We start from the raw sequence: 113,577 nt of genomic DNA on the forward strand, positions 1-113,577 counted from the left end.
GCTGGTGGAACGGCTCGGTGACCCCGACGCGCCGCCCCGGCACCACCTCCTGGCCCCGCCGATCTCCCTGCGGGCCAGCACCGGACCCGCCCGAGGCGCTACGGCGTCCTGACCGGGTGCGCCGATGCCGGCGGTGGGGGGCGGTCGGGGGTGTGCTCGACACGCGGCATGCTGCAATGTGGAGGAGTGACGTCGGCGTCGGCCTGCCACCGGTCGGTCGCGGCGCCCGGCAAGCAGCGAGGAGAAGAACGCTTGAGCGAGCACGACCGCCGCGAGGAAATCTGCCCCGACTGCCAGGCCACCGAAGCCGACATGGACGCCCGCATCATCGGCGCCGGCCGGGACAAGACCACGGGCGCGACGTACCCCGTCGTCACGTGGCACACACGGGACTGCCCCCAGTACACCGTCGACCAGATCCTCATCGAGGACGGTGTGCGGCGCGCCAAGGAGCGGGAGGCCTGGATGAGAGTGGCCTTTCCCGCAGCGCACGAGCGGCTGTCCAAGGCGGCGTCCGCGCTGGAGGACAACGAGGCGGCGGCGCCGTTCGTGGCCGCGCTCACCGAGCTGGTCGCCGCGCAGGCCCAGGACCTGGACCGTTTCGTGCCGCCCGACCGCTGGGCGCGGATCCTGGACCGGCACTTCCCGCCGGCCGACCAGGGGCCGACGGCATGACGGCCCCGCACATCAAGTCATTCGACTGTCGCCCCCGGCCTGAGCCCGAACGATCCTGCAACGGCCGCCCGCGTGCCGTTGCCGGGTGATCGTCCAGCTCGGAGGAGCCGGCCGTGAACCACACTCCCGTCGTCTTCATCCATGGCACCTGGCGCTGTGCGTCTGTCGGTCAGGACGTGCCCAGGCCGTTCAGCAGGGTGTCTACGACGACGTCCGCGGCCTGGCCCGGGGCCAGTTCGGGCAACTGCCGGGCCACGAGGTGCATGAGCTGGGGCAGCAGGGCGCCCGCCCATCCCTCCGGGAGACCGGGGCGCAGAAGGCCTTCGTCGGTGGCACGCCGGAGGAACGCGTCGACCTCGCGGACCGACGCGTCGCGCCGTGCGTGGACGGTGTCGTCGGCGAGCATGCGGGTGAGGTCGACGGGCCAGGTGCGGTTGACGGTGATGATGTTCTCGACGTAGCGGTGCAGGGCGACGGCGACGGGCGCCTCGCGCAGCCGGGCGCCCTCGATGGCCTCCTCGATGGCCGTCAGGCGGGATTCGTAGATGGCCGCCAGGAGGTCTTCGCGGGAGGCGAAGCGACGGTAGACGGTACGCCGGTCCACGCCTGCCTCGGCGGCGATGCTCGCGATGCTCGCGCCGGGGTCGGCGGCGAGCATGCGGGCTCCGGTGGTCAGGACGGCTTCCAGGTTGCGCGCGGCATCGGCTCTCACCGCACGGAGTCTATGGCTGTGCGGAGTTCCGCAGATGGCGGCTGACATCGCCGACGAGGCTGATGCGCACCCGGCGCTCCACGAAGCGCCACTGGTCCGATCGGCGCTCGAAGCGGTCGTGGTACCGGCCACCGGCGATGGGTTGCAGCGGCAGGCCGGGCAGCGCCTGGAAGACGGTGACGCAGGAACGCGAGACCGCGGTGCTCGCCCGTTCGTCGACCTCGATGACGACATTGGTCGTGACGTGCTGCGTTCGCGGCGTGCCGTCGTCGTGGACGATCACCGTGTCTCGGAACCACCTCTCGATCGCGTCGCGGCCGCTCACCGGTTCGCCGCTGCCGGTGAAGGTGGCGTCCGCGAGGAGGACGCCGAGTCCGGCGAAATCGCCGTCGTCGACGAGTTCGGCATAGCGTGCGAGGAGGTTCTCGATGGCCCGGTGGCTCGACGGCGGATGGGGGGACAGGTGGTGGGGCGTCGGCATGTCTTCCTCGCAGGGGGACGGGACTTCTTCCGGTGCTCGGGTGGTCAGGGTGTCCTGCCCTTCGTCCGGCCCGGGTGCGCGCGCCGCGCGGTCCTGGAGGCGAGGATGCGCAGGGCGTTGTGGGAGGGGCCGTCGGCCGGGGCGGTCAGGACCGTCAGGCGCTGCCCGGAGCCGTCGGAGCCGGTCCATGTGTCGCAGTCGAGGGTGAGATCGCCGACCAACGGGTGGCGGTACAGGTCGGTGGCGGTGGGGCCGTCGGCCTGCTGGTAGGTGACCGGGTCGAGGGCGTCGGGGAGGGCGGAGCCCGGGTACTTGCAGGTGACCGCCCTTGACGTGATCGAGGACCGTGCGCAGGGCGGTGGCGTCGGAGGCAGGGCCGCGGTGGGGGTTCCCCCCGGCGCGAGCGAAGCCGAGAGCCGGGGGAGGGTTCGCGGCGGCGACCACCGGAACGACGGTCGGCTTGGCGGGCCGGCCGGCGTCGGAGGACCCTGCGGTCCCGGTCTCGCCGTGGCGGTGCCGCTGAGGGCGAACGCGCCGAGCGCGAGACCCGCCGTGGCGGTCGCGACCGCACCGGTCACCAGTCGCTCGCGTCCACCCTTGGTACTCACAGGGCAGCTCAGAGGCGGTCGGCGTCGCGTCCACCCTTGGTACTCACAGGGCAGCTCAGAGGCGGTCGGCGTCGACCACGGCCTGGGCGAAGGTGGTGGGCGCTTCCTGCGGCAGGTTGTGGCCGACGTCCGCGATGGTGCGGTGCTCGTACGGCCCGGTGAAGTGGCCGCGGTAGGCGGAGCCGTCGCCGGGCGGGGTGAAGGGGTCGAGCGCCGCGTCGAGGGTGAGGGTGGGAACGCCGATCGTGGGCTGGGCCGCGAGCCGCTTCTCGTAGCGGTCGTAGCGGTGCTCACCCTCGACGAGGCCGATGCGCCAGCGGTAGTTGAAGAGAACGATGGCCGCGTAGTCGGGGTTCTCGAAGGCCTGGGCGGTGCGCGCGAAGGTGGCGTCGTCGAAGTCCCAGTTCGGGGAGACGAGGGTCCACACGTAGCGGCACAGTGCGATGCGCTTGTCGACGTTCTCCATGGCCTTCTTGCCGCGCTCGCTGGCGAAGTACCACTGGTACCACCAGTTGTGCTCGACGGCCGGGAGGGCGGGCTCCAACTGCGCCTTTCGGTCGGTGATGAGGTAACCGCCGGTGGACACGAGGGCCTTGACGCGCTCGGGCCACAGGGCGGAGACGATGTCGGCGGTGCGCGAGCCCCAGTCGAAGCCGGCGAGGACGGCCTGGTGGATCTTGAGAGCGTCCATCAGGGCGATGACGTCCAGCGCGATGGCCGACTGCTCGGCGGTTCGGGGAGTGTGCCGGGCCAGGAAGCGGGTGCTGCCGTGGCCGCGCAGGTAGGGAACGATGACGCGGTAACCCTGGTCGGCGAGGAGCGGGGCCACGTCGACGAAGCTGTGGATGTCGTACGGCCAGCCGTGCAGGAGGAGGACGACCGGGCCGTGGGCGGGCCCCGCCTCGGCATAGCCGATGTCCAGGACACCCGCCTTGACCTGTTTTGTCATGCCGAACCCGGTGTGGGTGCCCGGGGCGACGGTGGGGACGGCGGGGACCGGGGCGCCGCCCGGCGTGTGCGCGGAGGGCGCGGAGGGAGCGGCGGACGCGGCGGACGCGCTGGTCTGCAGGCCGGACAGGGAGGCCGCGGCCGCGCCGGTGCCGAGACCGACAGCCCTGTTGAAGGTGCGCCTGTTGAACATGTGAAGTCCTCCGTCGTGCGTTTCCGGCACATCGGCGGTGCGAGATCACCGCGGCTCTTGCTGCGATGACCCTGGCACGTGGTCCGTCACCTGTCAAACCGGTGACGAGCGTTACCGGCGCCCTTAGATGGCCATAAATGCCACTGTCACGCGTAAATAATTATAATAACTGCTACATTGAAGTGACAGTTGATGCTCCTGTCGAGTGGCCTGAACCGAACACCGGGAGAGAGGCGGCACGTGATCACCTACGACAGGCTTTTCATCGGAGGCTCCTGGGTCGAGCCGAGCGACACCAGGCTGCTCGACATCGCCTCGCCGCACGACCGGTCGGTGGTCGGGCGGGCCGCGCAGGCGCGGCCGGCCGACATCGACCGCGCACTCGCCGTGGCGCGGGCGTCCTTCGAGGCGGATGGGTGGCGTCTGGCCCCGCCGGCCGAGCGGATCGAGGTGCTGCGGCGGTTCAACGCGCTGCGCGAGGAGAACGCGGAGGGCATCGCGCACCTGATCTCGCTGGAGAACGGTTCGGCGGGCTGGTTCACCCGCGCCGGACAGCCCGGTCTGACCCGGCAGGCGAACGCCTGTCTGAAGGCGGCGGAGGAGTTCGGCTGGGAGGAGACCCTCGTGCCCTCCGACCCGGCGTCCCCGGTCCGCAGCGTGGTGCGCAGGGAGGCGATCGGCGTCGTGGCCGCGGTGATCCCGTGGAACTCGCCCTTCTCCTCGGCCACTTCGAAGATCATCCCGGCCCTGGTCGCGGGCAACTCCGTGGTCCTGAAGGTCTCTCCGGAGAACTCGTTGAGCATGGGCTTCCTGGCCGAACTGCTGGACCGGGTGGGTCTGCCCGAGGGCGTGATCAGCGTCTTGCCGGCGGACCGGGAGACCAGTGAGTACCTGGTGTCGCACAAGGAGGTCGACAAGATCGCGTTCACCGGCTCCACCCGGGCGGGCCGCCGTATCGCCTCGATCGCGGGCGAGCAGCTCAAGCGGGTCAGCCTGGAACTGGGCGGCAAGTCCGCCGCGATCATCCTCCCCGACGCCGACATCGAGAAGGCCGTCGCGGGCGTGAAGTTCGGCTCCCTGCTCAACAACGGCGAGTCGTGCATCGCCCAGACCCGGATCCTGGCCCCCCGCGGCCGGTACGAGGAGGTCGTGGCCGCGCTGAAGGAACTGGTGGACTCGCTGAAGGTCGGCGACCCGCGCGACCCGGACACCTTCATCGGCCCCATGATCCGCCCCGACCAGCAGGAACGGGTACGGGACTACATCCGGCTCGGCATCGAGGAGGGCGCCCGCCTGGTCGTCGGCGGTCCCCGGATCCCCGAGGGCCTGGAGAAGGGCAACTACGTCACGCCGACCGTCTTCGCCGACGTCGACAACTCCATGCGGATCGCCCAGGAGGAGATCTTCGGCCCGGTCCTGGTGGTCATCGCCTACGACGACGAGGACGACGCCGTCCGCATCGCCAACGACTCCGAGTACGGCCTCTCCGGCGGCGTCTGGTCCTCCGACGAGGAACACGCCCTGGCGGTCGCCCGCCGTGTGCGTACCGGAACCGTCACCGTCAACGGCGCCTCCGTCGGCTTCGACGGCCCCTTCGGCGGCTTCAAGGCCAGCGGCATCGGCCGCGAGTACGGCGCGGTCGGGCTCGGCGCCTACACCGAGTACAAGACCATCACCGTCTGAAGAGCGTGGGCGGCTCCGGGACCGCGCCGTGCGCTGGTGTGCCGCATGCTCCGCATCGAACGCGAGGAACAGGCACGATCAGCAGGCGCGGACCGACCCGGGCCCTGGTGGCGGCGGCGACGGCGGTTGGAGCGACCGGCTTCACCAGGCGGGCCACAGCACTCGCGGACGCACCGCCGACCCTGGGGAGCGCACCCGATCTGGGCCCGGTGCGCCACGGCCGCACCGACGCCGCCCTCGACCGACTGGGGCGGACGGGTCGGTGGCGTCGCCGCGGCGCTGTGGCCGGAGCGCTGCGGCGGCCTGGTCTCCGTGGGCGGCTACCTCCGGCCGCAACATCCCTCAGGAGCGGCCCGAGGCCTTCACCGCCGCGATCCTGGAGGGCGCCGCCATGGGATGAGCTGTCCGCTCCCGCTAGGCATTCGTCACCGCCTTGACAGGTGATGAACGAGAAGAGCATGCTCCTGGGGGCTCAAGGAAGCGAAACAGGACGCCGTCCACGACCGACGAAGTGGAGCACGACCATGAACGAGGAGTTCGGTGCGGACGCCGCCGCGGCGGCACGACACGCGCGATACGGCAGCCTTCCCGAGCGCATCCGCTTCGAGGACATGACCGAAGAGGTCGAGGTCGCGGGCGGCGGGGTGAACGCGTCGTACGACCCCGAAGGCTCGTGGAAGTCCTCCTCGTGTCTCGCCCTGGATCTGGGCCTGTAGGTTTCCCGCTCACCGGCCAGGCGTCCCTGGACCGGCTGGACCGGGGTGCGCGGGACGGAGCGCTGCTGCCGAGTCAGCGCGCGGTCGCGACGGACGCGTCCTTCTTGCGGGCGCGGTAGGCGGCGGCCTTGATCCTGTTGCCGCAGGACTCCATGCCGCACCACTGGCGCCGCATGCCCCGGGAGCGGTCGATGTAGACCCGGGTGCACTCAGGGTTGCCGCACTCCTTCATCAGGGGGACGTCCGGGCCGCTGAGCAGGTCCACGGCCTGCCGTGCGACGGTCGCCAGCGCCTGCTCGGGTGTCGCGTCGGTGTGCCGTCCGGCCATGGTGAGCTGCGGCGTCACGGGAGCCTTGCGCGCGGCGGCGTTGACCACGGCGAGCGCTTCGCGGTGGAAGTCCTCGCCGAGCCGGCGGTTCGTGACGAGGCGGTAGACGGCCTCGCGCACCGTCGTGGCCTCCCGGACGTCGTCCTCCGTGCCGGGAGTGATCGTGTCCACCAGGCCGGACTCCAGGTACCAGGCGTTCAGCCGTTCGGGCGTCACGAACATCTCGAACCGGGCCGAGCGCCGGGCCCGAAGGGTGGCCGCGAAGTCGAGGGCCGGGTGTCCGCACACGAATACATGGTCAAGATTCACATCACCATCCTGACAGGTGACTTTTCTTGAGGCAAGAAGCGTCACCGTCCGAGGAGGTGCTGCTGGCGGTGGCGGAAGAGGGCGGTTCCCGGAGGGCCGACGTCGAGCACGGCAAGGCGCCCAGGACCCTGCCCGCCACCCTGGTCAACGCCTCCGGGCAGAGCGTCATCCGTGACCTGTGCGGCCACCCGCGGGTATCGCGCTACGACGGCCACGGCTCCCCGGCCGTCGCCTCCGGCTTCCGGTGCGGCCCCCGCCCAGGCACTGACCGCCCAGGCACTGACCGCCCGGCACTGACCGGCCCGACTCCTCGGCCCGTCCCGGTGCCTCGTCAGCCGACGCGATAGCGCACCGGGAGGGACAGAACGCCGCGGATGATGCCCGAACCGATCCAGGCCAAGGAGTCGACCGGACGAAGGGCATGGGCAGTCAGGATGCGTTCAGGTACCCGATGACACAGTCGGGCGGCATGACCTATGAAACGTCTGAGAGCCCAGTGGTTCCCGGGACAGGCACCCAGCAAGGAGAGCACCAGCGAGCCGGTGGGCCGTCGGCCGGGGCGGCCTCTCACCGCCGTTCCTCGAATGGTCTTGGCACGCCCGCCCGGCAGATGCTGAACAAGGTTCCCGAGGTCACGATCTGGTTCTGGATCATCAAGATCCTGTGCACCACGGTCGGCGAGAGCTTCGCCGACTGGATCAACATGAACCTCGGTGTCGGCCTGATCAACACCGCATTGATCTTCACCGTCGTGCTGGCGGGCGTCCTGGGCTGGCAGCTCAGCACCAAACGCTACATTCCGTTCGTCTACTGGCTCACCGTCGTCGTGGTGAGTGTGACCGGCACTCTCTACACCGACATCCTCACCGACAGCCAGGGCGTCCCCCTCGCACTGAGCAGCAGCGTGTTCGCCGTCGTCCTCGCCGTGGTCTTCGGAATCTGGTACGCGCGTGAGCGGACCCTGTCGGTCCACACCATCACCACCCGCCCCCGAGAGCTGTTCTACTGGCTCGCGGTCCTGGTCACCTTCGCCCTCGGCACCGCCACCGGCGACTGGACCCTGGACCTGACCGGCTGGACCCCGGGCGTCTCGGTGCTCCTGCCCCTCGGTCTGATCGTCGCGATCGTCGCCGGGTGGCGCCTCGGCGCCAACGCGGTGCTCTCCTTCTGGCTGGCCTACATCCTCACCCGCCCGCTCGGCGCCAACCTCGGCGACTGGCTCGGCTCGCCCGGCGGCGACGGCGGCCTGGGCCTCGGCACCGCGGTGACCAGCGTGATCTTCCTGGCCGCGATCCTCGCCACGGTCGTGTACCTCACGCTCAGCCGGAGCGACGTGATCGAGACCCACGAGCTCACGGACACGCCGAAAGCGGTGAACCCGGCGCGCGAGCGGATCATGCTCGGGTACTACGCCGTCGTGGCGGTCGCCACCGCGGCGCTTCTCGTCTGGGCGAACGGCCGGCCCCACGCGGCCGCGGCCAGCGAGAGCGACAGCCCCGCGCCGGTGACCACGCACCTCAGCCCGAAGGAGGCGACGTCGCCGTTCCCTCCGGCCGAGATCGCCAAGTTCCGCACGATCACCGCTGACACCCTGGCAAAGCTCGATGCGGGCAACCAGCAGGCCGCGACCGCCCGGGTGAAGGACCTCGAGACCGCCTGGGACGACGGCCAGCCCAGCCTCGAGCCCAAGAGCGAGAAGGCGTGGCACTTCCTCGACGGCGAGATCGACCAGGTCCTGCAGGCACTGCGTGCCCCCAGCCCGGACAAGGCCACCGAGGCCAAGGCGCTCAACACGCTCCTCACCTCACTCGGCTGACGACCGCGACGCCGACCGCCCCGACACATCCCCCGCGTCGGGGCAGTCGGCGTCCCGCGCTGCGATGTCGCGCGCTTGAGCCGCCGGTCTCGGGGAAGGCGCTGCACATTCCGACCGCCGGCCGAGCCAACGGGGCCGCCCACTGAGCCGTCCTCACGGGTGATACCGCGCACGGAGAGGCGACGACGAACCGCGCGCCGCAGAGCCATGACCCGAGTACGACCGAGGCCGACCTTGACGACAGACGACAACGAACGGACTCTGCGCACCGCGGACCGGGGCAGGGCGGTCGCGCACGCGCCTCGGACCGGTGACGGACACCCGCTGCCGTACGCATCGGTGTGGATGGCCGCGGCAGGCGTCTTCCTGTTCGGGCTGGTGGGCGCGAGCGCGCCCAATCACAACACGCTGCGGGCCGCCGTCACCTGGCTCCGGCTGCCCGCCATGTCGGGCACCGTCTCCCAGGTGGCCACGTCCGTCGCGATCGTGCTGTCGTGTGCCGGAACGCTCGGCATGCTCAACGCCCAGGGCCGCGGCTGGAGGCCGGACCCCCGCACTCTGTTCCGCGCCGGTGCGTTCGCCGTGCTCCTGGTCGCCGATCTCACCCCGATCGGTTCCTCCGACACCGCCAGTTACGCCGCCTACGGCCGTATCGCCGCACTGGGCGGTGATCCGTATGTGACGACTCCGGCCCAGCTGGGCGGCGCCTACGCCCATCTGGTCAGCGACGCGTGGCGCGACACCCCGTCGGTGTACGGGCCGGTCGGCACCTGGTGGCAGGCCGCTGCCGCGTTCGTCGGCGGGGGCCAGCCCTGGCTGACCATCTGGGCGCTGATGCTCGTCAACGCGGCCGTGTTCCTCGCCACCGGCTATCTGCTGATGAGGACCGCCGACGACCCGGTACGGGCGGCGTTGCTCTGGAGCGCCAATCCGCTGCTGATCGGCGTGCTGGCCGGCGGCGGACACCTGGACACGGTCATAGCCGCCCTGGCCGTCGCCGCCGTCCACGTGGCGCGCAGGGCGAGCGGATGGCGCGAGGACCTGCTCGTCGGCGCACTGGTGGGCCTGGCCTGCGGCGTCAAGATCAGTGCCGCTCTGGTCGGCGTGGGTGTGGTGTGGCCGTTGCTGTGCCGCGGGCTGTGGCAGCGGGCGTTCCGGGTGGCGGGCACCGCCGCGCTGACGCTGGCCGTTCTCTACGGCGGGTACGGTCTGCACGCCCTCGATCCGCTGACCGAGGCCGCGCACATGGTGTCCAGGCCCTCACTGTGGGCCGTGTTCGAACAGGTCGCGGCCGATCTCGCGGGGCTCGGCACGGCCGCGACGGCCGTCGGCGTTCTGTGGCCGGTGCTGATGCTGGGGCTCGCCCTGGTGGTGCACCGGTACCTCCCCGCGGAGGCCCCCGCCGCCGTCACCGTGCCGTTCGCGCTCGCCTTCGCCTGGATTCTCACGGCACCCTGGTCGATGCCGTGGTACGCGGCTCTGCCCTGTGCGCTGGCGGCGCTGTTCCGTCACGTCCGCCTCACCCAGGCGCTCCTCGCGGCGACCGCGGTCCTGGCGCTGCTCAACAACGGCGGCGGCCACGGGTGGTGACATCGGGCGGTACGGCCGTACCGGGCGCCGGGCGGAACGCGAGTGAGCCGCGCGGCCAGTCAGGATGTGTTCAGGTATGCGGTGGCACGGTCGCTGTCCATGACCCAGGAGACTTCCGCGACACCCCTCGGCCCCGAGGCCGAAGCACCCGCGCGGCACCAGCCGCGCAGGATCAGGGTGCCCGAAGTCACGCTGCGTTTCTGGATCACCCAGGTGCTCTGCACCACGGTCGGGCAGACCGCGGCCGACCTGCTGAACGAGAAGACCGGACTCGGCCTGACCGGTGTGACCGTGTCGATGAGCACCCTGCTGGCCGTGGCGCTGGTGGCGCAGTTCGGCACGAGCGCCCACCGGGCCGGTGTCTACTGGCTCGCCGTGGCCCTGACCGGCGTGGTGGGCACGCTGGTCAGCGACGACCTCACCGACACCATGGGCGTGCCGCTGGAGACGACCACGACGGCGTTCGCGATCGCCCTCGCGGCCGTCTTCGTCGTCTGGTACCGGCGCGAGCGGACGCTGTCCCTCCACCACATCGACACGACGAGCCGGGAGTCCTTCTACTGGATCGCGGTCCTGTTCGCCTTCGCTCTGGGCACCGCCGCCGGTGATCTGGCCGCCGAGCGCACGGGCCTCGGGTACTGGCTCTGCGCCGCCCTGTTCGCGGCAGCCATCGCCGCGGTGACCATCGCGCACTTCGCGCTGGGCCTGGACGCGGTGTGGAGCTTCTGGATCACCTTCGTCCTCACCCGCCCGCTCGGCGCCTCCACCGGTCACTACCTCTCCGAGCCGGCCGGACACGGCGGGCTCGGGCTGGGCACCGTGGTGACCAGCGCCCTCTTCCTGGCGGTCATCCTCGGCCTGGGTTTCCGGGACGCGGTCACCCGGCGGGCAGGCTGACCGTGAACTTGGCCCCGGGCGCGTGCCCGGGGACGTAGGACACCTCCCCGCCGACGGCGCGGGCGAGGCGCCGCGCGAGCGGCAGGCCCAGGCCCGCGCCGTCGTGTCCGTCGCCGGAGTCGGCCCGCCGGCCGGGCTGGAACAGTTCTCCCACGAACGTCTCCGGCACACCGGGCCCGTCGTCGACGACCTCGATCCGCACGGTGCCGGCCACCCGCCGGGCGGACACGGTCACCCGGGAGCGGGCGTAACGGGCGGCGTTGGCGAGCAGGGGGCTCACGATGCGTTCGAGGAGAGCGGGGGCCACCCCTGCCTCCAGCGCCGGCGCCTCGGCCTCCACGACGATCTTCACCGCGTCCGGGGTGGGGAGGCCGTCGAGCAGGCGGCCCAGGACGGGCACGACATCGGTCGCCCCGGGGGTCGTCGCCGGGTTCAGCGCGTTCTCCCGGGCCTCGTTGAGAAGCGTGTCGCATATGGTCCGCATGGACTGGGCGGCGTCGGCGATCACCTCATGGGTGGCGCGGGTCTCGGCGTCGCCGCGCGGACGGGTCCGCCACCAGTCGAGTTCCATGATGATCCGGGTCAGCGGTGTGCGCAGTTCGTGGGACAGCTCTCCGGTCAGCTGCTGTTCGTGGCGCAGCACGGTCCGGATGCGGTCCAGTAGCTGGTCCAACGAGGCTCCCAGGCGGGCGAGTTCGACCGGATGCTCCTCCGTGCCGAAACGCTCGTCGGAGCCAGTGGCGCTCCACTGGGTGGCCTGGTCGGTCATCGTCCCGACCGGCCGCAGGGCCCGGCCGACGGACAGACGGGTGAGCGCGTAGGTGCAGCCGAGCATCACGGCGTCGAGGACCAGCGATCCCAGCAGCAGGGTGTCGGCCGAGCTGCGATACGGCGAGAGGTCCAGGGCCGTGACGACGGCGGCGGAGGCATGGCGGCCGCGCAGGGGGTGGGAGCACAACCTCGCGGGCGGGTGACCGTGGGCCTGGACGGTGGTGCAGGCGTGCCGGTGCTGCGCGGCCAGCCGGTCGGCGGCCTGCGTCAAGGCGCCGGAGGCGGACGGCGGCTCCTCCAGCAGGTGGCTGCCGGCGTAGATCCAGACGTTGGTGTCGAGGAGACGGTCGTTGACGGTTTCCAGGACGCGTACCCGCGGGCCGCTGGTGTCGATCGTCGTGGCGACCGCCGCCGCCCGGTTGCGGAGTTCGTCGTCGGCCTGGTGCTGCAGATGCCGGTCCATGACGGCGTTGAACACCACGGTCAGGATCGTCATCAGCAGGGCTGCGGTGGTCAGCGCCACGAGAGAGAGCCGGCCCCGCAGGGTGCGCGGGGCGAGGCGGTGGAACACCCGGGCGGCACGGTTCATGACAGGCGGTGTCCGATCCCCCGGGCCGTACCGATCGCCAGGCCGCTGCCCGCCTCCCGGAGCTTGCGGCGCAGCCGGCTCAGATACTGGTCCAGGGTGTTGTCGCTGACCTGGGCGCCCTCCGGCCAGCCGGCCCGCACCAGGTCACGGCGGCGCACGAGAGCACCGTCCGCGGCGACGAGCGTCGCCAGCAGCCGGAACTCGGTGGGGGACAGGGCGATGCGAGTGCCGTGCACGCTCACGCTGTGATCCACCGCGTCCAGAACCAGGTCTCCGGCCGAGGCCACCGCCGTGCCGGCCCCCCGTCTGATGACGGCTCTCAGCCTGGCGGCGAGTTCGGCGAGGTGGAACGGCTTGGGCAGGTAGTCGTCACCGCCGGCCGAGAAGCCGGCCAGCCGGTCGGTGAGCTGCTGCCTGGCGGTCAGGAAGATCACCGGGGCGAGGAAGCCGTTGGCCCGCATCGCCTGGCACACGTCCCGTCCGTCGGAGTCGGGCAGGCCGACGTCCAGGACGGCCGCCGCGATGTCCGCGCCGGCCAGCCGCAGCGCGGTGGCGCCGTCGGCGGCGAGAACGGGCTCGAAGTCCTCGTCGTACAGGCCGCGGCGCAGCACATCCCGCAGGGCGTGATCGTCCTCGACGATCAGGATCTTGGGGCGCATGATCCTCCCTGGGGCTTCCGGCGGCTGCCGCGCCACGCCGCGCGCGTCGCTGTCACTGCCACCAGTGTGCCGAAGGCCGCGGCCCCGACGGCCGTCTGCGAGGGTAGGTGCGGCGGGCTGGTCATGGTGGCCTTTCCTGTGGAGCTCTCGCGTGTGAACGAACACCCGGGAACGATCGACCGCTCCGAAGCAGACGGTCTACAAAACTGTAGACGAACGGCGGCGGGAGAGCGTTCCCGAGGACGCGAGGGGGTGAGGCGCGAGGCGCGGGGGACTCACCTCCGAGTGGGGGCGGCCGGACGAGACGAGGAGGGCGATCCCCGAGCCAGGTCGAGTGCCTGATCGGAACCGCGCCGACCATGGGACGCTGGGCGCAGTGGTCCGGTCCCGGCAGGTCGGCTCGCCCTGGATTCAAGAAAGCCGACGGACCCGAACTGCCCGTGCGCCGGCTGCTGGCCGAACGGGCCCGCACCGACCCGACCAGGCACTACTGGCCGGTGACGCGGTGGAAGGTCCACCGCTGGTTGGAGCCGCCGGTGTCGCGGTATTGGATCAGTGCCGCGCCGTCGGCCGTGCTGCCCCCGCTGACGTCGAGCACCTTGCCGCTGTTGCGGTTGACCAGGATGAACTGACCGCCGGCCTGGGGGCGCAGCTGCCACTGCTGGCTCGTGCGGCCGTCGGCGGGCATCTGTACGACCCGTGCACCGTCCGCCAGTGAGGACCCCGCCACGTCGAGGACCTTGCCGCTGTTGACGCAGGTGATGGTGTGATACCCGTCCGCAGTGGACTGGAAGGTCCACTGCTGGTTCGGTTTGCCGTTGTCGGGCCACTGGATCACGTAGGCGCCGTCCGCGATCGAGGCGCCGGAGACGTCGGCGACCTTGCCGCTGCGCACGCTGACGCACGTGTAGGTCCGGGTGGGCGCGATGGTGTACTGCACCGAGTCGAAGTCGACGTAGCCGGTGTTGTCCGGGTTGTAGGTGTAGAGGCCGACCCGGTCGCCGCGGTAGCCGCCCCAGGTGAGCTGGTAGGTGCCGCCGAACGCGGTAAAGGTGTTTCCGTCGAGGCTGTAGGAGAACTGGCTGACGCCGCTCACGTTCCAGGTGGTGCGCAGCCACACGGCGTCCTGCGTGACGGCCGGGCCGTACGTCAGGGTGCCGCCGGCGTTGTGAGCGATCGTGGTGGTGGTGCGGGAGCGGTGGACGCCCAGTCCGGCGTAGCCGGCCGCGTAGTGGCACAGTCCGGCGTGCTGGCCGTCGGCGAGGCCGGCCAGTTCGAGGCGGACGGTCACCGTCGCGCCGCCCGCGGTGCGCAGCACCCGTTGGGTGAGGGTGTTGCCGGCCTTGGTCAGGTTGTCGGCCGCCAGCGGGGCGAACGCCTTCAGCCTCAGGTAGCCGGGGCGTTCGGTCAACGACCAGTGGTCCGCGCGCGGCTGGTAGTACCACTCCCACTGCGGCTTGATCCGGGTGTCGGTGAACAGGTCGCTGGTCACCACGGGGGGCAGTGCGTCGAGGGGCAGGCCGGGTGTGCCGCCGGCGGGTACCTGGCCGGTCCACACCATGGTGCCGATGCCGTCCGCGCCCACCTGGCCCAGGATCGGCCAGCCGTCCACCCAGGTCACCGGTAGCAGGGACAGCGGCCTTCCCTCCCAGTCGCCGTGGCCGTGGTGGGTCACGAAGTACCAGGCGCCGTCCGGGGCCTGCACCAGCCCGCCCTGGTTGGGCTCGCGGTCCACGGAGGCGTTGACGTGTTCCAGCTGCCGGGTCTCGTACGGGCCGTGGAGGCTGGAGCCGCGGTTCATCATGAGCACTCGGCCCTCGGGCTTCACCTCGCTGTACAGGTGGTAGTAGAGGCCGTTGATCTTGTACAGCTTGTTGGCCTCGCTGCCCGGCGACTGGTGGATGACCGTGGGCGAGCCGACCAGCGACTTGCCGTCCTCGGACAGCTTGAACAGGTTTATCTTGTAGCTGTCCGCATAGTGCGTGCTGACCAGGTAGCCCTGGCCGTCGTCGTCCCAGAACGGGCACGGGTCGTCCCAGCCGGAGGTCCGCCACACCGCCGTCAGCGGATCCCACGGCCCGCTCGGCGAGGGGGCCGACGTCATGAAGAAACCTTCGTCGGGGGTGTTGAAGTACACCCAGTACCGGCCCGCGTGGTAGCGGATGGCCCCGGCCCACACCCCGCGGCCGAAGCGGTTCATCCGGTCCCAGTTCAACAGGGGACCGATGCCGGTGAGATCGTCGACCGCGCCGCCGAGCGTCCGCCAGTTCACCAGGTCCGTCGAGTGCAGGACGGCCACCCCTGGCGAGTACCCGAACGTGCTGGTGATGCCGTAGTAGTCGGCGCCGACCCGGATGCAGTCCCAGTCGCTGAAGTCGCCCGGGAGGACGGGGTTGACGTAGGTGCCGTCGCCCTGGTCGCCCCATGTACCGGCGAAAGGTGTGACCGCTGCCGCCGCCGTGCCGGGGGGCAGCAGGCCCGGCAGCAGGAGCGCCCCGGTGCCGACCGCGGCGAGCCGGCCGAGCTGGCGTCTGGAGATGTCCACGATTTCCGTCCTTGTCCAGGAGTCATCACGTGTATGGGAGGGGGCGGCGCCTGTCCTGGCGGTCGGCGGAATCAGTCCACGTTCACCGCCTGCCACAGCTGGCTGTCGGCGTTCGTGTCCGTCGTCTGCACGAGCTGAGTCGACGAGCCGGACACCGCGAGCAGCATGCCGCTGTGCACGTTCTTGACCTTGTAGTAGCCGTTCCCCCTGGCGGTCAGCGTCCAGTGCTGGCTCGCGCCGTTGTCGTCCGGCTGCTGCAGGACGGTCGCACCGTCCGCGGTGGATGCGCCGGTGACGTCCATCAATTGGCCGCTGTTCTGGTTGACGATCTCGTAGCTGCCGTCACCCACCGGGACGAACCGCCAGTCCTGGTTCTGCGCTCCGGTGTCGTTCCACTGGATGACGTTCGCCCCGGCGGTCGACGATGCGCCCGAGACGTCGGCCGCCTTGCCGCTGCTCTTGTTGAGGATTTTGTAGAACGCGTTCGTGGCGGGGAAGGGGATGGCGGCGAACGCGTCCAGCGCGCAGACGGTGTTGGACGAGGCCGCGTTCTTCGTTCCGGCGCAGACGACCTTGATGGTGTGCGGACCCGCGGGGAGATCCGTCTCCTCGAACAGCGGCACCTGTTCCGTCACCGTCGAGGCGTAGGCGTCGATGCCCGACTGCGCCAGGGTGCCGTCGATGTAGACGTCGACCTTCCCCATGTTCGGCTGCTTCATGCTGAGATAGCGGACGCCCGAGCCGGTGAACGAGTACTGGACGTAGTCGCCGGTCTTGTTGGTGTACCTCTCGGATCCGTCGAAGTCCTTGGAGTCGTTCCAGTCCGACCAGGCGGAGGAGTAGGTGAGACCCGGGTCCTTGTCGGCGACGTAGGCCCATCCCCTGCCGTACGAGGGACTTCGACGCGGCGGACGCGTTCCCCTGGGCGTCCACGACGTAGAGGCGGTAGTCGCCGACCGTCGGCGGGACACTGACGGTCGTCGCCGTTCCGGACGCCTTGGTCAGCGGCTCTGTCGACTCACAGCTATCGGTAGCGTTTGGGCTGTAGGCACTCGGAGAAGTAGCAGGTGGGCGACGCGGCGGCGGACGTCCACTGGCCCCGCGGTCCCGGCGGCGGAGCCATCAGTCCTTCGGCGGCGCCGTGCTCTCCCGTACGGTGAGGGTCGTCGCGATCTCCAGCCCGGTCTGGGGTGCCTGCTCACCGCGGCCGAGGGTCAGTGCGAGTTCGGTCGCCGCGATGGCCATCTCGGTCAGCGGCTGATGGACGGTGGTCAATGGCGGGTCCACCCAGGAGACCGCCGGCAGGTCGTCGAAACCGACCACGCTCAGGTCCTCGGGGATGTACAGGCCGGCTTCGCGCGCGGCCTGGTAGACCCCGAGCGCCAGGAGGTCGTTCGCGGCGAAGATCGCGGTGGGGCGGTCGGGCCGGGACAGCAGGTCGCGCGCCGCGGCGTAGCCGTCCTCCCGGGCGAGCTTGGCGTGGACCACGAGGTCCGGATCGGCCGGCAGACCGGCGGCCTGCAGCGCCGAGCGGTAGCCGTCCAGCCGGGCAGCGCAGCACAGCACGTCCTGCGGTCCGCTGATCATCGCGATGCGGCGATGGCCCAGCTCGGTCAGGTGGCGGGTCGCGGCCCGGCCTCCGGACCAGTTGGTGGCGCCGACGAAGGGGACGTCGTCCGGCAGTTCACAGGTGGGATCGAAGACGACGAACGGAATGCCCTTCGCCTGGAGCTGCTCGCGCTCGGCCTCGGAGAGCTGCGCCACCGACAGCACGCAGTTCGGGCGGCGGGCCACTGTGTCGTCCCAGGTCGGAGCGGGTGAGTCGTGCAGGCCGAAGCGCGAGACCATCAGCCCCACGCGGTGCTTGCTGGCCACCCGCTCCACGCCCCGGATGATCTCCACGGCCCACATGCTCTCCAGCTCGCGGAACACCAGCTCCACCACGTTGTTGCGATGGGCCCCCGAAAGCTTGCGGTAGCCGTACCGGTCGATCAGCTCCTCGACGCGGGCACGGGTGCCGGGCGACACCCCCGACTTGCCGTTGAGCACCTTCGAGACGGTCGGAACCGATACGCCCGCCGACTCGGCGATGAAAGCGATCGTCACCGGCCGCGAGGAGTCGCCCCCGGGGCGTTCGCCGCCCTCCGCCGGTCTTTCCGCCGCGTCGTCAGCCACAGCCGCCTTCCGATCCTTCGCGTCCTCGCCGCCCCCATGGTCGGCCGAGCGACAGCCCTGCCCTGCGCGTGCGGCACCTTACGCGGTTGCCGCACAGCCGGACCAGGCACCCGCCCAGATCATGTTAGCTCTCTCCGCCCGCAAGCGACGAAACTCTCCTGCGGTAGCCCGACGCCCTGCCTCGCCGGAGGCCGGGATCGCGCCGCGGGATGTGTGCGGCGGCAGCAGCACGATCCGGTGCACGACCACCGAGCAGGCCGACGCCACGGCCGGGCCCGGTCGCCCGGTCTCAGCCCGCGGCTGCCCGGGGTGAGACGAGGCGGAACGCGGCCAGCCGGAAGTCCCCGTGCAGGGTGAGGCGCGAAGGCGCGCAGCTCGACCGAGACGGCTTCGGCGACCCGGCGCACCAGTTCCTCGTCCCAGGTCGCGCCCAACCCCACCGCCTGCGCGAAGACGGTCGCCTCGCCCAGCCACGCCACACCGTGCAGCGCCTCGGTCCCGGTGCGGAACGCCGCGACGCCCAGACGCGGCACCGCGGGAGCGTACTGGTGCAGCATCGCGAGCTTTTCGTCGAGGGTGAGTCGTTCGAGCAAGTCGCCGACGCGCGTCCGCAGGAGCAGCGCCGGGTCCTTGAACGGAAAGTTTTCGACAGCGGAGACGGCTGGCGGACTCACGCAGCTGACCCCCAGCAGTGGGATGGGACAGAAGTCGAAGCGCATCGACGCTGCCACGAGGCCGTCTGGACTGTCAACGAAAGCAGAAAGGATATTTTGCTTTTGTTTCTCCTCTTGCCTGGTAGGAGAGCGGTCGATACGGTCCCGCCAGTCGTTTAAGCGCTTCGACGCTTCACAGGGGAAGGGCCGCCTCCAGATGAGCAGTCACCTGAATCGAAGAACCTTCATCGGTACGGCCGCGTCGGTCGCGGGAGCCGCAGCGATGGCGCCGCTGCTGTCCGCCTGCGGAGGGGGCACGCACCAGAAGACCGGTGCGAACACCAAGTCGGGTCTGAAGGCGGCGCTGCCGGCCTACGTGCCCAGCGCGGCCGTGAAGCCGGACATCCCGTCCGTGTCGGGTGGCGGCAACGGGGCGGCGACCGACCCGGGGTTCCTGCGCTACCCCACCGACCAGGTCGCGACGGTCTCCGGAGTGCCGGGCAAGGGCGGCAGCTACACGGCGGTCACCCCGTTGTGGGGGACCGTCCCCTCCGCGGGGAACTCCTTCTACCAGGCCATGAACAAGGCCCTCGGTGTCGACCTCGCCGTCAAGCCGACCGACGGCAACAACTACAACACCATCGTCCCCACGATGACCGCCGCGCGCCGCCTGCCCGACTGGATCCAGCTGCCGGCCTGGTGGAACAACGCCTTCAACACCGGTGAACTGGCCGGGACCCAACTCGCGGACCTCACCCCCTACCTGGCCGGCGACAAGGTCAAGAAGTACCCGAACCTCGCCGCCCTGCCCACCGGCGCCTGGCAGACCTGCGCGTGGGGCGACAAGATCTACGGAATCCCCTGCGGCTCCACCAACTTCTCGCTCGCCGGCGCCGTCTTCTACCGCCGTGACATCCTGGAGGCCAAGGGGATCACCGCGGACCAGATCAGGTCCGCCGACGACATGTGGAACCTGGGCAAGGAGCTGACCGACGCCAAGCGCGGTGTGTGGGCCTTCGACGAACTGTGGACCTACCTCTCCCTCTTCTGGGGCGTGCCGGCGCAGTGGAAGCTGGTGGACGGCAAGCTGGTCCACAAATACGAGCTGCCGGAGTTCCTGGAGGCCATGAACTGGCACTACCGCCTGGCGAAGTCCGGCTTCATGCACCCCGACGCCCTGGCGGGGAACGGCGCCGGCCAGGGCACCCGCTTCTACTCCGGGAAGGTGCTGATCGCCGGCGGGGGCCTCGGCGCGTGGAACCTTGCCGACCACCAGTCGGGCACCACCGCGGACAAGCACTACCGCCGCGGCGCGTTCAACACCTTCGCCGCCGACGGCAAGAGCACCCCGAGCATCTTCCTCAGCCCTTCCGCCAGCATGATCAGCTACCTGAACAAGCGCCTGAATCCGGCCCAGATCGAGGAACTGCTGTCGGTGGCCAACTACCTGGCCGCGCCCTACGGCACGCGCGAGTACACCATGGTCAACTTCGGTGTCGAGGGCGTCCACTACACGATGAACAACGGTGTGCCGACGGCGACCAAGGAGGGCCAGAAGTTCGTCCAGGCGACCACCTACCCCTTCCTGGCCTCGCCGGCCTCCGTGATCAGCAACCAGGGCGCCGACGTCGTCACCAAGGACTACACCGGCTGGGCGGCCACGAACGTGAAGTACGGATACAAGCCGCTGTTCTGGGACGTGAACATCAGCCTGTCGCAGTCGCTGGCGACAGCCGCCGCCGGACAGTCGGTGGAGGACACCATGAGGGACTGCTACCACGGCAAGAAGAAGGTCTCCGACGTCCAGGCGGCCATCTCCAGCTGGAAGTCCAGCGGTGGTGACCGCCTGACGCGATGGATGACCACGAACGTCCTGGACAAGGTCGGGACCGGCCAGTGAGCGTCCAGCAGCCGCATGACACGGGACGCACTGTGCGGCTGAACTGGCGGATGAGGATACGGCGCGACAAGACGCTGCTCCTGATGACCGTGCCCTCGATCGCGCTGCTGCTGGTCTTCAACTACGCGCCGCTGTTCGGCCTGGCCACCGCGTTCCAGGACTACGACCCGCTGATCGGAGTCCGGCACAGCCAGTGGGTGGGATTCGACCAGTTCCGCCAGCTGTTCCACGACCCGCAGTTCTGGGACTCGCTGAAGAACACGATCTACCTCAGCTTCGTCCAGCTGATCCTGTTCTTCCCGATCCCCGTCGTGCTGGCCCTGCTGCTGAACACGGTGCTCAGCACGCGGGTGCGCAATTTCATCCAGTCCGTGGTCTACCTGCCTCACTTCTTCTCGTGGGTGCTCACGATCACCGTCTTCCAGCAGATGCTCGGCGGCGCGGGCCTGCTCAACCAGTACCTGCGCTCGCACGGCATGAGCACATGGGACATCATGACCAACCCGCACACCTTCGCCCTGCTGGTCACCGGCCAGGCGGTGTGGAAGGAGGCCGGCTGGGGGATCATCGTCTTCCTGGCCGCACTGGCCGGCATCAACAGGGAGCTGTACGAGGCCGCCGCGGCCGACGGCGCGGGTCGCTGGCGGCGGATGTGGCACATCACCCTGCCAGGCATGCGCGGAGTGATCGTGCTGATGCTGGTCCTGCGGCTGGGCAACGCGCTGTCGGTGGGCTTCGAGCAGTTCCTGATCCAGCGTGACGCGGTGGGCCACTCGTCCGCGGACGTGCTGGACACCTTCTCCTTCTACTACGGCATCGCCACCAACAACTACAGCTACGGAGCGGCTGCCGGGCTGTTCAAGAGCGTGATCTCACTGCTGCTCATCTGGGGTGCCAACAAGCTGGCGCACGCCTTCGGCGAAGACGGGTTGTACCGCTCATGACCAACATCCTCACCATCAGCCCCACCCGCGCCGGAGCGGCGGCTCAGGCCCGCGGCAGCAGGGCCGGATCGGCGCGCCCGCCGTGGGAGGAACCGCCCACCGTCGTCGGACGGACCGTCAAGGGACTGACCCTGACCGGGGTCGTCGCGGTGGTGTTGGTCCCCATCTGGATCATCTTGGTGACCAGCTTGTCCACTCCCGGGGCGATCAACCGGGCCGGAGGCCTGGTGATCTGGCCGGACGGCCTGACCGTGGAGCCGTACCGCGAGATGCTCCTCGACCCGACCGTGCGGACCTCGCTGCTGGTGAGCCTGGGCATCACCTTGATCGGCACCGCGGTCTCGATGGCCGGGTCGGTCATGTGCGCCTACGGCCTGTCCCGGCCCCGCTCCTTCGCGCACCGCTTCCTGCTGTTGCTGCTGATCGTCACGATGTTCGTCAACGGCGGCCTGATCCCCACCTTCCTGGTCGTCACCGACCTCGGCGGCTACGGCAAGTACTGGGCACTGATCCTGCCCAGCGCGGTCTCGGTGTTCAACATCCTGGTCCTGCGCGCCTTCTACTCCGAGACCTCCGGCGAGCTCATCGACGCGGCCCGGCTCGACGGCGCGGGCGACTGGCGGATCCTGTGGTCCGTCGTCCTGCCCACCTCGCGCGCCGTGACCGCCGTGGTCGCCCTCTTCTACGCGGTGGGCTACTGGAACGCCTTCTTCAACGTGATGCTCTACATGCCCACCGACAGCCAGAAGTGGCCGCTGCAGTACGTCCTGCTCACCTACGTCAACCGAGGCGTCGGCCTGCCCGGCTCGGTCAACGCCGGCTTCGGCAGCGCCCACGCCCGGACCGCGCCGCTGTCCCTGCAGATGGCGGTCGTGGTGCTGACCCTGGTCCCGCTCCTGATCGTCTACCCGTTCGTCCAGAAGCACTTCCGCACCGGCGTGCTGACCGGCGCGATCAAAGGCTGACGTGATCGGCCGCCGTACCACCCCGCGGACCGGAAGCGGCCCCGTGCGCCCGACCCGGCCGCGTGGCAGGGGCCGACAGAGCACCGGCTCCGCGCCGCGGTAACACCGGCACCGGCCCGAACGCGGCCCACCGCATCCGCGCGGTGCCGGTCGAGCGCGCCCGCGGCAGCAAGCCTTCCCGGCCCCAGACTTGAGGAGAAGCCCCGTATGTCCCCGCACAGCTTGCGCTGCCCCGAGCGGACGCCCGAGCCGGCGATGACCGGCCTGGACAACGAGGTCCGGTCGTACGGCGAGGAGGCGTACCCGATCCCGCGCGAGAACCCGCACGTGCGGGAGCGGCCGCCTGTCCGCGACGCCGCGGATGCCGGTGCGGAGGTGGCGCTGTGACCGCCACGCCGACCCAGCAGACCCTCAGCTGGGGCCACGACGCGTTGCGGCTCGACCTGCGCATCGCCGCCGACGGCACCACCCGACTCGACCTGGGCGCGCCCACCGACCCGGCCCGGGACGGCGCGCTGCCGCTGGTCGAGGTCATCGCCACCGGCCACGGCCGGTTCTGGTCCAGCCACCGCCTGGTGGACAGCACTCTCGGCGCGCGGCTGCGGCACCGCGCGCACCACGTCACCCGCGAGGGCGGGTGGCATGTGCTCACCGTCGCGCTGCACGACCCGGACACCGGACTGGTCGCCGAGGTGGTGTACCGGTCCCCGGACGGCGTGCCGGCCCTGCGCGCCGAAGTGACGCTGCGCAACGAGGGCGGCGGCACCCTGCACCTCGAATCGGTGACCTCGCTGGCCCTCGGCGGCATCACCGACATCGACCTGGACACCGCCGACGTGTGGTGGGCCGACAACGACTGGCTCGCCGAGTTCCGCTGGCAGCGCCGGCCGCTGCGGGCTGCGCTGCCCCAACTCAGCGGGCGGGTCCGGTACGGGTACGGCAAGGGCTCGTTCGCGCGGGCCGGGCAGGGCACCTGGTCCAGCTGCGGCCACCTGCCGATGGGCGCGCTGTCCGACCGCGCGTCCGGCCGCGCCTGGGTGTGGCAGGTCGAGCACAACGGCGGCGGCTGGCGCTGGGACTGCGGCGACCGGCACGACACCGCCTACCTGGCGCTGTCCGGCCCCACGGACGGCGACCACGGCTGGCGGCACCCGCTGGAACCAGGCGGCGAGTTCCGCGCGGTGCCGGTGTCGGTGGCGTTCGGCGACCGGCTGGACGACGCGTTCGGCGCGCTGACCCGCTACCGCCGCGCGAGCCGCCGCCCGCACCCGGACCACGAGAACCTCCCGGTGGTCTTCAACGACTACATGAACTGCCTGATGGGCGACCCGACCACCGAGAAGCTGCTGCCGCTGGTGGACGCCGCCGCGGACGCCGGCGCGGAGTACTTCGTGATCGACGCCGGCTGGTACGACGACAGCGCCGGCTGGTGGGACAGCGTCGGCGAGTGGGAGGCGTCCACCACCCGGTTCCCCGGTCCGCGCGGCATCCACGAGGTGCTGGACCGGATCCGCGAGCGCGGCATGGTGCCCGGCCTGTGGCTGGAGCCTGAGGTGGTCGGGGTGCGCAGCCCGATCGCCGCCACGCTGCCGGACGAGGCGTTCTTCCGCCGCGACGGCGTGCGGGTGGTGGAGACCGGGCGGTACCAGCTCGACCTCCGGCACCCGGCCGCCCGCGCCCACCTGGACACCGTGGTGGACCGACTGGTCGGCGACTGGGGCGTCGGCTACCTGAAGCTGGACCACAACATCGACGCCGGCACCGGGACCTGCGGCCACCCCGCCGAGGTTCCGGCCGCCGGGGCGCTCGGCCACCACCGGGCGCACCTGGCCTGGCTGGACGGCGTGCTGGACCGGCACCCGCACCTGGTGCTGGAGGACTGCGCGTCCGGCGGCATGCGCGCGGACCACGCGTTGCTGTCCCGTATGCAACTGCTGTCCACCAGCGACCAGCAGAACCTGCAGCTCTACGCGCCGATCGCAGCCGCCGCGCCGACCGTCGTCACCCCCGAGCAGGGCGCCGTGTGGGCCTACCCGCAACCCGACGACACCCCGGACGAGGTGGCGTTCACGCTGGTGAGCGCGCTGCTCGGGCGGATCCACCTGTCCGGAGAGCTGGCCGGCCTGGGGCCGGAGGCACGCGCCCTGGTGCACCAGGCGGTGGCGGTCTACCGCGACCTGCGCGCCGACCTGCCGGACGCGCTGCCGGTGTGGCCGCTGGGCCTGCCGGCCTGGGACGACCCCTGGGTGGCGCTGGCCCTGCGCACCCCGGACACCACCTACCTGACCGCGTGGCGCCGCCCCGGCGCCGACCCGACCACCACCCTGCGCCTGCCGCACCTGCGGGACACCCCGGCGGTCGCGACACCGGTCTTCCCCGCCGAAACCAGCGTCACCACCGCCTGGAACCCCGGTACGGCGGAACTCACGCTGACCCTGCCCACGGCCCCGTCGGCCGTCCTGCTCCGCCTGAGCTGACCCGCGCCCACCCCACGGGGCCGCCCCACGGTGCGATGAGGGCTCCACCCCACCCCTGCCTGCCGTGCCCGGGCGTACGGCTGGAAGCCCGCCGTTCCGCAGGCGGGAGCACCACCACGTCCCTGCCCGAACCACGACCCGATGGAGGGTTTCGTGAAACGGTTCCTCCGAGCAGCGCGTGATCGCCTGCTCGCCCCAGCCGCCGCTCTGACGCTCACCGCCGCCGCCCTGTCCGTCGGCGCGCTCACCGCCGCCGCTCCGGAAGCCATCGCAGCCACCGCCACCACCTCGGCCACGGTGACGGTCGACACCACCCACTGGCTGGCGAACTACTCGTCCACCACCCCCGGCCTGAACACCCAGGTCTACGACGCCAACATGAACCGCTCGGACATCCCCGGACTGCTCAGCAAGGCCGGTGTCGGGATGATGCGCTACCCGGGCGGCAGCTACGCCGACATCTACCACTGGCAGACCAACACCGCCGACGGCGGAGTCGTCGCCCCGAACACCGACTTCGACTCGTTCATGGGCACCGTCCGGGCCGCGCACGCGCAGCCGATCATCACCGCGGACTACGGGTCGGGCACCCCGCAGGAGGCCGCCGACTGGGTGCGGTACGCCAACATCACCAAGGGCTACGGCGTCAAGTACTGGGAGATCGGCAACGAGATCCCCGGCAATGGCGAGTACGGCGCGCAGTGGGAGACGGACAAGCACTCCAGCCACAGCGCCACCACCTACGCCACCAACCTCGTGCAGTTCATCTCGGCGATGAAGGCGGTCGACCCCAGCGTCAAGATCGGGGCGGTGCTCACCACACCCGGGAGCTGGCCGGACGGCATCGTCGGCCCCGGTGACACCCAGGACTGGAACCACACGGTCCTGTCGATCGCCGGTCCGAAGATCGACTTCGTGATCGTGCACGACTACCCGACCAGCACCAGCGAAGCCGACCTGCTGACCAAGCCGCAGACCGACGTGCCGAAGATGGCGGGCACGGTGCGGTCGCTGATCAACCAGTACGCCGGCAGCAACGCGCCGAACGTGAACATCGCCATCACCGAGACGAACGTCGACAAGTACAAGGACACGGCCCCGAACGGCTTGTTCGCCCCGGACCAGATGCTGACCTGGGCGGAGAACGGCGCGTTCACCGTCGACTACTGGGCCATGCACAACGGCACCGACTGCTCCCATGTGACCACGGTGGACGGTGCCACCGACTACGACGAAGGGGGCGTGCTGGCCAGCGGCCCGTCCTGCGAGCCGCCGTTGAACACCCCGTTCGCGCCCTACTACGGCATCTCCATGGTCAGCAAGCTGGCCCAGTCCGGCGACTCGCTGATCAAGACCAGCGGCTCCACCCCGCTGATCTCCGCGCACGCGGTGCACCGCGGCAACGGCGACGTGAACGTGATGCTGATCAACAAGGACCCGAACAACAGCACCACGGTGTCCCTGTCCTACAACGGGTTCACACCGTCCTCGGCCGCCCCGACGGTGTACACCTACCTGAAGAACGGCACCTCGATCACGTCGTCCACCAGCGGCTCCGCCACCACCCAGACCGTCCCCGCGTACTCGGTGGTCGTGGTGCAGATGCACCCGAGCAGCGGTGGCGGCACCGGCGGCGGCACCGGCTCGCTGCACGCGGTCGGCTCGGGCAAGTGCCTGGACATCAACAACGGCAGCACCACCGCCGGGACGCAGGCCCAGATCTGGGACTGCAACGGCGGTACGGCCCAGACCCTGACGCGCACCTCGGCCAAGGAGTACCGCCTCTACGCCAACACCTCCACCCCGATGTGCCTGGACGACTACGGCAGCGGCACGACGAACGGCACCGCCGCCGTGATCTGGCCGTGCAACGGCGGCGCCAACCAGCAGTGGAACGTCAACTCCAACGGCACGGTCACCAACGTGCTGACGGGGCTGTGCCTGGACGTGAACGGGTTCGGCACCGCGAACGGCACCAAGGTGCAGCTCTGGACCTGCGGCTCGAACCAGAACAACCAGCAGTGGGCGTTCGGCTGACACCTGTCGGCTGAGCCGCATCGGGCGGCCCGGCGCCTCGCCGGACCGCCCCTCCCGTCGAACGACGACCTGAACAGGGCCAGCTGCCCTGGAGAGGAACGAGTGTGCCCGACCAGCACCAGGCGACCGCCGCCGTCAGCAATCCGATCATCCCCGGGTTCCACCCCGACCCCACGGTGTGCCGGGTCGGCGACGACTACTACCTCGCCTGCTCCAGCTTCGAGTACTTCCCGGGCGTGCCGGTCTTCCACAGCCGCGACCTGGTCAACTGGACGCAGATCGGCAACGCGCTGGACCGGCCCGAGCAACTGGCCCTGCCACTGGACTCGCCGTCCTCCGCCGGCGTCTACGCGCCCACCCTCCGGCACCACGACGGAGTGTTCCACCTGATCGTCACCAACGTCAGCGGCTACGGGAACCTGCTGGTCACCGCCACCGACCCGGCCGGCCCGTGGTCCGACCCCGTCCGCCTGCCGGACGTGCCCCGCATCGACCCGGACCTCGCCTGGGACGAGGACGGCACCTGCTGGTGCACCTGCGCCGGCGTTCAGCAGGTCCGGCTCGACCCGACCACCGGCAAGGTGACCGGCGAACCCAAGGACGTCTGGTCCGGCACCCCCGGCGCCCGCTACCCCGAGGCCCCGCACCTCTACCACATCGGCGAGCACTGGTACCTGATGATCGCCGAGGGCGGCACCGAGCGTGCGCACGCCGTTTCCATCGCCCGTGGCACGTCCCCGAACGGGCCCTTCGAGCCGTGCCCGCACAATCCGATCCTCACCCACCGCGGCCGTGAGCACCCGGTGCAGAACACCGGCCACGCCGACCTCGTACAGGGACCGGACAGCTCCTGGTGGCTGGTACTGCTCGGCGTCCGCCCGAACGGCGGCACCCCCGGCTGGCACGTACTCGGCCGTGAGACCTACCTCGCCCCGGTCATCTGGAACGAGGAGGGCTGGCCGGTGGTCGGCTCGCCCGACCTGGAGCTGACCGTCCCGAAATGGCCGCTTTACCCCGCGCCCCCGGTGCCGGTGCGCGACGACTTCGACGACGAGCGGCTCGCCCCGCAGTGGATCTCGCTGCGCGACCGCCCGGCCGAGCTGATCACCACCGGCGAACGCCCCGGGTGGCTGAGCCTGCGGGCCCGGGGCGCGTCGCTCGACGACCGGGACGTGGTGTTCGTCGGCCGCCGCCAGCAGCACCACGTGTGCCGGGCCAGCGCCCTGGTCGACGCGACCGAGGGCGCCGGCGGCCTGGCGGTGCGATTGGACGAGCAGCACCACTACGAGGTGGAGGTCGCCGGCGGCGAGGTGCGCGTGGTCGCCCGCCTCGGCTCGGTGCGCAGCGTGGTCGCGTCCCGACCCTCGCCGGCCGGACCGGTGGTGCTGCGGGTGGACGTCACGACCCCGGCGCCGGACTACCCGGGCAGCGGCCCCGACCTCGTCACGCTCGGATTCGAGGAGCCGGACGGCACGGTCACCGCGCTGGCCGCACTGGACGGCCGCTACCTGTCCACCGAGGTGGCCGGCGGCTTCACCGGTCGCGTCATCGGCGTCTACGCCGCGACCGGCACCGTCCACGTCGACTGGTTCGACTACCAGCCGCTCACCCAGGAGTCGTGACACGAGACTCCCCCCGGCACGACGGTCACCGGCCGCGTCTCCTGAGCGCCGCACCCGTCCGCCCAACCTGTGCACGGCAACCGCGTGCACGAGGAAATCCCGACGATCGAGAGGCACCGAACATGACCGGAAGACCCCGTCCGGGGAGAGCCGGCCGGCGGCTGTGGCTGCTGGTGAGCCTGCCCCTGGTCCTGATCACCGCGGTTGGTGTACCCAGCGCCTCGGCCCTGGCCGACACCGCCACGAACCCCGTCGCGAACACCACCGCGAGCACCACCGTGGACGCGGACGCCCGCACCGGCGCGCGGGCCGTGGTGGCGGCGATGCAGCCGAGCTGGAACCTGGGCAACACCCTGGACGCCATCCCGAACGAGACGGCGTGGGGCAACCCGCTGACCACCAAGACGGTGTTCGACACCGTCCGGGCGGCCGGGTACCGCAGTGTGCGGATCCCGGTGACCTGGAGCAACGCCCAGGCCACCACCGCGCCGTACACGATCGACCCGACGTACATGGCGCGGGTCAAGCAGGTCGTGGACTGGGCCATCTCGGACGGCCTGTACGTGGACCTGAACGTGCACCACGACTCCTGGCAGTGGATCAAGAACATCACCACCGCCGACCACGACGCGGTGCTCGCCCGGTTCGACTCGACCTGGCAGCAGATCGCGGCCGCGTTCAAGGACGAGCCGCGCAAGCTGCTGTTCGAGAGCGTCAACGAGCCGCAGTTCAGCGACAACGCCACCGATGCGCAGAAGACCCGGGCGATGGACGAGCTGAACACCTCGTTCCACACGATCGTCCGGAAGTCCGGCGGCCGCAACGCCACCCGTGTGCTGCTGCTGCCCGACCAGAACACCAGCCCGACCCCGCAGAAGATGAGCGAGCTGTACACGACGATCACCAAGCTGCACGACCCGAACCTCGGGGCGACGGTGCACTACTACAGCTTCTGGCCGTTCAGCGTGAACAACGGCGGCTTCACCACCTACAACCAGCAGACCCAGCAGGACCTGATCGACGACTTCACCGCGGTGCACGACGTCTTCGTGGCCAAGGGCATCCCGGTGTACCTGGGCGAGTACGGCACGCTGTCCTACCCGGACTTCACCAAGCCCGACCAGATCGAGCGGGGCGAGGCGTTCAAGTACTTCGAGCAGCTGGGCTACGAGGCGCGGATCAACGGCATCACCACCTCGTTGTGGGACGCCGGCTCCTTCCTCAACCGCAACACCCTCCAGTGGCGCGACCCCGAGCTGACCGCGCTGATCAGGGCGAGCTGGCACACCCGCTCCGGTACCGCGTCCACCGACCAGGTGTTCCTGCCGAAGTCCGCGCCGGTCGCCGCGCACACCGTCACCCTCAACCTCAACGGCCTGTCCTTCCGGGGCCTGTGGCAGGGACACACCCGGCTGCGTCCCGGCGTGGACTACGCGGTGTCCGGTGACCAGCTCACGCTGACCCCCTCGCTGCTCACCCGGCTGGGCGGCGACCGGGCGAACGGCGAGAACGCCACCTTCCAGGCGCGGTTCTCCCGGGGCGTGCCGTGGACGTTCCACGTGATCAGCAACGACCTGCCGGTGCAGTCCGACGCGACCGGCACGATCAGCTCGCTGACCATCCCCACCCAGTTCAAGGGCGACGTGCTGGCCACCATGGAGTCCCGGTACGCGGACGGCAGCAACGCCGGCCCCTACTCCTGGACCCCGTACCAGGAGTTCAACACCCACTTCACGCCGGACTACCCGCACGGCGCGATCCGGCTGACCTCCGACTATCTCAAGACCCTCACCGACGGCTCCACCGTCACCCTGAAGTTCGACTTCTGGAGCGGGGCCTCCGTCACGTACCACGTGACCAGGTCCGGCGACACGGTCACCGGCACCGTCTCCTGACCACCGATCGACCGACCCCGGCCCCGTGTGCTCCCACACGAGGCCGGGCGTCGGAAGAACAAGAGGAATCGCCTTGCCCTACAGCATCAGCGCGGATGGCCTGGAACGTCACACCGCCGAAGAGATCCTCCGTGTCGAACCCTGGGGGCCGCACGCGGTCCGGGTCCGGGCCTCGTCCGGGACAGTCGCCCCTTCCGCTCCCGGCGCGCTGGAGATCCCCCCGCCCTCCCCCCCCGCGTCGACGTGTCCGTCGCGGAAGACGGCTCTGCCCGCCTGGTCAACGGTCGCCTCGCTGTCGAGGCCCTGCCGGACGGCCGGCTGAGGTTCCTGCACGCCGCCTCGGGCCGTGAACTCCTCGCCGACAAGTCCCCGTACCCCCATCATCCCGGCCCCCGCGTCCATGCGGCCGGCGGCCGGACGGAACAGCACTTCGAGGCCTACGCCGGCGAGCGGCTGCACGGCCTCGGGCAGCATCTGCACGGGCTCCTGGACCAGAAGGGCTGTGTGATCGACCTCGTCCAGGGCAACACGGTGGCCGCCATCCCCTTCCTGCACTCCTCGCGCGGCTACGGACTGCTGTGGAACAACCCCGCCACCGGCCGTGCCGAACTGGGCACCGACACCACCCGGTGGGTCGCCGACGCCGGCGGGCGGGTCGACTACTGGATCACCGCCGGTGACACTCCGGCCCAGATCCTGGACGCCTACACCCTGGCCACCGGACGTCCGCCGCTCCTGCCCGAGTGGGCGTCCGGTTTCTGGCAGTCCAAACTGCGCTACCGTACCCAGGACGAACTCCTGGCCGTGGCACGGCAGTACAAGGAACGCGGACTGCCGCTGTCCGTCATCGTCTGCGACTTCTTCCACTGGCCCGCGATGGGCGACTGGCGTTTTGAAGCAAGCGAGTGGCCCGATCCCGCCGCGATGGTGGCAGAGCTCTCCGGCCTCGGGGTGAAGCTCGCGGTCTCGGTATGGCCCACCGTCGAGCCGGGCAGTGACACCTTCGACGAGCTGCGCTCGGCCGGTTGCCTCGTACGGGACGGCGACGGCGGCCTGCTCACCTACCACTGGCCCTCCCGTAGCGCCGAGGAGCCGATGCGCCGGATGGCGTACTACGACGCGACCAACTCCCACGCGCGCGCCGCGCTGTGGCGACGACTGAGCGACAACTACCTTTCGGCGGGCGTGGCCTGCTTCTGGCTGGACGCCTGCGAACCCGACCTGTCCCGGGATGTCGCCGACCGTGCCGTCTACGCCGCCGGTCCGGCCGCCGAGGCCGCGAACCTCTACCCGCTCCTGCACACCCGAACCGTCGCCGACGGCCTGCGCGCGGTCGGCGAGGACCGGCCGTTGTCCCTCGTCCGGTCCGCATGGGCGGGCAGCCAGAAGTACGGCGCCGCACTGTGGTCCGGCGACGTCCCCACTACCTTCGACTCCCTCGCGCGGCAGATCAGAGCCGGACTGAACGTCGCGATGAGCGGCGTCCCCTGGTGGAACACCGACATCGGCGGCTTCTTCGGCGGCGACCCCGACGACCCCGCCTACCGCGAGCTGCTGATCCGCTGGTTCCAGTACGGCACCTTCGGCCCCGTCATGCGGCTGCACGGGGACCGGGTGCCCAACCACCCGACCTTCTCCACCGACATGACCGGCGGACCGAACGAGGTCTGGTCCTACGGGGAGCAGGCGTACGGCATCCTCCGGGACCACCTGCTGCTGCGCGAACGCCTGCGCCCGTACCTGAACACGCTGTCCCAGGACGCGCACCGCACCGGCGCACCGCCGATGCGCCCGCTTTTCTTCGACTTCCCCGAGGACGAACGCGCCTGGGACGTGGACGACCAGTTCCTGCTCGGCCCCGACGTGCTGGTGGCACCGGTGTACGAGCCGGGCGCGCGCACCCGCCGGGTCTACCTGCCCGCCGGCGCCCGCTGGTACGACCCGGCCACCACACACGTGCTGGAGGGTGGAACGGCACCCGACGCCGACGCCCCACTGGAGCGCATACCCGTCTTCGTACGCGAAGGAGCCGCCGTCGCACACGCGTTGCGCTGACTTGCGCAGGTGCCGGGACGTGCATCCGTGCGGCCCGCACTTCCTTCAGGACCGCGGCGGTTCGAACGAAGAAAGCCCCTTCTCGGCAGATGGAGCAACAGATGGCAGACTTGCGGATGATGAATAGTGGCGCGGCAGCGCTGACGTTCCACCCACTCCAGGCGGAGGTGCCGCGCTCGGCTGCGGGCGCGCCCGCGGCGATCGTCATGCCGGGCGGCGGCTACACCTTCCTCGCCCCGCACGAGGGGAAGCCCGTCGCGCAGTGGCTGAACCGGCTCGGATTCGCCGCCTGGGTGCTGGAGTACCCGGTAGGGCCACAGGACTTTCACCCCGCGCCGCTGGACTCGGCACGGGCGGCGATGCGCGAGGCCCGCTCGCAGGCGCCGGGGCTGGGGGTCGACCCGTCGCGCATCGGGGTCCTCGGCTTCTCCGCGGGCGGCCACCTCGCCGCCCACCTCGCCGCCGGCCCGGACACGGCCGACGACGAGCGGCCCGCGTTCGCGGTGCTCTGCTACCCGGCGACGTCATGGCACAACTTCGGTCCCGCCGCAGTCGGCGAACCGGACAGCGACCCGCTCCTCGGCCCCGGCTCGACCCCGGAACAGCGCCGCGCGCTCTCCATCGAGCTGATCGCCGTCCCGCAGACCCCCCCGACCTTCATCTGGCACTGCACGGACGACGACACCGTCGGGGTCGACCACTCCCTGTCCCTGACCCAGCGCCTGGCCTCCCTGCAGGTCCCGGTCGAACTGCACGTATTCCCCACCGGCGGACACGGCGTGGGACTGGCCGAGGACATGACGCCCGCCGGCACGTGGACCTCCCTGTGCGCGCAGTGGCTCCGCAGGACGACCGGCCACGAGTAGTTCGACGTCGCAGCAGCGACCAAGGCCGCAGAAAGGTGTGTGCGGGCAAGGGCCAATGTCGTCAGTGAGCCCCTCCCGCATTCGCCCACCGTTCCGAGCAGCTCGGCAACAGCGCCACCGCCAGGGCCGGCACTGCGGCGAGGATCAGCCAGGGCACGGCAGGTGGCAGGCCCAGGCCGGGCAGGGAGCCGGTGCCCGAACTGCCTACGAGAACGATCAGACCCGAGACCGAGGACAGCGCGCCGGTGCAGAGGCCGATGCGGCCGTCCTCGGCGAGGTCGGGCACCCACGCGCGGGCAGCGGGAACGACCAGCATCTGGCCGAGGGTGAGCAGGACGACGTACCCGGCGGCGGGCAACAGCCCCGCCCGACCCGTCCAGCCGGCGGGCAGGGCGGCGGCCACGACAGCGAAGCCGGCCGCGATGAGCAGCAGCCCGCCCATCATCGAGCGGCGCAGACCGAGCCGGTCACCTGCCCAGCGCGTGAGGGGCGGTTGGGCGCAGACGACCAGCGGTGAGGACGGGGCGAACAGCCAGGACAGGGCTGCCTGGGAGCCGGTCGCGCGCTGCACCTCCTCCGGCAGGGCGAGGTAGAGCTGGTTGTACGCGAGCAGGTAGGTGCCGTAGGCGCAGCACAGGCAGAGGAAGCGACGGTTGCGCAGGAGCATGCGCATGCGGCACACGAGAGGTCCGCTCCGTCACCTCCGTCGTCAAAGACGACCCGCAGCATTGCCGTGATGTCGTCCGGGTTGCCCTCGCATGACAGAGCGGACTTCAGCGCGGCGAAGTGAGTGCGACGGACGTGCTCCTCCAGTGAGCCGGTGGCCACTTCGACGCACAGGGGGAAGCTCTGCACCAAGGTGCCGGAGCAGGAGTCGGTTTCCTCGGCGAACCGGTTGTGGGTGAGCATGAGAAACCCGCAGCTCTGCTGACCGGACGCTTTCCCCAGGAGCTCCGCCGCGCACGCGAGGATCACGGAGTCGACGCTCGCCCGCCAGATCCTGTCTGGGAGTTCTCGTCGCCTTCCTCACCGGTTCCTGCGCGGCGGTCTACGCCGCACGACCGCCCGCACAGCGCCGCGCAGACGTGCTCAGCAGCCTGAGCCGATGGTTCGGAGCGGCGGCTGATCGGCCCCTGGAGTATGTGGAGACGGACTGGCGGTCCCAGCCGTTCGTGGAGGGCTGCTACGCGGCCGTACCCCCACGTGGCTGGTGGGCTGAGACGGGCCCGATGGCGTTCACCGGCCGGCCCGTCGACGAACGGATCCGATGGGCCGGAACCGAGCGGAGCCCCGCCTTCTACGGCCATCTCGAAGGTGCGGTGCGATCCGGCCTCCACGCCGCCCGTTCACTCCTGTCCGGCCTCCGGGCGGACGACGGGAATGTGACGACAGGACCTAGAGCGGACGCTACCTCAGCACGCGGGCGACAGTAGCGAGGTCCGTCGACAGGGTCGTGGTGCCGGGCCTGGCTGCGTGGATCCCACGCCACAGGGCGCGGCGGGGAGATTCGAAGCGAGGGCGGCCGGTGTGGGTCCCCGTGGCGTCGAAGCGGGCGATGCCGGCGGGGCGAGCCGAGTCGTGGGCCGGCATGTCAATGTGCCAGCGCTCCTTGGGAGACGCCGTGGTGAGGGTGAGGCCGGCCGGTCCGACGGTGCCGGAGAGGGAGAGGATCGCACCACTCGCCCCTTTTCCCGTGACGACGTAACCCCGGCCGAGAGCGACCGTCACAGGCTCCACGGCGACGTTGCCGAGCAGGGAGCGGGCCATGACGAGCTGGGTCAGAAGGCCGTCGGCGAGTTCGTCGGGATGCGACACGGCGACGATCGACTCGATCAGGGATGCGGCACTGTCCAGGGAGTCCTGGAGGCGGGGGACAGCGGCGGCCCATGTCGGTGCGTCCGCGAATCCGGTGTCGGCATAGAGCTCGACGCCACGAGGGAGATCGTCGTCGTCAGGACGAGGGCGGTCGACCAGGACCGCACGAGCCCCCGTGCACGAGGACGGCCAACCCGGGACCGTTCCGTCGACGACGAGGATGTCGGCGTCGGACCGCACCACACGGAAGTGGTCAGGCAGGCTTGCGAGGACGGGTGCGTGCCGTGCGGCAGTGACCGGGCCGTCGAAGGAGACGGAGACAGGGGTCATGACGCCGCCTCCAAGAGGTCTGTGGCGTCGTCAGCCATGTCAAGGGCGTACAGCATGTCATCGAGGACCGTGGGCATGTCCCTCATGGGTTCGGTCCTCCCCTCCACCACATCGGCGAGGTGCAACCATTCGGCCTGGTAACCGTTGTGGGGAAACTGCCAGCCGCAGACGCTGCCCTTCGTGTCGGTGAGGGTCACCGTAGCGGATCCGGCCAAGACGTACGGCGGAGGGTAGTCCACTCGGAGCCGGGTACCCGGAGCCCACGCCTCGAACGTCCAGTCCTGCTCCCAGGCTCCAGGCAGCAGGGCGAACAGTTCGGCGGTACGACCGTCCCGGTCTCCTTCTTCTGCGAGCACCAGCCGGTAGCCGAACGGCTCCAGTAGGTCGGCGGAGACCACTCGGGCCCGACCGGGCATGAAGTGCCGCAACTGCGGGACGACATGTGTGGCCAGACCCAGGACGCAGCCCCGCAGCAGATCGACAGCGGACGGCGGCCGCTGCTGTGAGGACGTGGGCGGACTCACGAGTGGAGGGCTTCCCGTGGCCAGGTCAGTGGCCAGGTCGACGAATTCCTCGTTGGGCGGCAGGTACACCCGGGAGCGCACCAACTGGGTCCGGTCGGGCAGATCACCCCACGACTCCTTGGCAGCCGTCCACGCCGGGTCGTACGCGTGCATCGCGCCCACCACAAGAGGGACGCCGCTCGCCGAAGCGGCCCTGGCGATCCGTTCGACCTCATCTCTGCTCGTGGCCAGCGGCTTCTCACACAGGACGCCCCTCTTCCCGGCCGACAGCGCCGCGACCACATGCTCGGCGTGGAGTGAGTTCGGGCTGCACACCGCCACTACGTCCACGCTGTCGTCGGCCAGCAACTCCTCCACCGTGCTGCTGTGCCGTGCCCCCACCCGGGCCGCGACCGTGGCCACGACGTCCGGGGTGACTCCCATGACGTGCGTGACCTGGAAACGCTCGGCCAGGGTGGCCAGCGTCGGCAGGTGCACAGCCTGGGTGACGGGACCGGCGGCCAGCAGACCAACGCCCAGTGGCCTGTTCGTCGACCTCATGCCGGCACCCCGTGTTCGGCGGCGTCCCTGGTGCCCGCGACGCCGGGCCCGTCGCGCTCAGCAGTGCACGGGGATGCCTCGGCAACCGCCGAAGGGGTGGCGGTGCGGAACCATTCGATCGTCCGGCGGAGCCCTTCCTCCAACGACACCGTCGGTGACCAGCCGAGCAGTTCGCCGGCCAGGGAGATGTCCGGCCTGCGCCGGACCGGGTCGTCCTGCATGGCCGGGCAGTAGGTCACTTCGGCAGCCGCCCCTGTCAACTCCGCTATGGTGCAGGCGAGTTCCAGGATGGTGACCTCCGCCGGGTTCCCCAGGTTGATGGGGCCCGGGTGCTCCGATTCGAGGGTGAGCACGAGGCCGGCGATCAGGTCGTCCACGTAGCAGAAGGACCGTGTCTGTCCGCCCGTGCCGTTGATCGTGAGGCGCTCCCCCCTCAGGGCCTGTGAGACGAAGGCCGGGACAGCCCGGCCGTCGTCCGCGCGCATCCGAGGGCCGTAGGTGTTGAAGATGCGGACGATCGACGTCGGCACGCCGAAGTGACGAAGGTAGGTCATGGTGGCGGCTTCACCGAAGCGCTTGCCCTCGTCGTACACGGAGCGCGGGCCTGTTGGATTCACCCGGCCCCAGTATTCCTCCGACTGCGGATGAACCTCCGGATCCCCGTACGTCTCGCTCGTCGAGGCATACAGGAGTCGCGCTCCCTTCTCCTGTGCGAGAGCGAGAGCGTTGAGGGTGCCGAGAGACCCCGCCTTCAGCGTTTCCAGCGGAATTCGGAGGTAGTCCTGCGGACTTGCCGGACAGGCGAGGTGCGCCACCGCGGTGACCGGGCCCTCACACCAGACCTTCTCCGTGACGTCCATCTCGAGCAGCGTGAAACGCGGGTTCTCGAGGCACAGGGCCAGATTGGCCCGGGAGCCTGTGACGAAATTGTCGATACACGTCACGTGGTGTCCGAGGTCCAGAAGCCGCTCGCAGAGGTGAGATCCGAGAAACCCCGCTCCGCCGGTCACCACGACGTGTCGGTTGTCTCCATCAAGTTCAGGAATCGACAAAGGCACAGGATTGTCCCGTCCGATAGAAGGAATGAGGCAAGCGATGAATCACAGTGCGGGTGCGAGGTCCTCCAGCCGCTGACCGGCCACCTGGGTCGGGGTGACGTCGAAAGGATTGCCCTCAACCTCCAGCTCGACCAGCCGCGTGAAGCCGTCCAGCCATCCGGGCAGGCTGGTCAGGGACGCATGGGCGATCTTCAGCCACACAAGGTCGTTCAGCTCGCGGAGGCACTCGGGCAGCCTGTGCATCGGATTGGAACTGAGCCCGAGCCAGGTGAGACCCCTCAGCCCGGAGAACTCCGGCGGGAGCGTATGCAGGTGGTTGCCGCGCAGGTCGAGTCGTGTGAGGCCGTGCAGTGTCGGCAGGGACCCGGGGATGTCCCGGAGCAGATTGTCGCTGACATCCAGGCAGGTGAGTGAGTGGAGTGAGCCCAGCCGCTCAGGAAGTGTCGGGATCCGATTGCCTCCGAGGTCGAGGCGCCGTAGCCTGCTCAGGCTGCACAGCGCTTCCGGGAACGCACGCAACTCGTTTCCGCTGACGACCAATGTGGTCAGATCGTCGAGTCGACCGAGCCACTCGGGCAACTGACGCAGGCGGTTGTCCGCCAGCTGGACGACCGAGAGGCGCGACAGCTCGCGCAAGCTCTCCGGAACCTCGGACAAGCCGTTACCGCCGAAGTCGACAACCGTCAGCTCCATGGCTTCTGCCAGACCGCCGGGGATTTTACCGAGTCGGTTGCCGTGCAGATCGAGTGCGGTGAGACGAGGGAGGCGAAGGGAGTCCTCCGGAAGGTCACCGATCTCGTTCGCCGCGAGTTTCAACTGGAGCAGGGACGGCAACTCGGTCAACTGCTCCGGAAATGTGGTCAGCTGATTGCCGCTCAGGTCCAGGAGGGTCAACCGGTCCAGGTGGCGGGCTGACTCAGGCAGCCGGGTCAGCTGGTTGCCGGCGCCCTCCAGCCAGGTCAATGATCCCAGCTCGCCCAACCAGTGCGGCAGCTCGACGATGTGGTTGTCCGCGATGTCCAACCAGGACAGCTCACGCAGAGCGCGAACCTCCTCCGGAAGACTGCTCAGACCCAGCCCGGACAGGTCGAGAACGCCCGAGTCCGCCGCGCGCTCGATCCGCTCGTGGATCAGTACGTGAGAGTCCATGCCCACCCCTCCGCCTCGTCGGCTATCTCGTCCCAGAGCGAGTGATCGGTGTAATCACGGCCGCATGGTGCGGTTCTCAGTTCCGGATCGTCGACGTCGATCCGTCCGCCGTTCGCATCCAGATGCGCCAGGGCGGCCTGCGCCTCCCTGATCAGGGCGTAGTGCTCCATCGGCCAGCGTCCCCGGCTCAGGGAATCCACCCGGTGCCGCATGCGCCGCACCACCGATTCGGTCCACTTGAAGTGATGGACCTGGATGAAGCCTTCCGGCCGGGGCAGCCCGCTTCCGGCCACCGTTCCGTGATGTCCGACCAACAGGTCGACCCGTCCTCGCGCGATTCCCGTCTTGAGCGGGAGCGCCTTGGAGATTCCTGCACTGACCGCGCCGGCGAGCGGATAGCGCTTCCACAGCGGTGTCGCGTCCACCTCCAGGAGTTCGCCGCCGAAACCGACCCGGTCCAGGAAGCAGCCGTTCACATGGTCGGCTCCTGAGCGCTCACATTTTTCCAGGAGTTCATGGACGGGATGGCTGTAGACATGGAACTCGTCGACGTCCGCCACGACATACCAATCATCAGGCCGACGGCTCATGGCGTACGCCTTCAGCTTCTGGTTCAACCTGTCGCGCCAGGGCCCGAAATGCGAGTGCAGGGGCTCTACACCGACCGTTCGGCAGGCGTCGCGCAATTGAATGTAGCCTTCGTCTGAAGGGGTCTCGGCATGGCAGATCAGGCGAAAGGAGTTCAAGCCGACACTTCGATAGTGCTCGACGAAGTGCGGCAGGAGGGTCGCGTCCTGGGCCCCTACAACACTGACCACGTGCACAGGTGATGTGCTGGCCACGAGAAATCCCCTCATTCTCATCAGTGATTGGGCGAGGAAAGGAGTGGGGGTAGATCGAGAATAAGTTGGCAGATCTGGCCTGATGTCAGATTCGGGAGGAAGCGGCTTCACCGGGATGGGAGCTTGACCGGCCATGAACAGCGTTTAGGCGCAGTTGGCCGAAAAAGAGACTGTCGAAGTGTCGAAGCGCATCGAATACGGCACGGCGACAGTAGATCACGAGACAGCTGGCGTCAACGTTTTTTCCCGCTGGAGCCGCCGGCAATCATGACGGGCCTGGTTGGTGCGCGATGGCGCCGTAAGTCGAGTGGGCCTTAAATGTACCATTTGTTGTCGTTCTGGCATCGGTTCGATGCCCTCCGGGAGACTCCTACCCGCTGGGACCAGCCATAGATGGCTGGAAAACAACCCTTGGCTCACTTGTGTTGTCTCCAGGTCACGGTCTAGCGTCGAGGAGTCGAAGCGCTTCGACTATGGATAGCGATGGCGACTGGATGCATCATCAATTCACCCGCATGCTGTTGGCGTTCACCGTATGGTCCCGAGGCGTCCGTGGTGGTTGGAACGGGCATCAGGGCGTGACGGTCAGCGATAGCTTCGTCCCGTTCCTCAAGGAGCGGCATTCACCGTTGAGATCTCCGAAGACCTCGCGGTGTACGACGACGCGGAGCGGCTCGCTGCCACCGATCTGGTCGTGCAGTGCTGGACTCGCCGGCGACCACGTTCTCCGCTGACGACCTGCACGACCGACCCGCCGTCATGGTGTGGGGCCGGCCCGATGGCGCGGGACGCGTCTTCGTCTCGACCATTGGGCACAAGCCGGACGACTTCGACGTGCCGCATGTGCGGACGCGGGCCGAGAGGGGACTGCTGTGGGCAAGCTGGTGAAGCCTTTGAACATCGGGATCGTGGGGGCGGGCAAAATAAGTGGCGCCTATGTGTCGACCCTGGAGAAGCTGACGTCGGTGCGGCTGACCGCGGTCACCGACCTCGACCGGGCCCGTGCGCAAGCCGTCGCCGACCAGGTCGGACCGCAGGTCACGGTGGCGGCCTCGGTCGCGGACCTCGTCGCCCGAGACGAGGTGGACGCGGTTCTGAATCTGACGGTCCCGGCGGCGCACGCCGAGGTGGCCCTGGCCGCACTCGTCGCCGGCAAGCACGTCTACGGCGAGAAGCCGCTCGCCATGAACCGCAAGGAGGCCGATGCCGTCCTGGCCGCCGCCCGTGACGCGGGACTTCGGGTGGGCTGTGCTCCCGACACCGTGCTGGGCACTGGCACCCAGACCGCGCGCAAAGCGGTCGATGACGGACTGATAGGTCGTCCGGTGGCGGCGACCGCCTTCATGACGACCGCAGGGCACGAGCAGTGGCACCCGGACCCGGAGTTCTACTACCAGCCCGGAGGGGGCCCGCTGCTCGACATGGGCCCCTACTACCTATCCGCTCTGGTGCACCTGCTGGGCCCGGTGGTGAAGGTGACCGGAGCCTCCTCGCGGCCGCGTGCCGAGCGGGTCATCGGCAGTGGCCCGCGGGCCGGACAGTCCTTCCCTGTGGACATCGACACCCACGTCACGGGTGTCCTGGAGCACGCGGACGGCTCCCTTTCGACGCTGGTGATGAGCTTCGACATCAAGGCCGCGAACCTGCCCCGCATCGAGGTGCACGGCACGGATGCCTCGCTCTCCGTACCCGATCCGAACAACTTCGACGGGCCGGTCGAGATCCACCGCGGCAACGGCTGGGACGTCCTGCCCGTGTCTGCCGGTCACGCGGACACGGGCCGTGGCGCGGGGCTTGCCGACCTCGCCGAGGCCCTCGACACCGGGCGCCCGCACCGCGCCTCGGCCGAACTCGCCGCGCACGTCCTGGACGTCATGCTCACCCTCATGGACGCCGCCGAACAGGGCCGCGCTTTGCCGGTGACCAGCACCTGCGAGCGGCCCGCCCCGGTCATCGCCCGCTGAGAAGCGGACCCACAGACCTCACGGCGTCCCCAGCCCCAGGGCCAGCCGCATCGTCCGGAACAGGTCCGTCTGATCGGTGGTGCCGAGCACCCGGTACGCCTGCGGTCCTTCCGCGGCGACGCGGACCTGGGTGCCGGAGTGCTCCTGGACCTTCGTGGACGGACTGGTGGAGTAACTGACCTTCAGCTGTGCGCCCTCGTCGGTGACCAGCGTGGTGTTCCGCCCGGTCGGCTCGCTGTCCAGCGGGAGGATCTGCGCGGCGTGTCCGTGGTCGCCGGTGACCACCACGAGGGTGTCCGGGTGGGTGCGGGCGTAGGCGCGGGCGACCGCGACGGCCCGGTCGAAGCCCAGGGTTTCGCCGATCTGTCCGCACGGGTCGGCGCCATGGCTCCGCCGGTCGATCTGCGCGCCCTCCACCTGGAGGAAGAAGCCGCGCCTGCGGCCCTGCCGGCGCTGGTCCAGGAACTCGACGGCCTTGGTGGTGAGTTCCGCGAGCGTGGGAGCGTCGGCGGGCCGCTCCGGGTTGGCCTTGACACAGCGCTGCGGCTCGGTCCCGCCGTCCGCGGCGAGCAGGCTGGTCCACTCGGGGGCCGCGCTGCCGTAGGAGAACAGCCCGAGCACGGGCGTACGAGCGTCGGCGGCCGCCAGCCCGCGGGCGTCGGTCACCACGCGGTACCCGGCGCCGCGTGCCTGGTCCAGGACCGTCCGGCCGGCGTACGGCCCGGCCGGGACCGTCTGCTCGAACCTGCCCCGTCCGCCGCCCAGCAGGATGTCGGCCCCGCTCGCCGCGGTCTGCTCGGCGATGGAGCCGGCGCCACCCGCCGCGACGGTGTCCGCGGGGCACAGCGCCATGTCGGCGGGGCCCTTGCAGGAGCGGTCCGTGACATGGGTGACGAGGGCCGCCGGAGTGGCGCCGGTCAGTTCGTCGGTGGTCACGCTGCCGGTGCCCCGTATCCGGCCCGCTTCGCCGGCTCCAGGATCGTGGGGAGGGGCTGGTTGGTGTCCGGGGTCCTGGAGACCCTCCCGTTCACCGTCTTGCGACCGGTCGCCCAGCCGGACGCGGCCGCCGCGGAGTCCGTGACGTAGGTCGGCGACCCGTCGACGGTCACGGAGTGGGTCGTGTAGGCGCCGGTGAGGGGGAGGCCGTCCATGGTGAGCCGGCCGTCGGCTCCGAGGGTGTAGTCGCGGGCCAGGGTGATCTCGGAGTCACCCATGCCGTCGCCGATCAGCAGGATCACGTTGCGGGCCGGGGTGTCCCTGATCGCCCGGCGCATCTGGTCGGCCGGTCCGTCGGCTGACGCGGTTCCGGGCGGGGAGGCCACGACGCCGAGGGGGAGCAGCAGGGCTCCGGCGAGGGTGGCGGCCCACGGTGACCGGGGTATGAGGCGCAAGGTCTGTCTCCAAAAGGCCTTGCGGAAAGGCGGTGTTGAAAGGAACTGGGCAGGGGGAGAAGGGCGGTGGCGGAGGAAGCGGGGGAGCGGCGGTGGCCGGGAGTCGTCTGGACGGCGGAGCCAGGCACGCCGTCGTACGACGGACTGAGGGCCCTCGCCTCGCGGGCCCCCGGTCGTCCCCGGCGGGCTCACGGCTGGTCAGGCCCGTGCCGGCTCGCGGGGGCACGGGATGGTCCGGTGCGGGAGCTGTCCCGTGCCCCGGCGGCGGCGTCAGGCCAGGACTGGTGTCCAGTGCGGCCGGCGGAACTCCCCCCAGCGCAGCTGCGGCAGGCCGGCCGCCCAGGCGGGCGGGCCGGGCAGGGGGTTGTCCGTCAGGCTCAGCCAGGTCAGGGCGGTGAGCCGGCCCAGTCGGTTGGGCAGGGCCGACAGCTGGTTGCGGTCCGCGCTGAGCCGGGTCAGCTTCCGCAGGTCCGCCAACTCGGCCGGGAGTGTGGTCAGTTCGTTGCCGCTGACATCCAGGCAGGTCAGCTCGGTCAACCGGCCCAACCAGGCCGGCAGTTGCGGCAGCCGGTTGTCCGACAGGTCCAGCCGGCGCAGCAAGGACAGCCGGGACAGGGCGGACGGCAGCCGTTGCACCTGGTTGCCGCTGAGGTCCAGCACGCCGAGCCGGCTCGCGTCGCCCAGCCAGTCGGGCACCTCGGCCAGCCCGTTGCCGCCGAGGCCCAGCACATGCAGACCGGCGGGCGGTTCGCATGCCGAGGGCAGCCGGGTGATGCCGTTGCCCTGGAGGTCCAGGATCCGCAGGCCGCCGAGTTCCGCCAGCCACTCGGGCAGCCGGGTCAGCGCGTTGCGCGCCAGAGTCAGCTGCCGCAGCTGTCCGAGCCGCGCGCAGAAGTCCGGCACTTGGGTGAACCGATTGCCCGCCAGGTCGAGGCGGAGCAGCCCCGCCGCCCGGCCGAGTCCCGACGGCAACGCGTCGAGACCGTTGTCCCTCAGCCCGAGATGGCGCAGGTCCCGCAGCCGGCCGATCTCCTCGGGGAGCCGGGTGAACCGGTTGTCGTCCAGGTCGAGCCGCTGCAGCGAGGTGAGTTCCCCCAGCCAGGGCGGCAGTTCGGACAGTCGGTTCCCGCTGAGGTCCAGCCAGCGCAGCGAGGTGCGGCCGCGCACGGACGCCGGGACTTCGCTCAGGTCTCGCCCCGACAGATCCAGCACGCTGACCGCGCCGGCCGGGGGCGCTGCGGTCTCAGTAGGTGAGGGTCCAGGACCAGCCGTGGGCCTCATCGGCCAGCTCCTTCCAAAGGGGATGGTCGTCGTAGGAACTGCCGCAGGGGCGCAGCCGGAGCCGCTCGTCCCTCACGTCGATGCGGCCGTCGTTCGCCTCGATGTGCCCAAGGACGGCCCGGGCCTCCTTGATGACCGCGGGATGGAACACCTTCCAGGAGCCGGTGGAGAAGCGCTCCACGCGGCGGCGCATCCGCTCCACCACGGATTCCGTCCACTTGAAGTGGTGCACCTGGGCGAAGCCCCGGTGCACGGGCAGCCCCGGCCCGTCGGCGGCGCCGTGGTGGCCGGAGAGCAGGCCGACGCGGCCCCGGGCCAGCGTGACCTTGAGGGGAAGCGCCTTGGCCAGGGAAGCACCGACCGAACCGGCCAGCGGATAGCGGCCCCACAGCTGGGTGTCATCGATCGGCGGAAAGGAGCCGTCGGCCGCCACCCGGTCGAGGAAGCAGCCGGTGACGTACTCGTACTCCTCCCGCTCGCACAGGGCGACCAGCTCCGTAGGCGGCCGGTCGTACACCTGGAACTCGTCCAGGTCCACGACGACGTACCAGTCGTCGGGGCGCAGGCTCATCACGTACTCGGTGAGCCGCTCGTTGAGGTTCTGGTCCCAGGGGCCGACATGGGTGTGGAACAGTTCGACGCCGCATGCGCGCGCGTGGTGCTCAAGGAGTTCGAACGCCGGGTCGGCGGTGGTCTCGGCGTGCCGGATGAGCCGGAACGACTCGATGCCGAGGCCGCGGTAGTGGGCGATCAGGTGGGGTAGCAGGGCCGCGTCGCCGCCCCCGCAGACACAGACCAGATGGATCACGCCGGCCGCCCCTTCGCGCCGTCCGCACGCCACACGCCGTCGGCGTCCAGGGCGGCGGGCCGTCCGGCGACCGTCACGGTCTCGGGCGGCAGGGTCCCCGCGACCTGCGGGAAGACGACGCCGCGCACCCGCAGCGGCCCGTCCACGGTGAGGTCGGCCCGGGTAGCGGTCCGGATGAGCCGGATGCGGCTCGTGCCCCGCTCGTCGTGGACGACGGCCTCGGCGTGGCCGTCGCTCCAGCAGGAGATGGTGACGCCGTCCGGCAACTCGTCACTGGTCGCGGCCTCGCCGTCGGCCTGCGGCAGCAGAGCGCCGGCCCGGACGAACAGCGGCACCCGCTCCAGCGGCGCGACCACCCGCAGGGAGCGCCCGCCCTCGTGGACCTCGCCCGTCCAGTGGTCGATCCAGGCACCCGCAGGCAACTGGACCGTGCGCTCGCCCTCGGGGTTCGTCATCGGGGCGACCAGCAGATCGGGGCCGAGGAGATACTCCGACTCGGCCGCCCAGGCGGCGGGTTCCTCCGGGGTCCCGAGCGCCAGCGGACGCATGATCGGGACGCCGGAGAGGCTCGCCTCCACGGCAGCCGAGTACAGGTAGGGGAGCAGCCGGTAGCGCAGCCGTACCGCGTCCACGACCGCCCGGTCCACCGGCTCCTCGAAGTCCCACGGGAAGCGCGAACTCGTGCCGTGGAAGCGCATGAGCGGCGAGAGGGCGCCGAACTGGGCGGAACGGACCATCAGTTCACCCGACGGGACGCCAGTGAACCCGCCTACGTCATGGCTCCAGAACGGCACACCGGTGAACGCGTAGGACAGTCCGCCGCGGAGTGTGGACGCCATGCCCGAGAACGTCGCGTTGTTGTCTCCGGCCCACTGACCGCAGTGCCGCTGCCCGCCCGTGAACGACGAACGGGCCCACACCACCCGGTGCCCGGCGACCTCCTCGGTGACATCGGCGACGGCGTCGTTGAACAGCAGCGAGTAGACGTTGTGCAGATCAGTGCCGGTCATACCGTTCGCCGCCACCGCGTCGACCGGGACGCCCTCCCCGAAGTCCGTCTTGAAGACGCTGACACCCCGCTCCAGCAGCGGCCTGAGCAGCCCCTGGAACCAGGCCTTCGCCGCCGGGTCCGTGAAGTCCGTGATGCCGCACTCGGGCCGGGCCCCGTGCCACACATCGGCCACGTACACGGACCCGTCCGCCCGGGTGAGGAAGTGGCCGGCCTCCGAACCCTCCTTGAACAGCGGGCTGTTGACGCTGATGTACGGGTTCATCCACACACAGATCCGGAAGCCGAGCGCCCGCAGCTCCCGCAGCATCGCGTCGGGGTCGGGAAAGCACTCCTCGTCCCAGCACAGGTCCGACCAGTTGCCCCTCTTCTGCCAGTACGCGTCCAGGTGCAGTACGTCGCAGGGGATGCCGTGGGCGCGGATCCGCCGCGCCTGTGCCACCGTCTCCTCCTGGTTGATACGCAGGTATCCGGTGGAGATCCAGGTCCCCAGCGCCCACCTGGGCGGCGCCGTGGCACGACCGGTGAGGCGGTGGAGGCGGTCCAGCACCTCGGCCGGGGCCGGCCCCGCGATGACGTAGTAGTCGAGGAGGTCGTCCGGGACTGTGATCTGAACGCAGGAGTGCGTGGAGTGACCGACGTCGAACTCCGTGGCCGCGCCGCTGTCGACGAGAACACCGTAACCGCGGCTCGACTGGTAGAACGGCACGTTCTTGTAGGAGCGTTCGGACTCGGAGCTGAACGCGTCGTAGTTCCAGCTCGTGATCCGCTGACCCCGCTTCTCCAGCACGGTGAACTTCTCGCCGAACCCGGCGAACCGCTCGTCGGGCCGGGCCGAGAAGGTCTCGTGGTACGCCACCGTCGACCCGTCGGCCGCCAGGGAACGGCCGAAGGGCAGGACGCGCAGCTTGAAGCTGATGTCGGACTCATGGCCGTTCTGCTCGGTCAGCAGCCGGCCGTCGGCGTCGGTGAACCTGATCCGCCACGGGTCGAAGTCGATCTCGGCACGGACCGAACCGGCGTCCACGACCGCGCCGCCGTCCCGCAGCTCGGTCCGGGCCCCGGAGTGACGGCCTGGCGCGACCAGCCGGAGCGCGGCCGCTGACCGCTGCACGGTGCCGGCGTCCGGAGCGAGCCGGACGCGGATCACACCCTCTCCGGCGACCCGCACCGTGATGTGCAGTTCGTCGTCGGTCGACGTGGTGGCGGTCAGGACGATCCCGTCGGCGTCGTGGTCTGCGGGCTCGGCCCGTACGACACGGCTCGGTCCGGACTCGTCGGGGCCGAGCAGTGGCAGGTCGACGGGGTCGGCGACATGGGTGATCCACGGGGCCAACGGCTGGCGGTAGGGCATGAACAGCCTCCTAGGAAGAAGGGAGAACGAAAGGGGGAGACAGCAGGAGAGACAGCAGGAGAGGAAGAAGGAGAGGAAGAAGGAGAGGAAGAAGGAGAGGAAGAAGGAGAGGAACAAGGGGGCGGGAGGGGAGAGGGGACACGGGGGAGGCGCCGAGCCGCCCGGGACTCAGAGGCGGTGCAACTGCCGGTGCAGGGCGAGGAGTTCGGCGTAGCGTCCGCGCAGGGACAGCAGGTGCTCGTGGCTTCCGGCCTCGATCAGAGCCCCGTCCTCCATGACGAGGATCAGATCCGCGTCGCGCACCGTGGGCAGCCGGTGCGAGACGATCACCGTGATCGTCCCGTGCTCGGCGGCGAGCCGGCGAGCGATGCTCCGGTGCCGCCGGAACACCGCGTACTCGCTCGGTGCGTCCAGGGCCGCGGTCGGCTCGTCGAGGACGAGCAGCAGGGGTGCCGGACGCATGGCCGACCGTGCCAGCGCCACGCGCTGCCACTGCCCCTCGGACAGATCGGTGCCGCCGAAGTCCTTGCCGAGCAGGGTGTCCAGACCGTCCGTCAGCCACTCCACCACGGGTTGCGCGTCGCCGTCACGCACGGCGGCCAGCACCGCTCGCTCGTCGTCGGCGCGTGACAGATCGCCGACGCCGACCGCCTCCCGAAGGGTGGTGCGATAGCGGCCGAAGTCCTGGAAGGCGGCGCTGACCCGTGCGCGCCAGGCGGCCGGATCCAGGTCGCGCAGTGCCACCCCGTCGACCGTGATCCGGCCCCGGGCCGGCTCGTAGAACCCGCACAGCAGCTTGACCAGCGAGGTCTTGCCCGAGCCGTACTCGCCCACGACGGCGACGGTCGCCCCGGCGGGCAGCCGCGCGGACACCGACCGTACGGCGTCCCGGTCGGCCTGCGGATAGCGAAAGCCCACGTCGTCGAGCGTGATCCCGTGCCGCAGCGCATCGGGCAGCTCGGCGCCGTCCGGCCTCGAACCTTCGGCCTGTTCCCGGTGCGCTCGCAGCCACAGATACGGATCCAGCGCCTCGGCGCCGCTGACCGCGTTGCCGACGCTGCTGACGGTCTGCTCGATCTGCCGACGCAGTTGGGAGGCGAGCGTCACGGCGAGCAGCACGTCACCGGCCGAGCGCTCGCCCCGGCTCGCGAGGTACGACGCGTAGGCGAGGCCGCCCACGAAGGCACAGCTGAACAGCAGCCAGCCCGCCGACGTCAGCAGCGCGCCACGCAGCCTGGCCCGGTGCTGGATGTCGGTGGCCTCGCGCCACGCGGCCGCCCTCAGTTCCCGCAGTCGCCCGCCGGCCCCGGTGGCCATGATTTCCTTGGCGGACGCGGCCGAGGTGAGCAAGGAGAACAGGTGCTCCTCGAGGCGGGCGGGCTGGGCGGTCGCGAGTGACGCCGCCCGGATGCCGCGCTGTGCGTGCCGGTGCAGCAGCAGCGGAAACGCGGCACACGGCAGCAGGAGCAACAGCACCGGGTGCACCTGCGTGAGCAGTACGGCACTCGCGCCGATCCCGATCACGCTGCCGACCGACTCCAGCGGCACCCAGGCCGCCGCGACCAGGTTCGGTCCGCTGCCCAGGACCAGGGAGACCCGGTCCAGGTAGGCGGGCCGCTCCAGGTGCTCCAGCCGGTGCAGCCCGGTAACGGTGGCGATGATCTCCTGGTCGATCTCCATGCCGACCCGCTCGGCCAGGGTGCCGCGCAGGGCCTCGCGGGTACCGGAGCCGATGTGGACGACCAGCAGGCACACGGTGGCACCCACGGCCGCTGTCAGCGTCTGCGGCTGGTCGCTCCGCACCGCGCTGTCGACCAGGGAGCGAACGCTGACGGCGAGCAGCGCCACCGCCGCGCTGCCCGCGGCGATGAGCCCGGCCAGCGCCAGGGCCGCCCTCGGCGCGACCTGCCGGCACCGGCGCAGGAGCGTCAGCCAGAGCGCGAACCGCGCCGCCCTCATACCGGCTTCACCTCCCCGGCCGTGGCGTCCCGCAGGGCCTTGCGGTCGGAGACCTGGCGGGCGAACAGCTCCGCGTAGACGCCCCCGTGGGCCATCAGCTCCTCGTGCGTACCGGTCTCGGCGATGCGGCCACCGTCCAGACAGGCGATCCGGTCGGCCTGCTGCACGGTCGATATCCGGTGCGAGACGAGCACGACGGACACGTTCTCCAGACCGTGCACCACTCTGCGGAACACCTCCAGTTCGGTACGGACGTCCAGATGGGCGGTCGGTTCGTCCAGGACCAGGACACGGGCCCCGGCCCGGACCGCGTACAGGGCCCTGGTGAGCGCGATGTGCTGCCACTGGCCACCCGACAGGTCGACACCCCCGGCGAACGACGGCGACAGCACCGTGCGCGGGCCGTCGGGCAGTCCCCGGATCAGCGTTTCGCTGCCGGACCGCGCGGCGGTCGCGTCGAACAGCTCCGGGGTCATCGGCAGCCGCGGCGCGCCGAGGGCGACGTTGTCCTCGACTGAGAGCCCGTAGCGAACGAAGTCCTGGAAGACGACGGCCACCTGACGCCGCCACACGTCGGCGCCGACGGCGGTGAGATCCTCGCCGTCCGCCGTGATCCGGCCGGTGTCGGGCCGGTAGAGGGAGGTGAGCAGTTTGATGAGGGTGCTCTTGCCGGCCCCGTTGCGGCCGACGAGCGCGAGCACCTCGCCGGGACGGATCTCCAGGTCACAGCCGTCCAGGACGGCACGGTCCGCGCCCGGGTAGCGGAATCCGACGTGTTCCAGCCGCACGAGCGGAGGCCGGGAGCCGGTCCGCGCCGGTGCTGCCGCCACCCGCGCCGGGAACACCGGCGGATCGGGGGAGAGGTGCGTACCCAGCCGGTGCAGCGCCGCCGCCCCCGGAACGCCCCCGGCCGCGGCCACCGTGTCGCTGTCCGAGGCGGCCAGCCCCAGGACGGCGATGACCGCGGTGACCGTCGCGCCGAGCCCGCCGGAGGACACCTCACCCCGGATCGCGCCCGAGCCGATCGCCCCCAGCGCGGTCAGCGCCGCGACTCCGACCACCGCGAGCGCCGTCCACTGCCGCGGGCCGAGCTCACCGGCGCGGCGCCAGATCGGTTCCACATAGGCGAGGAAGCTGTCGCGCCACCGCGCGGTGAGCCAGCCCTGAAGACCGAACAGACGCGTCTCCTTCGCCGCGCCCGGGTCCACCGCCTGGTCCTGCCAGTACCTGGTCCGGCGGGCGGCCGGGGCACCGGAGACCGCCACCTCGGCGATGGCCAGGGTGTTCCGGCTGAGCACATGACGTGCCACGAGCACGCTCGCCACCAGCCCGAGCACCAGCCACCACGAATAGCGCGCGAGCACCAGGCAGCAGGCGCCGACCTGCACGACCCGGAAGCACAGCCGCAGCTGCGCCACGGCCGCCTGACCGGGAGTGCTCTCGGTCCAGTTGGACGTCTGCCGGGCTGACGCGAGCAGCAGGTCGTCCTGCACGGCCGGCGCCTCCAGTGGCGCGATGCCCGGCGCCCCCAGCACCAGTGCCGCGACCGTGTCGCGCCGGCTGCCGTCGATGCGCCGGGCCGCGAGCGAACGCAGCACGTTGCCGAGCAGATCACAGGTCTGCGCGGTCACCAGACTTCCGCCGAGCAGAAGCAGCGACGGCAGCCAGGCGCCCCGCGCCCCGCCCGCGACCCCGTCGACGAGCGAGCCGGTCGCATACGAGAGCACCGCGGGCTGCAGCGCCTGCCCGCACAGGACGGTCAACAACCCCAGCAGACAGGCGGTGCCGACCCTGGGCAGCGGCCGCAGCACATCCGTCCGCCGGCGGAGGCGGTCACGCGCGGACACCGTCATCGGTGTCCCCCCGGGCTCTCCGCCGCGGTCAGCCCGAGCGAGGCGAGCCGTCCGGCCCCGGTGAACACGAGGTAGACGTCGTGCCGTCCGTCGACCGGTGCCAGCGGCACGGTGACGGTGCGCCAGCTGTAGCGGCCCGTGTCCTCCCCGGGGATCTCGGCGACGGCGACGAGCCGGCCGCCCGCCGGATCCCCGAGCCGGATCTCCAGCCGCCCGGGAGGCGCCGCGCCTCCCGACGGTGCGACGCCGGCGTCCACGGCGTCCATGTCCAGGACCGGCCCACCCAGACGCAACACCATCCCGGTGTGTCCCCGCGCGATCAGCACATCCCGGAACAGCAGCCAGGACCCGGGACCGGACGCGGTCACGGCCTCCCCCGTCGTCGGACTCTGATCGGTCAGCCGTACGGCGTGGTAGTCGTCGAAGTCGACGGCCCGCACCAGCCGTGAGCCGAGGTCGCGCGGCGGCAGCGGTTCCCCGACGACCGTCAGCACCGCGCCCGGACCGGCCGCCGCCGCGCTGCGCGCCACCGTCAGCGCGTACCGTCCGGGTGCCACCGTGAACCGGCCGCGGCCCACGTCCCAGTACGCCAGGTCCCGTACCGGCAACCGGAACTCCACCCGCTCCCTCGCGCCGGGGGCCACCGACACCCGCCGGAAGCCGTGCAGTTGGCGCAGCGGACGGGGCACCGGCGAGTCCAGCGCCCGTACGTAGAGCTGGGCCACCTCCTCCCCGGCCCGCGCCCCGGTGTTGGTCAGCTCCGCCGAGACGGTCACCACCTCGTCCTGCGCCGCGGTGCCCCGGTCCAGCACGGACGGGCCAAGGCGGTAGTCGGTGTAGCCGAGGCCGTGCCCGAAGGGGAACAGGGGCTCCCGGTCGGAGTACAGGTAGGTGAGGCGGGACTTGATGATGTCGTAGCCGAGGATGTCGCCGAGGTCGTCGGCCGACCGCGGCCAGCTCTGCGGCAGCCGTCCGGTGGGCTCCCGGTCGCCGAACAGCAGGTCGGCCAGCCCGTTGCCGAACTCCTGCCCGCCATGACTGGTCCACATCAACGCCGGTGCCCGTTCGGCGAGTTCGGTGACGCTGAGGGGATGACCGCTCACCAGGACGACGGCTGTGCGCGGGTTGGCCTCGATGACCGCGCGGGCGAGTGCGGACTGACCACTGGGCAGCCCCGTGTCCTGGCGGTCGTGCCCCTCCATACCGTTGATCTGCGGATACGTGCCGACCAGCACGACGGCACGGTCGGCTGCCCCGGCCGCCCGGGCAGCCGTCTCGGCTCCCAGTGAGAGGACCTCCACATCCAGCGCGAGCGCCGAACCGGCGTCCGGTGCCATCAGATCCAGGCCGCCGGTCGCGTCGGTCGCGGCGTACCGGCCGGAGTACACATTGCGCAGTACCCACGGTCCGTCCGCCTCGGCGCGTTCCAGCCGGAACGTCTGCCGGATCTCCCAGCCGAACGGCTCCTCGCGGTCGCAACGAAGGATCTCCCGTCGGCCTCCGCCCGGCAGTTCCCCGCCCCGGTCCCAGGACAGGAACATGCCGTTGCCGACGGACCGCAGGCAGATCCCGCCCTCGCCCCAGTCGAAGACCTCGAAGACGGTGTCGTCGGAGCCGGTGACGTCTGTGAGGCGCACACCGCCGTCCTCGGTCGCCGCCAGGAGGCGGCCGTCGCCGCGGTGCCGGAGCGTGATCCGGTCGAGCCCCGACTCGTACACGACCGTGCCGCCCGCGCGGGCCCGGATGCCGTCGACGGGTGTGACACGGTAGGGCAGTGGGCCGCCGTACCAGTCCCGCACGCAGCGGTCCGCCAGCGGGCCGATGACGGCAACGCTCTGCCCCGGCCCGTCGGCCAGCGGCAGCGTGCCGTCGTTGCGCAGCAGCACCGCCGAGCGGCGCACGGCCTCGCGGGCCAGTGCCCGGTGCGCCGGTGCGCCGACGGTGTCCTGGACCGGTTCCCGGTGCGGGTCCAGATCGCCGGCCCGCGCCCGCAGCAGCAGCAACCGTCGTGCCGCCGCGTCGATCTCCGCCTCGGTGAGCAGTCCCCGGGCGACGGCGTCACGCAGCGCCCGGACCGTGATGGTGGGGTCGCCCCAGTGGTCGGTGAAGCTGTCCAGCCCGGCCCGCATGGCCGCCGGGTAGGCGTGCTCCCGGTCCTCGTAGTAGTGGCTCTTGTCGATGATGTCCGACGGGGCGAAGCCGTCGGAGACCACTGCCAGGTCCGGGTCGTGCAGGCGCAGCAGCCGCAGATGTTCGCTGAGGTGGTTGGGGCGGCCGTTGAGCAGGTGGTACGAGGGCATCACGGCCGCGACCACCCCGGCCCTGACCGGTTCCAGGAAGGGCACCATGTCGTACTCGTGCAGCACCCGGGGCCGCAGATCCATGGAGCGGGCGAACTTGTCCGTCTCGTGGTTGTAGGCGACGAAGTGCTTCAGCGTCGGCACGATGCGCCAACGGGCCGGTCGTTCCCCGGGGCCGGCGCCGCGCAGACCGGAGCAGTACGCGACCGCGAGCGACGAAGTGAGCCCGGGATCCTCGCTGTAGCCCTCCTCGTTGCGCCCCCAGCGCGGGTCCCGCAGCAGATTGACCACGGGGGACCAGACATTGCGCGAGACGAGGGGCTGGTGCCGGTCGCGTTGGAGCAGGGAGTCCACTTCCGAGCCGATGGCGTCGCCGATCCGCTCCAGCAGATCGGGATCCCAGGACGCGCCCAGCCCCACGGCCTGCGGGAAGACGGTGCAGGGCACCTCCACGCGGACTCCGTGCAGGACTTCGCCACCGGTGTGGAAGGCGGCCAGCCCGACCCGCGGCAGCGCCGCCTGGTCACTGTGCAGCAGGGAGATCTTCTCGTCGAGGGTCAGCAGGCCGAGGACGTGGTCGGCGAGTTCACCGGCATCGCGGTACCGGGGCCCGGCGTCCGGCTCCGCGGGCGGGGACGGGGGCTGGTCGGGTGCGAGCGAACGGGTCATGAAGTCAGGGCTCCCCAGAGCAGAAGGACGTTGAGAGCGACGATCAGCGCGGTGATCACGGACAGGGCGAGGGTGGTGGTGCGCCGGTTGACGAACCCGCCCATCAGGTCGCGGCGGGAGGTGAACCACACCAACGGCACCAGGGCGAACGGCACGCCGAAGGACAGCACCACCTGTGACCACACCAGCGCGGTGGTCGGCCGCACACCGACGGCCAGCAGGGTGAGGGCGGGCACGAGGGTGACGGCACGCCGCAGCAGCAGCGGCACGGACCGGCGCAGGAAGCCCGCCATCACCGCCTGCCCGGCGTAGGTGCCCACGGACGACGCGGCGAAGCCGGACGCCAGGAGGGCGAGGGCGAAGGCGCACGCGGTAGCCGAGCCGGTGCGCTCATCGAGCAGTCCGTGGATGGCCGTCAGGTCGTCCAGAGACTTCCCGGCGAACAGCTGCGCGGCGATCACCAGCATCGAGACGTTCACGGTCGCGGCGATGCCGAGGGCCACCGCGACATCCGTGCGCATCCCCCGCAGCCAGGTCCGGCGCGCCGGCAGGGCCCCGGAGCTGCGCCGGCCGGCCATGAGTGCCGGATGCAGGTAGATGGCGTGGGGCATCACCGTGGCCCCGACGATCCCGGTGGCCAGGAGCAGGCTGTCCGGCCCCGCGAACCCCGGGGAGATCCCGCTGGCGAGCCCGTCGGTGGAGACTCCGGCGACCGTCAGGTCGTAACAGAAGCCGGCCACGATCACCAGGAACATCGTGGCGACCACCGCTTCGAACCGGCGCTGGCCCCGGGTCTCCAGGGACAGTACGGCGAAGGCGGTCACCCCGGTGATGGCGCCGCCGATCGGCAGCGGTACACCGAACAGCAGCTGCAGGGCGAGTGCGCCGCCCACCACCTCGGCCAGATCGGTGGCGATCATGACGGCCTCAGCCTGTACCCACAGTGCCAGCCTCAGGCGCCGGGGAAGGTGGTCACGGCACAACCGGGCCAGGTCCCGCCCGGTGGCGAGCCCGAGCTTGGCGGCCGTGGCCTGGACGAGCATGGCGCAGACGCTGGACAGGACGATGACCCACAGGAGTTGGTAACCGAATGCGGAGCCCGCCGCCATGTTGGTGGCGAAGTTCCCGGGATCGACGTACGCGCTGCCCGCGACGAACGCGGGGCCCAGCATCCCGATCCAGGACTGCGGGGCCGGTCTGATCGCGGACGTGTGGTGCGCAGCCGCCTTCAGCGGCGGCGACATGCTTGATGGCATGGAATCCCTCCGACCTTGGACTTGGGATTCGGCCGTCGAGGGCACCCGGCTGCGCGATCGATCGCGGCGGCGGGCCGAGGACCGAGAATGATCGGTCACCGCCCCGCTGTCAAGGGCCGAAAGATCATTCAGCGCCGCATCATTGGCAGCTAGGAACACAGGCGCGTAGTTGCCAGCCAGAACTGTGGCGCGAGGTACCTGTGGTGGGCATCATCGTTTCTGGGATTCGGCCCCGAGAGAATCGGGTCGCTCGCTTCGCTCTCTGTCTCCGTGTGACCGGAAAACGGCCCGCGCGGATCCGCCGCACAGCAATCCGCAATCCGCAATCCGCAAATCCACCACGAATGGAGATCCGTCATGCGCGTTTTCGCTCTGCTCCTCGCCTCGCTCGTCGTGCTCGGTGCGGCTGCCACGCACTCCGTCGGCGCACCGAACCGGTCCGTTTCGATGTCGTCCGAGGACGACACCTGGGGCTGGGGCTGATTGCGCCCTCCCTCGGCTCCGTCAAACCGTCAGTTCCAGCGACTGCCAGAAGGAAATGAAATGAAGCCGTTTCTGTATCACGTCCACGGAATGGGGCCGTTCGACTTCTCCTCTCTCACGCCGGATGACCTGATTCCGCTCAATCGGCTCGCGGAGGAACGCGGTCAGGAGATTCTGCCCACGGTGTTTCTGCGCCGTGGAATGCTTTCCGGTCTCGTCGACGTGCTCAAGCACTACGACGTGCTGCACAACGCCGGGGAATTGCCGAGCATCGCTGGATTCGCGGTCGAAGGGCCGCTGCTCGGTCCCGAGGGCGGAGTTCCGCAGGCCGGGAAATGGCTGCCCAGCGAGGAGGAGTGGCGGACGCTGGCCGGTCTCGGTGACCTCGGACTTCGCTACCTGGTCCTCGCTCCCGACGCCATGGAACTCGACGACCGAGTCGGCTCCGGCCTCACCTTCGCCGGACTGCTGGAGCTCTTCTACGACCACAACTGCCGCGCCGCTTTCGGGCACTTCCACCACGACGCCCCCGCGCGCAGCGCCCGGCGCACCCGGGACGTAGTCGCCCATCTGCACAGGGTGTACGAGTCCTCGCCGTATCTCGTCCTGACCGATCACCTCTACAACGACATGCCGCGCAACTTCACGCACTGCTGGCGCACCGCCGAGGAGCGCGCGCGTCGCACCGAGGAAATCACCCCCTTCCTCGCCCATGACTGGGAGACGTCCGACCTGGACGAACTGCTCGGCCCGGTGCCTGCCGCACTGCTGGACCTGACGCGGGCGGGAAAGCTCACCCCGTGCCTGAACTTCGACGGTCTGCACGTTGACCTGGACGTGTGCCGACGCACCGTCGAACTCGTCGGTGCCGGCCGGCTCGCCGCGCTCACCGACCACATCGAGGTCGGCTCGATGGCGGGCGAGAGCCTGCGCGTGGACGAGGTGGGTCTGTGGCGGCGCAAGGACGGCGTGGTCGCCGCCGGCACCACCGACTACGACCGCCAGCGGCTCAACATGCTCGCCGCCGGCCTGACCGAGGACGACGTCCGGGCCGTCTTCGCCACCGTCCCCCGCGCCGCCATCGCCTTCCGGCCGCGCCGGACGGGCGCCTGAGGAACACGGCGGGAGGAACGGGATGGAGAGCCGGAGCAGCCGCAGCTGGCCGCGGACGCTCGCACACCGCGCGATCACCCAGTCGGTGATCGCCACCGACCCGGACGCCTGGGTCAACGAGAGCTCCTGGCGCAAGGCGGCACCGGTCGCTTCCGAAGTGCGCCGTACCGTCGTGGAACTGCTGTCGGGGACCCCCGAGGCGGAGAGTCTGCTGGGACGTGCGGCGGTCTCGGCCGGTGCCTTCCGCGCCACGGCCGAGCGGTTGAGCCTGCGGCTGCCGGACTGCGGTGAGCTGTCGACGCGTCTGCTCGGCCAGGTGCGACAGGCGGAGGCACTGGGGCACGGCCGGATGTGGCTGGGGGAGCGCTACGCACCCCGGGCTGCGGAGGTGTCCGCCGCCGACCTGTCGCCCCGGCGTCCCGCCGGACCGGCACCGGGCGGTGGCACGGACGCCGAGCTGGCCGTGATCGTCCCGGTCGGCGCCGGCTCGCGCGCCGAGGGCCGCCAGCGGAACTTCGTCGCGGCCCTGCTCGCCGCCCACCGGCAGACGCTGGAGCGCGGCCGCTACCGGATAGTCGTGGTGGAACAGGGCCCCGAGCCGCGCTGCGCGAAACTCCTCCGGCCGCTCGCCGACGACTACGTGTTCGCCCCGAACCGCGGCCCGTTCAACAAGAGCTGGGCCCTGAACATAGGAGCGGTCCGCACCCCCGGGCAGCCCTACCTGTGTCTCCTCGACGGGGACAGCCTGCTCGAACCCCACCACCTGGAGCTGTTCCTGAGCAGGCTGCGGACGGGAGACTCCGCGTTCCTGCCGTTCCGGGAGGTGGTGTTCCTCGACCGGCCCTCCGGGGACACCGCGGTGGCCACCCTGATGCCCGGCGCCGAAACCGGCGGCCTCGACTGGAGCGAGCTGCGTGGCTTCTCCCTCCTGGAGGTCAAGGGTTTCTGCCTGTGTGTCAGCCGCTCCCGCTTCCTGGCGTGCGGCGGCTACGACGAGCGCTACCGGGGGTGGGGCGACGAGGACAACGAGTTCCACCGCCGCCTGGTGGAGACCGGCCCGGTCACCCGGCTCCCCGGCCGGCTGGTCCATCTGTGGCACGAACGGCCCCAGATGACGGGCCAGGACCAGCGCCGCCCGAACGCCCACCTGATCGGCACGCCACGACCGGCACCGCCCGTGCGCATCGGTGACATCGACAAGTACCGGCCAGAGCCAGACGTATCTGCTGAGGGAGAAGAACTCCATGCACAACACGGCCAGTGACCTGCCACAGGCTCCTGCGGCCACCCCGACCACCCAGGTCGCCCTGCGCTATCTGAACGAGCTCAAGGAGCAGGCAGAGCTGGCGGACCCCCTGAAGATCGCCGCGTTCGCCGACGCCGTCATGGAGGCCCTGGTGACCGGCGGCCGGATCCATCTCGCGGGCAACGGCGGAAGCGCCAGTACAGCCGCGCACATGGCGTGCGACTGGCAGGCCGCCTGCGCCCGCGCCGGCCTGACCGGAACCAGTGTCGTCAACCTCGCGGACGGACCGGCCACCCTCACGGCGCTCGCCAACGACATCGCGTACCAGGAGGTCTTCGCCCGTCAGCTCGAACTGGCTGCCCGCCCCGGCGACCTACTGGTGCTGCTCAGCGTCGGGGGCAACTCGCCCAACCTGGTTCGGGCCGCGGAAACAGCCCGCGGCATCGGCGTCCCGGTGGCCGCACTGCTCTCGGGGCACGGTGTCCTCGGTCACCTCTGCGACCTCCGAGTGGACCTCGGCGACGGGGACTACGGGCTGGCCGAGGACCTGCACCTCGCCGTGAACCACGTGGTCGTACGCGCCCTGTGCGGCGGCCTGCCCCGGCGCGTCATGTCGAACCGCTCGATGCACGGCGACGGTTCGGTGCTGCAGGCGGTCGGACATGGCTGAGCAGGCGCCCCCGGTCGCCGGGCTGTCCCTGGACGCCGGAGGTGTGCTGCTCGCCCCCGACCACCACAAGGTCGCCGTCCTCCTCGCACCGTTCGGCATCCGGGCCGGAGCCCACGAGGTGGACCGCGCCTTCCACAGCGGTGACGACGACGCCGGATTCCACCCCGGCGAGGGGCAGCCGGTCGTGGAGGCGTTCGCCCACCGGCTGGCGCTGCGCCTCGGAGCGAGCGAGGCGCAGGCCGAGGACGTCCGGGCCGGGCTCTACCGGGTCCTGGAGGAGGACTGGCTGCCGCGCACTCCCGATGTCACCGTCCCCGCGCTCGCGCGGCTCTCCTCCCGCATACCGGTCGTGATCACCACCAACAGCGACGGCCGGGCGGCACATCGGCTGCACCGGTACGGTATCGCCCACACCGGTGACGGCCGGGGCGCCAGGGTGCGGGCCGTGGTCGACTCCGGCGTGGTGGGATCGGCCAAACCGGAGCCCGAGATCTTCCACCAGGCGGCGCTTGCCCTCGGCGTCCCCCCGGAACGCATGCTGCACGTCGGCGACAGCACCCGGTCCGACGTACGTGCCGCACGCGCCGCGGGCTGCCCGGCGGCGCACTTCGATCCGTACCGGCGCTGCCCGGCGAGCGACCACGCCCACGTCAGAACGCTCGACGAGGTGGAGGAGATGCTTGTTCCCCTGAACCGGCGGGCATCAGTCCGCCCACCAACGCCACAACAGCACTACGCAGAAGGAACACGATGACTGCCGTCAATGGATCGCACGATGGCCGCAATGACGACGAGCCGCAGGAGGAGCAGGAACTGGCCGGCGGTGGCACCGCCCGGGTCTTCCGGGTCGGCCAGACCGTGCGCAAGCCGCTCAGGCCGTGGAGCCCGGCCGTGCACCGGGTGCTGGACCACGTCCGCAAGCAGGGGTTCGAGGACGCGCCGGCCGTGCACGGAACCGACGAGCAGGGCCGCGTGATCCTGACGTACCTGGAGGGAGCGGTCGGCAACTACCCGCTCACCGACGAGGTGCGCAGCGCGCGGGCGCTCGTCACCTCCGCCCGGCTGCTGCGCCGCTACCACGACGCGACGGTCGACCTCGCCCAGGACCCCGGTGACCACTGGCAGTTCGGCCCGGTGGAACCGGTCGAGGTGATCTGCCACGGCGACTTCGCCCCGTACAACTGCGTCTTCGACGGCGAGACGGCCACGGGCATCATCGATTTCGACGCCGCGCGCCCCGGCCCCCGCGCCTGGGACCTCGCCTACGCCCTCTACCGCTACGCCCCACTGGCCCACCCCGACAACCACGACGGCTGGGGCACGACGGAACAACAGGCGCACCGAGCCCGCGCCTTCCTCGACGCCTACGGCTGCACGCGCGAGGAGCGCGCCACGGTGATGGACACCGCGGCGCCCCGGCTGCAGGCACTCGCCGACTTCCTCCAAGAGCAGGCGGCGGCGGGCGACGAGCTTTTCCAGCGGCACATCGAGGAGGGCCATCTCGCCCTGTACGTCAGGGACATCGACTACATCCGCGACCGCGCCGAGGACTGGTCGCGCCTCGTCGTCGGGCCGCCCCGATGAGGGCGGCAGCCTGCCGGACGGTGATCGGGCCCGGTCCGCTCGTCGCGACCGGGACCGCCCACCCGAAGTGGCCCGCGCGCGGACTGTTGCTGTGCGACCGGGACGGCACGATCATCCGCAACCGCGACACCTATGTGCTGAGCACGGGCGACGTCGAGTTCCTGCCGGGCGCCGTCTCGGCCCTGCGCCGTGCGCACGAGTCGGGGCTGGTCGTGGTGCTCGTCTCCAACCAGTCGCCCGTGGGGCGAGGCATGCTCGACCCCGAGGAATGCCTGCGGATCAACCGCTACGTCACGGACGCCCTGGCGGCAGAGGGGGCGCCCGTCGCGGCCGGCTATCTGTGCCCCCACGCCCCCACCGACGACTGCGCCTGCCGCAAGCCCCGTCCCGGACTGGCACTGGCCGCCTTGCGGCGGTTCGGGCTGCCACCGCACCGTGCCCTGCTGGTGGGTGACAGTGCGGAGGACATGGGGGCCGCGGTCGCGGCACAGGTCGGCGGTGTGCTCGTGCGCACCGGCCGCGGCGCACGCCATGAACCGGCCGTCCGGGCCGATGCGGCCCTGACCGGCGTGCGGGTCGTCGACGACCTCGCGGCCGCGGTCGACCTCGTCGCCGGTGGCGGCGAACATCCAGCATCCCCGCACTCCGCGCCGCTGTCGCCGGAGACCGACTCGGAGGTGTCAGCCCAGTGAAGGTCATCGTCACCGGAGGGGCCGGATTCATCGGATCCCACGTCGTCGACGCGCTGTGCCGAGCCCGGTGCGACGTGCTCGTCATCGACGACTTCTCCACCGGAAGGAGGGAGAACCTCGCACCGGCCGTCGCCGGGCACCCGGAGCTGCGGGTGGTCGAGGCGGACATCCGCAGCCCGGAAGCCGCGGCCGTCGTCGAGGAGTTCGCCCCCGAGGTCCTGGTCCACTTCGCCGCGCAGATGAGCGTCAAGGTGTCCATGCGCGATCCCCGACTCGACGCCTCGGTGAATGTGCTGGGTCTGCTCAACCTGCTGGAGGCGGCCCGCCGCTCCGGCTGCCGCAAGGTCGTCTTCGCCTCCAGCGGAGGCACGGTCTACGGCGCCCCCGGGCCGGACGCGGCGCCGCGCGACGAGACGGATCCCCGGGTCCCGCAGTCCTTCTACGGCCTCACCAAGTCGGTGTCGGTGGACTATCTGCGGCTCTACCGCGAGCAGTACGGCACCGAGTACGCGGCACTCGCCCTCGGCAACGTCTACGGACCGAGGCAGGACCCGTACGGAGAGGCCGGCGTCGTCGCCATCTTCGCCGGGCGCATGCTGGGCGGCCTGCCGTGCGTGGTCAACGGCGACGGGCTGACCACCCGTGACTTCGTGCACGTGGACGACGTGGTCCGGGCCGTGACCGCCGCGCTGCGCACCGGGCACGGACTGATCAACATCGGTACCGGCACACCCACCTCCGTGCTCGACGTCCACGCTGCCGTGGCCCTGGCCGTCGGCAGCGACGACCGGCCGGAGTTCGGCCCGGCCCTGACCGGCGAGGTCCGCCACGTCTCGCTGCGCGTCGACCGCGCCGGGCGCGAGCTGGGATGGCGGGCCCGCGTCGGCCTGGACGAGGGAGTGGCGACCGTCGTCGACTGGATGCGTGACGCGCGGTCACGCGGCCTCGGAGCGGTGGCATGAGGACAGCGGGCGTCATCCTCGCGGCCGGCGCGGGCAGCCGGATGCGACCTCTGACCCACGCCCTGCCCAAGCCCCTCGTACCGGTGCTCGACCGCCCGCTGCTCCTCCACCTCGTCGACCGGATGGCCGCCGCGGGAGCACAGGAGATCTTCGTCAACCTCCACCACCACGCGGAACAGATCCAGCGGGTCCTCGACGACTACGACTGCCCCGTGCTCGTCCGCACCGAGGTGGAGCCCGAACTGACCGGCCCGGCCGGTGCGTTGACCCGGTTCGCGGACCGCCTGCGCTCCTACGACGCCGTCCTGGTCACCTCCGGCGACGTCCTCTCCGGCGACGATCTCGCCGAGGTCCGCGCCCGCCACCAGCGCAGCGACGCCGATCTCACCGTCGCGGCTGTCCGGCGCCAGGGCGCCCGGCATTTCGGCGTGCTCGACATCGGGGACGACTCGGCGCTGACCGGGGCCCGCGAGAAGCCGCCGGTACCGGACGAGGAGTGGCACTGGGTGAGCGCGGGCATCTACTGCCTCTCGGCCGCCGCGATCGACCGCATCCCGCGCGGCAGCGTGTTCGACTACGCGGCGGACCTCGTTCCGCTGCTGCTGTCCGAGTCACGCACGGTGGTCGCCGCCAGGCTGAACGGGTACTGGCGGGACATCGGAACGCCGCGGTCCCTGCGCGAGGCCAACCTGGACGCCGCCGCGGGACGCATCCCCTGGCTGGCGCCCCGCGGCACCGGCGAGGGAGTGCACATCGGCTCCGGAGCACATGTCGCGGGCACCGCCGTACTACGCGGCCCGGTGGTCATCGGCTCCGGCGCCCGGATCGGCGAGGGGACCTGGCTGGAGAACTCGGTCGTGCTGAGTGACTCCGTCATCCCCGCCGGCACCGTGCTCATCGACGCCCTGGCGGTGACGCCGGCATGAGAGTTCTCCTGCTCACGGCCAGCTTCCCGCCGATCACCGGGGGAGCGGAGACCTACGCACGGCTGCTGGCGGAGGGGCTGGTGACCCAGGGGCACGAGGTGACGGTGGTGACCGACGGCTTCCGCCTCCCCGAGACGGCCGTCGTGTCGGTGGAGAACGGAGTGCGCGTGATCCGGCTGCGCCGCTTCGCGTCCGAGGTCGACGTCCCGGGCAAACTGCCCTGGCGGCAGATGCAGTACGCCGCACTCGCGGAACTGAGCGAAGCGTTCGACCACCCCGACGACGCGGTGTTCGACGTGGTCCACGCCAACAGCCACGAGACCCTCGTCTGGGCGGCAATGATCGCGCTTCAGCAGGGCGCCGTCCTCGCGGCGTCGCTGCACGAGCAGAACCCCCAGCTGGAACCCTTCGGCGAGGGACGCTGTCTGCTCTCCTACCGGGCGTTGCCCGTCGACGTGTACTTCGCCGGCAGTGAGTTCTACGCCGAGCGGGCCACGGCCTACGGCGTTCCCGCCGAGCGGCTGTGCCTGGTCCACCACGGCGTGCCCGTCGTGGCGCCGGAGCCCGGGGCGGGCCGACGGCTCCGCGCCGAACTGGGTGTCGGTGCGGGGGAACGCCTCATCGTGTGCCCCGCCCGGGTGTACGAACGCAAGGCACAGCACGACCTGATCCGCGCCCTGCCCGCGGTCCTGGCGGCCTGCCCCTCGGCGCGCCTGCTGCTCGCCGGACGGACATCGGACCCCGGCTATGAGAAGCGGATGTGGGAGCTGGCGCGGGAGCTGGACGTCGTCGCTCCGGTCATCCGGAGGACCGACCTGCTCACCCAGGACATGCCGGCCGTCTTCGACGCCGCGGATCTGGTGGTCCAGCCGTCCCTGGAGGAGGGGCTCGGGCTCGCGGCCGTCGAGGCCATGGCCGCCGCCGTCCCTGTCGTCGCCACCGGGGTGCCCGGTCTGCGCGAGGTGGTCACCGACCGGCACGACGGCCTGGTGGTCCCGGTGTCCAGCCCTGACCGGCTGGCGGCGGCCATCGTCGAGCTGCTGTCCGACGACGCGCTCGGCCGGCGGCTCACCGCCAACGCGCTGCGCACGGTGGCCGAGCGTTTCAGCCAGGAACGGATGGTCAACGCGACGCTGGACGGCTATGCGCAGGCACGCACCGGGCGCCGCGGCGCGGTCCTCGCCCGGGGGTGCCCATGACATCCAGGCCGAGCCGGTGGCCGCCCGGCGCGCGCGTGCTGCTCAGGGAAACGATCGACGGCGCCACCTGGTGTGCGCGACCGGTCACCGTCGTCCACGACGACGGACGCCGGGTGGGACTGCGGCTGACGGCGGGCACCCAGTGGCTCGCCGCCCACGGGCCCGCCGGGCACCGCGCGCACACCTGGCAGCGGCCGTGGCACCTCGCCCCCGTCGAATGGACCGGTACGGACGCGACCTTCCTGATCGACTCCGGCCGGAGCTACGGCCTGGTGCTCTTCACGGCCCCGGGGTCCACGGAACCGGTCAAGTGGTACGTCAACTTCCAGGACCCGCTCCGGCGTCGCCCCTGGGGATTCGACACGCTCGACCGCGAACTCGACATGGAGCTGCTCCCGGGCGCCGGGCGGCCCGTCTGGAAGGACCGGGAGAAGTTCGGCGAACTCGTCCGGCGCGGGTTCGTCAGCACGGTACGGGCACGCGCGCTGATGCGGGAGGCACGTGCCGCCCGGCAGGCCGTCACCAGCCCCGAGGAGCGCGCGACCCTGCTCGGCTGGGCGGCCACCGCGTGCCCGGCGCCCGACCTGTGGCAGGTACTGACGACCCGGCCGGTGCCGGAAGACCTCCGAAGGGAACTGCGAGCTTTCCATGACCACGGCACTCGACAACACGCCACCCGGCCGTACACCCCGACCGACGCGGTCCGGGCCGCGGCGGGCGACGCCGTGCCCGCCTGAACCCACGGCGGTCATGGCGCGCGCCCCCCTGCGCGTCTCGCTGGCCGGCGGCGGCACCGACCTGCCGAGCTACGCCCGCGCCCACGGAGGTCTGGTGATCAGCCTGGCCATCGACCGTCACGTCGGAGTCTCCGTTTTCCCCCGGGAGTTCTCCGGAGGCGTACGAGCATCGTGGGAGGACACCGAACAGGTCCTCGGCGCCGAACACCTGCGAAACCCCTTCGCCCGCGAGGTATTCCGTCGCGCCGGGGCCACCGGCCCGCTCCAGGTCGCTTCCTTCTCGGACGCCCCCTCGGGCACGGGCCTCGGTGGATCGGGCGCTTTCACCGTCTCCCTGCTGCACGCCCTGCGCCATGCGAGCGCGGGCCCGGACGGCTCGGCCCGCGTCGACCGCAGGGCCCTCGCCGAGGACGCCGCCGCGGTGGAGATGACGGATCTGGGCCGCCCGGTCGGCAAGCACGACCACTACATGGCCAGTTACGGGGGTCTGCGTGCCCTGCACATCACGCGGGACCTGAACGTCCACCCCGAAGAACTGCCCCTGTCCCAGGAATGCGCCGAGTTCTTCCGTGAGCGGCTGCTGCTGTTCTACACAGGGCTGACCCGGGACGCCGGCACGGTGCTGCAGGAGCAGGCGAACCGGGCCACCTGCGGGGACGGCGGGGTCCTCGCGTCGCTGGACGCCATCCGGTCTCTCGGCACGGACATGCTGGAAGCCGTCCGGCATGGGCGTCCGGACGACGTCGGCCCGATCCTCCATGAGCACTGGACCCACAAGGCCCGGATGAGCCCCGGCATCACCACCCCCCAAATCGACAGTCTCTACCAGGTGGCCCGTGACGCGGGAGCCGAGGGCGGCAAGCTCCTGGGAGCGGGCGGGGGCGGCTTCCTGCTGGTCGCCGTCCGCCGAGGACAGGACGCCGCGGTGCGGGCGGCGATGGGGGAGCGGAACGCGAGGGAACTGTCGTTCGGGCCGGACACGACGGGCTCGCAAGCCGTCGGCCTGGCCCTGTGACACCGGATGGAGAGGGAGACGAGACCCATGAACACCTATCTGGCCGGGACGGTTCCCGACCTGCCTGCGCGGGCATCCGCGGACCAGAGCGGCCCCGTGACCGACCCGATCACCGCGCGAGTGGGGTTCACGTCGGGCAGGCGCTCGGCGCGCCCCCAGTCCGGTGCGGACGACTGCCCGTTCTGCCCCGGCGGAACAGAATGCCCGGACTCCTTCACCACCTGGGCCTTTCCCAACCGGTGGCCTGCGATCGGGGCCGGTCGCTGTGAGGTGATGGTGCACAGCCCCGAACACACACTGGACTTCGCCGGTATGACGCGGCCCCAGATCCGCGCCGTGGTGGACATGTGGGGCGAGCGGAGCCGGCTCATGGCGGCTCGCCCCGATGTGCGATGCGCCCTGGTCTTCGAGAACCGGGGAGCGGAGGCCGGGGCCACGGTCGCGCATCCGCACAGCCAGCTCTTCGGACTTCCTCTGGTCCCCGAGTTGCTCGGGGCCGAACGGACGGTCTCACGCGACACCTGCGCCGTCTGCGCGCCGGGACCCGAACGGCTGCTCGTCCGTGCCGACGCGCACTGGATCACCCGCGTCCCGCAGGCGCCGCCCGCTCCGTACTCGCTTCGTCTGTCGCCGACGCGTCACGTGGCGAGCATCGACGAACTGACCGACGCCGAGCGGGACGGACTCGCCGACGCGCTCGGCGGTGCCGTACGCGGACTCGACGCGGTGTTCGCGCGCCCGATGCCCTATCAGCTCTGGCTGCACCAGACCGGCGAGGCCGGAGGGCACATCACGGTGACCTTGGCCGGATTGTTGCGTTCCGCGAACAGGCTCCGGATACCGGGTGCGGCAGAGCTGGCCACCGGTCTGGCGTTCACTCCGGTCGACCCCGTCGCAGCGGCGGACGCGCTGCGCAACTGACCCACATCCGCCCGCTGCTGGGTGGTGAGCCCGTCGAGGGGCCTGTTCGGAGGAGGGCAAACTCATGTATCCCGTGCGCGGCGAACTGGTCCGCGCAGTCGCTCCCGGAATGCGGTTCGACCCGGGTCCGGATCCGCATCCGGATCTGCATCCGGACCCGGTCGCCTGCGGCCTGATGGATCCCCCGCGGGAGGCGCACAGCGTGGTGATCGAGCGGGTGCGCTGCCAGGGCGACCTGACCGGCATGGGCCTGATCGCCTTCGTCTCCGCGGCCTCGGCCGAAGACGCGGTCGCCGGAGTGAGGAAACGGCTGCTGGACCTCACCAGCGCGCCGTCCGGCCCGCTGGCAGGGTGGCTGCTCACCCACTGTGCGCTGGGCCTGCAGCTCGCCGACCGGCCGGACGACGTCAACCCGAGAGGTGCGGTGAACCAGTGATCCAGCCCATGGACACGGCTTTGGCCCCGGCCTGGAACCTGGACTTCACGCCCATCCGCTGCATCAGGCCCGACATCATGCGCCGCACGGTCCGCAGGGAGACGCCGAGCTGCCGGGCGGCGAACTCGTCGGCATGGCCGTCGGCGAGCAGCCGGAGCAACTCGCGCTCCTGCTCGCTCGGTGCGTCGTCGCCGTCCCGGACCTCGCTGCTCTTGCCGACCGGGGCCGCTCCCGTCCACACCTGCTCGAAGAGAGCGGTGCACACATCGACGATCCCGGGGTGCCGGACGAGCAGGGCGCCCTGCCGGGCGTCGTCCGCTCGGACGGGGAGGACCGCGGTCGCCTTGTCGGCGACGATCAGGCGCATGGGGAGAGCCGGCACGGTGCGGACCTCGGCACCCCCGCTCACCAGCCACTCCACGTACTCCATGGTGGGCCGGCTGTTGCGGATGCTCTCCAGGCAGACGGTTCGCATCTGCACTCCGCGGGCCAGCGTCACACGGTCCAGCGCCCGGCTGCTCTCCAGCACGTCGGCGGGCTGTGGGCCGCCGGGCGCGAAGGACAGCACGTCGGTCCGGGTGTCCTCGGCCAGCACGGCGAGCCGCTGCCTTGTGGCGTCCAGGCCCAGGATGTGCTCCACCAGAGGGAGAGGTTCCGGGTGCCCTGCCGTCAGATAGGCCGACGCCAGCTCCAGCACCTGCTCGCGGGCCTGGCGGATCCCCTGCCAGCGCTGTGCGACCTCCGCCTCCTGCATGGCGAGCAGTGCGCCCAGGCTCATCTCCGGATTGATCGGCACCCGGCGCTGGGAATGAGGCTGGTCGGGCGCGAGCAGAGCCTTGTCGGCCAGCTGGTCCAACGCGAGCCCGACGTCCTCCTCGCTCAGCTTCGACTCGACGGCGATGTCCCGAATGCCCCAATGCGGATTCTTCAGAAGTAAGCGGTAAACGTCCTGGCACGCGTCGTTCAGCCCGACGTATGTCAATGCCGAGACGCGCGGAGGCTCGGCAGGGCGGCTGGCTCCAGTCGACGGCATGGTGACCCCTATGGCTATACGCACGCGCCCTTCGCGGCGACGCGAGGCTGACCTTGACTGCGCGTCGTCGAAGCGCTTCGACACCGAACGGTCCTCGACTGTCGCATGATCACGACAGGTCAGTCAAGGATTCCGACTGTCGACGGCGGTCATTGGAAAGCAATCTCGCCACCACGGCGCATAGCTCGGTCGGGTCAAGTGAAGTGCTAAGACAGCGAACACTGGTTCGCTGTCGAGGCCGGGTGAGCGGCACGCAAGGAAGGTGTACCTCGGTGGCCACAGAACCCACTCCATCGTTCAAGGAAAGCCGACGGGCGGGGGTGATTTCTCGTGTTGCGCGAATGCTCCCGGATTCGGTACTGAGCCATGTCTACGGATTTCCGTCAATTCAACGCCTCGTCAAACGGCAGCTAGCTCACGATGGAATCCCGACTCGATGCGAACTCCCGGTTGTCAGCGGCGCCCTTGCGGGTGTCTACCTGGACCTGCGGCTACCGCAGGACGCCCCCATATGGCTTGGCGTCTATGAACGGTGGGTGCAAAAATCGCTGTTGAAAGCGATTCTCCCGGGGGGCGTGGTGTGGGACGTAGGGGCATTCGCCGGAAATCACACCCTGCTGATGGCCTCTGCTGTCGGCTCCAATGGACGCGTCTATGCCTTTGAGCCAGACACGGACAACCGCGCCAGGCTCGCGACCACGATCCATCGCAACAGCCTGGGAGGCAACATCACTGTCCTGCCGTACGCCGTACTCGGACGCTCGGGACCTGCAGACATCGACGCGTCAGACCCGCGGCCTGCCTGTCGCAGGGTTGTACCGATGGCCGGTGGGCCGGTGCCGGCATATTCACTGGATTCCCTTGCCGGAATGTTCGGGCCACCCGACCTCGTCAAGATAGATGTCGAAGGCGCCGAGTACGACCTCCTGAAAAGCGGGGGGAAGAACCTCCTCTCGTCTGTGAAGCCAAAACTTCTGATCGAGTGTGACCGGGAAAGTCAGGTATCGATAACTGCACTGTTGCGTGACAATGGATACCGTGTAACCGCGCGGCCGCGTGGATCTGATTACCGTGACCGGCGAGATGGGCTCACTGGTCCGCGCCATCTCATTGCCTCGGTCGCCGAAGGGGATGCGGTGACTGCCTCCCTCGGGTGAGTGTTGATCAGAAACTCAGGAGGGTCTCGTCCAGAACATATTGATCCGAAACGGCAGGTGTTCTGGTTCGTTGATGCCCGCGCGAGTGAACTGGTGGGGGAGGCACGGCAGTTGTCGCCGTCGGCGCAGGAGGCCCTTCGGCCGCGGGCGGTGGACGCGTTGGCGGCGGGCTGGACCCGCGAGGATGTCGCGGCGGTGTTCCAGGTCTCGCTCAATGCCGTGGACAACCGGTGGGCGAACTGGCCGGCCGTGGGCGTGAGGCGCTCGTGGCTCAGCCGCGTGGGCGCCGGGTCGGTGAGCGTTGGGTGCTCGATGGGGTCGAGCAGCAGGCGGTCCGGCAGGCCGTGCTGGATCACCGGTCCTGTGATCTGACGCTGGCGGGGCGGCTGTGGACGCGTGCTGGTGGGGGGTGGGGGGGACCTGATCGCGAAGCTGTACCGGGTGCGGCTGACCGAGCAGGGCGTGGGCAAACACCTGCGCCGCTGGGGTCTGTCGTTCCAGCGCCCGGACAAGCGGGCCGTCGAGCAGAACCAGGAGGCGGTGCGTGTCCGCCGCGAGGAGACGCGGCCGGCGATCCGGGCGAAGGTGAAGGCCGAGGGCGGCGAGGTCGCCGCCCGGGCAAACGGTTCTCGGTGAACGCGATGTCCGCGATCAGCACCAAGGGTCGCATGCACTTCATGGTCTTCACCGACACCTTCGACGCCGACGTCATGTGCCGCTTCCTGGACCGGCTCGCATGTCACTTTGAGCTCGTAACGTGATCATGCGACCCATTCGCAGTAGTCGTGTCGCGGTGGAGCGTCAACAGCAGAGCCGGACCCTTGACCGATCTGTCGTGATCATGCAAGAGTCGGGGACCGTCCGGTGTCGAAGCGCTTCGACACCCCTAAGCAAGGTCAGCCTCGTGTCGCCGCGAAGGGCGCGTGCGTATAGCCATAGGGGTCACCATGCCGTCGACTGGAGCCAGCCGCCCTGCCGAGCCTCCGCGCGTCTCGGCATTGACATGCGTCGGGCTGAACGACGCGTGCGTGGAGCGGATGCGCCGCCGCGTGGAGCGCTTCTCCACCGGCTCCTGGAAGGTGTTCCATCCCGCGGTCATCAAGGAGGCCCGGGCCGTCCTTGGGCACATCGAGGCGAACGACGGCCGCATCGACGTGAGGGACGAGCGGCTCCGGCTGCGCCCCTGCGGCAGTTCCTACGACGACCATCCCCTTTGGAAGGAGCTGGCCGATGAGGCCCACGGCTGGTCCCGGACCCTCACCTACTGAGACCGCAGCGCCCCCGGCCGGCGCGGTCAGCGTGCTGGATCTGTCGGGGCGAGACCTGAGCGAAGTCCCGGCGTCCGTACGCGGCCACACCTCGCTGCGCCGGCTGGACCTGTCGGACAACCGGCTGCCGCAACTGCCGGCCTGGTTGGGCCGGTTGACCGAGCTGACCTGCCTGGATGTCAGCGGCAACGAACTGACCACACTCCCGGCCGAGTTGGCGGACCTGCGGAAGCTGACCCGGCTCAGCGCGGACCGCAACCAGCTGTCGGCCCTGCCCAACCGACTGGGCCGGCTCACCGCCCTGACCTGGCTGAGCCTGACGGACAACCCCCTGCCCGGCCCGCCCGCCCGGGCGGCCGGCCTGCCGCAGCTGCGCTGGGGGGAGTTCCGCCGGCCGCACTGGACACCAGTCCTGGCCTGACGCCGCCGCCGGGGCACGGGACAACTCCCGCACCGGACCATCCCGTGCCCCCGCGAGCCGGCACGCCCCAACTTCGGAGCCCGAGCCGCCCCGGGCCGGCGAGCCGGCGCCTTGCCGAGTCCATCTCCGGGATGAGAAGACGAGGTCACGTAGAGAGTTCGCCATACGGTGCGCCTCAAAATGGCGTGAATTTCTTGGATATGGATCGGTCCAGATTCGGAAACAGTGGGGAGTAGATGCACAATGCCAAAGAACGGACTGTTCACCTCCATGGTGGCTCTGTCCGCCCAGCCGGACCGGATGTGCGTCAAGGCAGGTAAGGCCAACAAGGTGGGTGCCGCCCACCGGCAGGAAGGATTTCCACTCTCCCTGGACATGCTGCTCATCCTGGAGATCATGCTCCATGAGAGTGATCTCGCAGCGGCGGAAGCCGAGTTCACCGCGATGAGGAAAGCCCCGCTGGCGGCCGACGCGCAAGCCGCTGTGGATGAGCTCAGCTACAGTGGGGACACCTGCTCGGTATTCGCTCAGCATGGATCTTTGATCGTGCGGGATGACCGGAAGATGGCCCAGGTAGCGGACCTGACCGCACAGAGCTGTTCAACCCGGCAGGTGCTGCGGGCGCTGGGAATGCAGCGAAATCTGAGCCACGATCCAGAAACCCCGAACTTTCGCGAACTCTTCACGGAACTGCAGGAACGAGGCTTCCTGGTACCGCCAATTGGTGGGATCGACTGGGGCCAACTGCGCAGGCTGATACCGATCTGCCCGGCTTTCGGAATGTCTCGGGGCACCCCAATTGACCGTTACTACCTGGACCAGTTCATCGCCGAAATCCGCGATTCCGTTCAGGGAGATGTTGTGGAGATTGGAGGACTGGACAGCAACAAGGACGCCTACGGTTTCACCCGTGCTTCCGAATACCGCGGTCTGGATATCAGAGCGGCCCCCGGAGTCGCTCTGGTCGGTGACGTAGCGGATCTGGGAATCATCCCGGCGGGCTCTCTTGACACCATCCTCGCCTTCAACGTTCTGGAGCACACTGCGCGCCCGTGGCAGGTGGTCGACAACATGTGGCAATGGCTGCGACCGGGCGGTACAGCGTGCTGCATGGTCCCCAGCGCCCAACGACTGCACAGCGCGCCCGAGGACTACTGGCGGCCACTCCCAACAGCGTTGCGGGAGATGTTCAGTGCCTGGTCCGAACAAACCGTGCACCAGTACGGCAATCCGCTGAGTGTCATCGCGTCGCTCATGGGCATCGCAGCCGAGGAACTCGACGCCCTGGAACTGAGCACATACCACCCGGACTATCCGGTGGCCACTTGCATTGTCGCAAGGAAGTGAGTACGGGGCGGGTTGGCATCCTGCCGAGTCCCGGCCTTCGCCGGGGACGCCGGCTGAGCGTCGCTGTCGCGTGTTGCTCGGTCACTGCTTTTCGGGGCCTGCGAAGCGGGATGTTCCCGGCTGATCAGGTACAGGGTGGGCAGGCCGGTGGCCGGCGCGGCCGTCGTGGCCGTGTCGGTGCGCGGGCGTGACGGGAGCGGCAAGACAGGGGCCGGTGGGATCGGCAGGCGGCGATGCCGATGTCGGTGGGTGTGCGCGGCTGGTAGCGGGTGCCGGTGCGGATCGTTGCGTGGATGACGTTCACGCGTTGCCGGGCCAGGTGAAGGATGGCGGCCTGGGACAGGGCCCTTTGCGGAGCGGATTGCCGCGGTGGCGTGCGTGTTCGCCGCGGATGGAGGTCCCGGAGGACTGTGTGGCCGAGGTGAGTCCACCCGGCCCGCCCCCGGAATCTGGTCCGCGACTGGTCCGAGTGGAACTCCACTGGATGCCAGAGGGTAACGAGAAGAACCCGACTGATTGCATGGGGCAGCTATTGTGTCGGGTTGCCTGGAGCACACGATGCCCCCAGGCAACCGACTTCAGGCTCTAGAAGAACCCAAGTTTCTTCGGGCTGTAGGACACGAGCAGATTCTTCGTCTGCTGGTAGTGCTCCAGCATCATCTTGTGCGTCTCCCGGCCGATACCCGACTGCTTGTAGCCGCCGAAGGCCGCGTGCGCGGGGTAGGCGTGATAGCAGTTCGTCCAGACGCGGCCCGCCTGGATCGCCCGGCCCGCTCGGTAGGCGGTGTTGGCGTCCCTGGTCCACACGCCCGCGCCGAGACCGTACAGCGTGTCGTTGGCGATCTTGATCGCGTCGTCGAAGTCGTCGAAGGACGTCACCGAGACGACGGGGCCGAAGATCTCCTCCTGGAAGATCCGCATGCGGTTGTCGCCCTCGAAGATGGTCGGCTGGACGTAGTAGCCGCCCTTGAGTTCGCCGTCGTACTCGACGCGTTCGCCACCCGTGAGGAGCTTGGCGCCCTCCTGGCGGCCGACGTCCAGGTAGGAGAGGATCTTCTCCAACTGGTCGTTGGAGGCCTGGGCGCCGATCATGGTGTCCGTGTCGAGCGGGTGGCCCGGCTTGATCAGACGGGTGCGGGCCACGGCCGCCTCGAGGAACTCGGCGTAGTGGCCGCGCTGGACCAGTGCGCGGGAGGGGCAGGTGCACACCTCGCCCTGGTTGAGCGCGAACATCGTGAAGCCTTCGAGCGCCTTGTCGCGGAAGTCGTCGTCCTGTGCCCAGACGTCGTCGAAGAAGATGTTCGGGGACTTGCCGCCCAGTTCCAGCGTGACCGGCTTGATGTTCTCCGAGGCGTACTGCATGATCAGCCGCCCGGTCGTCGTCTCCCCGGTGAACGCCACCTTCGCCACCCGCGGGCTGGACGCCAGCGGTTTGCCCGCCTCCACACCGAAGCCGTTGACGATGTTGACGACGCCCGGCGGGAGCAGGTCCGCGATCAGGCTCATCCAGTAGTGGATGGAGGCCGGCGTCTGCTCGGCGGGCTTGATGACCACGGCGTTGCCGGCGGCGAGCGCGGGCGCCAGCTTCCAGGTCGCCATCAGGATCGGGAAGTTCCAGGGGATGATCTGCGCCACGACCCCGAGCGGCTCGTGGAAGTGGTACGCCACCGTGTCCTCGTCGACCTCGCCCAGCGAACCCTCCTGCGCGCGGATCGCTCCCGCGAAGTACCGGAAGTGGTCGATCGCGAGCGGGATGTCGGCCGCCAGCGTCTCGCGCACCGGCTTGCCGTTCTCCCAGCTCTCGGCCACCGCCAGCGGTTCGAGGTAGGCCTCCATCCGGTCGGCGATCTTCAGCAGGATGTCGGAGCGTTCCGTCACCGACGTACGGCCCCAGGCGGGAGCGGCCGCGTGCGCCGCGTCCAGCGCCCGCTCGACGTCCTCCGCGGTGCCGCGCGCGACCTCGGTGAACGGCTGCCCGTTCACCGGTGACGGGTTCTCGAAGTACTGTCCGCGGGCCGGCGGCACGTACTCCCCGCCGATGAAGTGGTCGTAACGCGCCTGGTAGGAGACGATCGCGCCCTCGGAGCCGGGCGCCGTGTAACGGGTCATGATGGTCTGCCTCCCGGTGAAGCGCTGCCCGCCGCTGGGCAGCTTCCGGCGCGAGGCTAGGCCGTCGTACGTTGCAGGTAGGTTGCGCGACCGCAGGCCTGGCCGTGCTGTCAGCGCGGTGTCCGGGGAGCCGGCGGCGCCGCCAGTTCCGTTTCCAGTGCCGTGAGCCGCGCCCGGATCGCCGCGGTGGGCCGCACAGCCGCGAGCGCCCGCCACGCCTCCACGTCCTCCTCGCCCCACGGCGCGTGCGCCCAGTCGGCGAGCAGATCGGGATCACGGCGGGCGATCAGCGCCGTCCGCAGGCCGTCGGTGAGCCGGTGCCTGATCCGCACCACCGCCGGGGCCTGCGAGTTGGGCAGCAGCGGGCCGGTGTACGCCCCCGCCGCCGCCGAGACCGCGCCCGCCGCCAGCCGCCGCTCCACCACCGTGGCATCGCACTCGACCGGCACGGTCAGCCGGTACGGCCGCGAGGTGAGCAGCCCCGGACCCAGCAACCGGCGCAGCCGCGCGAGTTCGGCGCGCAAGGTCACCGGTGTCACCGACTCGTCCGCGTACAGCGCGCACAACAGCTCGTCGCCGGTCAGCCCCTCGGGGTGGCGGGCCAGCAGCACCAGCAGTTCGCTGTGCCGGCGGCTGAGCCTGAACGGACGCCCGTCCAGGCGCAGTTCGGCCTCGTCGCGCCCCAGCGCGCTCAGCGTCGCCGTCTCCTCGCCGGTGCGCGGCGGGGCGAGCAGCGCGAGCTGCGACTCGGCGGCCCGCGCCACCGCCTGCACGAAGCCCAGGCTGTGCGGATGGGCCAGCCCGTCCCCGCCGGTGATGTCGACGGCACCGAGCACCCGGCCGGTGTGCGGATCGTGCACCGGCGCGGCCGCGCACGTCCAGGGCTGGACCTGCCGTATGAAGTGTTCGGCGGCGAACACCTGCACCGGCCGGTCCACGGCGACCGCCGTACCCGGGGCGTTGGTGCCGACCGCCGTCTCCGCCCAGCGTGCTCCGGGGACGAAGTTCATCCGGTCCGCCCTGCGGCGGGTCGCCGGATGCCCCTCGACCCACAGCAGCCTGCCGTGCGCGTCGCACACCGCGAGCAGATGCTCGCCGTCGGCGGCGAAGGTGCCCATCAGTTCCCGGAACAGTGGCATAACCCGGGACAGTGGATGCTCGGCGCGGTGGGCCCCGAGGTCGCCGTCGGTCAGTTCCACGCTCGCGCCGCCGTCCGGTCCGACTCCGGCCCGCGCGCTGCGCCGCCACGACTCGGCCACCACGGACCGCACCGGCCGAGGCACCGTGCCGGCCGTCGTGAACGTCTCGTGTGCCCGGCGCAGAACCCGGACGCGTTCGACAGGGTCGGCCCCCGGCTCCAGGGCCACCCATGGATCGGTCAACTCGTCCTCCCGGGACGGCGATGCGGCTGGGGACATCGTCACTCGGGGTGTTCGCGCGGACAACCGTTTCGACTGGGGCCCGGCCGAAATTGACCGGTTGCCGGTTGCCGGTTGCCGGTTGCCGGTTGTCGGGTGGCGTGGACGACGGATCGCGGCCTCAGGCCCTTTCCGCCACCGCCGCCGGATCGTCGAGGACGGCCCGGGCGACGGAGTGGGCGGCTCCCAGCAGCGGCCCCTCGGAACCCAGCCGGGACACCGACACCGGGCAGGCCGGTCCCGTGGTCCGATCGGCCAGCTCGGCCTCCAGCGACGGCAGGAGCCACGGCGAGAGCCCGGCCAGCGCGCCGCCCAGGACGACCGCCTCCGGGTCGAGCAGGTTGACCGCCCCGGTCAGGGCGATGCCGAGGGCCGTACCGGCGTCCCGCAGGGCCCGCCGCACCCGCTCGTCGCCGGCGCCGGCCCGCTCCGCGAGCAGGCCGACCAGGTCCTCGCGCGGTTCGAGACCGGCCGCGCGCAGAACCGCTTCCTCACCCGCGTACTGCTCCAGGCAGCCGCGCCCGCCGCAGGCACAGGGCGGTCCGTCGGGCCGTACGGGCACATGGCCCAGTTCGCCGGCGAAGCCCCGTGTGCCGCGCAGCAGCCGGCCGTCCACCACGACCGCCGCGCCGATGCCGATCTCGGCCGACACGTGCAGGAAGTCGCGCGGGGTGCCCGCGCCCAGCCACAGCTCGGCCAGCGCGCCGAAGTTGGCCTCGTTGTCCACGCTCAGCGGAGGGCCCGCGGGCAGCAGGGCACCGAGGTCGGTGTCATGCCAGTCGAGGTTCGGGGCGTGGACGACCGTACGTCCGTCGCGCGCCACCAGGCCCGGCACGGCGAGGGCGAGTCCGGCGGGCCACAACCCCTCCCGCTCCGCCTCGGCGACCACCTGGCGCACCAGCGCCGTCAGCTCCGCCACCACCGGCTCCGGCGCCCGGCCCCGGTTCGCGCCGTACCGCACCGCACGCGCGCGTACCTCGCCGCGCAGGTCGACCGCGCACACCCTGAGGTGGTCGACACCGACCTCCGCTCCTATCCCGGCCGGGCCGCGCCCGCTCACGGCGAGCGCCGACCCCGGCCGGCCCACCCGGCCGGGCCGTTCGGGGCCCAGCTCCTCCAAGAGCCCCCAGCGGACCAGCTCGTCCACGAGCGTGGACACCGCGGCCCGCGTCAGACCGATGCGCGAGGCGACCGCGGCCCGTGAGAGCGGTCCCTCGGCGCCGACCGCGTGCATCACCCGGGCGAGGTTGCGGCGGCGCATGCCCTGCTGGGTGTCCGGCAGGGCGCGACCGGCTCCGGGCGGTCGGGCCTCGTGCAGCGGTGCGGTCATGCCTCCGTCAATCCTCGTCCTTGGCCGCGCAGGTGTCCCCGAGCGGTGCATGGTCGCCGGGCGTGCCCGTCGGTGTCCCTCCGGGGCCGGTGAGCCCCTCCGACGGCGGCCGCCCGGTGAGTGCTCGGCCGCCCGATGGGCGTCCCGGCGGTCGCCGGGCGGTCAGGGGGTGTCCGTCCCCCGCTCCAGGAGCGGGGCCGCGTCGGAGAGTACCCCGGCGATCCGGGCCAGCGTCGCCTCGTCCCGCTCCACCGCCTCCAGCACCGGCCCGGCGGCCGTTTTCCAGCGACGGGCCACCGCCCCGGGATCCTCCCCGGTCAGCAGCCCGGCCGCCTGCGCGGCGGCACCCAGGGCGACCAGTTCCCTCGCCTCGGGCACCTGGACCGGCCGCCCCGACAGCCGCCGTACGGTCTGCTGCCAGGCCGTGCCCCGGGCGCCGCCGCCGATCAGCAGCAGCGGGGTACTGCGGTCCGCGTCCTCGTCCAGGACCAGGTCGAGCGCTCCCAGCAGCGAGTGGACCGCGCCGTCGTAGGCGGCTTGGAGCAGCTGGCCGGCGGTCGTGTCGTGACGCAGGCCGTGCAGCAGCCCGGAGGCGTTCGGCAGGTTCGGGGTGCGCTCGCCGTCCAGGTACGGCAGCAGGGTGACCGCGGTGCCGGGCTCGACGGCTTCCCGGTCCAGGCCCAGCAGGGCCGCGACGCGGTCCACGGCGAGGGTGCAGTTCAGGGTGCAGGCCAGCGGCAGCCAGTCGCCGTGCGCGTCGGCGAAGCCCGCAACCGTGCCGGTCGGGTCGGCGGGACGGTGCCTGGACACCGCGTAGACGGTGCCCGAGGTGCCCAGGCTCAGCACCGGGGTGCCCGGTCGCAGCCCGAGGCCCAGCGCGGCCGCCGCGTTGTCGCCGGTCCCGGGAGCGACCAGGGTGCCCTTGGAGAACGGCAGGTCGTGGTGTTCGCGCACGGTGCCGGCCACCTCACCGGGGCGCACCACCCGGGGCAGCAGGGCCGGGTCGAGTCCGACGTGGGCGAGGGTCTCCGGGTCGTACGCCTCGGTCCCGGACGCCCACCAGCCGGTGCCGGAGGCGTCGCCTCGGTCGGTCGTGCCCTGGCCGGTGAGGCGCTCGGTGAGGTAGTCGTGCGGGAGCCGTACCGCGTGGGTGGCACGGACCGCCTCCGGCTCGTGCTCGGCCAGCCAGGCCCACTTCGTGACCGTGAACGACGCCCCGGGCACACTCCCGGTCCGCTCCGCCCAGGCCTTCGGGCCGCCCAGCTCCTCGACCAGGCGGCGGGCCTGGGGCGCGGAGCGGACGTCGTTCCACAGCAGGGCCGGACGCACCGGCTCACCCTGCGCGTCCAGAGTGACCAGGCCGTGCTGCTGGCCGCCGATCGACACCGCGGCCGCCTCGTGCGCCGCGTCACCGCACTGCCGCAGTGCCTCGCACAGGGCGTCCCACCACTGACGCGGGTCGCTCTCCCGGCCCGCACCGGAGGTGACGGTGTGCGGCGCCTGGCCGCTCGCCACGACCTGCCCGGTGGCCGCGTCGACGACCAGCGCCTTCGTGGACTGCGTGGACGTGTCCACGCCGACGACGAGCGGACCCTCGGCTGCTGACATCGGGCTCTCCCTCTTCCGCGGCCGCGCGGCCTGTGCTGGGGGCTGTCAAAGACACCTTGCCGTCAAAGACATCTTGTCTCTTCCCAGAGGTGCGCTCGCATACTAATTTGTAAACGGCCATGACGAAATAGTCGTAAGCAAGCGAGGAGCCGCGGCATGAGCTACCAGCCCACCCCCGATGACAGGTTCACCTTCGGCCTGTGGACCGTCGGCTGGCAGGGAAGGGATCCGTTCGGCGACGCCACCCGCCGCGCCCTCGACCCGGTCGAGACGGTGCAGCGCCTGGCCGAACTGGGTGCCCACGGAGTGACCTTCCACGACGACGACCTGATCCCCTTCGGCTCCTCCGAAGCCGAGCGCGAGTCGCACATCAAGCGCTTCCGCCAGGCACTCGACGCAACCGGCATGGCCGTCCCGATGGCCACCACGAACCTCTTCACGCACCCCGTCTTCAAGGACGGCGCGTTCACCGCCAACGACCGTGAGGTGCGCCGCTACGCGCTGCGCAAGACGATCCGCAACATCGACCTGGCGGTGGAGCTGGGCGCGAAGACGTACGTGGCCTGGGGAGGCCGCGAGGGCGCCGAGTCCGGCGCCGCGAAGGACGTCCGCGTGGCCCTCGACCGCATGAAGGAGGCCTTCGACCTCCTCGGCGAGTACGTCACCTCACAGGACTACGACCTGCGCTTCGCCATCGAGCCCAAGCCGAACGAGCCGCGCGGTGACATCCTGCTGCCCACCGTCGGCCACGCCCTGGCGTTCATCGAGCGCCTGGAGCGGCCCGAGCTGTACGGCGTGAACCCGGAGGTGGGCCACGAGCAGATGGCCGGCCTCAACTTCCCGCACGGCATCGCGCAGGCCCTGTGGGCCGGCAAGCTCTTCCACATCGACCTCAACGGCCAGTCCGGCATCAAGTACGACCAGGACCTCCGCTTCGGCGCCGGGGACCTGCGGGCCGCCTTCTGGCTGGTCGACCTCCTGGAGAGCGCAGGTTACGACGGCCCCCGCCACTTCGACTTCAAGCCGCCGCGGACCGAGGACCTCGACGGTGTCTGGGCGTCGGCGGCCGGCTGCATGCGTAACTACCTCATCCTGAAGGAGCGGGCGGCCGCCTTCCGGGCCGACCCGGAGGTCCAGGAGGCGCTGCGTGCCTCGCGCCTCGACCAGCTGGCCGAGCCGACCGCCGCGGACGGCCTCCAGGCCCTGCTCGCCGACCGGACCGCTTTCGAGGACTTCGACGTGGAAGCGACCGCCGCGCGGGGGATGGCCTTCGAGCGCCTCGACCAGCTGGCCATGGACCATCTGCTGGGGGCTCGAGGCTGAACGCACGCGCGCGTGACACACCCACGCGCGCGTGACACACCCACGCGCGCGTGACACACGCGCGCGTGGGTGCCGCGCGAGGGACGGACGGCCCCCTCGTGCGGCACGCGTCGGCCACGGAAGCCCACGGTGGCGCCCGAGGGCGGCTGCCGTTCCGGTCGAGGCCGCCCGCGCCGTCGCCGTTTTCCGTCCGCCCCGGTCCGTCAGGAACTCTCCGAGCCGGGTCGCGCCGACTCCAGTGCCGTCGCCGGATCGCGGTCCGCGTCTCCCGCCGGAACCCAGCGGCTACCCTCGTCGCGGTACGGCCACCAACGGCCGTCCCGCCCGAGGCGCAGCTGAACCGGTTCGTCCACCACGGTCCAGCGGTTGCCGCTCGACCGGAACGACGGCCGCTCGTCCTCGTCCCACGCCGCTGCCAGGGACGCACGCGCGCGTGCGAGCGCCGCACCCTCCACCCGCCACTCGCCGTCGAGCACGGACAGAGCCTCCGTACCACCCGTACGCCAGGCCCGGACGGCCACCGCCAGCCCCTCCCGCCCCCGCCCCGACCCCTCGGCGAGCCGATCGGTGACAGTGCCGGGAGGTGCCCCGTCGGCAAGGCGTACGGCGTCCTCGCCGACCGTCAACTCCCGCAGCGGCAGCACGCCTTCCCCGCCAGGCCGGAGTGCCCGGGCGAGCAGCCGGTGCGCCTCCGCGGCCGTTCGCGCGGCCAGGTGTGCCAAGGCCTTCGGATCGATCCCGGGAGCGGGCTCGGTCTCGGCGGCCAGGGACGGCGGCGGTCCCGGAGCGGCTGGAAGGCCGGGCGGTTCGGGCAGCGGAGGCGTGATGCCCGCTGCCGCCCAGGCTTGCGCCGCGTCCACTCCCGCCGCGCCCACCGCCTCCTGTCCCTCCTGCGTATCCACTCCCTCCACCGTGTCCGGCGTCCGCGGTGGGGTGGTGCCGCGCAGGTCCAGCTCGGCGAGGAAGGCGCCTCTGCCCCGGCCGCGCATCAGCAGCAGGACGAACGGATCCTCGTCCAGCAGGCGCGCCACCTGGTGACAGAGGGCCGCCGTGTGCCCGCAGTGGTCCCAGGTGCCGCAGTCGCACTCCGGTTCCAGGTCGCCGAGGCCCGGCAGGAGGCCGATGCCGGCCGCCGCCGCGTCCTCGACCAAGTGCGGGGGCAGTTCTCGGTCGAGCAGCGCCGCCAGGTGCCCGGCCCGCTCCAGAGCGAAGTCCAGAAAACGGACCCACTGGTCCTGGGACAGCTCCGGCACCAGGACGTCGGCCCGGTGCTGGGCGCCTCCCGGGTCACGGACGACCGCCGTGACCCGTCCCGGGCGCACCGTCACCGCTCCCACCGCGCCCGCGCGCGCCAGCTTGCGGCCCGCCTTCACCGGCGTGGTGTCGAGCGCCCCTTCCTCCAGTGCCCGCAGCCAGGACCGGCCCCACCAGGTCCGCGCGAAACCCTGCCCGCGCGCGGGCGGCGACGCGTCGAAGGTGCGCTCCGGGCCTCGGTCGTGCCGGGGGTCGTATCCGCTCATCGCGCCTCCCCGCGCAGTTCCACCAGTTCGGCCAGCTCCGCGTCCGTCAGCTCCGTCAGCGCGGCCGCGCCGCCGCCCAGCACCGCGTCGGCGAGGGCCCGCTTGCGGCTCAGTACCCGCGCGACACGTTCCTCGACGGTTCCCTCGGTGATCAGCCGGTGCACCTGAACGGGCCGCGTCTGTCCGATGCGGTGGGCGCGATCGGTGGCCTGTGCCTCGACGGCGGGATTCCACCAGCGGTCGTAGTGCACGACGTGCTCGGCCCGGGTGAGGTTCAGGCCGGTTCCGGCGGCCTTCAACGACAACAGGAAGACGGGCACTTCGCCGTCCTGGAACCGGCGCACCAGTGCCTCTCGCTCGTCGACCGGCGTCCCGCCGTGCAGGACCCGCGAGGACACCCCACGGGCCGTCAGATGGCGTTCCAGGAGGCGGGCCATCCGCACGTACTGGGTGAACACCAGTACGGCCGCCCCCTCCGGGAGGATCGTGTCGAGCAGTTCGTCCAGCAGTTCCAGCTTTCCCGAACGTCCCGCGATCCTCGGATCCTCCTCCTTGAGGAACTGCGCCGGATGGTTGCAGATCTGCTTCAGACCGGTCAGCAGCTTCATGACCAGGCCCCGGCGGGCCATGTCGTCGGCCACCGCGATGCGCTCCAGCGTCTCGCGCACCACGGCCTCGTACAGTCCGGCCTGTTCCCGGGTCAGCTGGACGGCGTGGTCGGTCTCGGTCTTCGGGGGCAGCTCCGGCGCGACTCCGGGGTCGGACTTGCGGCGGCGCAGCAGGAAAGGCCGGACGAGACGGTTGAGCCGCTCGGCGGAGGCAGGGTCCCCGCCTGCCTCCACGGGCCGCGCGTACCGCGCGCGGAAGGCGCCGAGACGCCCCAGCAGGCCCGGAGTCGTCCAGTCCAGGATCGCCCAGAGCTCCGACAGGTTGTTCTCCACCGGGGTACCGGTGAGCGCCACGCGCGCGTGTGCGCCGAGGCAACGCAGCGCACGCGCGGTCGCCGAGTACGGGTTCTTCACATGCTGGGCCTCGTCGGCGACGGCCAGGCCCCAGGGCACCTCCGCGAGCCGCCCGGCGTCCAGCCGCAGCGTCCCGTAGGTCGTCAGGACGAACGCGTCCTCGGCCAGGGCGTCCAGGGCACGCCCGGCACCGTGGAACCGGCGCACCGGCACGCCCGGGGCGAACTTCTCGATCTCGCGCTGCCAGTTGCCGAGCAGCGACGCCGGGCAGACCACCAGCGTCGGCCCGGCGGCCGAGGCGTCCGCCTGCCGGTGCAGATGCAGCGCGATCAGCGTGACCGTCTTGCCCAGCCCCATGTCATCGGCCAGACAGCAGCCCAGGCCCAGGGCGGTCGTGCGGGCCAGCCAGTCCAGACCGCGCAACTGGTAGTCGCGCAGTGTGGCGGCGAGGGCGGCCGGCTGTCCGACCGGCTCTCCCGTCATCGGGCCCGCCAACCGCTCCAGCAGCCCCGCCAGCCATCCCGTGGGCCGTACGTCGACTCGGTGCCCGTCGACCTCGGCCGAGCCCGCCAGGGCGGCGCCCAGCGCCTCGACCGGGGTGACGGTCCTGTCCTGCCGGGCGCTGGTGCGGGCGCGGTGCGCGTCCTGCGGGCCGATCAGCACCCACCGGTCGCGCAGCCGGACGAGCGGGCGCTTGGCCTCCGCGAGCCGGTCGAGTTCGTCGCGGGACAACTCCTGTCCGTCGAGCGAGAAGCACCAGCCGAAGGTGAGCAGGGCGTCCGCCGACAGAACCGGCCGGGACGCCGAAGCACCCGCCTTCGCCGCTGCCCAGTCGTCCGCCGTCCCGTCGTCCGGTGGGCCGACGACCGCGTGCGCGGTCAGCCCGCGTGACAGTTCCTTCGGCCAGTGCACGTCGACACCCGCTCCTGCCAGCGCCCGCGTGCCCTCGCCCAGCAGTTCGGCGGCCTCCTCGTCGGCGAGGCCGACGGCGTCCGGCACATCCGTCGCGAGCAGCGCCGCCAACGGTGGCCAGGCGCGGACCGCGCGGCGCAGAGCAAGCAGGACGTCCCTGCGCGCGCGGGGGCCGAAGGCCTCGCCCGCAGGCCCCGTGCCCGCCCACACGTCGGCGGCGTCGGCGACCACCCCGGACCCGCTCGCGCCCTGGACCTGGAGCACGGCACGGAACCGCTCAGGAGCGTCGTCGCGCACGTCGTCGCCGAGACCGGACACCTCGACGCGCAGCGACAGCCGTACCCCCGTGTCCTGGCCCGCGGCGAGGTCGTCGGCCCAGGCCCGCTGGGCCGGCAGGTGCTGTGGCTCCGGCGCCGCGTATGCCGGGCCGTCCGTCACCAGGGGGGCGGCAGCGGAGCGCGGGAGGGTGTCGGCGACCGCGTCCAGGAAGGCGCGCAGCAGTCGCTCCGGATCCGGGAGCCGGGGCGCTCCGGTGTCGGCCAGGGGCACCGCGTGGGCCTGCGGCGGCATGGCGGCGGCGAGTTCGCGGACCAGGTGCGCATCCGCGGCGGACAGCGGTCCCACGCGCCAGGCGTCGTGATCGCCCTGGGACAGGCCGGGCAGCAGCAGGCCGCGGGCGAGGAGGTGCAGGGCCAACGCGCCGGCCGTGCCCCAGAAGGCGGTCGCCGGGTCCGCGCCAGGGCTCACGCGCGCGTGCAGGAGCAGGGGCAGCGCGGCGCGCACCGGCAGCAGCAGCGCGGGCACTCGCACCCGCTCGACGCCGTTCCCGCTGGGCAGCACGACGCTCAGGTCCGCCGTACGACCGGGTGCGAGCACGGGTGGTAACTCGCCGTCCGGTCGCCAGAAGGCCACCCGGCCGGCCCGGGCGGGGCCCGACGGCTCGAACACGGCGCAGGAGCGGAGCAGTTCGGTCGTCTCGGAGGCTGGTGCCGTGGGAATCGTCTGCACAGCTCGACGCACTCCTCAAATTTGACTACTGGTTCGGAGTCGCCGAGGGTACAGCACCTCGACGACCCGCCCGGAATGGCTACGCTGTGACCCGGGCCACTTCACGAAGTGTTCGACGCGTCTTGTTCGACGCATCTCGTTCGACGGGCGCCGAAGGCGCCGCCCGTGGCGACCACTAGGGGTCGCTTCTCAGGGGGGTCTCGGGGTCGCGGACCGGAACCGCGGGGAGCACGGGGCCGTTCTCAGATCAGAGAGCGGCAATGGCCGCGAAGGAGGCGACGCTCATGTCGAAGAACGCGAAGATCGCCGCAGGAGGTGTGGCGGTCGGGCTGATCCTGCTGATATGGCTGCCCTGGTGGGTGACGTTCTTGATCGTGCTGGGGATCCCGGTGGCCGCGTACCTCACGCTGGACCCCTCGCAGCGGCGTCGGCTGCGCCGGGTCGCCCGCAAGGAGATCGGCCGCTGAGCGACCGCGGCGCGGCGTGCGGAGCCGTACGGTGGGGCCGGGTCGTCGCCGTCTGCGGGCGGTGGCGGCCCGGCCCCCTCAGGACGGCCGTACGGCCATCTTGTCGAGTGCCTCCAGGAGGCCGGGAAGCTCGGGGCCCCGGCCCACCGGCAGGACCTCGCCGGGTTCGTCGTCGAGCAGGACGAACGCGATGTCGTCGGTGCGCGCCACCATCGACCAGCCGGGTCCGTCCGCGCGCAGCGTCCGTGCCTCGCCCGGGGCGAACGACGAGCGGACCCGGCCGAGCGGAGGCGGCGTGTCGACGTAGGTGCGAGCCTCCGCCAGTACCCGCCGGATACCGGGGTGGCCCTTCGGCGCGTTCTCCTCGGAGCCGTTGGCGGAGCCGGTGGCGGAGGCGTCCGCGGGGGTGCCCGGGGAGCCGTCCGCGCCGTCCCGCGGGGTCTGCGCCGCCTTGGGGGAGTCGTCCGGTGCCGGGAAGTCCGAGTCGTCGATCTGGCCGCGCCACACGGCCCACTGCAGCGCGATCTCGTCGGCGCCCAGACGCCGCTGGGCCGGGCCCCAGGAACTGGTGTCGGGCGGGCTCAGCGGGGGACGGTCCGCGACATCGGGGCCGGGGTCGTGCGGCGCGGGTATGCCCGGAGCCGCGACGGCGACGGCGAGGGGCCAGCCGGGCAGGGCGGCGACGACCGTGCGCTCGTCCGGTGAAAGGTCGTACTCCATGCCGCAGTCCCAGGACGCGATCGCGACGGCGACCAGCGACACGTCGTCGATGACGACCGTCCAGCGCGCGCCGTCGCCGTCCTGGCCGAGCACCAGGCCGTACCCGTCGGCACGCGGCGCGAGTGCGAGCGCCGCGCACGCCTCCGGATAGTCGTCGCCCAGCACGCTCGGAAACTGCGCCGGCGTCAGCAGTATCGCCGTGAGCACGTACAGCGCATCGTCCGCGGTGGCGACGGCCTCCTCTTCCGTCTCGGCCATCCCAGCCTCCCCATCGGTTCGTCCAACGGCGCGCACCCTAGTGCGAACGGAAGGCGCTTGTCACGGCACCCCATACAGGCGGAGCTGCAGTTTTCCACCTGTTCGGGGGCGAAACGGCCCAGGACGCAGACCCGGCCCGGCGTATCGCGGCCGAAGGCGGTTCGCCGGCGCCGTACGACGGTGGCCCGGGGGACACCCGGGCCACCCGGGGCACATGGGCGCCGACGTTTCGAACACGTTGTGTGCGGAGTGTGGTCCTCATTCCTCGCGGACGGCCAGCGCGAGGAAGCGGGCGTCCTCGTCGACGTACGACGTCATGCGCCATCCCGAACGGGCCAGGAGCGGGCCGAGGTTGGCCTCCGCGCGCAGGTCGTCCGGGGTGATCCGGCGGCCCTGGCGTGCCGCGAGCGCAGCCCGGCCGATGGGGTGGAACAGCGCCAGCGTGCCGCCCGGCCGCACCACGCGCGCCAACTCCCGCAGGTTCTCCACCGGGTGCGGCAGATGCGCGACCAGACCCGCCGCGAAGACGGCGTCGAAGGTGCCCGACCTGAGCGGGAGTGCCCCCACGTCGGCGAGCAGCAGCGTCCCCTCGCGGTCCCGCCCGGCCCGCACGGCGGCCCGCAGCATCGCCGGGGTCAGGTCGAGCCCTACGAGCACGCCAGTGGGCCCCACGGCGGCGCGCAGCGGCGGCAGGGCGCGCCCCGTGCCGCAGCCCGCGTCGAGCACCCGGTCGCCCGCGCGCAGCCCCAGGCCGGCCGCCGCGGCCGCGTAGGCGGGACCGTCGTCGGGAAACCTGCTGTCCCAGTCGGCCGCCCGCGCGGTGAAGAATTCCTGGACATGCGTGTGGTCATCGGTCATGTGCGGCATGATCCCTCACCGGCACGGATGACCCTCCTGTGCACACGTTCGAAAGTGAGGCGATCGTTCCGGCACATCTCTGCGTCATATTGCGGCACCTTTCGAAATGCGCGCCCTTTGTGCGCCCGTGCCCCCGCTAGCGTCCCGGGGCCATGGGACACCTGCACCACGCCACCTTCGGCTGGCTGACCCCCGTACTGTCGTACGTGATGGCCTGCATAGGCGCCGCCCTCGGGCTGCGCTGCACCGTCCGCGCCCTCGGCACCACCGGCCGCTCGCGCCGCAACTGGCTCGTCACCGCCGCCACCGCGATCGGCACCGGCATCTGGACCATGCACTTCGTGGCGATGCTCGGCTTCGGCGTCAGCGGCACCGACATCCGCTACGACGTGCCGCTGACCATCCTCAGCCTCGTCGTCGCCATGGCCGTCGTCTGCGCCGGCGTCTTCGCCGTCGGCTACAGCCGGGACCGCAACCGCGCGCTCCTCCTCGGCGGCCTCACCACCGGACTGGGCGTCGCCAGCATGCACTACCTGGGCATGGCGGCGGTCCGGCTGCACGGGCACGTGAGCTACGACCCGGTACTCGTCGGACTGTCCGTCCTGATCGCCGTGCTCGCGGCGACCGCGGCCCTGTGGGCTGGCCTCAACATCAAGTCCCCCGTCGCGGTCACCCTCGCATCCCTCGTCATGGGGGCGGCCGTCAGCAGCATGCACTACACCGCGATGTTCGCGGTGAGCGTGCACGTCACCCCCTCCGGCCAGGCGCTGCCCGGGGCCACGGCGATGCAGTTCATCTTCCCCCTCGCCGTGGGCCTCGGGTCCTACCTGTTCCTCACCTCGGCGTTCGTCGCGCTCTCGCCGACGGCCGGGGAGCGCCGGGCGTCCGCCTCGGCCCAGCGGTCCGTCGAGAGTGCCGCCCGTTCGTGAAAGCCCGGCCGGGCGAAGCGCGCCCCGACCCACTCCCGAGCGAGGAGGCCATGCGTACACCTCGTAGGAACCCCGTCACCGGCACGGAGACACCGCCCTCGCGGCCGCCGCGCGGCCGCCGCGCGCACGCCGGGCCACCAGCCGACGAAGGCGCCACCGAAACCGTCGGCGCCCTGCCGGACGACGCGCCCCCGCGCGCGGGACGCCGGCGGATCCGTCCCCGGACCGTGCGGGCGAAGGTCATCTGTCTGCTGATGGTCCCTGTCGTCTCCCTGCTCGCCCTGTGGGCGTACGCCACCGTCAGCACCGCCCAGGACGTCGCCAGGCTGCGCCAGTCGCAGCGCGTCGACGCCGAGCTGCGCACACCGGTGGCCGCGGCGGTCGCCGCGCTGCAGACCGAGCGCGCCGCCGCCGTGCGCTACGCGAGCGACCCGCGCGCCGTGGACAGCGGCGACCTCAGGAACCTGGCGACCCGCACCGACCTGGCCGTCGCCAGGCTGCGGCTCGGCGACGGCCACACCGTGGCCGACAGCGAGGAACTGCCCGCGGACGTCGCGGAGCGCCTGACGTCCTTCGTCACCGCGGCCGCACACCTGAGCACCCTGCGCACGGCCCTTTTCGACCATCGGGCCGGCTGGAACAAGGCGTACGGGCAGTACACGGCCACCATCGCGTCGGCCTTCGCGGTGGACGGCGCCCTCACCGGCATCCAGCGGGCCGACGTCGGCTCCGACGCCCGCGTGCTCCTGGAGTTCAATCGCGCCCAGGAAGCCCTCTCCCAGGAGGACACCGTGCTGGGCGGTGCACGGCTCTCCGGCGGCCTCCAGGGCGAGCGCCTGCGGCTGTTCACCGGAGCCGTCGCCACCCGTCGGGCCCTCACCGAGTCGGCCGTCACCGACCTGCCCCAAGCCCAGCGCGCCGCCTGGCACGACCTGACCGGCACCGGCACCTACACCCTCCTCACCACCGCCGAGGACAAGGCCCTCGCCAGCCCGCCCGGCGCCCGGGCGGTCGACGCGGCGGCCCCGGAGGCCACCTGGAACGCCGCCCACGCGCGCGTAACTGACGGGATGCGCGGCATCGCGACCGACACCGGGCAGGCCGTCGCGGGCCGCGCCGACCCGTTCGCGCGGGGGCTCCTCACCCCGGCGGGCGCCGCCGTCCTCCTCGGCCTCGCCGCCGTCGCCGCCTCGCTCGTCATCTCCGTACGCATCGGACGCGCCCTCGTCGTCGAGTTGGTGAGCCTGCGCAACACCGCCCTGGAGATCGCCCGCCGCGAACTGCCCGAGGCGATGCGCAGACTGCGGGCGGGGGAGGAGATCGACATCCAGGCCGAGGCACCGGCCGGACCGCCCGCCGAGGACGAGACCGGACAGGTCGCCGAGGCCCTCGGCACCGTCCACCGCGCCGCCCTGAGCGCCGCCGTGGAGCGCGCCGAACTCGCCAGCGGCATCTCCGGTGTCTTCGTCAATCTCGCCCGCCGCAGCCAGATCCTGGTCCACCGCCAGCTGAGCCTCCTGGACAGCATGGAACGCCGCTCGGAGGACCCGGGCGAGCTGAGCGACCTCTTCCGGCTCGACCACCTCACCACCCGTATGCGGCGCCACGCCGAGAGCCTCATCATCCTCTCCGGAGCCGCACCCGGCCGGGCCTGGCGCATGCCGGTGTCCCTGACGAACGTCGTACGTGCCGCCGTCTCCGAGATCGAGGACTACGCGCGCGTGGAGGTACGCCAGCTACCGGAGGCAGGCGTCATCGGCGCGGCCGTCGCCGACCTCACCCACCTGCTCGCCGAGATCGTCGAGAACGCCGCGCAGTTCTCACCACCCCACACGCGCGTGCGGGTCACCGGCGAACCCGTGGGCAACGGCTACGTCCTCGAAGTCGAGGACCGCGGCCTCGGCATGGGCGCCGAGACCCTCGCGGAGGCCAACCGGCGCATCGAACAGTCCGAGGCGCTCGACCTATTCGACAGTGACCGCCTCGGGCTCTTCGTGGTCAGCAGGCTCGCCGCACGGCACGGAATCAAGGTGCACCTGCGCACCTCCCCCTACGGAGGCACCACCGCCGTGGTGCTGCTGCCCACCACGCTGCTGCACACCAAGCCGTCCGACGGCGCCCACCGGCCGGCGACGGATGCCGAACCCGTACCGCGACGCGACCACGCGCGCGTGCCCGACGAACCAGCGCGCCAGGAGGCCGTCGCCGCACCGGCCGACCGTCCGGCCCTCGTCACCGCCCCGGCGTCCCCGGGCCCCGCGAACGACACCCCACCTCCCGGAGTGACCACCTTGAGGCTGCACCGTCCAGCGGACGACCCGGAGTCCTCCGAAGATCTTCCCCGCCGCGTCCGCCAGGCCAGCCTCGCCCCCCAGCTCCGCCGCCGGCGCCCCGAGGAACCGGCCCGGTCACCGGCTCCCGGCGGCGACGAGCGGCGCACCCCCGAACTCGTACGGGACCGTATGGCGGCCTACCGGGACGGCTGGACACGCGGCGGCGGCAGACAGCCCGGCCGCGCCGCCCCGGAACCCGAAACGGGCAGCGACAGCAGAGAAGGAGACACCACATGATCCAGGATGCGAACACGGGGGCAGCCCAGCGATCCGGCGAACTGGACTGGCTCCTGGACGATCTGGTGCTGCGGGTGACCGAGGTGCGGCACGCCGTGGTGCTGTCCAACGACGGCCTCGCCGTGGGCGCCTCGACCGGCCTCGCCCGCGAGGACGCCGAACACCTCGCCGCCGTCGCCTCCGGGTTCAACAGCCTGGCCAAGGGGGCGGGACGGCACTTCGGAGCAGGCGGCGTACGCCAGACCATGGTGGAGATGGACGAGGCCTTCCTGTTCGTGGCCGCCGCCGGGGACGGCTCCTGCCTCGCGGTGCTCACCGCCGTGACCGCCGACATCGGGCTGGTCGCCTACGAGATGGCACGGCTGGTCAAGCGCGTCGGCGAGCACCTCTACACGGCACCGCGCGTCGCCGCCCGGCCGCCCGCCGCCGGATGAACCGAAGGGCGCCACCCATGAGAGAAGACACGACGGACGCCCCGCGCGAGCAGGGCAGCCAGTGGTACGACGGCGAGGCCGGCCCCCTGGTACGGCCGTACGCCATGACCGGCGGACGCACCAGGCCGGGCCCCACCGGCGTACGGTTCGACCTGATCGCGCTCGTCACGCTGGACCCCGGGGCAGCGGCGGTCGACGACGACACGGCACTGGGCCCGGAACACCGGGCGCTGATCGACCTGTGCCGCACGGAAACGCAGTCCGTCGCCGAACTCGCCGCGGGCGCCGACCTGCCCGTCGGAGTGGTGAGGGTGCTCCTCGGCGACCTCCTGGAACTCGGCCGCGTCACCGTCAGCCGTCCGGTGCCACCGGCGCAGCTTCCCGACGAACGGATTCTGCGCGAAGTCATCGAAGGGTTGAGGGCACTGTAGATGAAGGGTGACGAGATGAAGCCTCACGAGGAAGACGCCGCCGGCGACATGTCCGCCCTGGCGCTGAAGATCCTGGTCGCCGGCGGATTCGGCGTCGGCAAGACGACCCTGGTCGGGGCCGTCAGCGAGATCCGCCCGCTGCGCACCGAGGAACTGCTCAGCGAAGCGGGACAGTTGGTGGACGACACCGACGGCGTGGACCAGAAGGTCACCACGACCGTCGCCATGGACTTCGGACGCATCACCATCCGCTCCGGGCTCTCCCTGTACCTCTTCGGCACCCCGGGACAGGACCGCTTCTGGTTCCTGTGGGACGAACTGTCCCAGGGCGCCCTCGGCGCCGTGGTCCTCGCGGACACCCGGCGCCTTGAGGACTGCTTCCCGGCGGTCGACTACTTCGAGCACCGCCGCATCCCGTTCGTCGTCGCCGTCAACTGCTTCGCCGGGGCCCGCGCGTACGGCGCACACGACGTCTGCCGCGCCCTCGACCTCGACCAGGGGACACCGGTCGTGCTGTGCGACGCCCGCGACCGTGACTCCGGCAAGGAGGTACTGATCCGCCTCGTGGAGTACGCCGGACGCATGCACACCGCCCGGCTCCTCGACTCCGTCGGCTGACCCGCGCCCCTCAGCCGGCCAGCGCCCTCACCGCCACCACCTTGTCGACGGGCACCCGCACCAGGAGCTCACCCGGAACGCCGTTGCGGGCACCGAACTCCTCGGCGCGTTCCTCACCCATGTAACGCGCCGCGATACGGGTGGCCCACAGCCGCACCTCGTCGAGATCCTCCGACAGACGCGCCCGGCCGTTCAGCACCACGAAGTCGAACGGCGGCCGGTCGTCGTCCACGCACAGCGCGATCCGGCCGTCACGGGCCAGATTGCGCCCCTTCACGGTCTCCTTGCCCGTGTTGAAGACCACGTCGTCCCCGTCCAGCAGGAACCAGATCGGTGCCACGTGGGGACTCCCGTCGGCCCGCACGGTGGACAGCTTCCCGGTGCGGGTACCGTGCGAGACGAACGCCCGCCATTCCTCGTCGGTCATCTTCTGTGCCATACGCCCATTTTCCTTGCCCGGACGGCGGACGTGGGGAAGGCTGGCGGACAGATCCTCCAGCCAGGGGGAGACATCACACGGGGAGACGGAAGATGGCGCAGAACCAGGGACTCGGGTGGCTCCTGGACGATCTGACCGAACGCGTGGACCACGTGCGGCACGCACTGGTCCTGTCGAACGACGGGCTGGTGACGGGAGCGAGCACGGGCCTTCGCCGCGAGGACGCGGAACACCTCGCCGCCGTCGCGTCCGGACTGCACAGCCTCGCCAAGGGTTCGGGACGCCACTTCGGCGCGGGCAGAGTGCGCCAGACGATGATCGAGTACGACGACGCGGTCCTGTTCGTCACGGCGGCCGGCACCGGCAGCTGCCTGTGCGTGCTGAGCGGGGCGGAGGCCGACATCGGCCAGATCGCCTACGAGATGACGCTGCTCGTCAACCGCGTCGGCGAGCACCTCGGCGTGGACGCCCGCCAACCCGAACGCACCCCCACCGTGGACCTCTGACCTGCGCATTCACTGTTCCTCGTGGAGTTATCCACAGGCTCGCCACGAAATCCGGGAGACCGGCTACGGTTTTTCCACGGCGAGCGCACACGGCGTGAGCCGCTGACTCCACGGGGGAGTACGACCATGACGAGCACTGTCTTCACCCAGTCCCGTCTCCTCACCTGCGCGCCCAGCCGCGCCGCCCGCGAACTCGAACTCAAGCGGGGCGAGTTCGATCTCGCCGTCCACCTCGGCCGGATCCGGACCGTGCCCGACGAGGGAGGAGGCGGAGGACGCCGGGTCGACCGCGCCGAGATCGACCGGCTGCGTGCGCGGGACGGCTTTCCCGAGGCGCTGCGGGAGAGCGTCAGGGCGGTGGGCACCGCGGAGGGCGCGACCCTCATGAACATGCCGGCCGGCAGGTTCACCCGGCTCGCACGCCTCGGCCTGCTGGTGCCCGTGAAGTTCTACCTCAACCGGTACCGGGCCGTGGTGTGGCTCTATCTCGCCGAGGACCTGAGTCAGTTCGCGGCCGACGAGAGGAACGCGGCCCTGCTCACGGGCCGGACGCCCGAGGAATTCCGCGACCGGCTGGCCAACGGTGTGGACCTGCGGGCCCGCAACTGGCGGGGACGGCACCTGGGCTTCCTGCTTCGCCAGTCCGAAGGGCCATGGGCGCGCGCCGGAGCCCTGGCCGCCTTCCTCAGCCCCGTCGAGGTCGCCGACGTGGTCCACGACCCGTACGAGCGGGCCCATCTGCACCGGTTCCGGCCCGGTCCGCCCGCCCATGGCGTGCCGGGATCGCCCTCCGCCCACCTGGCCGAACAGATCATGACGGCCGAGGCCCCGGACGAGATCGGCTGGCTGCGGAGCGACCTGGCCCGCGCGGTGGAGGAGGCCCGCGCGCACTCGCCCGCACCCCGCCCGGCCGCCCGCCACACCGCGCCGACAGCACACACCGCTCTCGCGCCGCCCGAGGCCCTGACCGCGTCCACGGCAGGCGCGCCTCGGCACGAGGTGCCGAACCCCTCCCGCGGACCGCTCTCCTGGCTGCGCCGCAGAAGCCCCCGGCCCGAGGAGACTGAAGCCACCGCGCCCTGAACGCATCGGCAGACCGCGGGTCAGCCCAGCTTGCGGAACAGGCCCTCCTGCACCACGGACACGATCAGTTGCCCTTCGAGGTTGTAGATGCGGCCCCGGGCCAGGCCCCGGCCGCCCACCGCGATCGGTGACTCCTGGTCGTACAGGAACCACTCGTCCGCACGGAACGGCCGGTGGAACCACATCGCGTGGTCCAGCGAGGCCATGTCGAAGTTCCTCGGGCCCCACAGTGGCTCGACCGGAATGCGGACGGCGTCCAGGAGGGTCATGTCGCTGGCGTAGGTCAGCGCGCAGGTGTGGACCAGCGGGTCGTCGCCGAGCGGGCCGACCGCGCGCATCCACACGGCGCTGCGCGGCTCGGCCCCCTCCACCTCCTCGGCGTTCCAGCGCAGCCGGTCGACATACCGGATGTCGAAGGGCTGGCGGCGCGCCATCCGCTCCAACTGCTCGGGCAAAGCGCCCAGATGACTGCGTATCTCCTCGGTGACCGTCGGCAGGGTCTCCGGGTCCGGTATCACCCGGGCCGGCGGCAGCTGGTGCTCGAACGGTCCTTCCTCGGGCTTGTGAAAGGAGGCGGTGAGATTGAAGATCGTGCGGCCCTGCTGCACGGCCGTGACCCGGCGTGTGGTGAACGACCGCCCGTCGCGGACCCGTTCCACCTGGTACACGATGGGCACGCCCGGCCGGCCCGGGCGCAGGAAGTACGCGTGCAGCGAGTGCACCGGGCGGTCGCCGTCCGTGGTGCGCCCGGCGGCGACCAGTGCCTGGCCCGCCACCTGGCCCCCGAAGACTCGTTGCAGGGACTCGTGCGGGCTCAGGCCGCGGAAGATGTTGACCTCGATCTGCTCCAGGTCGAGCAGGTCGACGAGTCTCTCGGCCGGGTTCGTCATGGGTGCGATTCTCCTGTGCTCACAGCTGGCCGACATCGGTGACGCGGACGACCGCGCGGCCCTCGGCGTCGGAGGCCGCCAGGTCGACCTCCGCACTGATGCCCCAGTCGTGGTCGTCGTTCGGGTCGTCGAAGATCTGGCGGACCCGCCACAGTCCGTTCTGCGGCTCCTCCTGGATCACCAGCAGCTTGGGGCCGCGGGCGTCGGGGCCGGTGCCGAGGTCCTCGTACTCGTCCCAGTACTTGTCCATCGCCTCGCCCCAGGCCTGCGCGTCCCAGCCGGACTCGGCGTCCAGCTCGCCGAGTTCCTCCACCTGGTCGAGGGCGGCGAGTTCCACGCGACGGAACAGGGCGTTGCGGACCAGGACCCGGAAGGCACGCGCGTTGGTGGTGACCGGCTTGACCTCGTCGGCCTTCTCCTGGGCCTCCTCGGCGGTCATCTCCTCCGGGTTGGCCAGCTGCTCCCACTCGTCCAGCAGGCTGGAGTCGACCTGGCGCACCATCTCCCCGAGCCATTCGATCAGGTCCTGGAGGTCCTCCGACTTCAGGTCGTCGGGGATGGTGTGGTCCAGGGTCTTGTAGGCGCCGGCGAGGTAGCGCAGCACGATGCCCTCGGTGCGGGCCAGCTCGTAGAAGGAGACCAGTTCGGTGAAGGACATCGCCCGTTCGTACATGTCCCGGACGACCGACTTCGGCGACAGCGGGTGGTCGCCGACCCACGGGTGGCTCTTGCGGTAGGTGTCGTACGCGTGGAAGAGCAGCTCTTCCAGGGGCTTCGGGTAGGTGATGTCCTGGAGGCGCTCCATGCGCTCCTCGTACTCGACACCGTCCGCCTTCATGGCGGCCACCGCCTCGCCGCGCGCCTTGTTCTGCTGGGCGACGAGGATCTGCCGGGGGTCGTCGAGGGTGGATTCGACGACGGACACCATGTCCAGGGCGTAGGACGGCGACTCCGGGTCGAGCAGTTCGAAGGAGGCGAGTGCGAACGTGGACAGCGGCTGATTCAGCGCGAAGTCCTGCTGCAGGTCGACCGTGAGACGGACGATGCGGCCCTCGGCGTCCGGCTTGTCGAGCTTCTCGACGATGCCGCCGTCCAGCAGCGAGCGGTAGATCGCGATCGCCCGCCGGATGTGCCGCAGCTGCTGCCTGCGCGGCTCGTGGTTGTCCTCCAGGAGGTGGCGCATCGCCTCGAACGCGTTGCCCGGCCGGGCGATCACCGACAGCAGCATGGTGTGCGTCACCCTGAAACGCGAGGTCAGCGGCTCCGGCTCGGAGGCGATCAGCTTCTCGAACGTGTTCTCCGTCCAGCCGACGAAACCCTCCGGCGCCTTCTTGCGCACCACCTTGCGCCGCTTCTTCGGGTCGTCGCCCGCCTTGGCGAGCGCCTTCTCGTTCTCGATGACGTGCTCGGGCGCCTGCGCGACCACCAGGCCGGCCGTGTCGAAGCCGGCCCGGCCGGCCCGGCCGGCGATCTGGTGGAACTCCCGGGCGCGCAGGGTGCGCACGCGGCTGCCGTCGTACTTGGTGAGCGCGGTGAACAGCACCGTGCGGATGGGCACGTTGACGCCGACACCGAGCGTGTCCGTACCGCAGATGACCTTCAGCAGACCGGCCTGCGCCAGCTTCTCCACCAGACGCCGGTACTTGGGCAGCATGCCGGCGTGGTGGACGCCGATGCCGTGGCGGACGTACCGGGAGAGGTTGCGGCCGAACTTCGTGGTGAACCGGAAGTTGCCGATCAGCTCGGCGATCTGGTCCTTCTCGTCGCGCGAGCACATGTTGATGCTCATCAGCGCCTGCGCCCGCTCCACGGCCTGCGCCTGCGTGAAGTGCACGATGTAGACCGGCGCCTGCCGGGTCTCCAGCAGATCGGTGAGCGTCTCCGTGAGCGGGGTGAGCTGGTACTCGTAGGACAGGGGCACCGGGCGGGTCGCCGAGCGGACCACCGAGGTGGGGCGGCCGGTGCGGCGGGTGAGGTCCTTCTCGAAGAAGGACACGTCGCCCAGGGTGGCCGACATGAGGATGAACTGCGCCTGGGGCAGTTCGAGCAGCGGGATCTGCCAGGCCCAGCCGCGGTCGCCCTCCGCGTAGAAGTGGAACTCGTCCATGACGACCTGGCCGACGTCCGCCTGTTTGCCGTCGCGCAGCGCGATGGACGCCAGCACCTCGGCGGTGCAGCAGATGACCGGGGCGTCCGCGTTGACGGACGCGTCGCCGGTGAGCATGCCGACGTTCTCGGTGCCGAACATCTTGCACAGCTCGAAGAACTTCTCCGACACCAGCGCCTTGATCGGAGCCGTGTAGAAGGTGACCTCGTCCCGGGCCAGCGCGGCGAAGTGCGCACCCGCGGCGATCATGGACTTTCCCGAACCGGTGGGGGTCGACACGATCACGTTCGCCCCGGAGACCACCTCGATCAGCGCCTCCTCCTGGTGGGGGTAGAGGGTGAGACCGCGCTCCTGGGCCCACGACTCGAAGGCTTCGTAGAGGGCGTCGGGGTCGGCGGTCGGCGGCAGCTGATCGATGAGGGTCACGCACCCATCTTGCCTGGCCCGGTGGCCGATGGGGGAATCGGCTGCGGGCACGAAGATCATGGCAGCTACGCTGTGTCGCCGACGGAGCGTCAACGCACCCGGTCAACTGGACAGCGGCACACGAGGAATGGGGCGGGCAACGGCCATGATGGGACCAGCACACTCACTGTCGGGGGCCGCGGCCTGGCTCGGCGTCGGGGCGGCCGCCGCCGCGGCCGGGCACCCGATGCCCTGGCCGGTCCTCCTCGTAGGCGCCCTGATCTGCGCAGGAGCCGCGCTCGCTCCGGACCTGGACCACAAGGCGGCCACCATCTCGCGGTCCTTCGGGCCGCTGTCGCGATGGGTCTGCGAGATCGTGGACAAGCTGTCGTACGCCGTCTACAAGGGGACCAGGATGAAGGGCGACCCGCGCCGCTCCGGCGGCCACCGGACGCTGACGCACACCTGGCTGTGGGCGGTCCTGCTGGGGGCGGGCTGCGCGGCGGCGGCGATCACCGGCGGCCGGTGGGCGGTGCTGGCGATCCTCTTCGTGCACATGGTGCTGGCCATCGAGGGGCTGCTGTGGCGGGCGGCCCGCGGCTCCAGCAGCGACGTCCTGGTCTGGCTGCTGGCGGCGACCACTGCGTGGATCCTCGCGGGCATCCTGGACAAGCCGGGCAACGGCTCCGACTGGCTGTTCACCGCGCCGGGCCAGCAGTACCTGTGGCTGGGGCTGCCGATCGTGCTGGGCGCGCTGGTGCACGACATCGGGGACGCGCTGACGGTCTCCGGCTGCCCGATCCTGTGGCCCATCCCGCTGGGGCGCAAGCGCTGGTACCCGATAGGACCGCCGAAGGTGATGCGGTTCCGGGCGGGCAGCTGGGTCGAGCTGAAGGTGCTGATGCCCGCGTTCATGCTGCTCGGCGGAGTGGGCTGCGCCGCCGCCCTGAACATGATCTGACCAGCGGATCCGGGCGGGGGGTGCGGGTCAGGAGGTTTCGCCGGCCTCCCGGCCAGCCCCGCCGTAGCGGCGCTCGGACCGGGCGATGCGGCCCTCGGCGTCGACCGTGCGGGCCGTGCCCGTGGAGAAGGGTTGGCTCTCGGCGGAGATCGGCTCCTCACGCGGGCCGGTCGGGCGGGGGATGTCCGGGTCAGCCGTACAGGGAGTCCTCGTCGACGATGTGCATCGCGGCCTCCTCGGCGGAGGCGGCGGCGCCGTCGATGCCGACGTCGGTGGCGACCAGTGCGCTCTCCTCGTCCTCGTGCGCCCCCTCGTCGGGGGCGACGAGCCGGCCGGAGCGCAGGGCGCCGACCTCGTTGTCCAGTGGCTCTCCGTCGCTGCTCTCGCAGTCACCGATGCCGTCGCCGTCCGCGGGGGCGGGTTCCGGCGTCTCCTCGGCGAGCCGCTGGTCCAGGGTCTCGCCCCGGTGCCGCTCCGCCGCGGTCACTCCGGTGTGCTCCACCGCCCACGGCCGCTCCGGCGGGGACCAGCCGCGGTCCAGGGGATCGTCGACGCCGTCGGAGTCCAGGGTGTCCTCCACGTCGAGCACTCCCGAGTCCTCCCGGATCTCGGACTCATCGGGCTGGTATACGTCGTCTCCCCATCCGTCGGCGCTGTCCACGGGTACCTCCAGGTGGTGGGGACGGCCCGGTGTCACCGCGAGCGGCGGCGGGCCGTCGGCACGCGCGGCGCGGGTTCCGGACGCGAACCGGACGGTCCCCGGGCGTTGCCCGTGCCGGTGCCGCTATCCAGCCTTCCACCCCTGTTCGGCACCGCGCAACGGCACGGGCCCAGGCCGGCCTCCCGGCGGCCCTGCCCTCCTGGATCGGGGGCAGGGCCGGGCGGCCGGCCGGGCGGCCGGAGCGAGGCCGCCCGTACGCTCCGGACCGCCCCCGGGGTTCGTCGATCCCGGTCAGCCGAGGCCGAGGGAGGACAGGGCGGTGGTCCAGTCTTCGGCGATGGCGCTGCGGGCGTCGTCGAGGCTGACCGTGCCGTCGCAGACGGCCTTCTTGAGCTTGTTCTCCACGGAGTCCTTGCTGGCGGCGGTCTCGTTGCCGTACCGGGGCTCCGGCCACAGGTTCTGCGCGCTCTTGGGGGCGCCGCCGAGTTCCAGCGGGACCAGGTGGTCCTCCTCGTAGTCGGCCGTGCTGGTGTCCGAGTAGCCGTACTGGGCGATCTGCTGGATCTTCAGGGCGCTGGTGTAGGAGCTCGGGGGCCGAACGGTGGAGGTCCAGCCGGAGACGCATATCGTCGAGTCGATCGTGGACTGGGTGACGTCCGGGTTGTAGGCGCCGGGCTGGCAGGTCGGGTCCGGCAGCGGCAGGTAGGACTGGGAGCAGCCGGCGGCATGGGCGGCCGGGCCGGTGCTGAGGATGAGGCCGGCGACGGCGAGGGTGAGGGACGTGGTCGTGGCGGTGAGGCGGCGCGTGGCACGCATGGGGGTCTCCCGCGGTGGGCCCGGGGGATCCGGGCAGGCGTGTGCATGACAGCACCGCGGTGTTCTATGCGGGTAGACCCATTGGTTGAAGAATCAGTGAACTCGGGGAAGTCTTACCGCCCCATGACGGCTGCTTGCCCAACCACTGGTGGGTTGTTGGGAGTTGCTTGGTTTCCTGCCGGACCCGGCTCCCCCTGCCGGGTCCCGCTCATGGATTCCGTCGACCGGGGTGGCCCTGGCGGCCTCAGCCGTGCCAGGACCGCCACAGCGCCGCGTACGCCCCGTCCGCCGCCACGAGTTGCTCATGGCTGCCCAGTTCGCTGATGCGGCCGTTCTCCACCACGGCGATCATGTCGGCGTCGTGGGCGGTGTGCAGGCGGTGGGCGATGGCGACCACCGTGCGGCCGTCGAGGACGCGGGCCAGGGAGCGCTCCAGATGCCGTGCCGCGCGCGGGTCGAGGAGCGAGGTCGCCTCGTCCAGGACCAGCGTGTGCGGGTCTGCCAGCACCAGCCGGGCCAGCGCGATCTGCTGGGCCTGCGCCGGGGTCAGCGACAGCCCGCCGGAGCCCACCTCGGTGTCCAGGCCCTCGTCCAGCGCCCGTGCCCAGCCGTCCGCGTCGACCGCGCCGAGTGCGGCCCACAGCTCGGCGTCGGCCGCGTCGGTCCGGGCCAGCAGCAGGTTGTCGCGCAGCGAGCCCACGAACACGTGGTGCTCCTGGTTGACGAGGGCGACGTGCGAGCGGACGCGTTCCGCGGGCATCCGGGACAGCTCGGCGCCGCCCAGGGTGATCCGGCCGTCCCGGGGCGCGTAGATTCCGGCCAGGAGCCTGCCCAGCGTGGACTTGCCCGCGCCCGAGGGGCCGACCAGGGCCAGCCGGGTCCCTGGCGCGACGTCGAGGGACACCGAGCGCAGCACGTCGACGCCCTCGCGGTAGCCGAAGCGCACCCGGTCGGCGTGCACGTCGCGGCCGTCGGGGGCGAGCGCGGCCTCCCCGGCGTCGGGCTCGATCTCGCGCACCCCGACCAGGCGGGCCAGCGACACCTGGGCGACCTGGACCTCGTCGTACCAGCGCAGGATCAGGTTGACCGGATCGACGAGCATCTGCGCGATGAGCGCACCGGTCGTCAGCCGGCCCACACTGATCCAGCCGTGCAGGACGAAGACACCGCCGACCATGAGGACCGAGCCGAGCACCAGCACGTGCACGGCGTTGATCACCGGGAAGAGCACGGACCGCAGCCAGAGGGTGTACCGCTCCCAGGCCGTCCACTCCTTGATCCGGCGCTCGGAGTGGGCGACACGGCGGGCGCCGAGGCGGTGCGCCTCGATGGTGTGGCCCGCGTCCACGGTCTCCGCGAGGGCGGCGGCGACGGCGGCGTACCCGGCGGCCTCGGAGCGGTAGCCGGCGGGCGCCCGCTTGAAGTACCAGCGGCACCCCAGCACCAGTACCGGCACGGCGATCAGTACGGCGGCCCCCAGCACGGGAGCCGTGACGACGAGCCCGCCGAGCAGCAGCAGCGCCCAGACCACACCGATCGACAGCTGCGGCACCGCCTCGCGCATGGCGTTGGCCAGCCGGTCGATGTCCGTGGTGATGCGGGAGAGCAGGTCGCCGGTGCCGGCCCGCTCCAGGACGCCCGGCGGCAGCCCCACCGACCGTACGAGGAAGTCCTCGCGCAGGTCGGCCAGCATCCGCTCGCCGAGCATCGCGCCCCGCAGCCGCACCTCCCGCACGAACACCGCCTGCACCACCAGGGCCAGCGCGAACAGCCCGAGGTTCAGGCCCAGATGCAGCTGCGCCGCCCGGTGGGAGACCCGCTCGACCAGCGCGCCCAGCAGGTACGGGCCCACCATGGAGGCGACCACGGCCACCGTGTTGACGCCGACGAGGAGCAGGAAGGCCCGGCGGTGGCGGCGGAACAGCTCGGTCACGTAGGCGCGGACGGTGGCGGCGGAACCGACGGGCAGGGTGGTGGCCGTCGTCGGGGCCGCCGGGTCGTACGCCGGTGGCACAACGCCGATCATGCGCTCTCCTCGATCTCTTCCAGCTCTTCCAGCTCTTCCAGCTCTTCCAGCTCTTCGAGTGCTTCGAGCCCTTCCGGCTCCTCCTCGGTCTCCCGGGTCACCACAGCCCGGTACCGGGGTTCGCTGTGCACCAGTTCGCGGTGCACGCCGACCGCGACGGCCTCGCCCTCGTGGACGAGGACGACCCGGTCGGCGCGGTCCAGCAGCAGCGGCGAGGAGGTGAAGACCACCGTCGTACGGCCCGACCGCAGCCGCCGTACGCCGTCCGCGACCCGGGCCTCGGTGTGCGAGTCGACCGCCGAGGTCGGCTCGTCCAGGACCAGCACCTCGGGGTCGGTGATCAGCGACCGGGCCAGTGCCAGCCGCTGGCGCTGGCCACCCGAGAGCGAACGTCCGCGCTCGGTGATACGGGCGTCCATCGGGTCGGCGGCCTCCAGCGACCCCTGCGCGAGCGCGTCCAGGACGTCCCCGCACTGCGCCGCCGCCAGCGCCTCCGCGGCGTCCACGGCGCCGGACGCCGGCACGTCGAGCAGGTCGCGCAGCGAACCGGACAGCAGCACCGGGTCCTTGTCCTGGACGAGGACCGCGGTGCGGGCGGAGTCCAGGGGCAGGTCGTCGAGCGGTACGCCGCCGAGCAGCACCGCCGGACCGGACTCGGCGGGGTGGCCGCCGAGGCGTTCCGCGAGTCGCCCGGCCGCGTCCGGGTCGCCGCACACCACGGCGGTGAGCCGGCCCGCGGGCGCGAGCAGACCCGTGGCCGGGTCGTACAGATCGCCGCCCGGCACCTCGGCCGCGCGCGAGCCGTCCGCGTCGGTGGCCCGCTCCAGGGCCAGCACCCGCGCGGCCCGTTTGGCCGAGGGCCGCGAGAAGGAGTAGGCCATCGCGATCTCCTCGAAATGGCGCAGGGGATAGTTCAGGATCATCACCGCGCTGTACACCGTGACCAGTTCGCCGACGGTGATCCGGCCCTGGCGGGCCAGCTGGATGCCGTGCCAGACGACCGCGATCATCAGCAGCCCGGGCAGGAGCACCTGCACCGAGGAGATCAGCGACCACATCCGGGCGCTGCGCACGGCCGCGTGCCGTACCTCCTGCGAGGCGCGGCGGTAGCGGTCGAGGAACAGTTCCTCGCCGCCGATGCCGCGCAGCACGCGCAGCCCGGCGACCGTGTCCGAGGCCAGCTCGGTGGCCCGGCCCGCCTTCTCGCGCTGGAGGTCGGCGCGGCGCGTCGCCCGGGGCAGCAGCGGCAGTACCGCGAGCGCCACCACCGGCAGGCCCACCGCGACCACCACGCCGAGGTCGGGCTGGTAGACGACCAGGCCGGCGCAGACCACGACGACCGTCAGCGCGGCCGCGGTGAAGCGGGAGACGGCCTCGACGAACCAGCCGATCTTCTCCACGTCACCGGTGGAGACGGCCACCACCTCGCCGGCGGCGACCCGCCGGGTCAGCGCGGAGCCCAGCCGGGCCGCCTGGCGCGCCAGCAGTTGCTGGACGCGGGCGGCGGCGGTGATCCAGTTCGTGACCGCGGCCCGGTGCAGAAAGGTGTCGCCGAGCGCGATCCCCACGCCGCACAGCAGCATCAGACCGCCCGTGAGGGCGAGCCGGGCGCCGGAGCGGTCGACGACTGCCTGGACGGCGAAGCCCACGCAGAAGGGCAGCGCGGAGACGGAGACGAAGTGCAGCAGGCCCCAGGCCAGCGACTTGAGCTGGCCGTCCAGCTGATTGCGCCCCAGCCACCACAGGAATCGGGGACCCGAACGGGTGTCGGGGACGCCCGGGTCGGTATACGGAAGGTCTTGAATCTGCATGACGTCCCAGTGGATTCGTGTCAGAAGGCGGGGGATCGGGATGCGGCCGGAGCGGAGGGGGAACGGCGACTTGCCGTGAGTGGCCCGCGTCGCAGCGTGGTCAAATTCACCGGCCAAATCAAACGGTTTTCCCCGGCGGCCCAGGAAATCCGGGCACTTCCGGCCAGGAGACTCCGGGCCGTCGTGCCACCATGAGCCGGTGCGGATGAGCGGTGTGTGGCGTGTGACGGTGGCGACGGCAGTGCTGGGAGCGCTGGGAGCCTTGTCGGCCGCCCTCTCCGCGTGCGGCGGCACAGCGGCCGGGGGCGAGGCCGGCGCCCAGCGTGAGGCCGGCGCCCGGGGTGAGGCCGTCCGCACCGCCGCCCCCGGTCCGGTCCCCTCCGCGGCGGCCGACCCGACCCGTGTCCCGGGCGTCGGCGACAACCTGTACCGGCGGATTCCCGCCGACTCCCGCCAGGTCGTGGCCGTCTACGGCGACACGGAGAACTCGCCCGACTCCACGGTCGTGCTGTACACCCGGCACGGCTCCGCCTGGCGGCCGGTCCGCGCCTGGGCCGCCCACAACGGCCGCCACGGCTGGACCACCGGCCACCGCATGGGCGACGGGCGCAGCCCGGTCGGTGTGTTCACCCTGACCGACGCGGGCGGCGTACTCGACGACCCCGGCGCCAAACTGCCCTACGACCACAGCGCGGAGTCGTACGCGACACCGGACACCTGGGACGAGGCGCACCGGCACGACTTCGACTACGTCATCGCCATCGACTACAACCGTCTCCGGGGCACCCCGCCGGCCGACCCCACCCGCCCCGAGGGCGAGGACAAGGGCGGGAACATCTGGCTGCACCTGGACCACGGCAGCGGCACCTCGGCCTGCGTCAGCGTCTCCAAGGAGGCCATGGAGTTCCTGCTGCGCACGCTCGACCCGCGCCTGCACCCGGTGATCGTGATGGGGGACAGGGCCGAACTGCGGGCCTGAACCGTCCGAGGCCTCATTGCGGGGGCGCCCGACTCCCCGTAGAACACGGCCATGAGAAGACCGATAGTCATGTCCATGCTCGCCGGGGCGGCGCTGGTGGCGAGCACCCTCTTCGGCGTCGGCGCGCCCTCCGCCCGGGCCGTCGACGTGCCGGCCGAGTTCGGCACCGACTGGCACGACCCGGTGACCGCGGCCCCGCCCGTCGCCACCCCCCACACCAAGTCCTGCCGGGTCACCCTGGCCGAGGCCCAGTTCCGCGACTTCACCCCCTACCGGGGGACGTTCACACCCCCGAAGGGGTGCGGCGACCACTGGAGCAGGGTCGTACTGCGTCTCGACGGCAAGGTGAAGGGCCGTCAGTACGACCGGCTCGGCTATCTCCATGTCGGCGGGGTCGAGATCCTGCGCACCTCGACCCCCGAGCCCTCGCCGGACGGCATCGAGTGGCACGTCGAGAAGGACGTCACCCGCTACAGCGACACCTTCCGCGCCCCGAGGGACGTCGAGATGCTCATCGGCAACGTCGTCGACGACACCTACACCGGCGTCATCGACGTCAGGGCCACCCTGACCTTCTACGCGGGCCGCCCCGCCGCTCCGGCCCCCGACCGCGTGCTCACCCTCACGAACACGCCCGACGGCACGACGACCCTCACCACCCCGCGCAACAGCGAACGCATCGTCGCCGAGGTGTACGCCACCGGATCCGGCGGCGGCTGCGAGGAGTTCTGGTACCTGACCGTGGCCGACCCGGCCCCGTACTCCTGCAAGGCCGACCACGGCCCGTACCGTGAGGTGCAGGTCACCGTGGACGGCCGGCTCGCCGGGATCGCCGCGCCGTTCCCGCACGTGTGGACGGGCGGCTGGTCCAACCCCTTCCTCTGGTACGTCGTTCCGGCACCGCGTGCCTTCGACGTCAAGCCGGTCGAATACGACCTGACGCCGTTCGCCGGGCTGCTCGACGACGGACTCCCGCACCGGGTGCAGGTCTCCGTGGTGGGCGTGCCCGCGGGGCAGGCCGGCTGGAGCACCCCCGTGAACGTGCTGGTCTGGCAGGACGCGCATCGCGCGCACGTCACCGGCGCCCTGACCGTGGACAGTGCGACCGCTCCGGCCGACTCCTCGACCTACACGCCGGGTTCACCGGCCCGGGTGGACACCCGGGCCGGGCACCGGCTCACCGTCGCCGGGTACGTCGACACCTCGCACGGCCGGGTGACCACCACCGTCAGCCGCACGCTGGCGAACACCTCCGTCCACCGCTGGACCGACGGCGAGACGACCGACGGACTCGACGCCACCTGGACGGACGACCAGAGCGTCACCGTCGACGGACACGGAACGGCGCGGACGACGTACACGCACCGGACGTACACGATGAGCGGAGCCACCACCCTCGGTACGGACAACCGGCTGCGCACCGTACTGACCCTGGGCGACCGGGCGGCGGTCGAGGAGCGCTGGGACGGCCGGCGCGCCACGTGGTCCCGGCTCGACGACACCTACGCCGGCGACGCCGCCTACACCGTCGACGTACCGCGCGACCAGCGGCACGCGGTCGCCACCACGAGCGAGCGCTACCGCCGCTACGGCTCGGACGGCTGCTACGACCGTTCGCTGACGGCCGTTCAGGGAGTGCTCACGCGGGACATCAGCCGCTGCTGAGGCCGCCGAGGTGCGACGCGTCACGCGCGGCAGGATTTACCTGGCCGCAACACCGTGGTCTTCGGGAAGAGCGGCCGGACCACCAGAGTGATCGGTACGGAAGCAGCTTTCCGTATCGCAGAAGTCTTTTCGGGGCCTCTGCGGTGTCCACGTCCCACTAGGAGTGCCCGTGCCGCCGACCGTTCCGTCCCCGCCGCGACGCGTCGCACGCATACTGCGAACCTCCCTCTTCGCGCAGGTCGCCTGCGCTCTCGTGCTCGGTGTCGTCGTCGGAAGGCTGTGGCCCGGCTCGGCCGCGGCCTTCCAGCCGCTCGGCGACGGTTTCGTCCGCCTCGTCAAGGCGGTCATCTCGCCGCTGGTGTTCTGCGTGGTGGTCGTCGGCATCGCCAGGGCCGGTGACCTGAAGGCCTTCGGGCGGATCGGGCTGAAGGCCCTGATCTGGTTCGAGGCCGCCTCCACCGCCGCCCTGCTGCTCGGCCTGGTCGCCGCCAACCTCGTCGCACCCGGTTCGGGGATGCGTGTCGACCCGGCCGGGCTCAACGCCTCGGCCCTCGACCGGCAGACCCAGGGCGGCTCCCTGCCCTCGGCCACGGAGTTCGTCCTCGACGCGCTGCCCAACAGTTTCGTCGGCGCCTTCGCCGACAACGCGCTGCTCCAAGTCCTCGTCCTGGCCTGTCTGGTGGGCGCCGCCCTGCTGCACCTCGGCCACACCAAGGTGCCCGGGATCCTGTCGGCCGTCGAGCAGGCGCAGGAGGTGGTCTTCACGGTCGTCGGCTTCGTGATGCGGCTGGCCCCGCTCGCCGTGTTCGGTGCGACGGTCCATCTGATCGGCCAGTACGGCCTGGGCGTCATGAAGACCTACGGCAAACTCATCGTCCTGTGCTACGCCGTCGCCGTGCTGTTCCTCGTCCTGCTGGCCGTCGCACTGCGGCTGGTCAGCGGCCTGAGCCTGTGGAAGTTCGTGCGCTACACCCGCGAGGAACTGCTGCTCGCCCTCGGTACCGCCTCCAGCGAGACCGTGATGCCGCGCATGATGCAGAAGCTGCGCCGGGCGGGCTGCCGGGACGACGCCGTGGGCCTGGTGCTGCCCACCGGCTACTCCTTCAACCTGGACGGCGCCTCCATCTACCTGTCCATCGGCACCCTGTTCATCGCCCAGGCGGTGGGAGTGGACCTGAGTCTCGGCCAGCAGATCACGGTCGTCCTGGTGCTGATGCTGACCAGCAAGGGCATGGCGGGCGTCCCCGGTTCGGCGTTCCTCGCGCTGTCCGCGACCGCCGGTTCCCTCGGCGTGATCCCCGCCGGGGCCGTCGCCCTGTTGCTCGGCGTGGACCGCATCATGGACTCGATGCGCGTCACCACCAACCTGCTCGGCAACTGCGTCGCCGTGTTCGCGGTGTCCCGCTGGGAGGGCGCGCTGGACATCGAACGGGCGAAGAAGGTACTGGACGGGGAGACCGCGTCCGTGCCGGAGGAGGCCGCGGGCGAGAATCCGGAGGTCCCGGTCCGGGCCGCCCGGGAGGCCGCTGCCGAGGCCGGCTGAGCGGACCCGACCCGTCGCGGCTCCCCCTCCGGAACACGGAGGGGGAGCCGTCGCGCTGTCACGGGCGACGCAAACGATTCAGCAGCGCTTGACGGCTTCCCCGTCGATCAGCGTGTCCAGCAGCACGCCGAGCACCGCGCGCTCCTTGTCGGTCAGCGGCGCGAGGATCTCCTCCGCCGCCGACCTGCGCGCGCCGCGCAGGGCGCGCAGCGTCCCGTGACCCTCGTCGGTCAGCTCGATCCGGGTCACCCGGCGGTTCGTCGGATCCGCCACCCGGCGCACCTTGCCGCTCGCCTCCAGGCCGTCGACCAGCGTCGTCACCGCGCGCGGCACCACCTCCAGGCGCTCGGCCAGGTCGGCCATGCGCGGGGGAGAGGCGTAGTGCGCGAGGGTGCGCAGCAGGCGGGACTGGGCCGGGGTGACGCCCAGATCGCGCTGTTCGAGATGGCGCTTCTGGATGCGGTGCACCCGGCGGGTGAGCCGCAGCAACTGCTCGGCGAGCAGACCGTCGGAATCTGGGCTGGTCATGCGGGAACAATATCAGGACCTTATTCATTGTGAGTATAGGTAACAATGAGCTACGATCCATCGGTCGTCGTCGGCGCACTCCGTGCCGGCGCCCGTTCACTTCCGTAGGAGCCCATGCATCCCGACCGCCAACCCTCCTGGACCCCGCCCGCCGACGCCGGGGAGCAGCCCCGGCAGGTGCGCCGCATCCTGAAGCTCTTCCGTCCCTACCGCGCCCGGCTCGCGGTCGTCGGCCTGCTGGTCGGCGCCGCCTCCCTGGTCTCGGTCGCCACGCCGTTCCTCCTCAAGGAGACCCTCGACGTCGCGATTCCCGAGCGCCGCACCGGCCTGCTCAGCCTGCTCGCCCTCGGCATGATCCTCAGCGCCGTCCTGACCAGCGTCTTCGGCGTGCTCCAGACGCTGATCTCGACCACCGTCGGCCAGCGCGTCATGCACGACCTGCGCACCGCCGTCTACGGCCGTCTGCAGCGCATGTCGCTCGCCTTCTTCACCCGGACCCGCACCGGCGAGGTGCAGTCCCGGATAGCCAACGACATCGGCGGCATGCAGGCCACGGTGACCTCCACCGCGACCTCCCTGGTCTCGAACGTCACCAGCGTGGTCGCCACGATCGTCGCGATGGTCGCCCTCGACTGGCGGCTGACCGTCGTCTCCCTGCTGTTGCTGCCGGTGTTCGTGTGGATCAGCCGCCGGGTCGGCAACGAGCGCAAGAAGATCACCACCCAGCGCCAGAAGCAGATGGCCGCGATGGCGGCCACGGTCACCGAGTCGCTGTCCGTCAGCGGCATCCTGCTCGGCCGCACCATGGGCCGCTCCAACTCCCTCACCGCGTCCTTCGCCGAGGAGTCCGAGGCCCTGGTCGACCTCGAAGTGCGTTCCAACATGGCCGGGCGCTGGCGCATGGCCGTGATCACGATCGTGATGGCCGCGATGCCCGCCGTCATCTACTGGACCGCGGGGATGGCCGTGCAACTGGGCGGACCCCGGGCCTCGCTCGGCACCATCGTCGCCTTCGTCTCGCTCCAGCAGGGCCTGTTCCGCCCGGCCGTCAGCCTGCTGTCGACCGGCGTCCAGATCCAGACCTCGCTCGCCCTCTTCCAGCGGATCTTCGAGTATCTGGACCTGCCCGTCGACATCACCGAGCGGGAACGCCCCGTCCATCTCGACCAGGTCAAGGGCGACGTCCGCTTCGAGAACGTGGAGTTCGGCTACGACGACAAGGGCGGCCCGGTGCTCGACGGCATCGACGTCACCGTCCCGGCCGGCGCGAGCCTGGCGGTCGTCGGGCCGACCGGTGCCGGAAAGTCCACGCTCGGCTATCTGGTGCCCCGTCTCTACGACGTCACCGGGGGCCGCGTCACCCTGGACGGCGTCGACGTGCGCGACCTCGACTTCGACACGCTGGCCCGCGCGGTCGGCGTCGTCTCCCAGGAGACGTACCTCTTCCACGCCTCGGTCGCCGACAACCTCCGCTTCGCCAAGCCCGACGCAACCGACGAGGAGTTGCACGCGGCGGCCCGGGCGGCCCAGATCCACGACCACATAGCCGCGCTGCCCGACGGCTACGACACGGTGGTCGGCGAACGCGGCCACCGGTTCTCCGGCGGTGAGAAGCAGCGCCTGGCCATCGCCCGCACCATCCTGCGTGATCCGCCGGTGCTCATCCTCGACGAGGCGACCAGCGCGCTGGACACCCGCACCGAACGGGCCGTCCAGGAGGCCATCGACGCGCTGTCGGCCAACCGGACGACGCTCACCATCGCCCATCGCCTCTCCACCATCCGCAACGCCGACCAGATACTCGTCCTGGAGTCCGGGCGGGTGGCCGAACGTGGCACGCACGAGGAGCTGTTGGAGCGCGACGGACGGTATGCGGCCCTGGTGCGACGGGACGCGGAGCTGGAGCCGACAGGCTGACGATATGCCGGATTTAGGATGATATGCGGGATACCGTGCCCGCATGCAGATGAACACTCGGCCACGGAGCACGGTGCGCACGATTCGACTGACCCGCCGGGGCAGACTCGTCCTCGTCGTGACCGGCGCCGTCCTGGCCGGCACCGCCGTGGCGGTGCCGCTGCTGAGCCCGGACAACGGCGGGGAACGCAGGACCGCGACCCTGGTGATCCCGGAGGGGTGGCGCGCGAGCCAGGTCTACGACGCCGTCGACAAGGTCCTCGCCCTGCCCGCCGGCACCACCGGGAAGTCCGTCGGCAGTGCGGCCCTCAAGCTGCCGAACGAGGCCCGGGGCAACCCGGAGGGGTACCTCTTCCCGGCCACGTACCAGGTCGACGCGAAGGCCACGCCCCAGTCGCTGCTGCAGTTCATGGTCGACACCGCCGACGAGAAGTTCAACGGGGCGCCGATCGCGGCCGGCGCGCAGCGCGACGCGATGAACCTCTACCAGGCCGTCACCATCGCGAGCATCGTCCAGGCCGAGGCCTCCTCCAAGGCCGACATGGGGAAGGTGGCCCGGGTCGTCTTCAACCGGCTGCAGCACGGCATGCCCCTGCAGATGGACTCCACCATCCACTACGCGCTGCGCCGCGGCACCCCGCGGACCACCGCGGACGACACCCGCGTGGACAGCCCCTACAACTCCTACCAGCGCATGGGCCTGCCGCCGACGCCCATCGACAACCCGGGGGAGGACGCCATGCGCGCCGCGATCAACCCGACGCCGGGCAACTGGCTGTACTTCGTCACGGTCAAGCCGGGTGACACCCGCTTCACCGCCGACTACGCCGAGCACCAGCGCAACGTGGCCGACTTCGTGGCCCGCCAGATGAGCACCGGCCGGCCGCAGGGCGCGAGCCCGGCCCCCCTCCCGCCCCGGACCCCGCAGACCGCCCGGTGAGCGGGCGGCGGCTCACGCGGCGACCGGCTCCTCGGCCAGCAGCCGCCTGATGTCCCGTACGGCCGCGCGCCCGGCCCGGTTGGCGCCGATCGTGCTCGCCGAGGGGCCGTAGCCGACCAGGTGGATCCGGGGGTCGGCGACCGCGCGGGTGCCCTCCATGCGGATGCCGCCGCCCGGCTCGCGCAGCCTCAGCGGCCTGAGGTGGTCCAGGGCCGCCCGGAAGCCGGTCGCCCACAGGATGACGTCGGCGTCCACCCGCCGTCCGCCCGGCCACTCCACCCCGTCCGGGGTGATCCGCTCGAACATCGGCTGCCGGTCCAGGACCCCGTCCGCGAGGCCCTTGCGGACGGCGTCGTCGAGCGGCAGGCCCGTGACCGTGACCACGCTCTTCGGCGGCAGCCCCTGCCGGACCCGTTCCTCCACGAGCGCGACCGCCGCCCGGCCCACCCCCTCGTCGAACGGTCCCTCGCGGAAGACCGGCGGCCGCCGGGTGACCCAGGTGGTGGCCGCCGCGTACGGGGCGATCTCCAGCAGGTGCTGGGTGCCCGACGCCCCGCCGCCCACCACCACGACCCGCTGCCCGGCGAACTCCTCGGGGCCCGCGTACCGCGCGGTGTGCAACTGCCGCCCGCGGAAGGTCTCCTGGCCCGGGTAGCGCGGCCAGAACGGCCGGTCCCAGGTACCGGTGGCGTTGATCAGGGCGCGCGTCGACCAGGTCCCGTCCGAGGTCTCGACGAGCAGCCGCCCGTCCGCGCCCTCGCGTACCGCCCTGACGTCGACAGGGCGCCGTACCCGCAGGCCGAAGGCGCGTTCGTAGCGGTCGAAGTAGTCCCCGACCACCTCGGCGGACGGCCGCGCGGGATCGGCGCCGGTCAGCTCCATGCCCGGCAGCGCGTGCATCCCGTGGACCCTGCCGTACGTCAGCGACGGCCAGCGGAACTGCCAGGCACCGCCCGGCGCGGGGGCGTGGTCGAGGACCACGAAGTCGCGGTCCGGCTCGAAGCCGGTGCGCCGCAGGTGGTAGGCGCTGGAAAGACCCGCCTGGCCGGCGCCCGCGACGACCACCTCGACCTCATGTGTGTTGTTCACGTTTGTACGAACATCGGGGTGGGCGTCGATCTTCCCCGCGGTCGGTCGGTCGCCTCGGAAAGCCATGGAACCCGGCGTATGGGTAAGGATGGGGTCATGTCAGATGTCTTCACCACCCGAACGCTGAACGTCGCCACCGGCTCCCGGGAGCGGGTCGTCGACCTCACCGACGACTGCGCGGCCTTCCTGCGCGAGGCGGCGGCCGGCCGCGACGGCCTGCTGAACATCTTCGTCCCGCACGCCACCGCGGGCATCGCCGTCATCGAGACGGGCTCCGGCAGCGACGACGACCTGCTGGCCGCGCTGCACACCCTGCTCCCCGCCGACGACCGCTGGCAGCACCGGCACGGCAAGCCCGGCCACGGCCGTGACCATGTCCTGCCGGCCCTGGTGCCCCCGCACGCCACGCTCCCGGTCGTCGGCGGGCAGCTGGAGCTGGGTACCTGGCAGTCGGTGTGCCTGGTCGACACGAACACGAGCAACACGGACCGCCGGGTCCGGTTGAGCTTCCTGGGGTGAGTGCCTTCCTGCCTCCACCTCCACGGCAGCGTCGTCTCACCGTCCGTGTTCGCCGCGCGGCCCGCTGGTGTGGGCGAAGCGACCCCCGGTGGTATTCAATGAGGTGTGCGGTAGGGATCTCGGGGCTCCGTCGCACGGGTCCGAGTACGGCCTCGGCGCTGTGCCGGGGATTGCTGAGAGAGCCGCATGGACTCCACACCCTCCCCCTCGTCCCCTTCGCCGTTCGACCTGGTCAGCAGCGCCCTGGGGCGCTACATACCGCGCGGCGGAGCGGCACCGGCCGCCGGTCCTGACGACGAGCGGGGCGAGCGCCCCGCCCGCCCGCGCGTACCCGACGACCCGGCGGCCGGCCGTCAGGACCGGATTCTCGGCGTGGTCAACCTGGACGGCGACCTGAGGATCACCCGCTGCAATCTGGACGCCCCCGTGTTCGCGGGTCTGGACCCCGCGCCCGGGAGTCCCTTCGTCGATTTCCTGCCCGCCGGGGACGTACCGACGGTCACCCGGCGGTTGCGGCAGGTCCTGGAGACCGGTGAGGCGCACGTCGCCCGGATCCAGCGCCTGCGGCGCGCCGACGGGTCGGAGCTGGTGGTCTCGATGAGCATCCTGCCCGCCGCGGTGCCGCAGGAGGGCCTGACCGTCTCCGTGATCGCCATGGCCAGGAGGCTGCACCTGTACGCCGCCGAGACCGCCATCGGCACCTCGCTGGACGTCGGCGAGACCGCGCAGTCGCTGGCGGAGTCCCTGCTGGCCTGGGGGGACGTGGCCGCCGTCGACCTCGACTTCGCCGTGTGGA

96 protein-coding genes and 5 pseudogenes (1 of these 101 only partly in view) are annotated in these 113,577 nt (G+C 71.2%); 57 read left to right on the forward strand and 44 right to left on the reverse strand.

Annotation, left to right across the window (positions count from 1 at the left end; all coding sequences use genetic code 11):
- Positions 1-112 (forward strand): annotated as a pseudogene (locus ACFYMM_RS17725) (LacI family transcriptional regulator); the annotation flags it as partial.
- Positions 113-252: 140 nt separating this feature from the next.
- Positions 253-675 (forward strand): hypothetical protein, encoded by a 423-nt coding sequence (locus ACFYMM_RS17730; RefSeq protein WP_388387364.1) that lies wholly within the window; start codon positions 253-255, stop codon positions 673-675.
- A 169-nt stretch (positions 676-844) separates the two neighbouring features.
- On the opposite strand, the gene ACFYMM_RS17735 is transcribed toward ACFYMM_RS17730, so the two are convergent.
- The 4 genes from ACFYMM_RS17735 to ACFYMM_RS17750 all read right to left on the reverse strand — a co-directional run bounded on the left by ACFYMM_RS17735 (position 845) and on the right by ACFYMM_RS17750 (position 3,617).
- Entirely contained in the window at positions 845-1,333 is a 489-nt protein-coding gene (locus ACFYMM_RS17735) for a TetR/AcrR family transcriptional regulator (RefSeq protein ID WP_388387876.1), read from the reverse strand.
- 64 nt (positions 1,334-1,397) lie between these two features.
- Positions 1,398-1,868 (reverse strand): nuclear transport factor 2 family protein, encoded by a 471-nt coding sequence (locus ACFYMM_RS17740; protein WP_388387366.1) that lies wholly within the window; start codon positions 1,866-1,868, stop codon positions 1,398-1,400.
- Positions 1,869-1,912: 44 nt separating this feature from the next.
- Complete coding sequence (locus ACFYMM_RS17745) at positions 1,913-2,476, reverse strand: hypothetical protein (RefSeq protein ID WP_388387368.1); 564 nt, start codon at positions 2,474-2,476, stop codon at positions 1,913-1,915.
- Between the two features lie 55 nt (positions 2,477-2,531).
- Positions 2,532-3,617, reverse strand: coding sequence for an alpha/beta fold hydrolase (locus ACFYMM_RS17750; protein ID WP_388387370.1), 1,086 nt, complete (start codon positions 3,615-3,617; stop codon positions 2,532-2,534).
- Positions 3,618-3,857: 240 nt separating this feature from the next.
- Between ACFYMM_RS17750 and ACFYMM_RS17755 the strand changes: the two genes are divergently transcribed.
- Together ACFYMM_RS17755 and ACFYMM_RS17760 are read left to right on the forward strand one after the other, a co-directional pair.
- The gene (locus ACFYMM_RS17755; protein ID WP_388387372.1) at positions 3,858-5,300 is read left to right on the forward strand and encodes an aldehyde dehydrogenase; all 1,443 of its coding nucleotides are present in this window, start codon (positions 3,858-3,860) and stop codon (positions 5,298-5,300) included.
- A gap of 524 nt (positions 5,301-5,824) precedes the next feature.
- Positions 5,825-6,016 carry a hypothetical protein gene (locus tag ACFYMM_RS17760; protein WP_388387374.1) on the forward strand — a complete coding sequence of 64 codons (192 nt, stop codon included), beginning with the start codon at positions 5,825-5,827 and terminating at the stop codon, positions 6,014-6,016.
- A gap of 73 nt (positions 6,017-6,089) precedes the next feature.
- Here the strand turns inward: ACFYMM_RS17760 and ACFYMM_RS17765 are convergent, their stop codons facing one another.
- A complete protein-coding gene (locus ACFYMM_RS17765) occupies positions 6,090-6,653 on the reverse strand; it encodes a CGNR zinc finger domain-containing protein (RefSeq protein WP_388387376.1) in 564 nt (187 codons plus the stop codon).
- A gap of 610 nt (positions 6,654-7,263) precedes the next feature.
- Here ACFYMM_RS17765 and ACFYMM_RS17770 point away from each other — a divergent pair.
- From ACFYMM_RS17770 to ACFYMM_RS17780, 3 genes are all read left to right on the forward strand, one after another.
- On the forward strand, positions 7,264-8,469 hold the full coding sequence (locus ACFYMM_RS17770; protein ID WP_388387378.1) for a hypothetical protein: 1,206 nt from the start codon (positions 7,264-7,266) through the stop codon (positions 8,467-8,469).
- 234 nt (positions 8,470-8,703) lie between these two features.
- Positions 8,704-10,059, forward strand: a complete 1,356-nt coding sequence (locus ACFYMM_RS17775; protein WP_388387380.1) for a glycosyltransferase 87 family protein — start codon at positions 8,704-8,706, stop codon at positions 10,057-10,059.
- A gap of 99 nt (positions 10,060-10,158) precedes the next feature.
- Positions 10,159-10,956 (forward strand): hypothetical protein, encoded by a 798-nt coding sequence (locus ACFYMM_RS17780; protein ID WP_388387382.1) that lies wholly within the window; start codon positions 10,159-10,161, stop codon positions 10,954-10,956.
- On the opposite strand, the gene ACFYMM_RS17785 is transcribed toward ACFYMM_RS17780, so the two are convergent.
- From ACFYMM_RS17785 to ACFYMM_RS17810, 6 genes and pseudogenes are all read right to left on the reverse strand, one after another.
- Positions 10,937-12,316, reverse strand: a complete 1,380-nt coding sequence (locus ACFYMM_RS17785; protein ID WP_388387384.1) for a sensor histidine kinase — start codon at positions 12,314-12,316, stop codon at positions 10,937-10,939. The genes ACFYMM_RS17780 and ACFYMM_RS17785 overlap by 20 nt on opposite strands.
- Positions 12,313-12,975 (reverse strand): response regulator transcription factor, encoded by a 663-nt coding sequence (locus tag ACFYMM_RS17790; RefSeq protein ID WP_388387386.1) that lies wholly within the window; start codon positions 12,973-12,975, stop codon positions 12,313-12,315. Before ACFYMM_RS17790 ends, ACFYMM_RS17785 begins: the two co-directional genes overlap by 4 nt.
- Before the next feature lie 487 nt (positions 12,976-13,462).
- Positions 13,463-15,520: a family 43 glycosylhydrolase gene (locus ACFYMM_RS17795; RefSeq protein WP_388387389.1), complete on the reverse strand. Its 2,058-nt coding sequence runs from the start codon at positions 15,518-15,520 to the stop codon at positions 13,463-13,465.
- A gap of 71 nt (positions 15,521-15,591) precedes the next feature.
- Positions 15,592-16,491, reverse strand: a complete 900-nt coding sequence (locus tag ACFYMM_RS17800; protein WP_388387391.1) for an RICIN domain-containing protein — start codon at positions 16,489-16,491, stop codon at positions 15,592-15,594.
- Positions 16,492-16,642: 151 nt separating this feature from the next.
- On the reverse strand, positions 16,643-17,695 hold the full coding sequence (locus ACFYMM_RS17805) for a LacI family DNA-binding transcriptional regulator (protein ID WP_388387393.1): 1,053 nt from the start codon (positions 17,693-17,695) through the stop codon (positions 16,643-16,645).
- A 260-nt stretch (positions 17,696-17,955) separates the two neighbouring features.
- A pseudogene (locus tag ACFYMM_RS17810) lies at positions 17,956-18,414 on the reverse strand (hypothetical protein); the annotation flags it as partial.
- Positions 18,415-18,565: 151 nt separating this feature from the next.
- Here ACFYMM_RS17810 and ACFYMM_RS17815 point away from each other — a divergent pair.
- From ACFYMM_RS17815 to ACFYMM_RS17860, 10 genes and pseudogenes are all read left to right on the forward strand, one after another.
- Positions 18,566-20,248 carry an ABC transporter substrate-binding protein gene (locus ACFYMM_RS17815; RefSeq protein ID WP_388387395.1) on the forward strand — a complete coding sequence of 561 codons (1,683 nt, stop codon included), beginning with the start codon at positions 18,566-18,568 and terminating at the stop codon, positions 20,246-20,248.
- Positions 20,249-20,298: 50 nt separating this feature from the next.
- Positions 20,299-21,192: an ABC transporter permease gene (locus ACFYMM_RS17820; RefSeq protein WP_388387397.1), complete on the forward strand. Its 894-nt coding sequence runs from the start codon at positions 20,299-20,301 to the stop codon at positions 21,190-21,192.
- Positions 21,189-22,157: a carbohydrate ABC transporter permease gene (locus tag ACFYMM_RS17825; protein ID WP_388387399.1), complete on the forward strand. Its 969-nt coding sequence runs from the start codon at positions 21,189-21,191 to the stop codon at positions 22,155-22,157. The genes ACFYMM_RS17820 and ACFYMM_RS17825 overlap by 4 nt, the downstream gene beginning before the upstream one ends.
- A 207-nt stretch (positions 22,158-22,364) precedes the next feature.
- Complete coding sequence (locus ACFYMM_RS17830; RefSeq protein WP_388387401.1) at positions 22,365-22,544, forward strand: hypothetical protein; 180 nt, start codon at positions 22,365-22,367, stop codon at positions 22,542-22,544.
- Positions 22,541-24,634: an alpha-galactosidase gene (locus tag ACFYMM_RS17835; RefSeq protein ID WP_388387403.1), complete on the forward strand. Its 2,094-nt coding sequence runs from the start codon at positions 22,541-22,543 to the stop codon at positions 24,632-24,634. Before ACFYMM_RS17830 ends, ACFYMM_RS17835 begins: the two co-directional genes overlap by 4 nt.
- Before the next feature lie 153 nt (positions 24,635-24,787).
- Positions 24,788-26,671 (forward strand): RICIN domain-containing protein, encoded by a 1,884-nt coding sequence (locus tag ACFYMM_RS17840; RefSeq protein ID WP_388387405.1) that lies wholly within the window; start codon positions 24,788-24,790, stop codon positions 26,669-26,671.
- Between the two features lie 104 nt (positions 26,672-26,775).
- On the forward strand, positions 26,776-28,293 hold the full coding sequence (locus ACFYMM_RS17845; RefSeq protein WP_388387407.1) for a glycoside hydrolase family 43 protein: 1,518 nt from the start codon (positions 26,776-26,778) through the stop codon (positions 28,291-28,293).
- Positions 28,294-28,415: 122 nt separating this feature from the next.
- Complete coding sequence (locus ACFYMM_RS17850) at positions 28,416-30,188, forward strand: cellulase family glycosylhydrolase (protein ID WP_388387409.1); 1,773 nt, start codon at positions 28,416-28,418, stop codon at positions 30,186-30,188.
- Positions 30,189-30,261: 73 nt separating this feature from the next.
- A pseudogene (locus ACFYMM_RS17855) lies at positions 30,262-32,243 on the forward strand (TIM-barrel domain-containing protein).
- Between the two features lie 101 nt (positions 32,244-32,344).
- Complete coding sequence (locus ACFYMM_RS17860; RefSeq protein WP_388387410.1) at positions 32,345-33,109, forward strand: alpha/beta hydrolase; 765 nt, start codon at positions 32,345-32,347, stop codon at positions 33,107-33,109.
- Between the two features lie 61 nt (positions 33,110-33,170).
- On the opposite strand, the pseudogene ACFYMM_RS17865 reads toward ACFYMM_RS17860, so the two are convergent.
- Positions 33,171-33,779 (reverse strand): annotated as a pseudogene (locus tag ACFYMM_RS17865) (MFS transporter); the annotation flags it as partial.
- A gap of 334 nt (positions 33,780-34,113) precedes the next feature.
- Here ACFYMM_RS17865 and ACFYMM_RS17870 point away from each other — a divergent pair.
- Positions 34,114-34,542: an FAD-dependent oxidoreductase gene (locus ACFYMM_RS17870; protein WP_388387878.1), complete on the forward strand. Its 429-nt coding sequence runs from the start codon at positions 34,114-34,116 to the stop codon at positions 34,540-34,542.
- On the opposite strand, the gene ACFYMM_RS17875 is transcribed toward ACFYMM_RS17870, so the two are convergent.
- The 5 genes from ACFYMM_RS17875 to ACFYMM_RS17895 form a co-directional block, all read right to left on the reverse strand.
- Positions 34,517-35,254 (reverse strand): hypothetical protein, encoded by a 738-nt coding sequence (locus ACFYMM_RS17875; protein ID WP_388387412.1) that lies wholly within the window; start codon positions 35,252-35,254, stop codon positions 34,517-34,519. The genes ACFYMM_RS17870 and ACFYMM_RS17875 overlap by 26 nt on opposite strands.
- Positions 35,251-36,318 carry a Gfo/Idh/MocA family protein gene (locus ACFYMM_RS17880; RefSeq protein ID WP_388387414.1) on the reverse strand — a complete coding sequence of 356 codons (1,068 nt, stop codon included), beginning with the start codon at positions 36,316-36,318 and terminating at the stop codon, positions 35,251-35,253. The genes ACFYMM_RS17875 and ACFYMM_RS17880 overlap by 4 nt, the downstream gene beginning before the upstream one ends.
- Positions 36,315-37,328 (reverse strand): UDP-glucuronic acid decarboxylase family protein, encoded by a 1,014-nt coding sequence (locus ACFYMM_RS17885; protein ID WP_388387880.1) that lies wholly within the window; start codon positions 37,326-37,328, stop codon positions 36,315-36,317. Before ACFYMM_RS17885 ends, ACFYMM_RS17880 begins: the two co-directional genes overlap by 4 nt.
- A gap of 90 nt (positions 37,329-37,418) precedes the next feature.
- Positions 37,419-38,525 (reverse strand): leucine-rich repeat domain-containing protein, encoded by a 1,107-nt coding sequence (locus tag ACFYMM_RS17890; RefSeq protein WP_388387416.1) that lies wholly within the window; start codon positions 38,523-38,525, stop codon positions 37,419-37,421.
- Positions 38,507-39,367: a glycosyltransferase family 2 protein gene (locus tag ACFYMM_RS17895; RefSeq protein WP_388387418.1), complete on the reverse strand. Its 861-nt coding sequence runs from the start codon at positions 39,365-39,367 to the stop codon at positions 38,507-38,509. Before ACFYMM_RS17895 ends, ACFYMM_RS17890 begins: the two co-directional genes overlap by 19 nt.
- A 699-nt stretch (positions 39,368-40,066) precedes the next feature.
- Here ACFYMM_RS17895 and ACFYMM_RS17900 point away from each other — a divergent pair.
- Both ACFYMM_RS17900 and ACFYMM_RS17905 read left to right on the forward strand, forming a co-directional pair.
- Positions 40,067-40,255, forward strand: coding sequence for a hypothetical protein (locus ACFYMM_RS17900; RefSeq protein ID WP_388387420.1), 189 nt, complete (start codon positions 40,067-40,069; stop codon positions 40,253-40,255).
- The gene (locus tag ACFYMM_RS17905; protein ID WP_388387422.1) at positions 40,240-41,331 is read left to right on the forward strand and encodes a Gfo/Idh/MocA family protein; all 1,092 of its coding nucleotides are present in this window, start codon (positions 40,240-40,242) and stop codon (positions 41,329-41,331) included. The genes ACFYMM_RS17900 and ACFYMM_RS17905 overlap by 16 nt, the downstream gene beginning before the upstream one ends.
- An 18-nt stretch (positions 41,332-41,349) precedes the next feature.
- Here the strand turns inward: ACFYMM_RS17905 and ACFYMM_RS17910 are convergent, their stop codons facing one another.
- The 5 genes from ACFYMM_RS17910 to ACFYMM_RS17930 form a co-directional block, all read right to left on the reverse strand.
- A complete protein-coding gene (locus tag ACFYMM_RS17910) occupies positions 41,350-42,267 on the reverse strand; it encodes an alkaline phosphatase (RefSeq protein ID WP_388387424.1) in 918 nt (305 codons plus the stop codon).
- A complete protein-coding gene (locus tag ACFYMM_RS17915) occupies positions 42,264-42,722 on the reverse strand; it encodes an alkaline phosphatase (RefSeq protein ID WP_388387426.1) in 459 nt (152 codons plus the stop codon). Before ACFYMM_RS17915 ends, ACFYMM_RS17910 begins: the two co-directional genes overlap by 4 nt.
- Positions 42,723-42,992: 270 nt before the next feature.
- Positions 42,993-44,003, reverse strand: coding sequence for a leucine-rich repeat domain-containing protein (locus ACFYMM_RS17920; protein WP_388387428.1), 1,011 nt, complete (start codon positions 44,001-44,003; stop codon positions 42,993-42,995).
- Positions 43,966-44,811, reverse strand: coding sequence for a glycosyltransferase family 2 protein (locus ACFYMM_RS17925; RefSeq protein WP_388387430.1), 846 nt, complete (start codon positions 44,809-44,811; stop codon positions 43,966-43,968). Before ACFYMM_RS17925 ends, ACFYMM_RS17920 begins: the two co-directional genes overlap by 38 nt.
- On the reverse strand, positions 44,808-47,174 hold the full coding sequence (locus ACFYMM_RS17930) for a TIM-barrel domain-containing protein (protein ID WP_388387432.1): 2,367 nt from the start codon (positions 47,172-47,174) through the stop codon (positions 44,808-44,810). The genes ACFYMM_RS17925 and ACFYMM_RS17930 overlap by 4 nt, the downstream gene beginning before the upstream one ends.
- Here ACFYMM_RS17930 and ACFYMM_RS17935 point away from each other — a divergent pair.
- Positions 47,173-47,388, forward strand: coding sequence for a hypothetical protein (locus ACFYMM_RS17935; protein WP_388387434.1), 216 nt, complete (start codon positions 47,173-47,175; stop codon positions 47,386-47,388). The two genes, ACFYMM_RS17930 and ACFYMM_RS17935, sit on opposite strands and share 2 nt — an antisense overlap.
- Here the strand turns inward: ACFYMM_RS17935 and ACFYMM_RS17940 are convergent.
- From ACFYMM_RS17940 to ACFYMM_RS17955, 4 genes are read right to left on the reverse strand one after another with little or no spacing between them, the layout of a single operon-like run.
- Positions 47,343-49,133 (reverse strand): ABC transporter ATP-binding protein, encoded by a 1,791-nt coding sequence (locus ACFYMM_RS17940; RefSeq protein ID WP_388387436.1) that lies wholly within the window; start codon positions 49,131-49,133, stop codon positions 47,343-47,345. The genes ACFYMM_RS17935 and ACFYMM_RS17940 overlap by 46 nt on opposite strands.
- Positions 49,130-50,986, reverse strand: a complete 1,857-nt coding sequence (locus ACFYMM_RS17945) for an ABC transporter ATP-binding protein (protein WP_388387438.1) — start codon at positions 50,984-50,986, stop codon at positions 49,130-49,132. Before ACFYMM_RS17945 ends, ACFYMM_RS17940 begins: the two co-directional genes overlap by 4 nt.
- Entirely contained in the window at positions 50,983-53,955 is a 2,973-nt protein-coding gene (locus tag ACFYMM_RS17950) for a glycoside hydrolase family 3 C-terminal domain-containing protein (protein WP_388387440.1), read from the reverse strand. The genes ACFYMM_RS17945 and ACFYMM_RS17950 overlap by 4 nt, the downstream gene beginning before the upstream one ends.
- Positions 53,952-55,211, reverse strand: coding sequence for an Nramp family divalent metal transporter (locus ACFYMM_RS17955; RefSeq protein ID WP_388387441.1), 1,260 nt, complete (start codon positions 55,209-55,211; stop codon positions 53,952-53,954). The genes ACFYMM_RS17950 and ACFYMM_RS17955 overlap by 4 nt, the downstream gene beginning before the upstream one ends.
- A 357-nt stretch (positions 55,212-55,568) precedes the next feature.
- Here ACFYMM_RS17955 and ACFYMM_RS17960 point away from each other — a divergent pair, with 357 nt between their 5' ends.
- From ACFYMM_RS17960 to ACFYMM_RS18025, 14 genes are all read left to right on the forward strand, one after another.
- Positions 55,569-55,694: a hypothetical protein gene (locus ACFYMM_RS17960; protein WP_388387443.1), complete on the forward strand. Its 126-nt coding sequence runs from the start codon at positions 55,569-55,571 to the stop codon at positions 55,692-55,694.
- Positions 55,695-55,754: 60 nt separating this feature from the next.
- On the forward strand, positions 55,755-56,807 hold the full coding sequence (locus ACFYMM_RS17965; protein WP_388387445.1) for a hypothetical protein: 1,053 nt from the start codon (positions 55,755-55,757) through the stop codon (positions 56,805-56,807).
- A 22-nt stretch (positions 56,808-56,829) separates the two neighbouring features.
- Positions 56,830-58,071, forward strand: a complete 1,242-nt coding sequence (locus ACFYMM_RS17970; RefSeq protein WP_388387447.1) for a galactosyltransferase-related protein — start codon at positions 56,830-56,832, stop codon at positions 58,069-58,071.
- Entirely contained in the window at positions 58,052-58,723 is a 672-nt protein-coding gene (locus tag ACFYMM_RS17975) for an SIS domain-containing protein (protein ID WP_388387449.1), read from the forward strand. The genes ACFYMM_RS17970 and ACFYMM_RS17975 overlap by 20 nt, the downstream gene beginning before the upstream one ends.
- A complete protein-coding gene (locus ACFYMM_RS17980) occupies positions 58,716-59,477 on the forward strand; it encodes an HAD family hydrolase (protein WP_388387451.1) in 762 nt (253 codons plus the stop codon). Before ACFYMM_RS17975 ends, ACFYMM_RS17980 begins: the two co-directional genes overlap by 8 nt.
- On the forward strand, positions 59,474-60,307 hold the full coding sequence (locus ACFYMM_RS17985) for a phosphotransferase enzyme family protein (protein WP_388387453.1): 834 nt from the start codon (positions 59,474-59,476) through the stop codon (positions 60,305-60,307). Before ACFYMM_RS17980 ends, ACFYMM_RS17985 begins: the two co-directional genes overlap by 4 nt.
- A gap of 20 nt (positions 60,308-60,327) precedes the next feature.
- Positions 60,328-60,999: a D-glycero-alpha-D-manno-heptose-1,7-bisphosphate 7-phosphatase gene (locus ACFYMM_RS17990; protein ID WP_388387455.1), complete on the forward strand. Its 672-nt coding sequence runs from the start codon at positions 60,328-60,330 to the stop codon at positions 60,997-60,999.
- The gene (locus tag ACFYMM_RS17995) at positions 60,996-61,961 is read left to right on the forward strand and encodes an NAD-dependent epimerase/dehydratase family protein (protein WP_388387457.1); all 966 of its coding nucleotides are present in this window, start codon (positions 60,996-60,998) and stop codon (positions 61,959-61,961) included. Before ACFYMM_RS17990 ends, ACFYMM_RS17995 begins: the two co-directional genes overlap by 4 nt.
- On the forward strand, positions 61,958-62,887 hold the full coding sequence (locus ACFYMM_RS18000; RefSeq protein ID WP_388387459.1) for a sugar phosphate nucleotidyltransferase: 930 nt from the start codon (positions 61,958-61,960) through the stop codon (positions 62,885-62,887). The genes ACFYMM_RS17995 and ACFYMM_RS18000 overlap by 4 nt, the downstream gene beginning before the upstream one ends.
- The gene (locus ACFYMM_RS18005) at positions 62,884-64,086 is read left to right on the forward strand and encodes a glycosyltransferase family 4 protein (protein WP_388387461.1); all 1,203 of its coding nucleotides are present in this window, start codon (positions 62,884-62,886) and stop codon (positions 64,084-64,086) included. The genes ACFYMM_RS18000 and ACFYMM_RS18005 overlap by 4 nt, the downstream gene beginning before the upstream one ends.
- The gene (locus ACFYMM_RS18010; RefSeq protein WP_388387463.1) at positions 64,083-64,823 is read left to right on the forward strand and encodes a hypothetical protein; all 741 of its coding nucleotides are present in this window, start codon (positions 64,083-64,085) and stop codon (positions 64,821-64,823) included. Before ACFYMM_RS18005 ends, ACFYMM_RS18010 begins: the two co-directional genes overlap by 4 nt.
- A gap of 13 nt (positions 64,824-64,836) precedes the next feature.
- Positions 64,837-65,838, forward strand: coding sequence for a hypothetical protein (locus tag ACFYMM_RS18015; protein ID WP_388387465.1), 1,002 nt, complete (start codon positions 64,837-64,839; stop codon positions 65,836-65,838).
- 27 nt (positions 65,839-65,865) lie between these two features.
- Positions 65,866-66,759 carry a hypothetical protein gene (locus tag ACFYMM_RS18020; RefSeq protein ID WP_388387467.1) on the forward strand — a complete coding sequence of 298 codons (894 nt, stop codon included), beginning with the start codon at positions 65,866-65,868 and terminating at the stop codon, positions 66,757-66,759.
- 64 nt (positions 66,760-66,823) lie between these two features.
- The gene (locus ACFYMM_RS18025; RefSeq protein WP_388387470.1) at positions 66,824-67,195 is read left to right on the forward strand and encodes a hypothetical protein; all 372 of its coding nucleotides are present in this window, start codon (positions 66,824-66,826) and stop codon (positions 67,193-67,195) included.
- On the opposite strand, the gene ACFYMM_RS18030 is transcribed toward ACFYMM_RS18025, so the two are convergent.
- Complete coding sequence (locus ACFYMM_RS18030; protein ID WP_388387472.1) at positions 67,167-68,228, reverse strand: LuxR C-terminal-related transcriptional regulator; 1,062 nt, start codon at positions 68,226-68,228, stop codon at positions 67,167-67,169. The genes ACFYMM_RS18025 and ACFYMM_RS18030 overlap by 29 nt on opposite strands.
- A 272-nt stretch (positions 68,229-68,500) precedes the next feature.
- Here ACFYMM_RS18030 and ACFYMM_RS18035 point away from each other — a divergent pair, with 272 nt between their 5' ends.
- From ACFYMM_RS18035 to ACFYMM_RS18055, 5 genes and pseudogenes are all read left to right on the forward strand, one after another.
- Entirely contained in the window at positions 68,501-69,385 is an 885-nt protein-coding gene (locus ACFYMM_RS18035; protein ID WP_388387474.1) for an FkbM family methyltransferase, read from the forward strand.
- 93 nt (positions 69,386-69,478) lie between these two features.
- Positions 69,479-70,134, forward strand: a pseudogene (locus tag ACFYMM_RS18040) (winged helix-turn-helix domain-containing protein); the annotation flags it as partial.
- Positions 70,135-70,332: 198 nt separating this feature from the next.
- On the forward strand, positions 70,333-70,653 hold the full coding sequence (locus ACFYMM_RS18045) for a hypothetical protein (RefSeq protein ID WP_388387477.1): 321 nt from the start codon (positions 70,333-70,335) through the stop codon (positions 70,651-70,653).
- Positions 70,616-71,074 carry a leucine-rich repeat domain-containing protein gene (locus tag ACFYMM_RS18050; RefSeq protein ID WP_388387479.1) on the forward strand — a complete coding sequence of 153 codons (459 nt, stop codon included), beginning with the start codon at positions 70,616-70,618 and terminating at the stop codon, positions 71,072-71,074. The genes ACFYMM_RS18045 and ACFYMM_RS18050 overlap by 38 nt, the downstream gene beginning before the upstream one ends.
- A 243-nt stretch (positions 71,075-71,317) precedes the next feature.
- Positions 71,318-72,421 carry a class I SAM-dependent methyltransferase gene (locus tag ACFYMM_RS18055; protein WP_388387481.1) on the forward strand — a complete coding sequence of 368 codons (1,104 nt, stop codon included), beginning with the start codon at positions 71,318-71,320 and terminating at the stop codon, positions 72,419-72,421.
- Between the two features lie 585 nt (positions 72,422-73,006).
- Here ACFYMM_RS18055 and ACFYMM_RS18060 read toward each other — a convergent pair.
- From ACFYMM_RS18060 to xylB, 4 genes are all read right to left on the reverse strand, one after another.
- The gene (locus ACFYMM_RS18060; protein ID WP_388387483.1) at positions 73,007-74,530 is read right to left on the reverse strand and encodes an aldehyde dehydrogenase family protein; all 1,524 of its coding nucleotides are present in this window, start codon (positions 74,528-74,530) and stop codon (positions 73,007-73,009) included.
- A gap of 110 nt (positions 74,531-74,640) precedes the next feature.
- Complete coding sequence (locus ACFYMM_RS18065) at positions 74,641-75,912, reverse strand: GAF domain-containing protein (protein ID WP_388387485.1); 1,272 nt, start codon at positions 75,910-75,912, stop codon at positions 74,641-74,643.
- Positions 75,913-76,069: 157 nt separating this feature from the next.
- Entirely contained in the window at positions 76,070-77,278 is a 1,209-nt protein-coding gene (locus ACFYMM_RS18070; RefSeq protein ID WP_388387487.1) for an ROK family protein, read from the reverse strand.
- A 162-nt stretch (positions 77,279-77,440) separates the two neighbouring features.
- Positions 77,441-78,886: a xylulokinase gene (gene xylB / locus ACFYMM_RS18075; protein WP_388387489.1), complete on the reverse strand. Its 1,446-nt coding sequence runs from the start codon at positions 78,884-78,886 to the stop codon at positions 77,441-77,443.
- Between the two features lie 156 nt (positions 78,887-79,042).
- Here xylB and xylA point away from each other — a divergent pair, with 156 nt between their 5' ends.
- Positions 79,043-80,209, forward strand: a complete 1,167-nt coding sequence (xylA, locus tag ACFYMM_RS18080; protein WP_388387491.1) for a xylose isomerase — start codon at positions 79,043-79,045, stop codon at positions 80,207-80,209.
- Between the two features lie 203 nt (positions 80,210-80,412).
- Here xylA and ACFYMM_RS18085 read toward each other — a convergent pair whose 3' ends face one another.
- Both ACFYMM_RS18085 and ACFYMM_RS18090 read right to left on the reverse strand, forming a co-directional pair.
- Positions 80,413-81,729 (reverse strand): SWF or SNF family helicase, encoded by a 1,317-nt coding sequence (locus tag ACFYMM_RS18085; RefSeq protein WP_388387493.1) that lies wholly within the window; start codon positions 81,727-81,729, stop codon positions 80,413-80,415.
- The gene (locus tag ACFYMM_RS18090) at positions 81,726-84,611 is read right to left on the reverse strand and encodes a DEAD/DEAH box helicase (protein ID WP_388387494.1); all 2,886 of its coding nucleotides are present in this window, start codon (positions 84,609-84,611) and stop codon (positions 81,726-81,728) included. The genes ACFYMM_RS18085 and ACFYMM_RS18090 overlap by 4 nt, the downstream gene beginning before the upstream one ends.
- 284 nt (positions 84,612-84,895) lie before the next feature.
- Between ACFYMM_RS18090 and ACFYMM_RS18095 the strand changes: the two genes are divergently transcribed.
- Positions 84,896-85,078, forward strand: coding sequence for a hypothetical protein (locus ACFYMM_RS18095; protein ID WP_388387496.1), 183 nt, complete (start codon positions 84,896-84,898; stop codon positions 85,076-85,078).
- A gap of 78 nt (positions 85,079-85,156) precedes the next feature.
- Here ACFYMM_RS18095 and ACFYMM_RS18100 read toward each other — a convergent pair whose 3' ends face one another.
- Positions 85,157-86,056 (reverse strand): hypothetical protein, encoded by a 900-nt coding sequence (locus ACFYMM_RS18100; RefSeq protein ID WP_388387498.1) that lies wholly within the window; start codon positions 86,054-86,056, stop codon positions 85,157-85,159.
- A gap of 258 nt (positions 86,057-86,314) precedes the next feature.
- Complete coding sequence (locus tag ACFYMM_RS18105) at positions 86,315-86,914, reverse strand: class I SAM-dependent methyltransferase (RefSeq protein WP_388387500.1); 600 nt, start codon at positions 86,912-86,914, stop codon at positions 86,315-86,317.
- A 152-nt stretch (positions 86,915-87,066) separates the two neighbouring features.
- Between ACFYMM_RS18105 and ACFYMM_RS18110 the strand changes: the two genes are divergently transcribed.
- Genes ACFYMM_RS18110 through ACFYMM_RS18130 form a run of 5 tightly spaced genes read left to right on the forward strand, consistent with a single transcriptional unit; the run spans position 87,067 to position 91,896 of the window.
- Positions 87,067-87,843, forward strand: coding sequence for an MHYT domain-containing protein (locus ACFYMM_RS18110; RefSeq protein ID WP_388387502.1), 777 nt, complete (start codon positions 87,067-87,069; stop codon positions 87,841-87,843).
- 50 nt (positions 87,844-87,893) lie between these two features.
- Positions 87,894-90,413: a nitrate- and nitrite sensing domain-containing protein gene (locus tag ACFYMM_RS18115; RefSeq protein ID WP_388387504.1), complete on the forward strand. Its 2,520-nt coding sequence runs from the start codon at positions 87,894-87,896 to the stop codon at positions 90,411-90,413.
- Complete coding sequence (locus ACFYMM_RS18120) at positions 90,410-90,847, forward strand: roadblock/LC7 domain-containing protein (protein WP_388387505.1); 438 nt, start codon at positions 90,410-90,412, stop codon at positions 90,845-90,847. The genes ACFYMM_RS18115 and ACFYMM_RS18120 overlap by 4 nt, the downstream gene beginning before the upstream one ends.
- Positions 90,848-90,864: 17 nt before the next feature.
- Positions 90,865-91,278: a DUF742 domain-containing protein gene (locus tag ACFYMM_RS18125; RefSeq protein WP_388387507.1), complete on the forward strand. Its 414-nt coding sequence runs from the start codon at positions 90,865-90,867 to the stop codon at positions 91,276-91,278.
- Positions 91,279-91,293: 15 nt separating this feature from the next.
- Positions 91,294-91,896, forward strand: coding sequence for an ATP/GTP-binding protein (locus tag ACFYMM_RS18130; protein ID WP_388387510.1), 603 nt, complete (start codon positions 91,294-91,296; stop codon positions 91,894-91,896).
- 10 nt (positions 91,897-91,906) lie between these two features.
- On the opposite strand, the gene ACFYMM_RS18135 is transcribed toward ACFYMM_RS18130, so the two are convergent.
- Complete coding sequence (locus ACFYMM_RS18135) at positions 91,907-92,335, reverse strand: PPOX class F420-dependent oxidoreductase (RefSeq protein ID WP_388387513.1); 429 nt, start codon at positions 92,333-92,335, stop codon at positions 91,907-91,909.
- A 92-nt stretch (positions 92,336-92,427) separates the two neighbouring features.
- Between ACFYMM_RS18135 and ACFYMM_RS18140 the strand changes: the two genes are divergently transcribed.
- On the forward strand, positions 92,428-92,841 hold the full coding sequence (locus ACFYMM_RS18140) for a roadblock/LC7 domain-containing protein (protein ID WP_388387515.1): 414 nt from the start codon (positions 92,428-92,430) through the stop codon (positions 92,839-92,841).
- 126 nt (positions 92,842-92,967) lie between these two features.
- Positions 92,968-93,924 carry a DUF6397 family protein gene (locus tag ACFYMM_RS18145; protein WP_388387517.1) on the forward strand — a complete coding sequence of 319 codons (957 nt, stop codon included), beginning with the start codon at positions 92,968-92,970 and terminating at the stop codon, positions 93,922-93,924.
- Between the two features lie 20 nt (positions 93,925-93,944).
- Here ACFYMM_RS18145 and ACFYMM_RS18150 read toward each other — a convergent pair whose 3' ends face one another.
- Entirely contained in the window at positions 93,945-94,814 is an 870-nt protein-coding gene (locus ACFYMM_RS18150) for an acyl-CoA thioesterase (protein ID WP_388387519.1), read from the reverse strand.
- Positions 94,815-94,833: 19 nt separating this feature from the next.
- Positions 94,834-97,347, reverse strand: coding sequence for a DEAD/DEAH box helicase (locus ACFYMM_RS18155; protein ID WP_388387521.1), 2,514 nt, complete (start codon positions 97,345-97,347; stop codon positions 94,834-94,836).
- Positions 97,348-97,492: 145 nt separating this feature from the next.
- On the opposite strand from ACFYMM_RS18155, the gene ACFYMM_RS18160 reads away from it, so the two are divergent.
- Positions 97,493-98,287, forward strand: coding sequence for a metal-dependent hydrolase (locus tag ACFYMM_RS18160; RefSeq protein ID WP_388387523.1), 795 nt, complete (start codon positions 97,493-97,495; stop codon positions 98,285-98,287).
- A gap of 190 nt (positions 98,288-98,477) precedes the next feature.
- On the opposite strand, the gene ACFYMM_RS18165 is transcribed toward ACFYMM_RS18160, so the two are convergent.
- The 4 genes from ACFYMM_RS18165 to ACFYMM_RS18180 all read right to left on the reverse strand — a co-directional run bounded on the left by ACFYMM_RS18165 (position 98,478) and on the right by ACFYMM_RS18180 (position 103,601).
- Positions 98,478-98,948 (reverse strand): DUF5709 domain-containing protein, encoded by a 471-nt coding sequence (locus tag ACFYMM_RS18165; RefSeq protein ID WP_388387525.1) that lies wholly within the window; start codon positions 98,946-98,948, stop codon positions 98,478-98,480.
- Positions 98,949-99,239: 291 nt separating this feature from the next.
- Positions 99,240-99,764: a hypothetical protein gene (locus tag ACFYMM_RS18170; RefSeq protein ID WP_388387527.1), complete on the reverse strand. Its 525-nt coding sequence runs from the start codon at positions 99,762-99,764 to the stop codon at positions 99,240-99,242.
- Positions 99,765-100,008: 244 nt separating this feature from the next.
- Entirely contained in the window at positions 100,009-101,790 is a 1,782-nt protein-coding gene (locus ACFYMM_RS18175) for an ABC transporter ATP-binding protein (RefSeq protein ID WP_388387529.1), read from the reverse strand.
- A complete protein-coding gene (locus ACFYMM_RS18180; protein WP_388387531.1) occupies positions 101,787-103,601 on the reverse strand; it encodes an ABC transporter transmembrane domain-containing protein in 1,815 nt (604 codons plus the stop codon). Before ACFYMM_RS18180 ends, ACFYMM_RS18175 begins: the two co-directional genes overlap by 4 nt.
- Positions 103,602-103,800: 199 nt before the next feature.
- Here ACFYMM_RS18180 and ACFYMM_RS18185 point away from each other — a divergent pair, with 199 nt between their 5' ends.
- The 3 genes from ACFYMM_RS18185 (at position 103,801) to ACFYMM_RS18195 (ending at position 107,788) form a co-directional block, all read left to right on the forward strand.
- Complete coding sequence (locus ACFYMM_RS18185; protein WP_388387533.1) at positions 103,801-104,580, forward strand: L,D-transpeptidase family protein; 780 nt, start codon at positions 103,801-103,803, stop codon at positions 104,578-104,580.
- Positions 104,581-104,631: 51 nt separating this feature from the next.
- Entirely contained in the window at positions 104,632-106,245 is a 1,614-nt protein-coding gene (locus ACFYMM_RS18190; protein WP_388387535.1) for a peptide-N4-asparagine amidase, read from the forward strand.
- Between the two features lie 169 nt (positions 106,246-106,414).
- Complete coding sequence (locus ACFYMM_RS18195) at positions 106,415-107,788, forward strand: cation:dicarboxylate symporter family transporter (protein WP_388387537.1); 1,374 nt, start codon at positions 106,415-106,417, stop codon at positions 107,786-107,788.
- 78 nt (positions 107,789-107,866) lie between these two features.
- On the opposite strand, the gene ACFYMM_RS18200 is transcribed toward ACFYMM_RS18195, so the two are convergent.
- On the reverse strand, positions 107,867-108,316 hold the full coding sequence (locus ACFYMM_RS18200) for a MarR family winged helix-turn-helix transcriptional regulator (protein WP_388387539.1): 450 nt from the start codon (positions 108,314-108,316) through the stop codon (positions 107,867-107,869).
- A gap of 114 nt (positions 108,317-108,430) precedes the next feature.
- Between ACFYMM_RS18200 and ACFYMM_RS18205 the strand changes: the two genes are divergently transcribed.
- On the forward strand, positions 108,431-110,233 hold the full coding sequence (locus ACFYMM_RS18205; protein WP_388387541.1) for an ABC transporter ATP-binding protein: 1,803 nt from the start codon (positions 108,431-108,433) through the stop codon (positions 110,231-110,233).
- Between the two features lie 43 nt (positions 110,234-110,276).
- Positions 110,277-111,173, forward strand: a complete 897-nt coding sequence (gene mltG, locus ACFYMM_RS18210; protein ID WP_388387543.1) for an endolytic transglycosylase MltG — start codon at positions 110,277-110,279, stop codon at positions 111,171-111,173.
- A gap of 12 nt (positions 111,174-111,185) precedes the next feature.
- Here mltG and ACFYMM_RS18215 read toward each other — a convergent pair whose 3' ends face one another.
- Positions 111,186-112,262 carry an NAD(P)-binding domain-containing protein gene (locus tag ACFYMM_RS18215; protein ID WP_388387545.1) on the reverse strand — a complete coding sequence of 359 codons (1,077 nt, stop codon included), beginning with the start codon at positions 112,260-112,262 and terminating at the stop codon, positions 111,186-111,188.
- Positions 112,263-112,358: 96 nt separating this feature from the next.
- On the opposite strand from ACFYMM_RS18215, the gene ACFYMM_RS18220 reads away from it, so the two are divergent.
- Both ACFYMM_RS18220 and ACFYMM_RS18225 read left to right on the forward strand, forming a co-directional pair.
- Positions 112,359-112,781, forward strand: coding sequence for a secondary thiamine-phosphate synthase enzyme YjbQ (locus ACFYMM_RS18220; RefSeq protein ID WP_388387548.1), 423 nt, complete (start codon positions 112,359-112,361; stop codon positions 112,779-112,781).
- A 186-nt stretch (positions 112,782-112,967) separates the two neighbouring features.
- Positions 112,968-113,577, forward strand: partial view of a SpoIIE family protein phosphatase gene (locus ACFYMM_RS18225; protein WP_388387550.1) — the 5' end (the start) only. Its footprint extends 1,553 nt past the window's final position; the window shows 610 of its 2,163 coding nt (coding positions 1-610); the start codon lies at positions 112,968-112,970; the stop codon falls past the right edge of the window.

This window comes from Streptomyces sp. NPDC006739 (assembly GCF_042869815.1).
Classification (GTDB): Bacteria; Actinomycetota; Actinomycetes; order Streptomycetales; family Streptomycetaceae; genus Streptomyces.

What these genes read in the sequence shown, in the direction of transcription:
- ACFYMM_RS17735 (WP_388387876.1), bottom strand. Translation starts at nt 1,333, where the DNA reads ATGCTCGCCGCCGACCCCGGCGCGAGCATCGCGAGCATCGCCGCCGAG.
- ACFYMM_RS17740 (WP_388387366.1), bottom strand. Translation starts at nt 1,868, where the DNA reads ATGCCGACGCCCCACCACCTGTCCCCCCATCCGCCGTCGAGCCACCGG.
- ACFYMM_RS17750 (WP_388387370.1), bottom strand. Translation starts at nt 3,617, where the DNA reads ATGTTCAACAGGCGCACCTTCAACAGGGCTGTCGGTCTCGGCACCGGC.
- ACFYMM_RS17760 (WP_388387374.1), top strand. Translation starts at nt 5,825, where the DNA reads ATGAACGAGGAGTTCGGTGCGGACGCCGCCGCGGCGGCACGACACGCG.
- ACFYMM_RS17770 (WP_388387378.1), top strand. Translation starts at nt 7,264, where the DNA reads ATGCTGAACAAGGTTCCCGAGGTCACGATCTGGTTCTGGATCATCAAG.
- ACFYMM_RS17780 (WP_388387382.1), top strand. Translation starts at nt 10,159, where the DNA reads ATGACCCAGGAGACTTCCGCGACACCCCTCGGCCCCGAGGCCGAAGCA.
- ACFYMM_RS17785 (WP_388387384.1), bottom strand. Translation starts at nt 12,316, where the DNA reads ATGAACCGTGCCGCCCGGGTGTTCCACCGCCTCGCCCCGCGCACCCTG.
- ACFYMM_RS17790 (WP_388387386.1), bottom strand. Translation starts at nt 12,975, where the DNA reads ATGCGCCCCAAGATCCTGATCGTCGAGGACGATCACGCCCTGCGGGAT.
- ACFYMM_RS17815 (WP_388387395.1), top strand. Translation starts at nt 18,566, where the DNA reads ATGAGCAGTCACCTGAATCGAAGAACCTTCATCGGTACGGCCGCGTCG.
- ACFYMM_RS17820 (WP_388387397.1), top strand. Translation starts at nt 20,299, where the DNA reads ATGAGGATACGGCGCGACAAGACGCTGCTCCTGATGACCGTGCCCTCG.
- ACFYMM_RS17825 (WP_388387399.1), top strand. Translation starts at nt 21,189, where the DNA reads ATGACCAACATCCTCACCATCAGCCCCACCCGCGCCGGAGCGGCGGCT.
- ACFYMM_RS17830 (WP_388387401.1), top strand. Translation starts at nt 22,365, where the DNA reads ATGTCCCCGCACAGCTTGCGCTGCCCCGAGCGGACGCCCGAGCCGGCG.
- ACFYMM_RS17850 (WP_388387409.1), top strand. Translation starts at nt 28,416, where the DNA reads ATGACCGGAAGACCCCGTCCGGGGAGAGCCGGCCGGCGGCTGTGGCTG.
- ACFYMM_RS17860 (WP_388387410.1), top strand. Translation starts at nt 32,345, where the DNA reads ATGGCAGACTTGCGGATGATGAATAGTGGCGCGGCAGCGCTGACGTTC.
- ACFYMM_RS17875 (WP_388387412.1), bottom strand. Translation starts at nt 35,254, where the DNA reads ATGACCCCTGTCTCCGTCTCCTTCGACGGCCCGGTCACTGCCGCACGG.
- ACFYMM_RS17880 (WP_388387414.1), bottom strand. Translation starts at nt 36,318, where the DNA reads ATGAGGTCGACGAACAGGCCACTGGGCGTTGGTCTGCTGGCCGCCGGT.
- ACFYMM_RS17890 (WP_388387416.1), bottom strand. Translation starts at nt 38,525, where the DNA reads ATGGACTCTCACGTACTGATCCACGAGCGGATCGAGCGCGCGGCGGAC.
- ACFYMM_RS17920 (WP_388387428.1), bottom strand. Translation starts at nt 44,003, where the DNA reads ATGAGGCCCACGGCTGGTCCTGGACCCTCACCTACTGAGACCGCAGCG.
- ACFYMM_RS17935 (WP_388387434.1), top strand. Translation starts at nt 47,173, where the DNA reads ATGAACAGCCTCCTAGGAAGAAGGGAGAACGAAAGGGGGAGACAGCAG.
- ACFYMM_RS17930 (WP_388387432.1), bottom strand. Translation starts at nt 47,174, where the DNA reads ATGCCCTACCGCCAGCCGTTGGCCCCGTGGATCACCCATGTCGCCGAC.
- ACFYMM_RS17940 (WP_388387436.1), bottom strand. Translation starts at nt 49,133, where the DNA reads ATGAGGGCGGCGCGGTTCGCGCTCTGGCTGACGCTCCTGCGCCGGTGC.
- ACFYMM_RS17945 (WP_388387438.1), bottom strand. Translation starts at nt 50,986, where the DNA reads ATGACGGTGTCCGCGCGTGACCGCCTCCGCCGGCGGACGGATGTGCTG.
- ACFYMM_RS17950 (WP_388387440.1), bottom strand. Translation starts at nt 53,955, where the DNA reads ATGACCCGTTCGCTCGCACCCGACCAGCCCCCGTCCCCGCCCGCGGAG.
- ACFYMM_RS17955 (WP_388387441.1), bottom strand. Translation starts at nt 55,211, where the DNA reads ATGCCATCAAGCATGTCGCCGCCGCTGAAGGCGGCTGCGCACCACACG.
- ACFYMM_RS17960 (WP_388387443.1), top strand. Translation starts at nt 55,569, where the DNA reads ATGCGCGTTTTCGCTCTGCTCCTCGCCTCGCTCGTCGTGCTCGGTGCG.
- ACFYMM_RS17965 (WP_388387445.1), top strand. Translation starts at nt 55,755, where the DNA reads ATGAAGCCGTTTCTGTATCACGTCCACGGAATGGGGCCGTTCGACTTC.
- ACFYMM_RS17970 (WP_388387447.1), top strand. Translation starts at nt 56,830, where the DNA reads ATGGAGAGCCGGAGCAGCCGCAGCTGGCCGCGGACGCTCGCACACCGC.
- ACFYMM_RS17975 (WP_388387449.1), top strand. Translation starts at nt 58,052, where the DNA reads ATGCACAACACGGCCAGTGACCTGCCACAGGCTCCTGCGGCCACCCCG.
- ACFYMM_RS17980 (WP_388387451.1), top strand. Translation starts at nt 58,716, where the DNA reads ATGGCTGAGCAGGCGCCCCCGGTCGCCGGGCTGTCCCTGGACGCCGGA.
- ACFYMM_RS17985 (WP_388387453.1), top strand. Translation starts at nt 59,474, where the DNA reads ATGACTGCCGTCAATGGATCGCACGATGGCCGCAATGACGACGAGCCG.
- ACFYMM_RS18000 (WP_388387459.1), top strand. Translation starts at nt 61,958, where the DNA reads ATGAGGACAGCGGGCGTCATCCTCGCGGCCGGCGCGGGCAGCCGGATG.
- ACFYMM_RS18005 (WP_388387461.1), top strand. Translation starts at nt 62,884, where the DNA reads ATGAGAGTTCTCCTGCTCACGGCCAGCTTCCCGCCGATCACCGGGGGA.
- ACFYMM_RS18010 (WP_388387463.1), top strand. Translation starts at nt 64,083, where the DNA reads ATGACATCCAGGCCGAGCCGGTGGCCGCCCGGCGCGCGCGTGCTGCTC.
- ACFYMM_RS18015 (WP_388387465.1), top strand. Translation starts at nt 64,837, where the DNA reads ATGGCGCGCGCCCCCCTGCGCGTCTCGCTGGCCGGCGGCGGCACCGAC.
- ACFYMM_RS18020 (WP_388387467.1), top strand. Translation starts at nt 65,866, where the DNA reads ATGAACACCTATCTGGCCGGGACGGTTCCCGACCTGCCTGCGCGGGCA.
- ACFYMM_RS18025 (WP_388387470.1), top strand. Translation starts at nt 66,824, where the DNA reads ATGTATCCCGTGCGCGGCGAACTGGTCCGCGCAGTCGCTCCCGGAATG.
- ACFYMM_RS18030 (WP_388387472.1), bottom strand. Translation starts at nt 68,228, where the DNA reads ATGCCGTCGACTGGAGCCAGCCGCCCTGCCGAGCCTCCGCGCGTCTCG.
- ACFYMM_RS18045 (WP_388387477.1), top strand. Translation starts at nt 70,333, where the DNA reads ATGCCGTCGACTGGAGCCAGCCGCCCTGCCGAGCCTCCGCGCGTCTCG.
- ACFYMM_RS18050 (WP_388387479.1), top strand. Translation starts at nt 70,616, where the DNA reads ATGAGGCCCACGGCTGGTCCCGGACCCTCACCTACTGAGACCGCAGCG.
- ACFYMM_RS18055 (WP_388387481.1), top strand. Translation starts at nt 71,318, where the DNA reads ATGCCAAAGAACGGACTGTTCACCTCCATGGTGGCTCTGTCCGCCCAG.
- ACFYMM_RS18060 (WP_388387483.1), bottom strand. Translation starts at nt 74,530, where the DNA reads ATGACCCGTTACACGGCGCCCGGCTCCGAGGGCGCGATCGTCTCCTAC.
- ACFYMM_RS18070 (WP_388387487.1), bottom strand. Translation starts at nt 77,278, where the DNA reads ATGACCGCACCGCTGCACGAGGCCCGACCGCCCGGAGCCGGTCGCGCC.
- xylB (WP_388387489.1), bottom strand. Translation starts at nt 78,886, where the DNA reads ATGTCAGCAGCCGAGGGTCCGCTCGTCGTCGGCGTGGACACGTCCACG.
- xylA (WP_388387491.1), top strand. Translation starts at nt 79,043, where the DNA reads ATGAGCTACCAGCCCACCCCCGATGACAGGTTCACCTTCGGCCTGTGG.
- ACFYMM_RS18085 (WP_388387493.1), bottom strand. Translation starts at nt 81,729, where the DNA reads ATGAGCGGATACGACCCCCGGCACGACCGAGGCCCGGAGCGCACCTTC.
- ACFYMM_RS18095 (WP_388387496.1), top strand. Translation starts at nt 84,896, where the DNA reads ATGTCGAAGAACGCGAAGATCGCCGCAGGAGGTGTGGCGGTCGGGCTG.
- ACFYMM_RS18100 (WP_388387498.1), bottom strand. Translation starts at nt 86,056, where the DNA reads ATGGCCGAGACGGAAGAGGAGGCCGTCGCCACCGCGGACGATGCGCTG.
- ACFYMM_RS18105 (WP_388387500.1), bottom strand. Translation starts at nt 86,914, where the DNA reads ATGACCGATGACCACACGCATGTCCAGGAATTCTTCACCGCGCGGGCG.
- ACFYMM_RS18110 (WP_388387502.1), top strand. Translation starts at nt 87,067, where the DNA reads ATGGGACACCTGCACCACGCCACCTTCGGCTGGCTGACCCCCGTACTG.
- ACFYMM_RS18115 (WP_388387504.1), top strand. Translation starts at nt 87,894, where the DNA reads ATGCGTACACCTCGTAGGAACCCCGTCACCGGCACGGAGACACCGCCC.
- ACFYMM_RS18120 (WP_388387505.1), top strand. Translation starts at nt 90,410, where the DNA reads ATGATCCAGGATGCGAACACGGGGGCAGCCCAGCGATCCGGCGAACTG.
- ACFYMM_RS18125 (WP_388387507.1), top strand. Translation starts at nt 90,865, where the DNA reads ATGAGAGAAGACACGACGGACGCCCCGCGCGAGCAGGGCAGCCAGTGG.
- ACFYMM_RS18130 (WP_388387510.1), top strand. Translation starts at nt 91,294, where the DNA reads ATGAAGCCTCACGAGGAAGACGCCGCCGGCGACATGTCCGCCCTGGCG.
- ACFYMM_RS18135 (WP_388387513.1), bottom strand. Translation starts at nt 92,335, where the DNA reads ATGGCACAGAAGATGACCGACGAGGAATGGCGGGCGTTCGTCTCGCAC.
- ACFYMM_RS18140 (WP_388387515.1), top strand. Translation starts at nt 92,428, where the DNA reads ATGGCGCAGAACCAGGGACTCGGGTGGCTCCTGGACGATCTGACCGAA.
- ACFYMM_RS18145 (WP_388387517.1), top strand. Translation starts at nt 92,968, where the DNA reads ATGACGAGCACTGTCTTCACCCAGTCCCGTCTCCTCACCTGCGCGCCC.
- ACFYMM_RS18150 (WP_388387519.1), bottom strand. Translation starts at nt 94,814, where the DNA reads ATGACGAACCCGGCCGAGAGACTCGTCGACCTGCTCGACCTGGAGCAG.
- ACFYMM_RS18160 (WP_388387523.1), top strand. Translation starts at nt 97,493, where the DNA reads ATGATGGGACCAGCACACTCACTGTCGGGGGCCGCGGCCTGGCTCGGC.
- ACFYMM_RS18170 (WP_388387527.1), bottom strand. Translation starts at nt 99,764, where the DNA reads ATGCGTGCCACGCGCCGCCTCACCGCCACGACCACGTCCCTCACCCTC.
- ACFYMM_RS18175 (WP_388387529.1), bottom strand. Translation starts at nt 101,790, where the DNA reads ATGATCGGCGTTGTGCCACCGGCGTACGACCCGGCGGCCCCGACGACG.
- ACFYMM_RS18180 (WP_388387531.1), bottom strand. Translation starts at nt 103,601, where the DNA reads ATGCAGATTCAAGACCTTCCGTATACCGACCCGGGCGTCCCCGACACC.
- ACFYMM_RS18190 (WP_388387535.1), top strand. Translation starts at nt 104,632, where the DNA reads ATGAGAAGACCGATAGTCATGTCCATGCTCGCCGGGGCGGCGCTGGTG.
- ACFYMM_RS18200 (WP_388387539.1), bottom strand. Translation starts at nt 108,316, where the DNA reads ATGACCAGCCCAGATTCCGACGGTCTGCTCGCCGAGCAGTTGCTGCGG.
- ACFYMM_RS18205 (WP_388387541.1), top strand. Translation starts at nt 108,431, where the DNA reads ATGCATCCCGACCGCCAACCCTCCTGGACCCCGCCCGCCGACGCCGGG.
- mltG (WP_388387543.1), top strand. Translation starts at nt 110,277, where the DNA reads ATGCAGATGAACACTCGGCCACGGAGCACGGTGCGCACGATTCGACTG.
- ACFYMM_RS18220 (WP_388387548.1), top strand. Translation starts at nt 112,359, where the DNA reads ATGTCAGATGTCTTCACCACCCGAACGCTGAACGTCGCCACCGGCTCC.